Origin of the sequence: Streptomyces sp. NPDC046859 (genome assembly GCF_040645135.1) — a bacterium.
Lineage (GTDB): Bacteria > Actinomycetota > Actinomycetes > Streptomycetales > Streptomycetaceae > Streptomyces.
The window spans coordinates 1-90,876 of the sequence record NZ_JBEYXR010000027.1 but is presented as its reverse complement, the minus strand read 5'-3'; the positions used below and the strand labels follow the sequence as shown (position 1 = coordinate 90,876).

General features: G+C 72.6%; 69 protein-coding genes, 1 rRNA gene, 1 other RNA gene and 1 pseudogene. 35 read left to right on the top strand and 37 right to left on the bottom strand.

The window, feature by feature from the left end; translation table 11 throughout:
• Positions 1-89 (top strand): 5S ribosomal RNA (rrf, locus tag ABZ899_RS30190); the annotation flags it as partial.
• Between the two features lie 108 nt (positions 90-197).
• Here the strand turns inward: rrf and ABZ899_RS30185 are convergent.
• From ABZ899_RS30185 to ABZ899_RS30165, 5 genes are read right to left on the bottom strand one after another with little or no spacing between them, the layout of a single operon-like run.
• Positions 198-1,508, bottom strand: a complete 1,311-nt coding sequence (locus ABZ899_RS30185) for a DUF58 domain-containing protein (protein ID WP_361352073.1) — start codon at positions 1,506-1,508, stop codon at positions 198-200.
• Positions 1,508-2,497 (bottom strand): MoxR family ATPase, encoded by a 990-nt coding sequence (locus tag ABZ899_RS30180; RefSeq protein WP_361352070.1) that lies wholly within the window; start codon positions 2,495-2,497, stop codon positions 1,508-1,510. The genes ABZ899_RS30185 and ABZ899_RS30180 overlap by 1 nt, the downstream gene beginning before the upstream one ends.
• On the bottom strand, positions 2,497-3,696 hold the full coding sequence (locus tag ABZ899_RS30175) for a DUF4350 domain-containing protein (protein ID WP_361352067.1): 1,200 nt from the start codon (positions 3,694-3,696) through the stop codon (positions 2,497-2,499). The genes ABZ899_RS30180 and ABZ899_RS30175 overlap by 1 nt, the downstream gene beginning before the upstream one ends.
• Positions 3,693-4,469 (bottom strand): DUF4129 domain-containing protein, encoded by a 777-nt coding sequence (locus tag ABZ899_RS30170; protein ID WP_361352064.1) that lies wholly within the window; start codon positions 4,467-4,469, stop codon positions 3,693-3,695. Before ABZ899_RS30170 ends, ABZ899_RS30175 begins: the two co-directional genes overlap by 4 nt.
• A 4-nt stretch (positions 4,470-4,473) precedes the next feature.
• Positions 4,474-5,808 carry a glycerophosphoryl diester phosphodiesterase membrane domain-containing protein gene (locus ABZ899_RS30165; protein WP_361352061.1) on the bottom strand — a complete coding sequence of 445 codons (1,335 nt, stop codon included), beginning with the start codon at positions 5,806-5,808 and terminating at the stop codon, positions 4,474-4,476.
• 140 nt (positions 5,809-5,948) lie between these two features.
• Here ABZ899_RS30165 and mtnA point away from each other — a divergent pair, with 140 nt between their 5' ends.
• From mtnA to ABZ899_RS30125, 8 genes and pseudogenes are all read left to right on the top strand, one after another.
• Entirely contained in the window at positions 5,949-7,100 is a 1,152-nt protein-coding gene (gene mtnA / locus ABZ899_RS30160; RefSeq protein ID WP_361352058.1) for an S-methyl-5-thioribose-1-phosphate isomerase, read from the top strand.
• A 267-nt stretch (positions 7,101-7,367) separates the two neighbouring features.
• The gene (locus ABZ899_RS30155; protein WP_361352055.1) at positions 7,368-8,279 is read left to right on the top strand and encodes a hypothetical protein; all 912 of its coding nucleotides are present in this window, start codon (positions 7,368-7,370) and stop codon (positions 8,277-8,279) included.
• Positions 8,280-8,456: 177 nt separating this feature from the next.
• Positions 8,457-9,146 carry a two-component system response regulator MtrA gene (gene mtrA, locus ABZ899_RS30150; RefSeq protein ID WP_361352053.1) on the top strand — a complete coding sequence of 230 codons (690 nt, stop codon included), beginning with the start codon at positions 8,457-8,459 and terminating at the stop codon, positions 9,144-9,146.
• A 1-nt stretch (position 9,147) separates the two neighbouring features.
• On the top strand, positions 9,148-11,226 hold the full coding sequence (gene mtrB, locus ABZ899_RS30145) for an MtrAB system histidine kinase MtrB (protein ID WP_361352050.1): 2,079 nt from the start codon (positions 9,148-9,150) through the stop codon (positions 11,224-11,226).
• Between the two features lie 88 nt (positions 11,227-11,314).
• A complete protein-coding gene (locus ABZ899_RS30140) occupies positions 11,315-13,054 on the top strand; it encodes an LpqB family beta-propeller domain-containing protein (RefSeq protein ID WP_361352081.1) in 1,740 nt (579 codons plus the stop codon).
• Positions 13,055-13,356: 302 nt separating this feature from the next.
• Positions 13,357-14,342 (top strand): annotated as a pseudogene (locus ABZ899_RS30135) (ComF family protein).
• Positions 14,343-14,601: 259 nt separating this feature from the next.
• On the top strand, positions 14,602-15,351 hold the full coding sequence (raiA, locus tag ABZ899_RS30130; RefSeq protein ID WP_361352047.1) for a ribosome-associated translation inhibitor RaiA: 750 nt from the start codon (positions 14,602-14,604) through the stop codon (positions 15,349-15,351).
• Positions 15,352-15,550: 199 nt separating this feature from the next.
• On the top strand, positions 15,551-16,297 hold the full coding sequence (locus tag ABZ899_RS30125; protein WP_361352044.1) for a response regulator transcription factor: 747 nt from the start codon (positions 15,551-15,553) through the stop codon (positions 16,295-16,297).
• Between the two features lie 25 nt (positions 16,298-16,322).
• On the opposite strand, the gene ABZ899_RS30120 is transcribed toward ABZ899_RS30125, so the two are convergent.
• Together ABZ899_RS30120 and ABZ899_RS30115 are read right to left on the bottom strand one after the other, a co-directional pair.
• A complete protein-coding gene (locus ABZ899_RS30120) occupies positions 16,323-17,495 on the bottom strand; it encodes a crosslink repair DNA glycosylase YcaQ family protein (RefSeq protein WP_361352041.1) in 1,173 nt (390 codons plus the stop codon).
• Between the two features lie 75 nt (positions 17,496-17,570).
• Positions 17,571-18,152 (bottom strand): GNAT family N-acetyltransferase, encoded by a 582-nt coding sequence (locus tag ABZ899_RS30115; protein WP_361352038.1) that lies wholly within the window; start codon positions 18,150-18,152, stop codon positions 17,571-17,573.
• Between the two features lie 294 nt (positions 18,153-18,446).
• On the opposite strand from ABZ899_RS30115, the gene secA reads away from it, so the two are divergent.
• The gene (gene secA, locus ABZ899_RS30110) at positions 18,447-21,296 is read left to right on the top strand and encodes a preprotein translocase subunit SecA (protein WP_361352035.1); all 2,850 of its coding nucleotides are present in this window, start codon (positions 18,447-18,449) and stop codon (positions 21,294-21,296) included.
• Between the two features lie 629 nt (positions 21,297-21,925).
• On the opposite strand, the gene ABZ899_RS30105 is transcribed toward secA, so the two are convergent.
• Entirely contained in the window at positions 21,926-22,531 is a 606-nt protein-coding gene (locus ABZ899_RS30105) for an Rv3235 family protein (RefSeq protein ID WP_361352032.1), read from the bottom strand.
• Between the two features lie 341 nt (positions 22,532-22,872).
• Here ABZ899_RS30105 and ABZ899_RS30100 point away from each other — a divergent pair, with 341 nt between their 5' ends.
• Positions 22,873-23,385: a hypothetical protein gene (locus tag ABZ899_RS30100; RefSeq protein ID WP_361352029.1), complete on the top strand. Its 513-nt coding sequence runs from the start codon at positions 22,873-22,875 to the stop codon at positions 23,383-23,385.
• 85 nt (positions 23,386-23,470) lie between these two features.
• Positions 23,471-24,136: an HAD family hydrolase gene (locus tag ABZ899_RS30095; RefSeq protein ID WP_361352026.1), complete on the top strand. Its 666-nt coding sequence runs from the start codon at positions 23,471-23,473 to the stop codon at positions 24,134-24,136.
• Positions 24,137-24,178: 42 nt separating this feature from the next.
• Here ABZ899_RS30095 and ABZ899_RS30090 read toward each other — a convergent pair whose 3' ends face one another.
• Positions 24,179-24,745, bottom strand: coding sequence for a DJ-1/PfpI family protein (locus ABZ899_RS30090; RefSeq protein ID WP_361352023.1), 567 nt, complete (start codon positions 24,743-24,745; stop codon positions 24,179-24,181).
• Between the two features lie 675 nt (positions 24,746-25,420).
• Between ABZ899_RS30090 and ABZ899_RS30085 the strand changes: the two genes are divergently transcribed.
• Together ABZ899_RS30085 and ABZ899_RS30080 are read left to right on the top strand one after the other, a co-directional pair.
• Complete coding sequence (locus tag ABZ899_RS30085) at positions 25,421-30,355, top strand: NAD-glutamate dehydrogenase (protein ID WP_361352020.1); 4,935 nt, start codon at positions 25,421-25,423, stop codon at positions 30,353-30,355.
• A gap of 101 nt (positions 30,356-30,456) precedes the next feature.
• Positions 30,457-31,941 (top strand): hypothetical protein, encoded by a 1,485-nt coding sequence (locus ABZ899_RS30080; protein ID WP_361352017.1) that lies wholly within the window; start codon positions 30,457-30,459, stop codon positions 31,939-31,941.
• A 5-nt stretch (positions 31,942-31,946) separates the two neighbouring features.
• Here ABZ899_RS30080 and ABZ899_RS30075 read toward each other — a convergent pair whose 3' ends face one another.
• From ABZ899_RS30075 to ABZ899_RS30060, 4 genes are all read right to left on the bottom strand, one after another.
• On the bottom strand, positions 31,947-33,608 hold the full coding sequence (locus ABZ899_RS30075; RefSeq protein WP_361352014.1) for a glycosyltransferase family 2 protein: 1,662 nt from the start codon (positions 33,606-33,608) through the stop codon (positions 31,947-31,949).
• Positions 33,605-35,827 (bottom strand): CDP-glycerol glycerophosphotransferase family protein, encoded by a 2,223-nt coding sequence (locus ABZ899_RS30070; RefSeq protein WP_361352011.1) that lies wholly within the window; start codon positions 35,825-35,827, stop codon positions 33,605-33,607. Before ABZ899_RS30070 ends, ABZ899_RS30075 begins: the two co-directional genes overlap by 4 nt.
• A 93-nt stretch (positions 35,828-35,920) precedes the next feature.
• Entirely contained in the window at positions 35,921-36,754 is an 834-nt protein-coding gene (locus ABZ899_RS30065) for an ABC transporter ATP-binding protein (RefSeq protein WP_361352008.1), read from the bottom strand.
• The gene (locus tag ABZ899_RS30060; protein WP_361352005.1) at positions 36,747-37,667 is read right to left on the bottom strand and encodes an ABC transporter permease; all 921 of its coding nucleotides are present in this window, start codon (positions 37,665-37,667) and stop codon (positions 36,747-36,749) included. Before ABZ899_RS30060 ends, ABZ899_RS30065 begins: the two co-directional genes overlap by 8 nt.
• 250 nt (positions 37,668-37,917) lie before the next feature.
• Here ABZ899_RS30060 and ABZ899_RS30055 point away from each other — a divergent pair, with 250 nt between their 5' ends.
• Positions 37,918-38,541 carry a TetR/AcrR family transcriptional regulator gene (locus ABZ899_RS30055; RefSeq protein WP_361352002.1) on the top strand — a complete coding sequence of 208 codons (624 nt, stop codon included), beginning with the start codon at positions 37,918-37,920 and terminating at the stop codon, positions 38,539-38,541.
• Positions 38,542-38,560: 19 nt separating this feature from the next.
• On the opposite strand, the gene galE is transcribed toward ABZ899_RS30055, so the two are convergent.
• The 3 genes from galE to ABZ899_RS30040 form a co-directional block, all read right to left on the bottom strand.
• Positions 38,561-39,544, bottom strand: a complete 984-nt coding sequence (gene galE / locus ABZ899_RS30050; RefSeq protein ID WP_361351999.1) for a UDP-glucose 4-epimerase GalE — start codon at positions 39,542-39,544, stop codon at positions 38,561-38,563.
• Between the two features lie 53 nt (positions 39,545-39,597).
• Complete coding sequence (locus tag ABZ899_RS30045) at positions 39,598-41,211, bottom strand: glycosyltransferase family 2 protein (protein ID WP_361351996.1); 1,614 nt, start codon at positions 41,209-41,211, stop codon at positions 39,598-39,600.
• 233 nt (positions 41,212-41,444) lie between these two features.
• The gene (locus ABZ899_RS30040; protein WP_361351993.1) at positions 41,445-41,912 is read right to left on the bottom strand and encodes a MarR family transcriptional regulator; all 468 of its coding nucleotides are present in this window, start codon (positions 41,910-41,912) and stop codon (positions 41,445-41,447) included.
• Positions 41,913-42,069: 157 nt separating this feature from the next.
• Between ABZ899_RS30040 and ABZ899_RS30035 the strand changes: the two genes are divergently transcribed.
• On the top strand, positions 42,070-42,483 hold the full coding sequence (locus ABZ899_RS30035; protein ID WP_361351990.1) for an organic hydroperoxide resistance protein: 414 nt from the start codon (positions 42,070-42,072) through the stop codon (positions 42,481-42,483).
• Positions 42,484-42,493: 10 nt separating this feature from the next.
• Here ABZ899_RS30035 and ABZ899_RS30030 read toward each other — a convergent pair whose 3' ends face one another.
• The 8 genes from ABZ899_RS30030 to ABZ899_RS29995 all read right to left on the bottom strand — a co-directional run bounded on the left by ABZ899_RS30030 (position 42,494) and on the right by ABZ899_RS29995 (position 58,296).
• Positions 42,494-44,092 carry a hypothetical protein gene (locus ABZ899_RS30030; RefSeq protein WP_361351987.1) on the bottom strand — a complete coding sequence of 533 codons (1,599 nt, stop codon included), beginning with the start codon at positions 44,090-44,092 and terminating at the stop codon, positions 42,494-42,496.
• A 78-nt stretch (positions 44,093-44,170) separates the two neighbouring features.
• Positions 44,171-46,405 (bottom strand): bifunctional glycosyltransferase family 2 protein/CDP-glycerol:glycerophosphate glycerophosphotransferase, encoded by a 2,235-nt coding sequence (locus ABZ899_RS30025; protein WP_361351984.1) that lies wholly within the window; start codon positions 46,403-46,405, stop codon positions 44,171-44,173.
• 1 nt (position 46,406) lies between these two features.
• Positions 46,407-48,614 carry a CDP-glycerol glycerophosphotransferase family protein gene (locus ABZ899_RS30020; protein WP_361351981.1) on the bottom strand — a complete coding sequence of 736 codons (2,208 nt, stop codon included), beginning with the start codon at positions 48,612-48,614 and terminating at the stop codon, positions 46,407-46,409.
• A 170-nt stretch (positions 48,615-48,784) separates the two neighbouring features.
• Complete coding sequence (locus ABZ899_RS30015) at positions 48,785-51,031, bottom strand: bifunctional glycosyltransferase family 2 protein/CDP-glycerol:glycerophosphate glycerophosphotransferase (protein ID WP_361351978.1); 2,247 nt, start codon at positions 51,029-51,031, stop codon at positions 48,785-48,787.
• A 168-nt stretch (positions 51,032-51,199) separates the two neighbouring features.
• Positions 51,200-52,114 carry a carbohydrate ABC transporter permease gene (locus tag ABZ899_RS30010; RefSeq protein ID WP_361351975.1) on the bottom strand — a complete coding sequence of 305 codons (915 nt, stop codon included), beginning with the start codon at positions 52,112-52,114 and terminating at the stop codon, positions 51,200-51,202.
• Entirely contained in the window at positions 52,111-53,457 is a 1,347-nt protein-coding gene (locus ABZ899_RS30005) for a sugar ABC transporter permease (protein ID WP_361351972.1), read from the bottom strand. The genes ABZ899_RS30010 and ABZ899_RS30005 overlap by 4 nt, the downstream gene beginning before the upstream one ends.
• Positions 53,458-53,461: 4 nt before the next feature.
• On the bottom strand, positions 53,462-54,838 hold the full coding sequence (locus ABZ899_RS30000; protein WP_361351969.1) for an ABC transporter substrate-binding protein: 1,377 nt from the start codon (positions 54,836-54,838) through the stop codon (positions 53,462-53,464).
• A gap of 149 nt (positions 54,839-54,987) precedes the next feature.
• A complete protein-coding gene (locus ABZ899_RS29995; protein WP_361352079.1) occupies positions 54,988-58,296 on the bottom strand; it encodes an FHA domain-containing protein in 3,309 nt (1,102 codons plus the stop codon).
• A gap of 358 nt (positions 58,297-58,654) precedes the next feature.
• Between ABZ899_RS29995 and ABZ899_RS29990 the strand changes: the two genes are divergently transcribed.
• The 4 genes from ABZ899_RS29990 to ABZ899_RS29975 all read left to right on the top strand — a co-directional run bounded on the left by ABZ899_RS29990 (position 58,655) and on the right by ABZ899_RS29975 (position 63,850).
• Positions 58,655-60,292: a protein kinase gene (locus ABZ899_RS29990; RefSeq protein WP_361351966.1), complete on the top strand. Its 1,638-nt coding sequence runs from the start codon at positions 58,655-58,657 to the stop codon at positions 60,290-60,292.
• A gap of 236 nt (positions 60,293-60,528) precedes the next feature.
• Complete coding sequence (locus ABZ899_RS29985) at positions 60,529-61,770, top strand: serine/threonine-protein kinase (RefSeq protein ID WP_361351963.1); 1,242 nt, start codon at positions 60,529-60,531, stop codon at positions 61,768-61,770.
• 79 nt (positions 61,771-61,849) lie between these two features.
• Positions 61,850-62,956: a peptide chain release factor 2 gene (gene prfB / locus ABZ899_RS29980; protein WP_361351960.1), complete on the top strand. Its 1,107-nt coding sequence runs from the start codon at positions 61,850-61,852 to the stop codon at positions 62,954-62,956.
• Between the two features lie 303 nt (positions 62,957-63,259).
• The gene (locus tag ABZ899_RS29975; RefSeq protein WP_361351957.1) at positions 63,260-63,850 is read left to right on the top strand and encodes a hypothetical protein; all 591 of its coding nucleotides are present in this window, start codon (positions 63,260-63,262) and stop codon (positions 63,848-63,850) included.
• A 109-nt stretch (positions 63,851-63,959) separates the two neighbouring features.
• On the opposite strand, the gene ABZ899_RS29970 is transcribed toward ABZ899_RS29975, so the two are convergent.
• A complete protein-coding gene (locus tag ABZ899_RS29970) occupies positions 63,960-64,151 on the bottom strand; it encodes a hypothetical protein (RefSeq protein WP_361351954.1) in 192 nt (63 codons plus the stop codon).
• 238 nt (positions 64,152-64,389) lie between these two features.
• On the opposite strand from ABZ899_RS29970, the gene ftsE reads away from it, so the two are divergent.
• From ftsE to dacB, 7 genes are all read left to right on the top strand, one after another.
• Positions 64,390-65,079 carry a cell division ATP-binding protein FtsE gene (gene ftsE, locus ABZ899_RS29965; protein ID WP_361351951.1) on the top strand — a complete coding sequence of 230 codons (690 nt, stop codon included), beginning with the start codon at positions 64,390-64,392 and terminating at the stop codon, positions 65,077-65,079.
• Between the two features lie 37 nt (positions 65,080-65,116).
• The gene (gene ftsX / locus ABZ899_RS29960) at positions 65,117-66,034 is read left to right on the top strand and encodes a permease-like cell division protein FtsX (RefSeq protein WP_361351948.1); all 918 of its coding nucleotides are present in this window, start codon (positions 65,117-65,119) and stop codon (positions 66,032-66,034) included.
• A gap of 68 nt (positions 66,035-66,102) precedes the next feature.
• Entirely contained in the window at positions 66,103-67,269 is a 1,167-nt protein-coding gene (locus ABZ899_RS29955; RefSeq protein ID WP_361351945.1) for a S41 family peptidase, read from the top strand.
• Between the two features lie 59 nt (positions 67,270-67,328).
• Positions 67,329-67,871, top strand: a complete 543-nt coding sequence (gene smpB, locus ABZ899_RS29950; protein WP_361352076.1) for an SsrA-binding protein SmpB — start codon at positions 67,329-67,331, stop codon at positions 67,869-67,871.
• 89 nt (positions 67,872-67,960) lie between these two features.
• Positions 67,961-68,329: a transfer-messenger RNA gene (gene ssrA, locus ABZ899_RS29945) on the top strand.
• A 188-nt stretch (positions 68,330-68,517) separates the two neighbouring features.
• Complete coding sequence (locus ABZ899_RS29940; protein ID WP_361351942.1) at positions 68,518-69,501, top strand: PHB depolymerase family esterase; 984 nt, start codon at positions 68,518-68,520, stop codon at positions 69,499-69,501.
• A gap of 49 nt (positions 69,502-69,550) precedes the next feature.
• Positions 69,551-71,143 (top strand): D-alanyl-D-alanine carboxypeptidase/D-alanyl-D-alanine-endopeptidase, encoded by a 1,593-nt coding sequence (gene dacB / locus ABZ899_RS29935; RefSeq protein ID WP_361351939.1) that lies wholly within the window; start codon positions 69,551-69,553, stop codon positions 71,141-71,143.
• A gap of 144 nt (positions 71,144-71,287) precedes the next feature.
• Here the strand turns inward: dacB and ABZ899_RS29930 are convergent, their stop codons facing one another.
• Together ABZ899_RS29930 and ABZ899_RS29925 are read right to left on the bottom strand one after the other, a co-directional pair.
• Complete coding sequence (locus ABZ899_RS29930) at positions 71,288-72,133, bottom strand: NAD(P)H-binding protein (protein WP_361351936.1); 846 nt, start codon at positions 72,131-72,133, stop codon at positions 71,288-71,290.
• 102 nt (positions 72,134-72,235) lie between these two features.
• Complete coding sequence (locus ABZ899_RS29925; protein WP_361351933.1) at positions 72,236-73,201, bottom strand: WYL domain-containing protein; 966 nt, start codon at positions 73,199-73,201, stop codon at positions 72,236-72,238.
• Positions 73,202-73,265: 64 nt separating this feature from the next.
• On the opposite strand from ABZ899_RS29925, the gene ABZ899_RS29920 reads away from it, so the two are divergent.
• Positions 73,266-73,868, top strand: a complete 603-nt coding sequence (locus ABZ899_RS29920; protein ID WP_361351930.1) for a TIGR03086 family metal-binding protein — start codon at positions 73,266-73,268, stop codon at positions 73,866-73,868.
• Positions 73,869-73,927: 59 nt separating this feature from the next.
• Here the strand turns inward: ABZ899_RS29920 and ABZ899_RS29915 are convergent, their stop codons facing one another.
• From ABZ899_RS29915 to ABZ899_RS29895, 5 genes are all read right to left on the bottom strand, one after another.
• The gene (locus tag ABZ899_RS29915; RefSeq protein WP_361351927.1) at positions 73,928-75,445 is read right to left on the bottom strand and encodes an FAD-binding protein; all 1,518 of its coding nucleotides are present in this window, start codon (positions 75,443-75,445) and stop codon (positions 73,928-73,930) included.
• A gap of 111 nt (positions 75,446-75,556) precedes the next feature.
• The gene (locus ABZ899_RS29910) at positions 75,557-77,284 is read right to left on the bottom strand and encodes a tryptophan 7-halogenase (protein WP_361351924.1); all 1,728 of its coding nucleotides are present in this window, start codon (positions 77,282-77,284) and stop codon (positions 75,557-75,559) included.
• 29 nt (positions 77,285-77,313) lie between these two features.
• The gene (locus ABZ899_RS29905; RefSeq protein WP_361351921.1) at positions 77,314-78,786 is read right to left on the bottom strand and encodes an FAD-dependent monooxygenase; all 1,473 of its coding nucleotides are present in this window, start codon (positions 78,784-78,786) and stop codon (positions 77,314-77,316) included.
• Positions 78,787-78,965: 179 nt separating this feature from the next.
• Positions 78,966-79,361, bottom strand: a complete 396-nt coding sequence (locus tag ABZ899_RS29900) for a PPOX class F420-dependent oxidoreductase (protein WP_361351918.1) — start codon at positions 79,359-79,361, stop codon at positions 78,966-78,968.
• Positions 79,362-79,375: 14 nt separating this feature from the next.
• Positions 79,376-80,863: an MFS transporter gene (locus ABZ899_RS29895; protein ID WP_361351915.1), complete on the bottom strand. Its 1,488-nt coding sequence runs from the start codon at positions 80,861-80,863 to the stop codon at positions 79,376-79,378.
• A 164-nt stretch (positions 80,864-81,027) separates the two neighbouring features.
• Between ABZ899_RS29895 and ABZ899_RS29890 the strand changes: the two genes are divergently transcribed.
• Positions 81,028-81,447 (top strand): helix-turn-helix domain-containing protein, encoded by a 420-nt coding sequence (locus ABZ899_RS29890; RefSeq protein ID WP_361351912.1) that lies wholly within the window; start codon positions 81,028-81,030, stop codon positions 81,445-81,447.
• A gap of 4 nt (positions 81,448-81,451) precedes the next feature.
• Here the strand turns inward: ABZ899_RS29890 and ABZ899_RS29885 are convergent, their stop codons facing one another.
• The 3 genes from ABZ899_RS29885 to ABZ899_RS29875 are packed head-to-tail and all read right to left on the bottom strand — an operon-like array spanning position 81,452 to position 83,758.
• Entirely contained in the window at positions 81,452-81,994 is a 543-nt protein-coding gene (locus ABZ899_RS29885; RefSeq protein ID WP_361351909.1) for a flavin reductase family protein, read from the bottom strand.
• A gap of 13 nt (positions 81,995-82,007) precedes the next feature.
• Positions 82,008-83,318: a cation:proton antiporter gene (locus tag ABZ899_RS29880; RefSeq protein WP_361351906.1), complete on the bottom strand. Its 1,311-nt coding sequence runs from the start codon at positions 83,316-83,318 to the stop codon at positions 82,008-82,010.
• The gene (locus ABZ899_RS29875) at positions 83,315-83,758 is read right to left on the bottom strand and encodes a nuclear transport factor 2 family protein (RefSeq protein WP_361351904.1); all 444 of its coding nucleotides are present in this window, start codon (positions 83,756-83,758) and stop codon (positions 83,315-83,317) included. Before ABZ899_RS29875 ends, ABZ899_RS29880 begins: the two co-directional genes overlap by 4 nt.
• 228 nt (positions 83,759-83,986) lie before the next feature.
• Between ABZ899_RS29875 and ABZ899_RS29870 the strand changes: the two genes are divergently transcribed.
• Entirely contained in the window at positions 83,987-84,679 is a 693-nt protein-coding gene (locus tag ABZ899_RS29870) for an antibiotic biosynthesis monooxygenase family protein (RefSeq protein ID WP_361351901.1), read from the top strand.
• Between the two features lie 65 nt (positions 84,680-84,744).
• Positions 84,745-85,479, top strand: a complete 735-nt coding sequence (locus ABZ899_RS29865; protein WP_361351899.1) for a response regulator transcription factor — start codon at positions 84,745-84,747, stop codon at positions 85,477-85,479.
• A 44-nt stretch (positions 85,480-85,523) separates the two neighbouring features.
• Here ABZ899_RS29865 and ABZ899_RS29860 read toward each other — a convergent pair whose 3' ends face one another.
• Entirely contained in the window at positions 85,524-86,219 is a 696-nt protein-coding gene (locus ABZ899_RS29860; protein ID WP_361351896.1) for a ScbR family autoregulator-binding transcription factor, read from the bottom strand.
• 119 nt (positions 86,220-86,338) lie between these two features.
• On the opposite strand from ABZ899_RS29860, the gene ABZ899_RS29855 reads away from it, so the two are divergent.
• Positions 86,339-87,430: a ScbA/BarX family gamma-butyrolactone biosynthesis protein gene (locus ABZ899_RS29855; protein ID WP_361351893.1), complete on the top strand. Its 1,092-nt coding sequence runs from the start codon at positions 86,339-86,341 to the stop codon at positions 87,428-87,430.
• Entirely contained in the window at positions 87,427-88,452 is a 1,026-nt protein-coding gene (locus ABZ899_RS29850; protein WP_361351890.1) for an NAD-dependent epimerase/dehydratase family protein, read from the top strand. Before ABZ899_RS29855 ends, ABZ899_RS29850 begins: the two co-directional genes overlap by 4 nt.
• Here ABZ899_RS29850 and ABZ899_RS29845 read toward each other — a convergent pair.
• Positions 88,389-89,099: a ScbR family autoregulator-binding transcription factor gene (locus ABZ899_RS29845; RefSeq protein ID WP_361351887.1), complete on the bottom strand. Its 711-nt coding sequence runs from the start codon at positions 89,097-89,099 to the stop codon at positions 88,389-88,391. The genes ABZ899_RS29850 and ABZ899_RS29845 overlap by 64 nt on opposite strands.
• 587 nt (positions 89,100-89,686) lie before the next feature.
• Here ABZ899_RS29845 and ABZ899_RS29840 point away from each other — a divergent pair.
• Positions 89,687-90,403, top strand: coding sequence for a response regulator transcription factor (locus ABZ899_RS29840; protein ID WP_361351884.1), 717 nt, complete (start codon positions 89,687-89,689; stop codon positions 90,401-90,403).
• 257 nt (positions 90,404-90,660) lie between these two features.
• A partial coding sequence (locus tag ABZ899_RS29835; RefSeq protein ID WP_361351881.1) for a biotin carboxylase N-terminal domain-containing protein occupies positions 90,661-90,876 on the top strand: 216 nt, incomplete at its 3' end.

The window sequence follows — 90,876 nt, the reverse complement described above, 5'->3', positions numbered from 1 at the left end:
CCGGTTACATTCCGAACCCGGAAGCTAAGCCTTACAGCGCCGATGGTACTGCAGGGGGGACCCTGTGGGAGAGTAGGACGCCGCCGAACGATTTTGGGAAAGGGCTCACACCTTATGGTGTGGGCCCTTTCTGCATTTCCGGCTCCGTGTGGGTCAGGCCCTTTTCTGGTGACAGAATGGGCCCCTTCTTTTTTCGGCTACAGGCGGCCGGCTGTCTTGAGGGCCAAGTAGGCGTCGGCCAGCGCCGGGGCCAGGTCGTCCGGTGCCGCGTCCACGACGGTCACGCCGTGGCGGCGCAGTTGTTCCGCCGTACGGTGGCGTTCGGTCTGGGCCTGGGCCGCCGACGCGGCCTCGTAGACGGCGTCCGTGCGGCCGCGGGCTTTCGCCATGCCCGCGATGTGCGGGTCCGCCACGGAGGCGAGAAGGACCGTGTGGCGCCGTGTCAGTTGAGGAAGGACCGGGAGCAGGCCCTCCTCGATGGGGGCCGCGTCGAGTGCCGTGAGCAGGACGATCAGGGAGTGGCGGGGAGCCGTACGCAGGGCTGTGGACGTGAGTCCGCGAGCGTCGGTCTCGAGCAGTTCGGGTTCCATCGCGGCCATCGCGTCGACCAGGGAGGGGAGGACGTCTCGGGCCGTGCGGCCCTGCACGAGGGCGCGGACCCGGCGGTCGTAGGCGAGGAGGTCGACGCGGTCCCCGGCCCGGGAGGCCAGGGCGGCCAGTAGGAGGGCGGCGTCCATGGAGGCGTCGAGCCGTGGGGCGTCACCGACGCGGCCCGCCGACGTACGGCCGGTGTCCAGGACGAGAAGGATGTGGCGGTCGCGCTCGGGGCGCCAGGTGCGTACCGCTACCGCGGAGTGCCGGGCGGTGGCCCGCCAGTCGATGGAGCGGGTGTCGTCGCCGGGGACGTACTCGCGCAGGCTGTCGAACTCGGTGCCCTCGCCGCGGGTGATCAGGCTGGTGCGGCCGTCGAGTTCGCGGAGGCGGGCCAGCTTGGAGGGCAGGTGCTTGCGGCTCGTGAAGGGCGGCAGCACCCGGACGGTCCAGGGGACCTTGTGGGTGCCCTGGCGGGCGAACAGGCCCAGGGGGCCGTAGGAGCGGATCGTGACGCGGTCGGCCTGGCGGTCGCCTCGGCGGGTGGGGCGGAGGCGGGTGGTCAGGCGCCGGCGTTCCCCCGCCGGGATCTTCACCTGGTGGCGGGAGGACGTGACCTCGGTGCCGGGCTGCCAGCTGCTCGGTGGCCAGGCGTCGCGGAGGTGGGCGCGCAGCGGGCGGTTCGACGGGTTGGTGACCGTCAGGGTGACGTCGGCCGTGTCGCCCAGGCGTACGGAGGTGTCGCCCGAGCGGGTCAGGCGCAGGCGCCGTACGGGGGCCGCGAGGGCGAAGTCGCAGGCGCAGGCGGCTGCCAGGGGCGCGTTGACGGCGAGGATGCCCGTCCAGCTTGGATCCCAGATGCCGACAGGGAGGGAGCCTAGGGCCGCGAGGAGTGCGGCGCGTCCGGTGAAGGCCATCAGCGCGGGACGGGGACGTGGGCGAGGATCGCGTTGATGACGGAGTCGGCGGTCACGCCCTCCATCTCGGCCTCGGGGCGGAGCTGGACGCGGTGACGCAGGGTCGGCAGGGCCAGGGCCTTGACGTCGTCGGGGATGACGTAGTCGCGGCCGGTGAGCCAGGCCCACGCGCGGGCGGTCGCGAGGAGGGCGGTGGCGCCGCGCGGGGAGACGCCGAGGGCCAGGGAGGGCGATTCGCGGGTGGCGCGGCAGATGTCGACGACGTAGGCCGTGATCTCGGGGGAGATGGCGGTCTTGGCGACGGCCGCGCGGGCGGCTTCGAGGTCGGCGGGGCCCGCTACGGGGCGTACGCCGGCCGCGTGCAGGTCGCGCGGGTCGAAGCCCTCGGCGTGGCGGGTGAGGACGTCGATCTCTTCCTGGCGGGACGGCAGCGGGATCGTCAGCTTGAGGAGGAAACGGTCGAGCTGGGCTTCGGGGAGGGGATAGGTGCCCTCGTACTCGACGGGGTTCTGCGTCGCGGCGACGAGGAACGGCTCCGGGAGGGGGCGGGGGGTGCCGTCGACGGTCACCTGCCGCTCCTCCATGGCCTCCAGGAGGGAGGACTGGGTCTTGGGCGGGGTGCGGTTGATCTCGTCGGCGAGCAGGAGGTTGGTGAAGACCGGGCCGGGCTGGAAGGAGAACTCGGCGGTGCGGGTGTCGTAGACGAGGGAGCCCGTGACGTCGCTCGGCATGAGGTCCGGGGTGAACTGCACCCGCTTGGTGTCGAGTTCGAGGGCGGACGCGAGGGTGCGGACGAGCAGGGTCTTGGCGACCCCGGGGACGCCTTCGAGGAGGACGTGTCCGCGGCACAGGAGGGCGACCACGAGGCCGGTCACGGCGGGGTCCTGGCCGACCACGGCTTTGGCGATCTCGGCGCGCAGGGCCTCCAGGGAGGCTCGGGCGGCGCCCTGGTCCCCGGTCTTCCCGGCGTTGTCAGTGGTCGGGTCCATCATGGACGGCGTACCTCTCTTTCGAGGGCGTCGAGTTGATCGGCGAGGGAGACGAGTGCCGCGTCGTCGCCGGGCGGCGGGCCGAAGAGGAGAGCGTGCAGGGGCTGTCCGTCCCCGCCGTGGTGGTGGGCGGAGAGCGCGGGGAGCAGTGCCTCGGGCGCGTGCGCCTGGGTGAGGGGGACACCTACGAGGGGGGCGAGGCGGATGCGTGTGGTGGAGCGAAGAGCGGTGGCCGCGCGGTCGCGGGCGTTCGCCTTCCGGTAGAGGCGGGCCCGGCCTTCGACGGTCTCGGAGGCGCGGATCGCCACGGGGAGTTTCTCGGGGACCAGAGGGCCGAGCCGGCGTGCCCGCCACAGGGCGGCCACGGCCGCGGCGATGAAGAGCTGCAGTGTGCCCCAGAGCCAGCCCGAGGGGAGCAGGTCGAAGAAGCTGCGCCGGTCGTCCGTGCCGGCGGCCGAGGCGTCGGAGAGCGTGGGGAGGTACCAGACCAGATGGGGGCGGGAGCCGAGGAGTTGCAGGGCGAGCGAGGCGTTGCCCTGCTCGTCGAGGCGGTCGTTGAGGAGGATGTCGGGTGCGCCGATGACGACGGTGTCACCGGTGCCGTCGCTCTCCGGGATGCGCAGAAGGGTGGCGAGGCGGTTGCTGGGGTAGCACTCGTCGGCGGCGAGGTGGGTGGTGGTGTAGCGGATGCCGCCGAGCTCGGCGGTGCCGGCCCGGCGTGCGGCGGGCAGGGCGCAGTCGGGGGAGAGCGCCGAGTCGAGGCTGTTCGCCGGGTCCGCGGTGACGCCGGGGGCGAGCCGTTCGACCGACGGGCTGCCGGGCGCGACGAGGATCGTGCGGCCTCCGGCGCCGGCGGTCGCCGTGCGCAGTGCCCTCTGCTGCCGGTGGGTGAGCAGGTCGGGGGCGGCGACGAGGAGGGTGGTGTCGGTGTCGGCGGCGGCGCGGGCCGCGTCCAGGGTGGTGACGACGGTCGTGTCCACCCCGCGGGCGGCGAGGAGTTCGGCCACGGCTCTGCTGCCCTGGCGGTCGGCGGAGCGGGGGTCGAGGGTGCCGTGCCGGGCGTCGGAGCGGATCGTGGCGATCGCGACGGCCGCCGCCAGGAGGAGGACGACGGCGAGGGCGATGCCCCGCGTGCGGGTCCACACATGGCGGGCGGTGGGCGAGGCCGAGGTGGACGGGTGCGTGGCCTCGGTCGTCATCCGGCGGCTCCCTGGCGGTCCTGGGGGGCCGTGCCGGGGGCCTGGGCGGCGAGTTGCGGCTTGGTGGTCTCCAGGTCGCGGTCGAGGGCCGCGAGGTTCTCGTACGTCTGCCGGTTCGCGGCCCGTCCGCCGTATGTGACGTCGTCGAAGGCGCGGGCGGCGGCCCGCAACCGGTCGGTGTGGGCGGGCAGGGAGCGGCCGGCGTCGGCGGCGGCCTCGTCCGCGGTGCGGCCGGGGCGGACGTCGAGGAGCGCGCGTTCCTCCAAGGCGCGGACGATGGCGCGCATGCGTTCCTGGACGGCTCGGTTCCAGTGGCCCTGGGCGGCGTGGGCCTCGGCGGCGGAGCGGTGGTCGGCGGCGCTGCGGGGGCGGTCGTCGAACAGGGCGGCGGACGAGATCGGTTCGCGGCGCGGGGTGCCCAGGCGCCACCACAGGAGGCCGACTACGGCGAGGACGACGAGGATGACGACGACCAGGCCGAGTGGGCCGCCGGGGGTCACGGCCGAGGCGCTGTCGAACAGGTCCTCGACCCAGGCCCAGAAGGCGTCCAGCGCGCGCTGGAACCAGCTGGGGTCGTCCTCGTGGTACATGCTCTTGGACAGCTCGCGCCGGGCCGCCTCCCGCGCGGGGTCGCGCGGCGTCGTCAGCGGCGGCGTGTCGTCCGAGGCCGCCGCCGACGCGCGTACGGCGGCGTCACCGGCGCGCAGGAAGGCGCGTGCGGCCGCTCCTGGCAGCCCCGGTACCGCTGTGAGAACTCCCCCCGACGGACTCACCGATTCAGCTCCCCGGAGTGCCGGTGCCGGGGGCCTGGACGCCGGCCGCGCGGGCCAGTTCGAGGTCGAGTGCCTCGCGGCGGATGCGCTGGTCGATGTAGAGCAGCACGGTCACACCGGCCGTGATGGGCAGGGTGATCATGGAGCCGATCACCGAGCCCACACCGCTGACGATGAGGAAGGTCCAGCTGAAGTCGGTGGTCCCGTCGAGAATACTGGCGGCGCCCTCACCGCTGACCGCGCCGGCCAGGAACGTGAACGGGATGACGACGATCGCCGCGACGACGTTCGCGATGATCATGGCGAGAAGCTGGATGCCGAACACCCGCCACCAGGAGCCCTTGACCAGCTTCGCGGAGCGGCTCAGCGCCTTCCTGATGCCCTGCTTCTCCAGCATCAGCGCGGGGGAGGCGAGGGAGAACCGGAACCACAGCCACAGCGCGACGACGGACGCGCCGATCGCGCCCAGGGCGCCCAGGGCGATCCCCGCTTCACCGGAGCCCGAGGCGGCCAGGACGATGCCTGGGACGGCGCCCGCGAGGGCCACGCCCACGGTCATGAGGAGCAGCACGAACAGCAGGCCGAAGAGGCGCGGCACCTGCGGACGGGCGTCGCGCCACGCCTCGCCGGTGCTGACCGGCTTGCCGAGCACGGCGCGGCTGGTGACGGTCGTCAGCAGGGCGGTGGCGATCACGGTGCCGATCGCCGAGATCAAGAGGATCACGCTGGAGTTGAGCAGGGAGTCGCCCATGGCGCGGGTGAGCTCGTCGAGGGTGGCGCTCGGGTCGTTGAGGGCGTCGGTGCTGACGCGGTCGTCCAGGAGGAAGCGCTGGACGAGGATGACGAGGATCTCCGTCACGACGGCGACGGTGAGGGAGATGCCGAGGACCGTGCGCCAGTGGGTGCGCATGGTGGAGACGGCGCCATCGAGGATCTCCCCGACGCCCAGGGGGCGCAGGGGGATCACGCCGGGCTTGGCGGCCGGCGGAGGTCCGCCCCAGCCACCGCCCCAGCCGCCGTATCCGCCGGGAGGTCCGTAGCCCTGGGGGGCGCCTCCCCAGCCGCCGGGCGCGCCGGGGCCGGCCGGGGGCCTGGTGCCCCAGCCCGGGCCGGGCGGCGGGGGCGGCGCCTGGCCGGGGGCCTGGGTGCCCGTGGGGGCGGACCACTGGCCCGCCGGCGGCTGCTCCTTGGACCACTTCGGACCGGGGGCCTGCTCGTCCGCCGGTGGCTGCTGCGCGGTGTCGGCGCTGTCCGCGGGCTCGGCAGGACCGGACGCACTGGGCTCCTGCCCGTCGGACGGGGCGGATCCGGGCGAAGCCCAGCCCGGAGTGTCTTTCATCGTCGCTCCTTCACGGTGCGCGTCCGCGGTCGCGGCGGCAGTTCGGCGCCCATCGTGCCATGGGGGCATCGGGGAGGTACCCGCCGAGGTATGGCCTGCTTCCCTTCAATTGTCTGCCAAATGCGGGGCAGACTGACGGCATGGCTGATCAGTACGCGCATCGCGGCGAGGACGACAGGCCGACCGAGATACCGGCGATCCGGTGGGACGAGCCACCGGAGGGGCCGGTTCTGGTCCTGCTGGACCAGACGAAACTGCCCGCGGAGGAGGTCGAGCTGGTGTGCACGGACGCCTCCGTGCTGGTGGAGGCGATCCGGTCGCTGGCCGTGCGCGGGGCGCCGCTGCTCGGGATCGCCGGGGCGTACGGGGTCGCGCTCGCCGCCGCGCGCGGGTTCGACGTGGACGCCGCGGCCGACGAGCTGGCGGCTGTCCGTCCGACCGCGGTGAACCTCGCGCTCGGGGTGCGCAGGGCGCAGGACGCCTACCGTGCCGAGCTCGCCGCGAGCGGGGACACCGGGCGGGCGGCGTCGGCGGCGCTCGCGGCGGCGCGTGCGCTGCACGCGGAGGACGCCGAGGCGAGCGGCAGGATGGCGGAGCGGGGACTGGCCCTGCTGGACGAGCTGCTGCCCGCCGGCGGGCACCGCATCCTCACGCACTGCAACACCGGGGCGCTGGTGTCGGGTGGTGAGGGCACCGCGTTCGCGGTGGCGCTCGCGGCACACCGGGCGGGGCGGTTGAGGCGGCTGTGGGTGGACGAGACGCGGCCCCTGCTGCAGGGGGCGCGGCTGACGGCGTACGAGGCGGCGCGCACCGGCATGGCGTACACGCTGCTCGCGGACGACGCGGCGGGTTCGCTGTTCGCGGCCGGTGAGGTGGACGCGGTGCTGATCGGGGCGGACCGGATCGCGGCCGACGGTTCGGTGGCTAACAAGGTCGGTAGCTATCCGCTCGCGGTGCTGGCGCGCTACCACCATGTGCCGTTCATCGTGGTGGCGCCGCTGACGACGGTTGATCCGGCGACGCCGGACGGGGCGTCCATCGAGGTGGAGCAGCGTCCTGGCTTCGAGGTGACGGAGTTCGCCGTGCCACAGGCGCCCGGCGTGGGCGGTGGTCCGGGCAGTGGGATCCCGGTGGCGCCACTGGGGACACAGGCGTACAACCCGGCGTTCGACGTGACACCGCCCGAGCTGATCACGGCGATCGTGACGGAGGAGGGCACCGCGTCCCCTGTGACGGCCGAGGCGCTGGCCGAGCTGTGCGCGAGGGCGGGGTCGACAACGCGAACGACATGATCCGGTCATGACGGCAGGGTGGTTGGAGGGGGTCAAACCCCCTCCAACGGAAACGGCTCTCGCTCCTGGGGCCATGGACCGCCGGCCATGGGCGCCGCGCCTTCTGTCGGGCCGGTGCCCGAACCCTCCAGGGCACTGATGCCCAGGCAAAGGAGGGGCCGGATCCTTCAGCATGCGCTGCGCCATGCTCCCGGCGCATGCTGGATGAGCGGCGACGGACCTGGCTGAGGGCAAGGGTTCCGCGACACCGCCTGGGTGGAGCCGCGCATGAAGGTTCTGGTCACCTGGGGTGCCGCCGTGCCGGCGGACCTCGCGCCCGAGTATCCCCCCGAAGTCCGGGCTCGCCTCGAGCGTGACCACGAGGAGCGCGCGATGCCGGATCAGTTGAACATCGCACTTTCAGGACAGGCGCCCACAGCGCTTGCCGAGGACGTCTCTCTCGCGACTCCGCTGACGGCACCCCGCATCGCCGGTCGCGACGCCGCTTCGGCAGCTCTCCGTACGTACCAGCAGGCGCTCGGCGCGCCTGAAGCAACAGTCCGGCTCAAGGGGGACGAGCTGGAGGGGGTCGTGTACAGCGCGAGCCCCGGTGGACGAGAGACCGAGATCGTCGCGCTCGCCCGGCGCGACCCGGCGGGCCTGATCGCCACCGTCGACGTCTACGGTCGGCCGTGGCCATTCATGGCCGCTCTGCGTGACGTGATCGCGAAGACGAACCCCGCGCTGGCGGACCCGAGCCTCGGATCCGGACCGTACACCCCGGAGGGGCCGACACCGGTCTGGGTCGACCACCCGGCCGTCCCGCCGCTGGCGCAGGACGTCACCCTGTACTCCCCGATCCTGCGCGAAGAGCCGACGGGGAAGGCTGTCGTCGGGCCCGTCCTCGAAGCGGCGGCGCAAAGCTTCAGCGACCTCAAGGTACGTGCCGTCCTCGACATCGAGGGCCGGTCGGGATTCGCGGTGGTGATCGACGAGTACGTGGACGGCGGTCACGTTCAGCAACTGGTCGAAGCCTTCACGCTCAACGATGCGGGCGAGGTCGGGGGGATCCGCATCTTCACCCGCCCATGGCTCGTGACCGCCCACTTCCGGAACAGCATGCACGCCCTGCTGAAAGACACTCTCGGCCCCGAATTCTGGGAGGGGCCCGAGTCGGAAGATCCTTTCCCGGCACCCTGACATGAGGGCCGGCCCCCGCCGGTGACACCTGTGAGTGCTCTCTCGACCACCTGAGCTGACATCCCCGGGTGACGTCGACAGCGGCGGACGAGGGCAGACAGTGACGGTGCAGTACGACTAAGGTCACTGGCCGGTGACCTACCTCACCTGAGTCTTCGCCACCGTTATGAGAATGGGATGATGTCGTTTATGAAGGGACGAGTCCTTGTCGTCGACGACGACACCGCACTGGCCGAGATGCTCGGCATTGTGCTGCGTGGTGAAGGTTTTGAGCCGTCTTTCGTAGCCGACGGCGACAAGGCGCTGGCCGCATTTCGCGAGACCAAGCCCGATCTGGTGCTGCTCGATCTGATGCTGCCCGGCCGGGACGGCATCGAGGTGTGCCGCCTGATCCGTGCGGAGTCCGGCGTGCCGATCGTCATGCTGACGGCGAAGAGCGACACGGTCGACGTCGTCGTCGGCCTGGAGTCCGGCGCCGACGACTACATCGTGAAGCCGTTCAAGCCGAAGGAGCTCGTGGCCCGCATCCGGGCGCGGCTGCGGAGGTCGGAGGAGCCGGCACCGGAGCAGCTCTCCATCGGTGACCTGGTCATCGACGTGGCGGGGCACTCCGTGAAGCGGGAGGGGCAGTCCATCGCGCTGACGCCTCTGGAGTTCGACCTGCTGGTCGCGCTGGCCCGCAAGCCGTGGCAGGTGTTCACGCGCGAGGTGCTCCTCGAGCAGGTCTGGGGCTACCGGCACGCGGCCGACACCCGGCTCGTCAACGTCCACGTCCAGCGACTGCGTTCCAAGGTCGAGAAGGACCCCGAGCGCCCTGAGATCGTCGTGACCGTCCGCGGTGTCGGATACAAGGCAGGGCCGAGCTGACATGTCCCAGGACAGTGCCGCTACGGCCCCCGGTCCGACCGGGACCCGTCGGGAGCGGCCTGTCGGCCGGAACACGGCGGGTTCCCGCTGGGGGCGGTTTCTGGAAGGCGGGCTGCTGCAAGGAGGGGTTCAGGGCAGCCCGGTCCTCCGTCTGCTTCTGCGCTGGGTGCGCCGGCCGTTGCTGCCGGTCATGCGGCTGTGGCGGCGCAACATCCAGCTCAGGGTCGTCGTCTCGACCCTGGTGATGTCGCTGGGCGTCGTCCTGCTGCTGGGCTTCGTCGTCATCGGGCAGGTCCGCAACGGCCTGCTCGACGCGAAGGTGAAGGCGTCGCAGAGCCAGGCGACCGGCGGGTTCGCGGCGGCCAAGCAGCGGGCGGACGAGTCCGCGGCGGGTTCCGCCGACGACGGGGCCGCGGCGGACGAGCGGTCCCGGCAGAACGTCATCCAGTGGATGAGCGACACCGTCTCGTCGCTGTCCAGCGGCGGGCAGGGCGCCTTCGAGGTCGTGACGCTTCCCGCCTCCGCGGGCAGTGAGACCGGGGGGCGCGGCCGGCGTGCCTCCGGCGGGGTCGACCCGACCGCGAGCGTGCCCGAGGCGCTGCGGGAGCGGATCGACGGCGCCACCGGCGTCTTCCAGAGCTACACCCGGATCGTCTACCAGCCGAGCGCCCACAAGGAGTCCCAGCCGGGCCTGGTGATCGGCAAGCAGGTCAGCGACCCCAACGGGGACCTGTACCAGCTCTACTACCTCTTCCCGCTCACGCAGGAGGAGAAGTCGCTCAGCCTGGTCAAGGGGACGCTGGCGACCGCCGGACTCTTCGTCGTCGTCCTCCTCGGCGCCATCGCCTGGCTCGTGGTGCGCCAGGTCGTCACCCCCGTACGCATGGCGGCGGGGATCGCCGAGCGGCTGTCGGCCGGGCGGCTCCAGGAACGGATGAAGGTCACCGGCGAGGACGACATCGCCCGCCTGGGTGAGGCCTTCAACAAGATGGCGCAGAACCTCCAGATGAAGATCCAGCAGCTGGAGGACCTGTCGCGGATGCAGCGGCGGTTCGTCTCCGACGTGTCGCACGAGCTGCGCACGCCGCTGACGACCGTCCGGATGGCCGCCGACGTCATCCACGAGGCGCGTGAGGACTTCGATCCGGTCACCGCGCGGTCGGCGGAGCTGCTGGCGGACCAGCTGGACCGGTTCGAGTCGCTGCTCGCCGACCTGCTGGAGATCAGCCGCTTCGACGCCGGTGCCGCCGCGCTGGAGGCCGAGCCGATCGACCTGCGGGAGGTCGTGCGGCGCGTCGTCAGCGGCGCGGAGCCGCTCGCCGAGCGCAAGGGCACCCTGATACGGGTGGTCGGTGACCAGCAGCCCGTCGTCGCCGAGGCGGACGCCCGCCGGGTGGAGCGCGTGCTGCGCAACCTGGTGGTCAACGCCGTCGAGCACGGCGAGGGCCAGGACGTCGTGGTCAAGCTGGCGGCGGCCGGCGGAGCGGTCGCGGTCGCGGTGCGCGACTACGGCGTCGGACTCAAGCCCGGCGAGGCGACCCGCGTGTTCAGCCGTTTCTGGCGGGCCGACCCGGCCCGTGCGCGGACCACGGGCGGTACCGGTCTGGGCCTGTCCATCGCGCTGGAGGACGCGCGGCTGCACGGCGGCTGGCTCCAGGCGTGGGGGGAGCCGGGCGGCGGTTCGCAGTTCCGGCTGACACTGCCGCGCACGGCCGACGAGCCGCTGCGGGGCTCACCGATACCCCTGGAGCCGAAGGACTCGCGGCGCAACCGCGGTCTGGACGACGCCGGTCTGCCCTCCGGGGGCAAGTCCGCGACGGTACCGGCCCAGACCCAGGGCGAGCAGGGACCGCTGCGGCCGGTGCGCGACCCGATCGCGCCGCGGCAGAGCGCGGCCCCCAAGGCCGACCCGACGGCCCTGCCCGGCAGCGGGGCCCGGGTGGTGCCCCGGCCCATGTCGGGCACACGGCGGCTGGAGAACACCATCGGTGAGCAGCCCGGTGAGAAGGACGTGCCGGGCGAGGCGGCCGGGAAGGCCGCGGAGTCGGACAAGCAGGGGGAGACATCTCGTGGGCGCTGACCGCAAGCAGGCTGCCCGGCGGCAGGGACCGGGGCGCGCGGCGGCCTTCGCGGCCTGCGGCGCCGTCCTGCTGGCCGGATGCGCCTCGATGCCCGACAGCGGTGATCTGCGCGGGGTGGAGTCCACGCCGCGGCAGGACGCGCAGGTGCGGGTGTTCGCCGTGCCGCCGCACGAGGACGCGTCGTACTCCGAGATCGTCACAGGCTTCCTGGAGGCGCTGACCAGCGACGACCCGGACTACGAGATAGCCCGCAAGTACCTCACCCCGCAGGCGTCGGCCAAGTGGCACCCGCTGCGGTCCACGACCGTGCTCGCCGACGGCCCCGGCGCCCAGCCCGACCGGGTGAGCCGCGAGGAGAGGGACAGCCTGTCGTACACGCTGACCGGCACCCGCGTCGCCACGGTGGACGCGGAGCAGTCGTACGCGCCCGCCGACGGCGACTACCGCGAGACCATGCACCTCACCCGGGACAAGAGGACCCGTCAGTGGCGCATCGACGTGCCGCCGAGCGGGGTCGTCATGGGCCGGTCGGACTTCCAGCGCAACTACCTGTCGGTCGACCGCTACTACTTCGCCACGGGCGCCGGCGCCGGGACGTCCCCGCACACGGCGGCCGTCGCCGACCCCGTCTACGTGCGCCGGAACGTCGACCCGGTGACCGAGGCGGTGCGCTCCCTGCTCCGGGGGCCCACGCGCTGGCTCGACCCGGTGGTCCGGTCGAGCTTCCCGACCGGGACGGCGCTGCAGGACGCCTCGGAGTCGCTGACGCCGGACGACCAGAACAAACTGACGGTGCCGCTGAACGGCAGGGCGGCGCGGGCCGGCGTCGACAAGTGCCAGGAGATGGCCGCCCAGCTGCTGTTCACCCTCCAGAACCTCACGCCCACGATGGACGAGGTCGAACTGCGCGCGGGTGGCCGGCAGCTGTGCCACCTCGCCGCGGGGGACGCCGAGGAGATCGCCGTGCGGGGTTCGGTGAAGCGCGCCGACTATCTGTACTTCCTCAATGACAAGCACCGGCTGGTACGGCTGGCGGCGGCGACCGACGACACCGAGCCCATCCCGGTGCCGGGCGCCCTCGGGGAGGACGTCGAGCTGGGCTCGGCGGCCGTCTCGCGCGACGAGGACATGGCCGCCGGGGTCGGACTCGACGGCAGGAACCTGTACGTCGGGGCCCTGGTGTCGGACGGCCCGCTCGGGGAGCCCGAGCTGACCAGCGCGGGTCCGTCCGCCGGGAAGCGGCTGTCGGCGCCCAGCTGGGACGCGCAGGGCGACCTGTGGGTGGCCGACCGCGACCCCCGCGAACCGCGCCTTCTCCTGCTGAAGAAGGGCGTGGACGACCCGGTCGAGGTGAGGACCCCGCCGGGCCTGGAGGGCCGTGTCGAGTCGGTACGTGTGGCCGCCGACGGTGTACGCGTCGCCCTCATCGTGAAGACGGGCGGGAAGTCCTCCCTGCTCGTCGGGCGGATCGAGCGCGGCGAGGACGGCGGGGGCGGCGACGGCTCCGGTGTGTCGGTGCACGAACTGCGCTCCGCGACGCCCGAGCTGGAGGAGGTCACGGCCATGTCGTGGGCCGGGGACAGCCGGCTCGTCGTGGTCGGCCGCGAGAAGGACGGCGTGCAGACGATGCGGTACGTGCAGGTGGACGGCTCCACCCCGGAAGGGCCCTCTCCCGCGGCCCTCAGCGGCGTCAAGGAGATCACCGCGTCCGAGGACGCGCGGCTGCCGCTGGTCGGGTACTCGGAGGACGGAATCGTACGGCTGCCGTCCGGGGCGCAGTGGCAGAAGATCGTCACGGACGGGACGGCGCCGGTCTATCCGGGCTGAGCCGGGCGCGGCCGTTCGGTTTTCGGGCGGGGGCCGAAGCGTCGGGCCGGCCCCGGGTTTTGTGTTCGGGTCGGCGGCTTTCGCCCGGACGGATTGCGCACGGCCGCGTCCGGTTTTCGCGGGTGGGCCCCGGTTGTTTCCTCCGGCGCGCTCCGGGCCGTTGTTTTTCGGATTCGGTGTGGGGGTGAACGAAATTCAGCCCCGGTGGACGGGAAACCGGTTCCGGAAGTAGCCGTCGCTTTTCCACAGGCGGTTATCCACAGGGGTGGCGGGTCCGTGCCTCCGTCGGCACAGTGGAGGCCATGCGGGGGTGGTGGCGGGACCTCACCGATCTGGTGCTGCCGGCCGAGTGCGGGGGCTGTGGGAAGCCTCGTACGGTGCTCTGCCCGGAGTGCCGTGCCGTCCTGACCGGGACCGTACCGAGCCGGGTGCGACCGGTGCCGGAGCCGCGCGGGCTGCCCGTGGTGCACGCGGCGGCCCGGTACACGGACGAGGTGCGGGCCGTGCTGCTGGCCCACAAGGAACGCGGCGCGCTGGCCCTGGCGGCACCGCTCGGAGCGGCGCTGGCGCGGGCCGTGCGGGCGGGGCTTCGCGAGAGCCATGACGCCGACGCCCCCGGGGCGTCCGTCTCCGCCGGTGGGGACGACTCCGTGCTGCTCGTGCCCGTCCCGTCCGCGCGGGCGGCGGTGCGGGCCCGTGGACACGATCCCGCCCGGCGGATCGCGCTCGCCGCGGCGGGTGCGCTGCGGCGGACGGGGACGCCGGTGCGGGTGGCCGCCGTCCTGCGGCAGGCGCGCGGGGTCGCCGACCAGACGGGGCTCAGTTCCCGGCAGCGGCTGGTCAATCTCGCGGGTGCGCTCTCCGTCGTCCCCGGCGGCGGGCGGCTGCTCGCCGGGGCGGGACCGTGGTGCTCGTGGACGACCTGATGACGACAGGGGCGTCCCTGGCGGAGGCGGCGCGTGCCCTCCGGGAGGCGGTGGTGGCCGGGCCGGCCGGCGGCGACCTGGACATCCGCGCGGTCGGCGGCCGCTCCGGCCGAACGGAGGAGGGCTCGCGCGCGTATGGAGGAGGGAACGAGAGGGACGGGGAGTGTGGTGACGCGTCGACGGCTGTGTATCACGCGGGAAGTCGGGAAGGCAGAGGGGAAGAGGGTGCTGGATCGACGGAGGGTGCGGTGCGGCGAACACGTGTCATGCCGGGAATCGACGGCCGCGGACGGGCCGGTTCTGCGATCCGCGCGGCCGTGGTCGCCGCCGCCCCTGATTCCTTCGAAATAAATCGGAACTGACGGGGAAGTTGCATCGTTGCAGGTGACGAGAGGATCAATTCACCTGAACGGAGGTACACGGTAGTAGAGGGTGACGACATCCCTCCGGGCGAGATATGTTCGGTTGTGAGGGAAAGGCCCAGGCCATCCCCGCTGTAGCCGAATGCCGTGCTGTGGGTTTTCGAACCATCACCCTCGGCCATGGGGTGGAGATCTTGCCCATGGGGGAGGAGGAGGTGGAAGTCGCCGAGTCCGAGGTTCCGGGGCCTACCGGAGCCTGGTGCAAAAGGGAGATGCTCCGCCGTCGGAGCGGAGCGATCCGGGAACGGAGTTCTGCGTGGACATCGTCGTCAAGGGCCGCAAGACCGAGGTGCCCGAGCGGTTCCGCAAGCACGTGGCCGACAAGCTGAAGCTGGAGAAGATCCAGAGGCTCGATGCCAAGGTGATCAGCCTCGACGTCGAGGTGTCCAAGGAGCCCAACCCGCGACAGGCCGACCGCTGCGACCGGGTGGAGATCACCCTGCGTTCCCGCGGTCCGGTGATCCGGGCGGAGGCAGCGGCCAGCGACCCGTACGCGGCGCTCGACCTCGCGGCGGAGAAGCTGGACGCCCGGCTGCGCAAGCAGCACGACAAGCGGTTCTCACGCCGGGGCGCACGCCGGCTCACAGCGGCCGAGGTGCCCGACCACGTCCCCGGTGCCGCGACGCTGAACGGCAACGGGCAGACCTTCGAGACCGAAGAGCCGGACGCGATTCCCACCACGAAGATCGGCTCGCTGGAGGTGAAGGGCGAAGGCCCGCTCGTCGTGCGCGAGAAGACGCACGTAGCCTCCGCGATGACTCTCGACCAAGCCCTCTACGAGATGGAGCTGGTCGGGCATGACTTCTATCTCTTCGTCGACTCCGAGACGAAGGAACCGAGCGTCGTCTACCGACGCCACGCCTACGACTACGGCGTCATCCATCTGAGCACGGACCCGATGGTCACCGAGGTGCAAGCACCAGCGGCCGGTGGCACGCTGGGCGGCTGACCCACCCGGCCGACGGCTGAGCCGGTGCCCCTGGAGCGCGTGTGCGCCCCCAGGGGCACCGGTGTGCGACCACTTCGCGCCCCGCACGTCACCGCACTGTCGGCCAGGCATGGAATCATGACCGGACGGCCCAACCGATGGGCCACTGCCTTGGGTTGGCGATGGCATGCGACCAGCCACAGCCTCAGGGGGAGGAACCATGACGGACAGCTTCGGACCGCTGCGGGACGAGGATGCCGACGGTGATGTCGTCGGCATGGGCCCGGACACGGGCTCTCCGCGCAAGGAGCCGATCAGAGTCCTCGTCGTGGACGACCACGCCCTGTTCCGCCGTGGACTGGAGATCGTGCTCGCCGCCGAGGAGGACATCCAGGTGGTGGGGGAGGCGGGTGACGGCGCCGAGGCCGTCGACAAGGCCGCCGACCTGCTGCCCGACATCGTGCTGATGGACGTTCGCATGCCCCGGCGGGGCGGCATCGAGGCCTGCACCTCCATCAAGGAGGTGGCCCCCAGCGCGAAGATCATCATGCTCACGATCAGCGACGAGGAGGCCGACCTCTACGACGCCATCAAGGCGGGTGCGACCGGCTACCTCCTCAAGGAGATCTCCACGGACGAGGTCGCCACCGCCATTCGCGCGGTGGCCGACGGGCAGTCCCAGATCAGCCCGTCCATGGCGTCGAAGCTGCTCACCGAGTTCAAGTCGATGATCCAGCGGACGGACGAGCGCCGGCTCGTGCCCGCGCCGCGACTGACCGACCGGGAGCTGGAGGTCCTCAAGCTCGTCGCCACCGGGATGAACAACCGGGACATCGCCAAGGAGTTGTTCATCTCGGAGAACACCGTGAAGAACCACGTGCGCAACATCCTGGAGAAGCTGCAGCTGCACTCCCGGATGGAGGCCGTGGTGTACGCGATGCGCGAGAAGATCCTCGAGATCCGCTGACCCGGGCGGGCGGGGCCCTCCCGGGTCACGCCATCAGGCGTGCGAGCTCCCGGCCGAGCGGTTCGCGCAGCTCCGGGATGTCGACCCGCTCCACCCGCGCGTCCGTGCAGTCGACCCAGCTCGCCGCCTCGGCCAGCGCCTGCGCCACCGCCGGTACCGCCTTCGGGCCGGCCAGCGAGACCTGCTTCGCCACCAGGGTGCGGCCCTCCCGGGCCGGATCGACCCGGCCGACCAGACGGCCGCCGGCCAGGACCGGCATGGCGAAGTACCCGTGGACGCGCTTCTGCCGGGGGACGTACGCCTCCAGGCGGTGGGTGAAGCCGAAGATCCGCTCGGTGCGCGCACGCTCCCAGATCAGCGAGTCGAACGGCGACAGCAGCGTCGTACGGTGGCGGCCGCGCGGCGGAGTGCCGAGAGCCGCCGGATCGGCCCAGGCCGGCTTGGCCCAGCCCTGCACCGTGACCGGCACCAGCCCCGAGTCGGCGATCACGGCGTCGACCTGCTCGCCCTTGAGACGGTGGTAGTCGGCGATGTCCGCGCGCGTGCCCACTCCGAGCGCCTGACCGGCCAGACCGACGAGGCGGCGCAGGCACTCGGTGTCGTCCAGGTCGTCGTGCAGCAGGGACGCGGGGATGGCGCGCTCGGCGAGGTCGTACAGGCGCTTCCAGCCGCGGCGCTCGACGCACACCACCTCGCCGTACATCAGGGCGCGCTCGACGGCGACCTTCGCACCCGACCAGTCCCACCACTCGCTGGTGCGCTTGGCGCCGCCCAGCTCGGTCGCGGTCAGCGGGCCCTCCGCGCGCAGCTGCTTGATCACCTGGTCGTAGGCGCCCTCGGGGAGCTCGTGGTTCCAGTGCGGGCGGGCGCGGTAGGCGCGGCGGCGGAAGGCGAAGTGCGGCCACTCCTCCACGGGCAGGATGCACGCGGCGTGTGACCAGTATTCAAAGGCGTGGGTGTCGGTCCAGTAGGCCGCCTCGACCGCCTTGCGGCCGACCGCGCCCAGGCGGGCGTACGGGACGATCTCGTGACTGCGGGCCAGCACGGAGATGGTGTCGAGCTGGACCGCGCCGAGGTGCCGCAGGACGCCGCGGACGCCGCCCCGGCGGTCGGGCGCGCCGAGGAACCCCTGCGCGCGCAGGACGATGCGACGGGCCTCGTCGGCCGAGAGGTGGAGGGTGGGGCGCGGGGTCGTCATGGTGCGCACCTTAGGCCGTGGCACTGACACTCGGACGTGAGCTGGGACTTCGTCCATGACCGGCCCGGCGGGGGGCTACGACGGCGGCCGCCGCGCGGGCAGATAGGGGGCCGTGGACGGCAGGCCCAGGTCGGACGGGAGCAGGGAGCCCACCCAGCAGTCGCGGCGCACGCCCTGGTGGATCAGGGCCGAGCGCAGGGTGCCCTCGACGGTGAAACCGGCGCGCTCGGCCACCGCGCGCGAGGGCCCGTTGCCCGCCTCGGCGCGCCACTCGACGCGGTCCACGAGCAGGTCGGAGAAGGCCCAGCGGGACACGGCGAGCACGGCCTCGGTGACATAGCCGTGGCCGCGGTGCTCCTTGGTGCCCCAGTAGCCGATCTCGGCTGAACTCATGGACCGCATCGTGAGGCCGATCATGCCCACCAGGTCCCCCTCGCGGGGGAGGAACAGCCCCCAGGTGAACATCGAGCCGTTCCGCCAGCCGTCCGGGACCAGCTCGTGCGTGAAGCTGTGGGCGTGCTCGCGCAGATAAGGGGAGGGGATGGTGGTCCAGCGCTGGATGTCGGGGTCCTGGGCGGCCTCGTACACGGCATCGGTGTCGCCCGGGCCGACGGTGCGCATCAGGAGGCGGCCGGTGGTGAGCGTGACGGGTTCCATCGGGCGATTCTCCTCAAAGGGCCCCGCGACGCGCCATCCGATACGCGGCGCACGAGCGGGACACGGCCGCGGGGAGTGAGCGCGCGACCGCGTTCGGCACAATTCGCCGGCGAACGCGGCACCATCCGCCACCCCCGGCCGTTGTCCCTTTGACGGAGATTTGAAGCAGCGGAGGCCCGGCGCCACCGGCAGGCTCCCGGCGCGGCGGGGTCCTCGCATACGATGGCCGTTGCTCAGTCAAGTCAGAAGGAAAACCGACCGTCCCAGGCCCGACCGGCAAGGAGACCAACCCCCGTGTCCGTCCTCTCGAAGATCATGCGTGCAGGCGAAGGCAAGATCCTGCGCAAGCTGCACCGCATCGCGGACCAGGTCAACTCCATCGAAGAGGACTTCGTCGACCTCTCCGACGCCGAGCTGCGGGCCCTCACCGATGAGTACAAGCAGCGCTACGCCGACGGCGAGACCCTGGACGACCTGCTGCCCGAGGCCTTCGCCACCGTGCGCGAGGCGGCCAAGCGCGTCCTGGGCCAGCGTCACTACGACGTGCAGATGATGGGTGGCGCGGCGCTCCACCTCGGCTATGTGGCCGAGATGAAGACCGGTGAGGGCAAGACGCTCGTCGGCACGCTCCCCGCGTACCTGAACGCGCTGTCCGGCAAGGGCGTCCACCTCATCACGGTCAACGACTACCTGGCCGAGCGCGACTCCGAGATGATGGGCCGCGTCCACAAGTTCCTGGGCCTGAGCGTCGGCTGCATCCTCGCCAACATGACGCCGGCCCAGCGCCGCGAGCAGTACGCCTGCGACATCACGTACGGCACGAACAACGAGTTCGGCTTCGACTACCTCCGCGACAACATGGCGTGGTCGAAGGACGAGCTGGTGCAGCGCGGCCACAACTTCGCCATCGTGGACGAGGTCGACTCCATCCTCATCGACGAGGCCCGTACGCCGCTGATCATCTCCGGCCCGGCCGACCAGGCCACCAAGTGGTACGGCGACTTCGCCAAGCTGGTCACGCGCCTCAAGCGCGGCGAGGCCGGCCAGCCGCTCAAGGGCATCGAGGAGACCGGCGACTACGACGTCGACGAGAAGAAGCGCACCGTCGCCATCCACGAGTCCGGCGTCGCCAAGGTCGAGGACTGGCTGGGCATCGACAACCTCTACGAGTCCGTGAACACCCCTCTGGTGGGCTACCTGAACAACGCCATCAAGGCGAAGGAGCTCTTCAAGAAGGACAAGGACTACGTCATCATCGACGACGAGGTCATGATCGTCGACGAGCACACCGGACGTATCCTCGCCGGCCGCCGCTACAACGAGGGCATGCACCAGGCCATCGAGGCCAAGGAGGGCGTGCCGATCAAGGACGAGAACCAGACGCTCGCCACGATCACCCTCCAGAACTTCTTCCGCCTCTACAAGCGGCACGACCACAGCGGCAAGGAGATGCCGGGCCTGTCCGGCATGACCGGTACGGCGATGACCGAGGCCGCCGAGTTCCACCAGATCTACAAGCTCGGTGTGGTGCCCATCCCGACCAACCGGCCGATGGTCCGCAAGGACCAGTCCGACCTGATCTACCGCACCGAGATCGCGAAGTTCGAGGCGGTCGTCGACGACATCGTCGAGAAGCACGAGAAGGGTCAGCCGATCCTCGTCGGCACGACGTCGGTCGAGAAGTCCGAGTACCTGTCCCAGCAGCTCAGCAAGCGCGGTGTGCAGCACGAGGTGCTCAACGCCAAGCAGCACGACCGTGAGGCGATCATCGTCGCCCAGGCCGGGCGTAAGGGCGCGGTCACGGTGGCCACCAACATGGCCGGCCGCGGTACCGACATCAAGCTCGGCGGCAACCCCGAGGACCTCGCCGAGGCCGAGCTGCGCCAGCAGGGCCTCGACCCCGAGGAGCACATCGAGGAGTGGGCCCACTACCTGCCGGCCGCCCTGGAGCGGGCCGCGCAGGCGGTGAAGGCCGAGAAGGAAGAGGTCGAGAAGCTCGGCGGTCTGTACGTCCTCGGCACCGAGCGGCACGAGTCGCGCCGGATCGACAACCAGCTGCGTGGTCGTTCCGGCCGTCAGGGCGACCCGGGCGAGTCCCGCTTCTACCTCTCCCTCGGTGACGACCTCATGCGCCTGTTCAAGGCCCAGATGGTCGAGCGCGTGATGTCCATGGCGAACGTCCCGGACGACGTGCCGATCGAGAACAAGATGGTCACGCGCGCGATCGCCTCCGCGCAGTCGCAGGTCGAGACGCAGAACTTCGAAACCCGTAAGAACGTCCTGAAGTACGACGAGGTCCTCAACCGGCAGCGCGAGGTCATCTACGGCGAGCGCCGCCGCGTCCTGGAGGGCGAGGACCTGCACGAGCAGGTGCAGCACTTCATGGACGACACGATCGACGCCTACGTCGCCGCGGAGACCGCCGAGGGCTTCGCCGAGGAGTGGGACCTGGACCGGCTGTGGGGCGCCTTCAAGCAGCTCTACCCGGTGAAGGTCACCGTCGAGGAACTGGAGGAGGCGGCCGGCGACCGCGCCGGACTCACCGCGGACTTCATCGCCGAGTCCATCAAGGACGACATCCGCGAGCAGTATGCGGCCCGTGAGGCGCAGCTCGGCTCCGAGATCATGCGGGAGCTGGAGCGCCGGGTCGTGCTGTCGGTCCTGGACCGCAAGTGGCGCGAGCACCTCTACGAGATGGACTACCTCCAGGAGGGCATCGGCCTGCGCGCGATGGCGCAGAAGGACCCGCTGGTCGAGTACCAGCGCGAGGGCTTCGACATGTTCACCGCCATGATGGAGGGCATCAAGGAGGAGTCCGTCGGCTACCTGTTCAACCTGGAGGTCCAGGTCGAGCAGCAGGTCGAGGAGGTCCCGGTCGAGGACACCAAGCCGGTGGCCGACCTGGAGAAGCAGGACGCGGTGCCCGCGCAGGCGGGTGCGCGCCCCGAGATCCGCGCCAAGGGCCTGGAGGCGCCGCGCCGCCCGGACCGGCTGCACTACACCGCGCCCAAGGTGGACGGCGAGGGCGACATCGTCGAGGGCGACTTCGACAACGGCGACGAGCCGGTGCGGTCCGAGGCCGACGGCCTGACGCGCGCGGAGCGCCGCAAGCAGGCGCGCGGCGGACGCCGCCGCAAGAAGTAGCCGGGACGCGCGCGAGCGCGTCGACGGCCACAGGCCGCAAGGGCCGGGCCTCCTTCGGGGGCCCGGCCCTTCGCCGTGGGTGGCCGGGGTGGCCGAGGCGGCCCCGACGGTGGGCTACGGGGCGCCGGTGTGATGCCGGGCGCCGCTCAACGGGCTCGCGGCGCCCGGCCGCCCAGGCAGCCCCTGCCGGTCGCACAGGTGCACGTCGGCCGTCCGGATCCACGACTGTGCAGCGCCGGCACAGGTCGCCGGCCGCTCCGACCCGGAACGTCTGGCTGCGCTGCCGCCGCGCCGGGCCGGGGCCCCGGACGGGCCCGCTGCCGCCGCGCCCCTGCCGTTCAGTCGTCTTCCGTGCGAGGCCCGGGCGGGCGACCCAGTTCCACCGCTGTGCAGCGCCGGTGCAGTGGCCGCCTCGCTTCGGTCGGAACGTCACGGGGCCGAGGCTGGGGCCCCGGACGGGCCCGCTGCCGCCGTGCCCCTGCCGTTCAGTCGTCCTCCGTGCGAGGTCCGCGTGGGCCGTCCGGATCCACGGCCACGCAGCGCCGGCGCAGGTCGCCGGCCGCTGCGGCTGGAACGTCACGGGGCCGGGGCCGGGGCCCTGGACAGGCACGCGACCCCGCCCCTACCGTTCAGTCGTCCTCCGTGCGAGGTCCGCGTGGGCCGCCCAGTTCCACCGCTGTGCAGCGCCAGCGCAGGTCGCCACCCTGTTCCAGGCGGAACGCCATGGCGCGCAGCTGGTCTCCGGCGCCGATGCGGGCGAAGACCTCGACGGCGCCCAGGCGGGGCTCGAACCAGCCGATGTCCCGGACGACCGGACGGGTGCCCCGGGTGCGCAGCGGGCCGCGCTCGGCCAGCCGGGCGAGGTCGTCGTAGGCGCGGCCCGCGGTGTGGCGGAGCATCGAGTGGACGGGACGCTGGCCGCTCAGGACGAGGAGCAGCCGGTCGGCGAAGACGTCGGTGGGCCGGGGGCGGGGGAGCGGTCCGGATACCGGAGGAGTGGCTGTCCCCCTGCTCGGGGCGGCGGCGGAGGGGGCCGGGCGGCCGTCCGCGGGCCGGGTGCGGGACCGGGGCGGCGTGCTGCCGGGGGAGCCCGGAGGCCGGGCGCCGGGGGACGTCGTACGGGAGGAGCCGCCGCTCGGTGTGCGGGGCGGGGAGCCGGCGGGCCGGCGTGTGTCACGGCGGGCCGGAGGGCGGCCGGCAGGGCGGTGCTGGGCCCTGGTCATGACCTTGTTCATGGAGTCCCCGATCGGCGGGCCCGGCTCATACCGGGCGGTAACTTCGCGTTCGCTGATCTTGTACGGGGTCGCCCGGGGCGGCGGCAAGGAAGAGGGAGCCCGGGTCGGAGCGGGCGGAAGGTTCACCTATCAGGGTGACGGGCGGGCGCTCGGGCCCGTGCCGGCGGGGCGGCACCGGGTGAGTCGCCGGACACGGGTGGACGCGGGCGGAAGAGGTGACGGGGACTCGAAAGGGGACACCCCCACGTATCCTGAAGGCCGCCTCGGACGGCATGGAAGCGGCCCGTCCGGGGTCCTGCGGAGCCTCACGTGTACGAGCGAGTACGAGAAAGCGGTCAGTCATGCGCGTCTACGTCCCCCTGACCCTCCCCGGTCTCGCCGAGGCGTACAAGACGGGCGACCTGGGGGCCGAGCTCGTCGCGTACGCGGTCACCCCGGCGTTGCGCGAGTGGTATCTCTCCGACGACATCGAGGAGCTGGAGTACGCCGCGCTGAACCGGGCCGCCATGGCCTCGCTGCGGCTGCTCGCGGCGGACCCCGGCGCGCGGCGCCGCCGGGTCGTGGTCGCCGTCGACGTGCCCGACAAGGCGGCCGTCGCCGACCCGGACCGGGGGCTGGACCCGTCGGCGCTGGGCGAGGTGCGGGTCTCCGGGAGCGTACGGCTGGCCAAGGCCGCCGCGGTGCACGTGGACGCCGACGACGCCGAGGCGGACGTGGCGGCGGCCGCGGGGGCGCTGGAGGCGGCGGACGGCGGGGACGACGACGCCCAGTTCGTCGTGGACGGCGCGGAAGACCACGAACTGCTCTGGTACGCCACGCAGGAGATCCCGAACCTGGTGGACCTGCCGGACTGAACCGGTCGCGCGGGTCCTCTCGGGGTGCCGGCCGGACGACCTGGCCCTGTCTTGATTGTCGGTGCGGCCGGGTACGGTTTTCGACATGGGGAAGCAGTCAGGGGCGCACATCGTCTGGGACTGGAACGGGACGCTGTTCCATGACAACGACGCGATCATCCGGGCCACTAACGCGGCCTTCGGGGAGCTGGGGCTCGCCCCCATCACGATCGAGCAGTACCGGGCGCTGTACTGCGTACCGGTGCCGAAGTTCTACGAGCGGCTGCTCGGACGGCTGCCGACGGACGCCGAGTGGGAGGTCATGGACGTGACCTTCCACCGCCACTACGCCGAGCACCGGGTTGCGTGCGGCCTCACCGAGGGCGTGGTGGAGCTGCTGTCGGGCTGGCGGTCGGCGGGGCGCAGCCAGTCGATCCTCAGCATGTACGTGCACGACGAGCTGGTGCCGCTGGTGCGGCGATTCGGCATCGAGGGGCACTTCCTGCGCGTCGACGGCCGGGTCGGGCCGTCCGGGGGGAGCAAGGCCGACCACATGGCGCGGCACATCGAGGCGCTGGCGGGCGTGGACCCGACGCGCACGGTGGTGATCGGGGACGCCGCCGACGACGCGGTGGCCGCGCTGCACGTGGGGGCGCGGGCCGTGCTCTACACCGGCGGCTCGCACAGCCGGGCGAGCCTGGAGACGGTGGGCGTGCCGGTCGTGGACACGCTCGCGGAAGCCGTCGTGGAGGCGGAGCGGCTGGCCGCCTGAGGCGGGCCCGGTGCCGGCCCCGCCCCGGATCGGTGGCCGGCCTCAGCTCACCGGCGCCTTCGCCCGCAGCACCGTCAGGAACTCGCGCATCCACGCGGAGTGGTCCGGCCAGGCGCGGGACGAGACCAGCGTGCCGTCGACGACCGCCTCGGTGTCCTGGAAGGTGGCGCCCGCGGCCTGCATGTCCAGCTCCAGGGCCGGATAGGCCGTCACACGGCGACCGCGCAGGGTGTCGACCGCGGCGGTGATCAGGGGGCCGTGGCAGATCTGCGCGACCGGCTTGTCGGAGTCGAAGAACGACTTGAGGATCTTGCGCAGCTCCGGATCGTTGCGCAGGTACTCGGGGGCCCTGCCGCCCGGGATCACGACGGCCGCGTACGCGCCGGGGTCGACCTCGGAGAAGGCGAGGTCGGCCGGCCAGGTGTAGCCGGGCTTCTCGGTGTACGTGTCGAAGCCGGGTTCGAAGTCGTGCACGACGAACTGCAGCTTCTTGCGGGTGGGCGCCGCGATGTGGACCTCGTAGCCCTCCTCGCGCAGGCGCTGGTAGGGGTAGAGGACCTCCAGCGACTCCGCGGCGTCGCCGGTGACGATGAGGATCTTCGCAGTCATGGCGGGTGGGCTCCTCTCCTTGCCCGGCCGGCGGCTCCGTCGGCCGGCCTGGGGGCAACGTGCCGCCGCGCGCGAAACGTGGCAAGACCCTGCGGCGGGGAGACGACCGCTGTTTTCGGACGCACGGCTCCTCCGGACGGCCGGTTGCCGGGTGCCGTCCCTGCGGCTGCGGTGCCGCCGCGCCTGCTCACCAGGCTGCCCCCGGGGGCCCCGCCCCGCCAGTTACGCCTCGCCCGCCCCGATCGCCCCTGTGCAGAACGTCAAAGTTGGCCCCCCGGTTTTGTACACATACGGCTCATGACGGGCCCCCCGTGCGGAGCGATAGCCTGGGTGGCGTGATCAGCGCGATAGCTCGCGGGGGCGACGATGCCCCTGCCCCGCGCCCGGCGACCGCGGAGGACATCCGTGACCGGGCGCCGCTCGCTGGTCTTCGCGGGCGGGAGGGGGGCGTACGGGCCCCCGGGACGCGATCGGTCTCCCGGGCCCGGGTGCCGCAGAGAGCGGCGTCACACCCCTTGGGCAGCTCAAGAATGGCTCATATACCCCCGCTCATCTCACCTCTCGGCATAGCGTCGAAGCAGACCGGACACCCCGCGTCGCGGCGTTACACCGGAGGGGAAGAAACCGTACTTCCTTCAACGTCACGCAACGGCGCGCGACAGGAGCCAGAGGACAATGCAGACCAAGCTGGACGAAGCCAAGGCCGAGCTGCTCGAACGGGCCGCCCGGGTTGCTGAGAACAGCCCGGTCGGGGGGCACCTACCGACCGGGACCAAGAGCGAGGGCGGTTCCGGCACCCTGGACCACGACACGGTGCTCTCGTTCCTCCAGCGCTACTACCTGCACACCGCCCCGGAGGACCTGACCGACCGCGACCCGGTCGACGTCTTCGGAGCCGCCTTCTCGCACTACCGGCTGGCCGAGAACCGCCCGCAGGGCACGGCCAACGTCCGGGTCCACACGCCGACGGTCGAGGAGAACGGCTGGACCTGCAGCCACTCGGTCGTCGAGGTGGTCACCGACGACATGCCGTTCCTGGTGGACTCCGTCACCAACGAGCTGACCCGGCAGGGGCGGGGGATCCATGTGGTCATCCACCCCCAGGTCGTCGTCCGCCGCGACCTGACCGGCAAGCTCATCGAGGTGCTGCCCGCGGCGCCGGCCGGGGACCTCCCGCACGACACGCACATCGAGTCCTGGATCCACGTCGAGATCGACCGCGAGACCGACCGCGGGGACCTCAAGCAGATCACCGCCGACCTGATGCGCGTCCTGTCCGACGTCCGCGAGGCCGTCGAGGACTGGAGCAAGATGCGGGACGCGGCCCTGCGCATGGCCGACGAACTGCCCGGTGAGCCCCACTCCGACCTGCGCGAGCAGGAGTTCGAGGAGGCCCGCGAGCTGCTGCGCTGGCTGGCCGACGACCACTTCACCTTCCTCGGCTACCGCGAGTACGAGCTGCGCGAGGACGACTCGCTGGCCGCCGTGCCGGGCACCGGCCTGGGCATACTGCGCTCGGACCCGCACCACTCCGAGAGCGACGCCCACCCCGTCAGCCCGTCCTTCGAGCGGCTGCCCGCCGACGCCCGCGCCAAGGCCCGCGAGCACAAGCTGCTCATCCTCACCAAGGCCAACAGCCGGGCCACCGTGCACCGGCCGTCGTACCTCGACTACGTCGGCGTGAAGAAGTTCGACGAGAACGGCGAGGTCGTCGGCGAGCGCCGCTTCCTGGGCCTGTTCTCCTCGGCCGCCTACACCGAGTCCGTGCGCCGCGTCCCCGTGATCCGCCGCAAGGTCGACGAGGTGCTCAGCGGCGCCGGCTTCTCCCCGCACAGCCATGACGGGCGCGACCTGCTCCAGATCCTGGAGACCTACCCGCGCGACGAGCTGTTCCAGACCCCCGTCGACGAGCTGCGGTCCATCGCCACCTCGGTCCTCTACCTCCAGGAGCGCCGCCGGCTGCGGCTGTACCTGCGCCAGGACGAGTACGGCCGCTACTACTCGGCCCTCGTCTACCTCCCCCGCGACCGCTACACCACCGGCGTGCGCCTGCGGATCATCGACATCCTGAAGGAGGAGCTCGGCGGCACCAGCGTCGACTTCACCGCCTGGAACACCGAGTCGATCCTCTCCCGGCTGCACTTCGTGGTCCGCGTCCCGCAGGGCACCGAGCTGCCGCAGCTGTCCGACGCCGACAAGGAGCGCATCGAGGCCCGCCTGGTGGACGCCGCGCGGTCCTGGGCCGACGGCTTCGCCGACGCGCTCAACGCCGAACTCGGCGAGGAGCACGCCGCCGAGCTGTCGCGCCGCTACGGCAACGCCTTCCCCGAGGGCTACAAGGCCGACCACGGGCCGCGCTCCGCGGTCTCCGACCTCGTCCACATCGAACAGCTCACCGAGGAGAAGGACTTCTCGCTCAGCCTGTACGAGCCGGTCGGCGCCGCCCCCGAGGAGCGCCGCTTCAAGATCTACCGCAAGGGCGCGGCCGTCTCGCTGTCGGCCGTCCTGCCGGTGCTCAGCCGGCTCGGCGTCGAGGTCGTCGACGAGCGGCCCTACGAGCTGCGCTGCTCCGACCGCAGCGTCGCCTGGATCTACGACTTCGGCCTGCGCATGCCGAGCCAGGCCGCCGCCACCGACTACGTGGGCGACGACGCGCGCGAGCGGTTCTCCGAGGCGTTCGCGGCCACCTGGACCGGCAAGGCCGAGAACGACGGCTTCAACGCCCTCGTGCTGAGCGCCGGGCTGACCTGGCGGCAGGCGATGGTGCTGCGGGCGTACGCCAAGTACCTGCGGCAGGCCGGGTCGACCTTCTCGCAGGACTACATGGAGGACACCCTCCGCCACAACGTCCACACCACCCGGCTCCTCGTCTCCCTGTTCGAGGCGCGGCTGTCGCCGGACCGCCAGCGCGCGGGCCTGGAGATCGTGGACGCGCTGCTCGAGGAGCTCGACGCGGCCCTGGACCAGGTGGCGAGCCTGGACGAGGACCGGATCCTGCGGTCCTTCCTCACCGTCATCAAGGCGACGCTGCGCACCAACTTCTTCCAGGAGGCGGCCGACGGAGGGCCCCACGACTACGTCTCCATGAAGTTCGACCCGCAGGCCATCCCGGACCTCCCGGCGCCGCGCCCGGCGTACGAGATCTGGGTGTACTCGCCGCGCGTCGAGGGCGTGCACCTGCGCTTCGGCAAGGTCGCGCGCGGCGGTCTGCGCTGGTCCGACCGCCGTGAGGACTTCCGCACGGAGATCCTCGGCCTGGTCAAGGCGCAGATGGTGAAGAACACCGTGATCGTGCCGGTCGGCGCCAAGGGCGGCTTCGTCGCCAAACAGCTGCCCGACCCGGCCGTGGACCGGGACGCCTGGATGGCGGAGGGCATCGCCAGCTACCGGACGTTCATCTCGGCGCTACTCGACATCACCGACAACATGGTGGCGGGCGAGGTCGTGCCCCCGGCCGACGTCGTCCGGCACGACGGGGACGACACCTACCTCGTCGTCGCCGCCGACAAGGGCACCGCGAAGTTCTCCGACATCGCCAACGAGGTCGCCGAGTCCTACAACTTCTGGCTCGGGGACGCCTTCGCCTCCGGCGGCTCGGCCGGCTACGACCACAAGGGCATGGGCATCACCGCCCGCGGCGCCTGGGAGTCGGTCAAGCGGCACTTCCGCGAGCTCGGCGTCGACACGCAGAGCGAGGACTTCACGGTCGTCGGCATCGGCGACATGTCCGGTGACGTGTTCGGCAACGGCATGCTGCTCAGCGAGCACATCCGGCTGGTCGCCGCCTTCGACCACCGGCACATCTTCATCGACCCGAACCCGGACGCGGCGACCTCCTACGCCGAGCGCCGGCGCCTGTTCGAGCTGCCGCGCTCCAGCTGGGAGGACTACGACACCTCGCTGCTGTCGGCCGGTGGCGGCGTCTTCCCGCGCAGCGCCAAGGCCATCAGCGTCAACGCGCACATCCGTGAGGCCCTGGGCATCGAGGGCAAGGTCTCCAAGATGACCCCGGCCGAGCTGATGAAGGCCATCCTGCAGGCCCCGGTGGACCTGCTGTGGAACGGCGGCATCGGCACGTACGTCAAGGCCAGCACCGAGTCGAACGCCGACGTCGGCGACAAGGCCAACGACGCCATCCGCGTCGACGGCGCCGACCTGCGCGTCAAGGTCGTCGGCGAGGGCGGCAACCTGGGCCTGACCCAGCTCGGCCGGATCGAGTTCGCCCGCCAGGGCGGCCGGATCAACACCGACGCCATCGACAACAGCGCGGGTGTGGACACCTCCGACCACGAGGTGAACATCAAGATCCTGCTGAACGGCCTGGTCGCGGACGGCGACATGACGGTCAAGCAGCGCAACAAGCTGCTCGCCGAGATGACCGACGAGGTCGGCCACCTGGTCCTGCGCAACAACTACGCGCAGAACACGGCGATCGCCAACGCCCTCGCCCAGTCCAGCGCCATGCTCCACGCCCAGCAGCGCTTCATGAAGCACCTGGTCAGGGAGGGGCACCTGGACCGTGCGCTGGAGTTCCTGCCCACGGACCGGCAGATCCGCGAGCGCCTGAACTCCGACCACGGCCTGACCGGCCCGGAGACGGCCGTGCTGATGGCGTACACGAAGATCACGGTCGCCGACGAGCTGCTGCACACCTCGCTGCCGGACGACCCGTACCTGAGCACGCTGCTGCACGCCTACTTCCCGACGGCGCTGCGCGAGCGGTTCCCCGAGCACCTCGTCAGCCACCCGCTGCGGCGTGAGATCACCACGACCGTGCTGGTCAACGACACGGTCAACACGGGCGGTACGACGTATCTGCACCGGCTGCGCGAGGAGACCGGGGCCTCGCTGGAGGAGATCGTCCGGGCGCAGACCGTGGCCCGCGCGATCTTCCGCTCGGCGGAGGTGTGGGACGCGGTCGAGGCGCTCGACAACAAGGTCGAGGCCGCCGTCCAGACCCGTATCCGGCTGCACTCGCGGCGCCTGGTCGAGCGCGGCACGCGCTGGCTGCTGAACAACCGGCCGCAGCCGCTCGCGCTCGCCGACACCATCGACTTCTTCGCCGACCGGGTGGAGCAGGTGTGGTCGCAGCTGCCGAAGCTGCTGCGCGGCGCGGACCTGGACTGGTACCAGCAGATCCACGACGAGCTGACCGACGCCGGGGTGCCCGTCGAGGTGGCCCAGCGGGTCGCCGGGTTCTCCTCGGCGTTCCCGACGCTCGACATCGTCTCGGTGGCCGACCGCATGGGCAAGGACCCGATGGACGTCGCCGAGGTCTACTACGACCTCGGGGACCGGTTGCACATCAGCCAGCTCATGGACCGGATCATCGAACTGCCGCGGTCCGACCGCTGGCAGTCCATGGCCCGCGCCTCCATCCGCGAGGACCTGTACGCCGCCCACGCGGCACTCACCTCGGACGTCCTGGCGGTCGGCGACGGCGCCGCGACGCCCGAGCAGCGCTTCGAGGCGTGGGAGCGCAAGAACGCCGCGATCCTGAGCCGGGCGCGCACCACGCTGGAGGAGATCCGCAGCTCGGACGCGTTCGACCTGGCCAACCTCTCGGTGGCGATGCGCACCATGCGCACGCTGCTGCGGTCGCACACCTGAGCCGCCCGGCCGCCTGAGGCGGACGCGCGGCGGAGCGCCCCGGACCCACCCGGTCCGGGGCGCTCCCGCGTAACGGACAGAACGGGAATTACAGTGCCGGTGTGAGCACGATCCGGGCCACTCCGCCGAAGACGGCGGTCGTCGCGGGGGCCGCCGGCGCGCTGGTCCTCGTCCTGCTGCTCCTGGTGATCGTCCGGCTGCCGTGGGCCGGGGACCTCGGCATACACGCGGCGACCGTCGAACGGCTGCGGCACAGCCTGGCCGACCCCGGCAATCCCCTGGTCGACGCGGACACGCCCAGCCCCTACTACTCGCCGTGGATGCTGGTCCTCGGCTGCGTGGCGCGGGCGACCGGGCTGTCGGTCTTCGTGGTGCTGCGGCTCGGCGCCCTGGCGGGACTGGCGTTGCTGGTCACCGGCGTTCGGCGGTACGTGCGGACGCTGAGCGCCGACCGGGCGGCCCCCGCGCTCGCCCTGCTGTGCCTGGTGTTCCTGTGGGGGACGACCCTGTTCGCGTGGAGCGGTTTCCTGGGGCTGAACTCGCTGGCGCTGACGGTGTCGTACCCGAGTCTGTTCGCGCTCGGGGCGGCCTTCCACCTGTGGGCGTGGCTGGCACGGGCGGTACGGACGGAGGCCGGCTGGGGGGTGTGGCTCGGGCTCGGCCTGCTGTGGGCGGTGATCCTGCTCTGCCACCAGTTCTCCGGGGTCGTCGCCTCGCTCGGCGCGCTGGCCACGGTGGTCGCCGGGCGGCCGGGACGCGTGGTGGGGACACGGCTCGCGGGCGCCCTCGCCGTCGGCGCCGCGGTCCTGTGGGCGTGGCCGTACTACGACTTCTTCGCGCTGTTCGGGGCGGGGGCCGACCTGGAGTCGGTGCACCGGGGCCTGTACCGGGACCTGCCCGGGCGGTACTGGCTGGTGCTGCTCGGCGTGGCGGCGCTCGTGCCGAGATGGCGGCGGGACCGGCTCGATCCGCTGGTGCTGTTCCTCGGGCTGGGCGTGCTGGTCGTCGCGGCCGGCTGGCTGAGCGGGCACTACTCGTGGGGGCGGGCGCTGCCCGCCGTGCTGATCCCGGCACAGCTCGCCGCCGCGCTCGCGGTGGCCGGCGCACGGCCCGGCCGGTGGCGCACGGCCTGGGCGGCGGCACTATCGGCGGCGCTGCTGGCCGGGGCGTGGACGCAGATCGGCACCGTGGGCTACGTCGTGCCGCGCACCGCCCTGCCGCAGGCGGTCGCCGAGAAGTACCGGGAGCCGTGGACGGGGTACCACTGGCTGACCCCGTGGGTCCGGTACGGGGACGTCGTCATGGCCCGCACCCTGCCCGCGCGGCAGATCCCGGCGTACGGCCCGTACACCGTGGCGCCCGGCTACCCCGACTTCTTCCTGCCGGACGAGGACCGGCGGGCGGCGGCCGTGCGGACGTACTTCGCGCCGGGCACCCCACGGGAGGTGCGGCGCGCGATCGTGCGCGCGTACGGGGTGCGCTGGGTGGTGGACCGGGGGACCCCCGCGGTCGAGGGGCTGCGCAGGGTGGCCCGGGGCCCGGACGGGCAGGTGCTGTACGAGGTGCTGACACCCCCGGCAGGCTGAGCGCCCTACCGCAGCACGGTCCGCACCAGCCGGGCCGCCCTGCGCACCCTCGGCCGGTCGAGGCGCCGTACCAGCGGGCGCACCAGCCGGGCCGTCACGCCGACCGGCTGCCAGCGGATCTGCAGTCGCCCCGGGCCGCGGTTCTCCGGTTCGATCGTCACCCGGTGCGGGGCCGTGCCGGAGTGGTGGTCGATGCGCGTGGTGAGGACGGGGAAGGACAGGGGAGCCAGCAGGACGGCGGTGTGGGCGAGGCCCTGGTGCTCGACGCGGAGCAGGGGATGGCGGACGCCCGCGAAGCCGTGGTGGGGGACCGGCGCCGACGCCAGGTCCATGTGGACCCGGCCCTCGAAGACGCCGGGGCGCACCGGGGTGAGCCGGAAGGGCACCTTCAGGCGGCGCCGGCCCGGCGCGACGACGAGGCTCGCCCGTACCGGGCCCACGGGCAGGCGCAGCCCCGGGTCGTAGGTGCGCACGGCGAGGTCGACCGAGGCGCCGGGCCCCCGGGTGAGCTCGGTGATCTCGTGCCGGAACAGGGCGCTGCGGAAAGGGCGTGTGTCCAGCTCCAGGTCGGTGACGTCCAGCTCCCGGCGGGCCCTCCCGTCCGTGGGGACGGTGTCCCCCCAGTAGACGCGCCCGTCGGCGTCCGGAGTGACCTTCCGCGGGGCCACCCCGTGGCCGAGGCCGCGCGCGGCCAGCCGGGCCTCGGGCAGGCGGCGCTCGCGGACCAGCTGGAGCACCACGCGCTCCGGCCGGGGCAGCCGGGCGTAGGCCGCCGGGGAGAGGGTGTCGAGGTAGGGGGTCATGAGGTCGGCGAACGAGGCCAGCCAGCGGTCGTCGCGGTAGGGCAGGTCGCCCGCGTACATCCGGAAGTCGTGCTTGAGGAACTTGTAGTCCTTGTCCTCGCGCAGGCCGGCGTGCCCGCTGTCGGTGAGGAAGCCGTCGATGAGCCGCTGGACGGCGACCCGGTCGCGGACGTTCTCGAGCCGGTCGCGCTGGTTGGAGATGGAGGCGGTGTCCGCGGCCGCGAAGGGCGCGATGTGCCAGCGGTACACCGGCTCCGGGATGATCGTGAACTCCTTGGCGAGGCAGTACGCCTGCGTGGTGAACAGCTGGTCCTCGTAGTGGATGCCCTCGGGGAACCGCAGGTCGTGCCGGTCCAGGAAGGCCCGCGCGTACATCTTGCTCGTCGACAGGTGCTCGAAGAGCAGCCGGGGTTCGGACTCGATCCCGAGGACCGTGCGCCGCTCGGCGACCAGGTGCGGCATCCACCGCGTCCGGCGGCCGCCGTCCTCGCGGACCCGGACGACCGCGCCCATGGCGAAGTCGATCTCCCGTTCCCGGTGGGCCGCGAGCAGCAGCCCGACCGCGTCCTCGGTCAGTTCGTCGTCGCTGTCGAGGAACATCACGTACGGGGCCGTCGCGACGTCCAGGGCGCGGTTGCGCGGGGCACTGCACCCGCCGCTGTTCTCGGGCAGCCGCAGATGCCGGACCCGGGGGTCCCGGGCCGCGAACTCCCGGGCGACGAACGGCGTCCCGTCGGTCGAGTGGTCGTCGCTGATGATGATCTCGATGTCGCCGTGGGTCTGCCGGAGCACCGACTCCACGGCCCGGGGGAGACGGTCGGCGTCGTTGTAGACGATGATCGTCACCGTGACGTCCGGAGTCATACGGCCTCCCGGGGGCTCGGCGCGGGCGTGCGGTCCTCCAGCGGGACCACCGGCGGCAGGGCGTCCTCGCTCTCGCCGAGGAAGACCCGGCGCACGACCCGTTCGGCGGCGTGCCCGTCGTCGTACTCGCAGAAGCGGCGGCGGAACGCGGCCCGTGCCTTCGCGGCGCCCTCGTCCTGCCAGGCCCCGGTGGTGAGGATCTCGGTCAGCTCCCCCTGGGTGCGGGCCACCTGGCCCGGCGGCTCGGCCATCAGGTCGAAGTAGACCCCGCGGGTGGAGCGGTAGGTCTCCCAGTCGTCGGCGTACACGACGATCGGGCGGTCCAGGTTGGCGTAGTCGAACATGATCGACGAGTAGTCCGTGACCAGGGCGTCCGAGGCCAGCGCCAGGTCCTCGACCGGGTCGTAGGAGGAGACGTCGATGATCCGCCCGGTGCGGCGCAGGGCGGTCAGCGGGGAGGGCGTGCCGTCGTAGAAGTAGTGGCCGCGCACCAGCAGGACCGTGTCCTCGCCCAGCCGGTCGGCGAGGGTGGCGAGGTCGAGGCGGGGGGTCCAGCCGGCCTCGTAGTCGCGGTGGGTGGGGGCGTAGAGGATCGCGCGGCGCTCCGGGGCGATGCCCAGGCGGGCGCGGATCGCCCGGATGTCGGCCGCGGTGGCGCGGTAGTAGACGTCGTTGCGCGGATAGCCGTGGTCGAGCGAGACGAAACGGGACGGGTACGCGCGCTCCCACATCCGGGTGGAGTGGCTGTTCGCGGAGACACTGAAGTCCCACTTGTCGATCCGCGACAGCAGGGCCGGGAAGTCCAGCCCCTTGGCGGCGGCCGGGAAGTCCATCTGGTCCACGCCCATGCGCTTGAGCGGGGTGCCGTGGTGGGTCTGGAGGTGGACGGCGTCCGGGCGCTTCACGACGGAGTTCGGGAAGTTGACGTTGTTGACCAGGTACTTCGCCGTCGCGAGCACCTCTCGGTAGCGGGCGGTGCCCGGGAGCACATGGGCGGTGTGCGGGGGCAGGAGCGCCGCGTTCTCCGGGGTGACCACCCACACGGGCTGGATCTGCGGGGCGAGTTCGGTCAGCTTGGCCGCGATCGCCGCCGGGTTGCAGGCCACGCCCCGGTACCAGTACGCGGCGAACACGGCGAGTCCCGGGTCGACGGGCCGGGACAGGGACGCCCGGTACTGCCGGTCGCCGAGCGCGTCCGCGATCCGGCGCCGGGTGGTCCGTACGGCCGCGCGTGTGGTGCGGCGGGCCCGGTTGGCGGCCTGGAACGCCCGGTACCTGCTGTACGCGTTCTCCTCCAGCAGGGCGCGGCGCATGCCCTCGGGCCCGGAGGGGCGGCGGTATTCGGGCGGCCGGTACCGCACGGCCGCGTCGGCGGCCCGGCGGAAGAACTCCCGGGCCACGGCGTCGGGCAGGGCGGTGCGGGCGAAGGTGCGCAGACAGGTGCGGACCATGACGTCGTACAGCACGGCGTACGGCACCTGGGCGGCCGCTCCGGGCCGGGCGTCGGCACGCTCGCGCGCGAGGTCCAGGAGTGCCGTGTACCTCTCGACGAGGGCGTAGTGGTCCTCGGGGGCGACCGGGGGCAGGCTCTCGGGGCGCAGTTCGTGGTGGAGGTACGCCACCTGGTCGCAGGCGGCGACCTGGCCGGCGAGCAGCAGGGCGGCGTACGCGGCGGACGCCTCGTCGCCGGCGGTGAGCCGCTCCTCGTGCGCCCGCCAGAAGGAGGCGCGCAGCGCCCGGTTGCCCAGCAGCGGGGTGACGCGCAGCGCGCTGCGGGCGATGTCGTCCAGGAGGCGGGGGGCCCGGCCCGCGCGGGCGAGCAGGCGGCCGTCGGGGGAGGGCAGACCGGTGGTCTCCCAGGTGGAGCGGACGTGGTCGAGGAGGAGGACGTCCACCTCGTCCGGGAGCTCCGCGACGCGTTCGGCGACCAGGCGCGGACCGCCCGCGGGCAGACCGTCCGCGGAGTGCGCGAAGTGCAGCCAGCGGCCCGAGGCGCGGGCCGCCCCCGCCGCGCGGGCCGCCGCGTCGCCGGTCCCCTCCGGAAGGGGCAGCACCAGCAGGTCCGGGGTGTGGCGCCGGGCCGTCTCCTGGGCCCAGGCGCCGACCGCGGCGACGACCACCTCGACGTCGCCGTGGGGGTGGCCGGCGAGGGAGTCCAGGAGCCCGGTCAGCCGGTCCTGCGTGTTCGGCCCGTGGACGACGACGCTGAGCTCGGGCATCGCATGGACTCCTTCACCGTCGTCATCGCCGTGGGGCACCCTGCTCGGCCATAGTGGCACTTATAGGACGAAAGGGTGAGCCCGGATTGCGCCTCACGAGGGAACGGGAGCCGCCGTCCGGGGCTTCGGCTTCGGCTTGGCCGCCTTGTCGCCGGTGAACGCCTCGTACTCCCTCAGCACCTCGTCGGTCGGCCCGTCCATGCGCAGCTCTCCCCGCTCCAGCCAGAGCACGCGCTCGCAGGTGTCGCGGATCGACTTGTTGTTGTGGCTGACGAGGAACACCGTGCCGGCGCGCTTGCGCAGCTCGCGGATGCGGGCCTCGGAGCGCTTCTGGAAGGAGCGGTCGCCGGTGGCCAGCGCTTCGTCGATCAGGAGTACGTCGTGGTCCTTGGCGGCGGCGATGGAGAACCGCAGCCGGGCCGCCATGCCCGAGGAGTACGTGCGCATGGGAAGGGTGATGAAGTCGCCCTTGTCGTTGATGCCGGAGAAGTCGACGATCTCCTGGTAGCGCTCCTTGACCTGCTCGCGGGACATGCCCATCGCGAGCCCGCCCAGATGGACGTTGCGCTCCCCGGTCAGGTCGTTCATCAGGGCGGCGTTCACGCCGAGGAGGGAGGGCTGGCCGTCGGTGAAGATCCGGCCGTTCTCCACGGGCAGCAGACCGGCGACCGCCTTGAGCAGGGTCGACTTGCCCGAGCCGTTGGTGCCGATGAGGCCGATGGCCTCGCCCCGGTACGCGACGAAGGACACGTTCCGCACGGCGTGCACCGTGCGCACGCCGGCCGCCTTCTCGGCCCGGCCGCGGCGCAGGATGCGGTTGAGCGCGGCGGTGGCCGAACCCCGGCCCGCGCCCGTGCCGTTGACGCGGTAGACGATGTCGACGCCGTCGGCGACGACGGTGGGGACCCTCTCGCTGTGCTCAGCCACGGCCGTACGTCTCCTCAGCCTTCCAGAAGTAGATGAAACCGCCGACGCCGGCGAGCAGGGCCCAGCCGGCCGCGAGCGCCCAGACGTGCGGCGGGAGCTGGCTCGCCCGGAAGCTGTCGATCAGGGCGAAGCGCATCAGGTCGATGTAGACGGCGGCCGGGTTGGCCTGCAGGACCGCGGTCACCCAGGAGGGCGCGTCCGTGTGCTTGGTCATGATGTGGCTGATGCTGAACATCACGCCGGACGCGTACATCCACGTCCGCAGCAGGAACGGCATCAGCTGGGCGATGTCCGGCGTCCTGGCGCCCATCCGGGCCACGACCAGGGAGACGCCCGCGTTGAAGGTGAACTGCAGCACCAGCGCCGGGAGCGCCAGCAGCCAGGAGGCGGCGACCGGGACGCCGAAGCACAGCAGGATCACGACCAGCGCCGCCATGGAGAACAGCAACTGCTGGAGCTGCTGGAGGCAGAAGGAGATCGGCAGCGCCGCCCGGGGGAAGTGCAGGGCGCGCACCAGCCCCAGGTTCCCGGAGATCGCGCGGGTGCCCGCCATGATCGAGCTCTGTGTGAACGTCCAGACGAACACGCCGGTGACCAGGAACGGGACGAAGTCCGGCACGCCCCGGCTGGTGCCCATCAGCTTGCCGAAGATGAGGTAGTACACCGCCGCGTTGAGCAGCGGCGTCAGCACCTGCCAGACCTGGCCGAGCTTCGCCTGGCTGTACTGGGCGGTGAGCTTGGCGGTGGAGAACGCCGTGATGAAGTGCCGCCGCGCCCACAGTTGGCGGACGTACTGCGGCAGCGTGGGGCGGGCGCCGCTGACCGACAGCCCGTGCCGGGCTGCCAGGGCCGCGAGGTCGGTCCCGGGCGGCGCCTCGGCCGTCCGGGGCGGTGTGTGCAGGGCTTGAGTCACATCCGCTGCTTTCACTGGGAGAGGGGGCGGGAGGGGACGCGGGGGGCGAGAGCCGGTGCGGCTTTCTCACCGTTCTCGTCGTCTTCTCTTACGTCGGGACGGGACCGTTTCGTCGCAACGCGAGGGTAGGACGCTTCGGCGTCGGAACGCAACCGTTTCGTCGTGACGGGAGGATGGACGGCGGGCGAACGGGCGGTGGCCGCGTGCGTGGGGACGGTGCCGTATCGTCGTGACGCTCTATGCTGTCCGCATGACCGACGCCGATCAGTCCTCGACGCCGCCGCGCCGCCGGGCCCCCGCCGGAGCGGCCGTGCTCCGGGAGGACGTGACCGAGGCGATCCGGGCGGCCGTCTTCGAGGAACTGGCGGCCGTCGGCTACGCGCGGATGTCGATCGAGGGCATCGCTCGCCGCGCGGGCGTCGGCAAGACGGCCGTGTACCGGCGCTGGCGTTCCAAGCTGCACCTGGTGCTCGACGTGGTCTCCGCGGTCGCGGTGCTGGGCCTGCCCGTCCCGGACACCGGGACCCTGGAGGGTGATCTGCGGCTGCTCTACGAGGTGACCGCGCGGGCGCTGCGGCATCCCCTGGCCTCGCAGATCCTCCCCGATCTGCAGGCCGAGGCCGCCCGCAGTCCGGAGATCGCCGAGGCCGTGCAGAAGGCGCTGCGCGACGGCCAGGCGAGCGTCGCCAGCACCATCGTGCGGGCCGCCGAGCAGCGCGGGGAGGTCCGGGCCGGCCTCGACGAGGAGCTGGCCCTCGACCTGATCTCCGGCCCGCTGTACTGGCGCTCGGTCGTCATCCGCAGCCCGAGGCTGCCCAAGGGCCACCTAGACGCCCTGTCCCGCGCCACCTCGGCGGCCCTCAAGGCCCTCTGACCGCGCCCGGCGGCCGCACTCAGTCCCGGGCGGCCCCGGGGTGGCTGCGCACCCAGCCGTCCCAGGCCGACGTGATCATGTCGCGGACGTCGTACTTCGCCTTCCAGCCCAGCTCGGTCGCGATGCGGTCCGCGGACGCGACCACGCGCGCCGGGTCGCCGGGGCGGCGCGGGGTGACCGTCGGCGGGCGGTCGTAGCCGGTGACGGCGTTGATCAGGTCGATCATCTCGCGCACCGACACGCCCTCGCCCCGGCCGATGTTGAGGGTGAGGGAGTGGCCCGGCGAGGACTGCAGGGCGCGGGCCGCGGCCACATGGGCCTCGGCGAGGTCGACCACATGGATGTAGTCGCGCACGCAGGTGCCGTCCGGGGTCGGGTAGTCGTCGCCGAAGATGCGCGGGGCCGCGCCCTGCGTCAGCTTCTCGAAGACCATCGGGACGACGTTGAGGACACCGGTGTCGGCGAGTTCCGGGGCGGCGGCGCCCGCCACGTTGAAGTAGCGCAGCGACGCCGTGGACAGGCCCGTCGCCCGGCCCGTCGCCCGGACCAGCCATTCGCCCGCCAGCTTGGTCTCGCCGTACGGCGAGATCGGCGCGCACGGCGTCTCCTCGGTCACCAGGTCGACGTCCGGTGTGCCGTAGACGGCCGCCGAGGAGGAGAGGACGAAGGAGCGCACGTGGGACGTGGCCGTGACCGCCTCCAGCAGGACGCGCAGACCCTCGACGTTCTCCCGGTAGTAGAGCAGCGGCCGGTCGACGGACTCGCCGACCTGCTTCTTCGCCGCCAGGTGGACCACGCCGGTGATCCGGTGGGCGGCGAGGGCGCGGGCGACCCGGTCGCGGTCCAGGGTGGAGCCGACGACCAGCGGGACGCCGTCGGGCACCCGGTCGGCGATGCCCGTGGACAGGTCGTCGTACACCACGGCACGCTCGCCCGCCTGGGTCATCGCCCGTACCACGTGTGCTCCGATGTAACCGGCGCCGCCGGTGATCAGCCAGGTCATGTGCGGCCGTCCCCTCATCAATGGCCAGTGCTCGTGCATGGTCGGTGTCGCTGTCAGTGAAGCAGGCGGCGGAGTCTGCCGCGTACGACGGACAGGACTCCCCGCACTCCCGGGGCGACGCGTACGGCGAGCGCCCCGGAGTGGGTGGCGTACGGCTGGACGAGGACCACGGTGTGCCCGGCGCCCAGGACCGCGCGGCGGCGCAGCGCGCCGGTGCCCGCGACGGCGTGCGCGGTGACCTCGCGGTCGGCGCCCTCCCGGAAGCGGACGCGCAGCCGCAGGTCCCAGGTGCCGGCGCCGAACGCGGCCCAGCGCACCGGGCTCTCGGCCCGCCAGGTCTCGCCGTCCGGCTCCGGCAGCCGCACGGGCGCGGGCGGCCCCGCCGTGCGCCCCGTCTCCCGGCAGCGCCACTCCACCTCCAGCGCCTCGGGCCGGGCGCGTGCCACCCGCCCGTACATCTCGTGCAGGCGCAGCCGCAGGACGGCGGTGCGCGCGCCGGGGCGCAGTTCCGCGTCCACGGCGAGCGGGAGGACCTCGACGGGCCGCGTCAGCAGTTGTTCCAGGGTGACCTGGGGGAGCCCGGCCGACCAGACCGGGGTGCCGTCGGCGGCCCGGGCGTACGGCGGCACCAGGCGGGCGGGGCGGGAGGCGAGGTCGCGCAGCCGGGGCAGGTCGAGAGGCTCGGGTGAGGCCAGGACGATCCGCCCGATCAGGCGGCCCGGCGCGCTCGGGTTGTGCGCCCAGTCCGAGGCGTCGTACTCGGCGAGGTACGCACGGGTGTGCGTCCACCACGCGCGCTGGTAGGACGCGTCGCGCAGTCCCAGCTCGCGGGCGTACATCCGCAGCTCGTGGTCGAGGAACTTGGCGCGCGCGGCCCGGGCCAGCTCCTTCTGCCCGGAGCCCAGCAGGATCTCGTGGGCGAGCCGGCTCGCCTCCGTGCGGGCCCGCCAGTTGGCGACGTCCGCGCGGTCCAGGGAGATCGACAGACGGCCCGCCGCGCGGCGCACGTGCCAGACGTAGACCCGGTCGGGGACGAGGGCGACGCGCGGGCGGGCGGCGAGGACGCGCGCGGTGAAGACGAAGTCCTCGTAGGGGAAGCGGCCCTCGGGGAAGCGGATGCCGTGCGCGCGCAGGAAGTCGGTGCGGTAGAGCTTGTTCACGCAGAGGGTGTCGTGGACCAGGCGCGGGCGCTGCGCGGGGCGTTCGAACACGGCGTGCGCGGCGTACAGGGACGGCTCCCAGGGCACCTCGCGCCCCTCGGGCAGCTCCCGCCGTACGCACAGGCCGCCCGCGACCTGTGCGCCGGCGCCGTCCGCCGCCGTGAGCAGGGCGCGGGCGGCGCCCGGAGGCAGGACGTCGTCGCTGTCCAGGAACATGACGTACGGCGCGGTCACCCGGTCCAGGCCGGTGTTGCGCGGGCTGCCGCAGCCGCCGCTGTTGACCAGCCGCCGCACGACCCGTACGCGCGGCTCGCCGGCGGCGAGGGCGGTCAGCCGGGCCGCGCTGTCGTCGGTGGAGCAGTCGTCGACGGCGATCACCTCCCGCACGACGGGGCCCTGGGCCAGCGCCGAGCGGACGGCGGTCGTCACATGGGCGGCGTCGTCGTAGCCGATGACGACCACGGCGACCTGCCGGTCGGGCGCGGTGGGCGGGGGCGGTGGGTGCATGGGGCCACGGTCCGGGTCGTAGGGATGGTGCGGCAGATCCCGTGGGGCGGGAGGCACGGCCCGTGGCGGAAGACGATGACGACCGCGGGCCGGTTCAGTGCTCGTCACCGCGGATCGTAGGACGGACAAAAGGAGCCGATGCGGAGATACGCCGCAGTCGCTTCTTGAACGTCAGCTAATAGTACGAATGGTGGTCCCTGAGTGGCCCGAAGGCGGCCAGGGTGCTGAAATCCCTAACCTCGCGCCGCGTCCAGCGCCGCCGCGTCCAGCGCGGAGGTGAGCTGGTCGAGCCGCTCGCGCAGCTCGCGGATCTCCTCCACCTCGAACCCGGTGGCCGCGGCGATCCGGCGCGGCACCTGGAGCGCCCGCTCGCGCAGGGCCTCGCCCTCCTCCGTCAGCCGCACCTCCACCGAGCGCTCGTCGCGGGCGCTGCGCTCCCGGTGCACCAGGCCGGCCGCCTCCAGCCGCTTGAGCAGCGGCGACAGGGTGCCGGAGTCCAGGCGCAGCTGCTCGCCGAGCCGCTTCACGGGCAGTTCGCCCTGCTCCCACAGCACCAGCATCACCAGGTACTGCGGGTAGGTGAGGCCCAGATCCTTCAGGATCACGCGGTAGACGCCGCCGAAGGCGCGCGAGGCCGCGTTCAGGGAGAAGCAGATCTGCTGGTCGAGGCGGAGCCAGTCGGCCGTGGGCGTGGTCGTCATGCCTCCAGGGTATCTCCCCTGTGCGCCATTCAGTTGCACGCAATTGAATGGCGTGCTCTACTTGCGGTCATGCGGCGGCCCCGGGACGGAACGGGGCGGACCGCTCAGTCACGGACGCCCCGGCCTCCGTCACGACCCACGAGAAGGATGGTTCTCCATGGACGCGCTCTACACCGCAGTCGCCACCGCCACCCACGGCCGTGACGGTCGCACCGTCTCCAACGACGGCCGCATCGACCTCAAGCTGGCCCCGCCGGCGGAGCTGGGCGGCAACGGTCAGGGCACCAACCCGGAGCAGCTGTTCGCCGCCGGGTACGCCGCCTGCTTCGGCAGCGCGCTCGGCCTCGTCGGCCGCCAGGCCAAGATCGACGTCTCCGAGGCCGCCGTCACCGCCGAGGTCGGCATCGGCAAGCAGGGCGAGGGCTTCGCCCTCAAGGTCACCCTGCGCATCGAGCTGCCCGACACCCTCGACGAGCCGACCGGCCGCAAGCTGGTCGAGCAGGCCCACCAGGTCTGCCCCTACTCCAACGCCACCCGCGGCAACATCCCCGTCGAGCTCGTCATCGAGTAACCCCGGCCCGTCAGCCGATCCGCGCCAGTACCTCCCCCGTCTCCCGGCTCCACGCCACGACGACCGCCTCCTCCGGCACCTCCTTCCAGCGCGTCAGCAGCAGCCAGCGCGCGTGGTACCGGCGGGCGACGGCCGTACGCGTGGCGCGGGTCGAGTCGGGGGAGAGGTACGCGCGGACGTCGGCGAGCCGGCGCTCCCGCTCCCGCTCGTCCAGTGCCGGGTCCGGCCACACCGGCGCGGCGAGGTTCACCCCGTAGCCGGGCAGGGAGCGCGGGGCGTAGTGCCCGTCGGAGACGACCACCTCGCCCTTCGCCACATGCCGCGCCACCCACGCGTACGACGGCCAGCGCGACGGCTGCTCCAGCCCCAGCGGACCCAGGGCGCGCGGCAGCACCGCCCCGCCCTGCACGGTGAGGAACCCGGCGCAGGCACCGGCCGCGGCGGCCAGGCCCAGCGCCCGGCGCGCCGCGCCCCACGGCCGGGGCGCCGCCAGCTCCACCGCCAGCGCGAACTGGAGCGGCACCAGGGTGAGCCCGAGGATCCTGCCGTAGGTGTAGCGGCCGCTGACCCAGCCGTACGCCACCAGCAGGCAGTCGAGGGCGAACAGCAGCACCAGCGGATCCCGCCAGGACGCGCGGCGCCCGCGCAGCCACAGCGCGGGCAGGCCCAGCAGCGCCAGCCAGAACTGCCCGCCCAGGTGCTCGTACAGCTGCCGGTGCATCGCGTCCACGCTGCCGTCCCCGGCCAGCGCGAACACGTCGTAGTACGGCCAGGACGCGGCGACGGCCGCCGCCACGGCCGCCGTCAGCCCCCAGCGCAGCGCCGCGGCCGCGTGCCACGGACCCTGCCGGCCGGCGACGAACGCCACCGCCCCCAGGGCCGCGGCCACCGCCGTGATCGGATGGACCAGCACGATCAGCCCGTAGAGCACACCGAGCCCGGCGTACCCGGCCCAGCCCGGCAGGCCGCTCGGCCCGACGTACCGGACCGCCCGCCCGCCGCGGGCGCGCGCCCCGGTCAGCGCCCAGGCCCAGAAGGTGAGCCCGATGGCGAACGCCGAGGGATACCCGAGGTTCCCCGTCATCGACATCAGGTTCAGATAGCCGCTCCACCAGGCCCGTTCCGTGCCCCACAGCAGCGTCATCGCGCCCAGCGCCAGCACCGGCGCCCACGGCCGCGGGGTCAGCACGCGCGTCAGCCGCCCGATTCCGGTCAGCAGGACCAGCAGGTTCAGCACCCCGGCCAGCCGCACCACCTCCCAGCCGCCCAGCCCGGTGAGCAGCGCGAACACGGCCTCGGCGACCGCGTACGGCGAGTAGTAGGGGCTCCCCGCGCCCGGCAGGTCCGCCATCGGATGGCGCGGGTGGAACAGGTCCGCCCGCAGCCGCTCCACGACCGCCGCGTGCTGCCCCGCGTCACAGCACAGCGGCACCGCCCAGTACGCCAGCAGCATCACCAGGCAGAACACGAACCCGACGGCCTGGTACGGGGTCGGACGCGGGCCGCGACCGCCGCGCAGCGCGCTCGCGCCGCGCACGGCCCGCCGTACGAGGGTCCCGGCGGGGGCACCCGCGGCCCGGGTCGAGGAGGGTGTGGGGGTGGCAGGCATCTGCCGAGTGTCCCCGCCCGGGTCAATGGCTCTGACGCTCATCACCTCTTCGGGTGAGTCCCGTGCTGCGGATGCCGGTCAGCGCGCGTCAAGGAGCGACCGCGGGCCCGCCGGACCCGGCACCCGGCCCGTCCCCGCCCGTCCCGGCATCGGCTCGCCCAGCATCAGCGTCCGCACGACCCGCTCGGCGGCCAGCCCGTCGTCGAACTCGCAGAACCGCTCCCGGAACCGACGCCGGGACCGCGCCGACTCCCCGTCCCGCCACGCCCCGGACGCGAACACCTCCGCCAACTCCCCGTACGAACGCGTCACATGCCCCGGCGCCTCGGCCGTGAGGTCGACATAGGCGCCCCGGCTCGCCGTGAACGCCCCCCAGTCGTCCGCGTGGACCACGAGGGGCCGGTCCAGCAGGGCGTAGTCGAACATCAGGGACGAGTAGTCGGTGACCAGGACGTCCGCCGCGAGCAGCACGTCCTCGGCCCGCGGCACGTCCGTCGCGTCGACCAGCACGCCTCGGCGGTGCAGATCCGCCAGCCCCAGCCCTCGCGCGACGCCCTGCGCGAGCGACGGGTGCAGCCGCACCACCAGCGTGCGATCGGCACCGAGGTCGCGGGCGAACCGCGCCAGGTCGATCCGGTCGACGTGCCCGCCCTTGCGGTAGTCACGCCGGGTCGGCGCGTACAGCACCACGGTGTTCCCGGCCGGCACCCCGAGCCGCTCCCGGGCCGCCGCGACCGCTTCCGGACCCGCGGTGACCAGCACGTCGTTGCGCGGGCTGCCCGTCCTGACCGAGGTGAAGTGACACGGGTAGGCCCGCTCCCACACCAGCTCCGCGTGCCGGCTCGCCACCAGGCTGTAGTCCCAGCGGTCCGCCCGCCGCAGCATCTTCGGCACGTCGAACCCGTGCCGGGCGCCCGGCTTGGTCAGCAGGTCGGCCCCCATGTACTTCAGCGGGGTGCCCCGGTGGGTCTGGATGTGCACGCTGCCCGGCCGCTTGGCCAGCGTGCCCGGCCAGTTGACGTTGTTCACCCAGTACGTCGCCCGCGCCATGACCTCGTGGAAGCGCCGCGAACCGGGCGTCACGAAGTCCGTGCCGTCCGGCAGCTCCGCCACCGCGTCCTCCCGGACCACCCACACGCCCCGCAGGTGCGGGGCGATCTCCCGCGCCTTGGCGTGGATCGCCGCCGGATCCCCCAGCACGCCCCGGTGCGAGAACGCCGAGTAGACGGCGAGATCCGGATCCAGCGGACGCCGGGAACAGGCCGCGTACCAGGCGCGGTGCGCCCGCCCCGACACCGCCCGCGTCACCTTGCGGCCACCGCCCCCGGCCACCCGCCGCAGCTCGCGCAGTCCGCGGACCGCCGCGTACGAGGCGTAGGGCGCCGCCGCCAGCAGCCGCATCTCCGTGCCGCGCCGGCCCTCCGGCGGGACGAAGCCCTCGGGGAGGTGCCGGGCGTGGAAGGCGCGGATCTCGCGGTGGAAGTCCGGCCGGTCCGCGGGCCGCACCCGGTCCTCGCGGGCCAGCACGAACAGCATGTGGTCCAGCGCGCGCTCGAACAGCAGGGGCCGCGCCCACGCCAGGTCCGGTCGCTCCTCCAGGAAGGCGAACAGGCCGTCGTACTGGGGGAAGATGTCGAAGTGCCGCCGCCCCGGCGTCCTGGTGATCGCGCCCTGCCGGCGCTGCCGGTACTCGACGCCGATCCGCTCCAGGCACACGATCCGGTCGGCCAGCACCATCGAGCGGTAGGTGACCGGCGCGTCCTCGTACAGGCCCGGCGCGTACCGCAGCCCGTGCTCCAGGAAGAAGTCCCGGCGGTACGCCTTGTTCCAGGCGACCAGGAACAGTCGCAGGTACTGGGGGCTCTCCCGGACACGGACGACGTCCGTCCCGGCCGCCGCCAGCAGGTCGGCGGCCTCGCTGCGGCCCCCGCGGCCCCACCAGTGGGTGCGCACATGGTCGAAGACCAGGACGTCGGGCTCGTCGGCCGCCGTCAGCCGGGCGTCGACCGCCTCCAGCAGACCCGGCGTGTAGCGGTCGTCGCTGTCCAGGAACAGCACGTAGTCGCCGCTCGCCTCCGCCAGACCCGCGTTGCGGGCCCGGCCCAGGCCCACGTTCTCCGGAAGGTGCAGCACCCGTACGCGGGCGTCGCGCTCGGCGTAGCCGTCCAGGATGGCGGGGCAGCCGTCGGGGGAGCGGTCGTCGACCGCGATCACCTCCAGATCGCTGTACGACTGCCCGAGCACCGAGTCCAGGCACTCCCGCAGGAAGCCCTGCACCTTGAAGACGGGCACGATGACGCTGAAGCGGGGCACGTCAGCTCCTGGCGAGGGTCGTCGCGGCGGGGGAGGGGGCGGGGACGCGCTCGGCGAGCGGGACCACCGGGGGCAGCGCCTCGGGCGGCTCGCCCAGCAGCACCCGGCGCACCACGCGCTCGGCGGCGCGCCCGTCGTCGAACTGGCAGAAGCGCTCCCGGAACGCGGCCCGCAGCGCCCGGGCCTCCTCGTCCGCGTACGAGCCGTCCCGCAGCAGCGCCGCCAGCTCGCCCGGGGTGCGCGCCACCCGGCCCGGCGGCGCCTGCATCAGGTCGAAGTAGACGCCCCGCACCTCCCGGTAGACGTCCCAGTCGTCGGCGTACACGACGATCGGCCGGTCCAGGTTGGCGTAGTCGAACATGATGGACGAGTAGTCGGTGATCAGCGCGTCCGCGGCCAGGCACACCTCCTCCGAGGACAGGTGCCCGGTGACGTCGATGATCCGGCCGGAGCCCCGCTGGTCGCCCCGGTCGTAGAAGTAGTGGGCGCGCAGCAGCACGACGTACTCGTCGCCGATCTCCTCGCACAGCGCCCCGAGGTCCAGGCCCGGCTCGAAGCCGGAGGCGTGGTCGCGGTGCGTCGGCGCGTACAGCAGGGCCTTCCTGCCCTCGGGGACGCCGAGCTCGCGCCGGACGCGGGCGACGTCCTCGGCGGTCGCCGTGTAGTAGACGTCGTTGCGCGGATAGCCGTACTCCAGCGTCTCGTGGACGGCGGGGTAGGCGCTCTCCCACATCTCCGTGGAGTGCCGGTTGGAGGTCAGGTTGTAGTCCCAGCGGTCCACGCGGGCCAGCAGCCGGGCGAAGCTTCCGGTCGCGGCGGCCACCACCGGGTACGTCGCCTGGTCGGCGCCCATCCTCTTCAGCGGCGTGCCGTGCTGGGTGGACAGGTGCACGCTCCCCGGGCGCTTGACGACGGCGTCCGCGAAGTTGGCGTTGTTCACCAGGTACGCGGCGCGGGCCAGCACGTCCCAGTACGTGCGGCTGCCGATCACCGCGTACTCCACGCCCTCGGGCATCGTGGCCGCCTGCTCCGCCTCCACCAGGAACACCGAGCGGAGGTGCGGGGCCAGTTCGCGGGCCTTGGCGTGGATCGCGGCCGGGTTGCAGAGGTAGCCGCGGCCCCAGTACGCGCAGTACACCGCGAGGTCGCGGTCCAGGGGGCGGCGGAGCTGGAGCCGGTAGCGCAGCCGGGTGCGCGGCCCGTGCGGGCGCGGCACCCGCGCGAGGACCCCGCTCACCGCCCGGTTGGCCGCGCGCAGCGCCCGGAACGCGGCGTACGCGCCGCCCGCCAGCAGGCGGTGCTGCACCCCCGGACTGCCGCCCGGGGCCCGGAACCCGGCCGGGCGGTGCCGCCGGTACAGCACACCGGCCCGGCGGAAGAACGCGCGCCGCCCGTGCGGCAGCCGTCGCGGATGGGCGGCCGTCTTCAGCACGGCCGCGAACAACTCCATGAACAGCGGCCCGTGGCGGCGCGCCGAAAGCCCCTGTTCGGCGGCCCGGGTCAGCACCAGTTCCACCTGGTCCAGCAGCTCGGCGTGGTGCGCGCCCGGCCGGTTCAGCCGGCTGCCCTGCCGCCGCAGCCGGTGCCGTACGACGACCCGGCGCAGCACCGCCATCCGCTCGGCGGCCAGGGCGGCCAGTCCGCCGAAGCCGACGTCGGTGAAGTGGCCGCCGGGGAAGGTGATTCCATGCCCGGCGAGGAAGGCCCGCCGGTAGGCCGCGCTCCAGGCGGGCAGCCCCACCCCGGTCAGCCACGGGACCCGCTCGGGCGGGAACACCCCGTCGGGCGCGCGGGCCAGCAGCCGCGCGGCCGGTTCTGCCGGCTCGCCCGTCCACCAGGGGACCCGCTCGTGCCCGTAGTACACGATGTCCGGGGCGCCGGTCGCGGGCAGCCGCCCGGCCAGGGCCGCCAGCGCGCCCGGCGCCAGCTCGTCGTCGCCGTCCAGGAACAGCACCCAGTCACCGGTGGCGGAGCGCAGCCCCGTGTTGCGTGCCCCGGCCGTCCCCTCGGACGGCGGCGCGTGCACCGGCACCACCCGGCGGTCCCGCCCGGCGTACCGGGAGACGACGTCCGCCGCCGGGCAGTCGGGGCCGTCGCAGACCGGGATCAGCTCGACGTCGCCGAAGGACTGGGTGAGGACCGAGTCCAGCGCCCGGGACAACCGGCCCGCGACACCATGGGACGGAACGATGACGCTGAAGCGGGGCATACTGCTCTTTCTGTCGAGGTGCGGGGGCGGCCGTGCCGACGACGGTTCGGACCGGGTCAGCGGGCCCGGCACCGGCCGGGCCGCCCGGCGGGGCGCCGGGTCTGCGGACGGCTCGGCGTGGGCCGTGACGGACTGGAGGGCATGCGGACTCCTCTCGGGGACAACGCCGTTCAGTGGGTCTCGGTGACGGTCCGGGGCGAAGCCGGCTGCGGCACCGCCCCCAGCGGGGCCCGCGGACGCGACGCGGCCGGGGGCGGCACCGGCCGCCGGGCGGGCGGCACCACCGGAGGGCTGCCGGGCTCGCCGAGCACCACGTGCCGGACGACCCGCTCGGCGGCCCGGCCGTCGTCGTGCGGGCAGAAGCGCCGGCGGAACGCGGTCCGCAGCTCCGCCGAACGCGACCCGCGCCAGTGACCGGACGTGAAGATGTCGATCAGCTCGTCCTCGCCGCGCGCCACCGCGCCCGGCGGACAGGCCCGCAGATCGACGTAGGTGCCCCGGACCGCCTCGTGGGTCTCCCAGTCGTCGGTGAGGAGCACGACCGGCCGGTCCAGGCAGACGTAGTCGACCATGATCGACGAGTAGTCCGTGACCAGCGCGTCCGAGGCGAGGCACAGCTCCTCGACGCCCGGGTGGCCGGTCACGTCGAGGACCCGGTCCGAGGGGGCGGCGAGCGGGCCGTCGTGGCCGTGCGGGGCGCGGGCCAGGACGATGTGGCGCGGCCCCAGCCGGCGCACCACGCGGTGCAGGTCGACCGGGGTGCGGCGGTAGGCGCGGGAGGTCGGGGCGTAGAGGATCACGACCGCGTCCTCCGGCACGCCGAGCTTCCGGCGGACCCGGCTCATGTCCGCCGGGGTGGCCCGCAGGAACACGTCCGCGCGCGGGTTGCCGTACTCCAGGACGGTGTACGCGCCGGGGAAGGCGCGCTCCCAGGTCAGGGTCGCGTGCCGGCTGGGGGAGACGAGGTAGTCCCACCGGTCGACGTCCTCCAGCAGCCCGCCGGGGTCCGGGTCGGCGCCGGGGCACCCGCGCAGGTCGAGGCCCGTGCGCTTGAGCGGGGTGCCGCGCCGGGTCTGCACCAGCACCTGGCCGGGCCGCTTGACCAGCCGGCGGTCGAAGGCCGCGTTGTGCACCAGGTACCGGGAGCGGGCCAGCGCCGTCCAGTAGGCGGCGGTGTCCGGACGCAGCGGGCGCACACCGGACGGCAGGGCGCCCCGCACATCCGCACCGCCGGTGACCCAGGCGGTGCGGATGTGCGGGGCGTGGGCGCGGAACGCCCGCTCCAGGGCGCCGGGGTGGCAGCCGTGGCAGGGTACGCCGTGCGCGGCGAACACGGCACGGTCCGCGCGCACCGGCAGACAGCGCTGCACGCGGTAGTGCAGGCGCAGGGCGCCCGCCCGCAGGGCCCTGCGCAGCCGGACGGCCGTCCGCGCGGCACGGCGGAGCAGGGCCGCCGTGCACCGCAGCACGTGGTACGTGCGGTGCAGCCCCATCCGGACCAGGGCGTGGTGCAGCCGCACCAGCGGCGGCAACGGGCCGGCGGGGCAGTGGTAACGCCGGTAGTACGTACGGGCCTTGCGCAGGAACTCGGCGCGGTTGCGGCGCGGCAGGCGGTCCCGGCGGGCGAACACCACGACCAGGTGGTCCACCATCCGCCGGAACAGCAGCGGCCGCCAGCGGGCGAGCTCGGGGCGCTGGTCGACGTACGCGAAGACCCGGTCGTACTGCTCGAAGACGTCGAAGTGCCGGCGGCTGACCGTGCCGAGGATGCCGCCGCGGCGCCGCTGCCGGTAGTGCACGCACACCCGGTCCAGGGTCGCGATCGACCCGGCCGACATCAGCACCGGGTACGTCCAGGGCGTGTCCTCGTAGTAGCCGGTGGGGAAGGCCAGCTCCTCGGCCTCGACGAACTCCCGGCGGTACGCCTTGTTCCAGGCGACCATCAGCAGCCGCAGCAGGCCGGGCCGGTCCGTCAGCCGGAAGGGCGCCGGGCCCTCCTCGGCGAGCTGGGCCGCGGCCTGGTTGCGCACCGTCTCGCCGGTCCAGAAGGTGCGCGCGTAGTCGTAGACCAGGACGTCGGGCTCGCCCGTCTCCTTCAGCCGGCCGGCGATGGCCTGCAGGGCGTCCGGGGTGAGGGTGTCGTCGCTGTCGAGGAAGACCAGGTAGTCGCCGGTGGCCTCGGCCATGCCGGCGTTGCGCGCGGGGCCCAGACCGCGGTTGCGCGGCAGGTGCACGGCGCGCACCCGCGGATCGCGGGCCGCGAACTCGTCGATGATCGCGCCGCACGCGTCCGGCGAGCAGTCGTCCACCGCGATCAGTTCGAGGTCCGGGTACGACTGGGTGAGCACCGATTCCAGGCACTCGTGCAGATACGCCTGCACCTTGTACGCGGGGACGATGACACTGAACCTGGGCAAGGCACATCCACTCGGTCGGCCGGGGACGACGGGCGCTGTCGCCGTGCCGGGAACGGCCGATGGAGTGAGTTGGTTACGCGATCCGAGGCATCCGAGGGACCGGTCGGGTGAACGGCGAGGGGCGGGCCGGTACCGGCCCGCCCCCGTCGAAACGCGGTGCGTCAGCGTCTACTTGACCGCGCCGGCCATCACACCGGACACGAACTGCCGCTGGAAGGCGAAGAACACGACCAGCGGGATCACCATCGAGATGAACGCGCCGGGCGCCAGGACGTCGACGTTGCTGCCGAACTGCCGTACCTGCGTCTGCAGCGCGACCGTGATCGGCTGGCTGTCGGCGTCCGTGAAGATCAGCGCCACCAGCATGTCGTTCCACACCCACAGGAACTGGAAGATGCCGAGCGCGGCGACGGCCGGACCGCCGAGCGGCATCACGACCCGGAAGAACAGGCGCAGTTCACCCGCGCCGTCCAGCCGCGCCGCCTCCAGCAGCTCCCGGGGGATCTCGGCGAAGAAGTTCCGCAGCAGGAACACCGCGAACGGCAGTCCGAACCCGACGTGGAAGAGGACCACCCCGATCAGGGAGCCGAAGATGCCGATATTGCCGAAGAGTTCGGCGATCGGAATGAGGGCCACCTGCACCGGCACGACCAGCAGCCCGACCACGCCCAGGAACCACCAGTCGCGGCCCGGGAACTCCATCCACGCGAACGCGTAGCCCGCGAGCGCGCCGATGATCACCACGAGGAGCGTCGCCGGGACCGTGATCAGCACGGTGTTCAGGAGCGAGTCCGTGATGTCGCCGTTGCCGAGGAGCTTGTCGTAGCTGTCGAAGGTGAGCTGGGACGGTTTGCTGAAGACCTCCCACCAGCCGCTCGCGGACATCTCCTCGGGCGGCCGCAGCGACGACAGCAGCAGCCCGATCGTCGGGACCAGCCAGAACAGGCCCACGACGATCAGGAACACCCGCACCAGTCCGCCGCTGACGAAGGAGACGAGCCGGGCACCGAGGGTGCGTTCGCCCTCGACGACGGCGAGCGGCTCCTGCGCCGCCCCGGTCAGCCTGCCGGCGTCCGCACTCATCGCCGCACCTCCCGCCTGAGCCGACGGACGTTGAACCACATCACCGGGATCACCAGCAGCAGCAGGAACACCGAGATGGCGCTCGCGACACCGGGCTGGTCCTCGGAGAAGCCCTTGCGGTACAGCTCAAGCGCGAGGACGTTCGCGTCGTCCTGCGAGGAGCCCGGGGCGATGATGAAGACCAGGTCGAACACCTTCAGCACGTTGATCATCAGGGTGACGGTGACGACCGCGAGGACGGGCGCGAGCAGCGGCACCGTGATCCGGCGGAACACCTGCCACTCGTTGGCGCCGTCCACGCGGGCCGCCTCCAGCAGATCGCGGGGGATGCCCGCGAGCCCCGCCGCGATCAGCACCATCGCGAAACCGGCCCACATCCAGATGTACGACCCGATGATGGCCGGGGTCACCAGGGACGGGCCGAGCCAGTCCACGCCGTTGTACGGCTCCTTGAAGTTGTCGGCCGGGAGTCGGAGCCGGGCCCCGTCCGCCGCGGCCGGCAGGGTGAACGTGCCGTCGTCGGCGGCCGTCGTGGAGGCCACGACCGCGCCGTCCTTGACCGCCTCGATCTTCATCCCGGCGTAGCCGAGTTCGGCCGGGTCGATGCCGCCGAGGGTGCCGACGCCCTTGCCGCGTGTGAAGTCCTGCCAGGTGGTGCCGGTGACCTTGCCCGGCTCCGCCTTCGCCCGGCCGGCCTTCGCGGCGCTGTCCGGCATCTTGTCGGGGGCCACGCCGACGAGGGGCAGGGAGACCGGGGTGCCGGCGCTGACGGGGTCCTCGGTGAGGAAACCGCCGCCCGGCGCCGCCTGCAGGGGCGACTCCCGGCCCGGGTGGGCCTTGGGGAACGCCGACGACTGCGCGAACGTGTCGTGGACGCCCACCCACACCGCGTTGGCGACGCCCTTGTCCGGGTCCTGGTCGTACACCAGCCGGAAGATGATGCCCGCCGCCAGCATGGAGATCGCCATCGGCATGAAGACGACCAGCTTGAACGCCGTGCCCCAGCTGACCCGTTCGGTGAGCACCGCGAAGACCAGGCCGAGCGCGGTCGCGACGGTCGGGGCGAACACCACCCAGAGGACGTTGTTCTTCAGGGCGGTGCGGATGCCGTCGTCCGTGAACAGGGCCTGGTAGTTGTCGAACCCGGCGAAGCCGTCGCCGGACTGGTCGTAGAAGCTGCGGATCACCGAGTACCCGATCGGGTACACCACGAGCGCGCCGAGCAGCACCAGGGCGGGCAGCAGGAACAGCAGCGCCACGGTTCTGCGGGTGCCGGTCACGCTCTTGCGCGACTCGGGAGCGGCAGGGGCCGAAGGGGCCCCCGCCGCCCGTACCGACGCCATCGCGTCAGTTTCCGTAGGCCGCGGCCGCGTCGGCCTCCAGCTTCCGCTGGGTGCCCGCGACGTCCGACGGGTTCTTCAGGAAGTCCTGCAGCGCCTTCCACTCGCCCTTGCCGGGCGTGCCGCCGAACGCCTGCGGCGCCTGGTCGGACATGTCGAAGCGGAAGTCGTCACCGGCGTCGATGAGCGCCTTCGCCATCGTGCGCTGCACCTCGTTCGGGTACGCCGCGTTGTCCACGCTCTTGTTCGGCGACAGATAGCCGCCGAGCCTCGCCTGGATCGTCGCCGCGTCCGGGGAGGCGAGGAAGGTGGCCAGCGCCTGCGCCGCCTTCGAGTCCTCCAGGATGACGGCCGCGTCGCCGCCGGAGACGACCGGCGCGGTGTCACCGACCGTCGGGAACGGGAAGACCTTGGCGTCGGTGCCGACGTCCGCCTTCGCCTGCGTGATGTTGACCTGCGCGAAGTCGCCCTCGTAGACCATGGCGGCCTTCGGCTGGTCGCCGCCGGTGAACGTCTGGGTGACCGAGGTCGGGAAGTCCGTCTGGAGCGCGCCCTCGGCGCCGCCCGCCACGTAGTCCTTCTTGCCCCACACCTGGGCGAGCGCGGTCAGCGCGTCCTTCACGGACGGGTCCGTCCACTTGATCTCGTGCTTCGCCAGCCGGTCGTACTTCTCGGGACCGGCCTGGGAGAGGTAGACGTTCTCGAACCAGTCCGTGAGCGTCCAGCCGTCGGCGCCGCCGACGGAGAACGGGGTGACACCCGAGTCGTACACCGTCTGAGCGGTCGTCAGGAGCTCGTCCCAGGTCTTGGGTTCGGCGGCGCCCGCGTTCTCGAACGTCTTCGCGTTGTACCAGACCAGGGACTTGTTGGCGGCCTTGTAGTAGACGCCGTACTGCTTCCCGCCGACCTTGCCGATGTCCTGCCAGCCCTGGGAGTAGTTCTCCTGGAGTTCCTTGAGCGCCTCGGCGCCGAGCGGCTTGGCCCACTTCTTGTCCACGGCCTGCTTGATGGCGCCGGGCTGGGGCAGCATGGCGATGTCCGGCGGCCGGCCGCCCGCGACCTTGGAGCCGAGGAAGTTGATGATGGGGTCCTGGGCGGGGACGAACGTGACCGTCGCGCCGGTGCGCTTCTCGAACTCCGCGAGGACCTTCTTGAAGTTGGCCTGCTCGGCACCCGTCCAGACGGCCGCGACCTCAAGGGTCTCGCCGTCGAGCTTGGGCAGGGTGACGGTGGAGGCGGAATCCTTGCCGCCGTCCTGTTCCTTGCCGTTGTCCTTGTCGTCGCCGCCGCAGGCGGTGAGGGAGAGGGCGAGGGCGCCGGCGAAGACGGCCGCCGCGGCCCTGGCGGCCCTGCGTGTCCGGTTCTTGCTGCTCGTGCTGTGCATCACTGCCCCGTTCTTCGTGCCTCGTCGAACGTTCGAGCGCTGTCCCGTGGGTCTGGTCTACGCCCTGCCCTGGGGGTCGGCAAGAGCGCGTCCTCTGTCAACCCGGGGATCGTGACCGCCTCGTGACCAGGCACCCGGCGACGGGCCGTCTACAGCAGGGAAGGCACCTCGGCGGCCGAGACCTCGCGGGCCGCCCGCTCCAAGGCGCTGGCCAGCAGGGCCAGATCGGTGGGGCCGTTGCCGAGCTCGCGGACGGGGCGCCTGGCCGGGGGGTCACCCATGCGGTGCCACTCCAGCGGGACGACCGTGGGCCGCAGCGTCGCCGTGCGCGGGATACGGCCGGTGACCCGGCCGGCCTGGAACGGCATGGCCCGCCCGTCCGCCCGGACGAGCCGGCCCCGCCCGGGCGCCGGGGCGTCCGGGCCGGTCGTCACGGCGTCCAGCGTCACCCTCAGGGTGGCCCGCCGGGCGAGCTCCGACTCCGCCGCCCGGCCCCCGAGTCCGGTCGCGGCCACCAGGTGCACGCCGAGCCGCTCGCCGTCCCGGGCCACCGCCTCCAGCGCGCGTATCACCGACCCGGCGGCCGGCCGGCCCGGCGACCCCAGGGAGGGGTGGACCAGGGCGTCCAGGTCGTCCACGACCACCACGAGCCGGGGCAGCGGCGGCACGGCGTCCGCCTGACGGCGGGCCGCGCCCGGCCGCAGCCGGATCGTCGCGCTGGGCGGCGACTCCAGATCGCCGTCACCGGCACCCGCCCCGGCCGTCCGCTGTGCGATCATCCGGCCGGTCAGCGCCCGGCCGGTGTGCCACTCGGTGAAGTCGGACCGCCCGAGCAGCTCGGCACGCCGCTTCAGCTCGGCGCTCAGCGACTGCGCGAACTCCCGCATCCGGACCGGGTCGTTGGCGCTGAGGTGCGTGGTGACATGCGGGACGTCCGTGCACACGCCCAGGCCCTCGCCGTGACCGCCGCCCGCGCAGACGGTGTCACGGCCGTCGATCAGCACGACGCCCAGCCGGTCCGGCCGCTCCGCCGCCGCGAGCGACGCGACGACGGCCCGCAGCAGCTCGGTGCGCCCGGCGGCGGGCGGCCCCTCCACCAGCAGATGCGGCCCCTCGGCGCCGAGGTCCACGCCGACCGGCCCGTGCGGTCCCGCGCCGAGCACGGCGTTCACCCGGCCGCCCAGCGCCTCGGTGTCGTCGGCCGCGTCGGCCCAACGCGCCATCAGGGACGCCGGGGTGGCCCGCGCCAGCCCCAACTCGTCCAGCAGCCGCGCCGACTGGGGCAGCGGCACGGACACCCGCACCCGGCCCTTCCCGGCCGCCCGCTCCGTGCGCAGCGGCGCCAGCGCCCGCGCGAAACGCTCCGCCCAGGCGAGGGACACGGCGTCCACGGTGGCCACCGTGCCGTGGCCGACCGGGCCGCGCGCCGCGCCGTCACGGCCTGTCTCGGCCGCGCCGGGCGCACCCCCGTCGGGCGCCACCCGCATCAGCCGCAGGGCCGTCGCCACGTCACCGCTGAGCAGCGCGACCGCGCCGCAGGCGCGGAACGCCGGGGCCACCGCGCAGGCCGCCTCGTAGGTGTCCGTGACCGGGGAGGCGGGGGACGCCGCCGCCGTCTCGGCGAGGCACACCACGTGGATGCCCGCCCGCGGGCCCTCCAGGGCCAGCCGGGCCACCGCCTCGCGCAGGTCCGCGCCGCCGGGATCGCCGTCCACGACGAGCACGGAGTACGGGCCGGTGAACTCCGGTGCCCCGGCGGCCGGTTCGCCGGCCCGCGCCCAGGAGGGGCGGTGCCCGGCGGCGCGCGGTGCGGGTACCCGGCCCTCCGGCGCCCGGGCGTCGTCGTCACGGCCCGTCAGATCCTCCAGGCGCCGCAGCAGCTCCTCCACGCGCGCGGTGGCCTGTTCGCGGTCGTAGGCCAGCAGCAGCCGGCAGTCCTGGCCGTGGCCCGGGCGGACGTGCGGGAGCCAGCCCAGCCACGCCCACTCGGCGGTGCGCTCGGGCACCGGGCGGGCCCGGTCCGCGCTGACCAGCACGATCTCCAGGGTGTCCGGCGACTGCAGCGCGGCGAGCTGGGCGAGCACGGCGCGGGTCAACCCGGCGAGGCGCTCGCGCGGCCCGGCCAGCCCCAGCGCCCCGGCCTCACGCAGATCGGCGGTCACCGGCACGGCCGGCAGCAGGCCCGAGCCGTCGGGCGCCGCGCGGTCGGCGGTGCCGAGCCGCACCGTGAGGGCCTCGGGGTGGCCGTGGGCCCGCTCCCAGAGGCGCGGGCCCGGGCCGAGGGCGGTCAGCAGCAGCGACGCCGGGTCCGGCCAGGTCTCGGGCAGCATCGCGCCGCGCCCCGCCGCGGTGGGGCCGGACGGCTCGGCCGGATCGGCCGGTTCGTCCTCGTACGTCTCGTCCGCGGCGGGCTCCGGCTCGCCGCGTCCGCCGGCCAGCCGCCGCGCCCAGGCCGACAGGCCACCGCGCCTGCGCGCGCCCGCCGCCACGTCGGTGCCGCGCGGCTCGGTGTCCCGGCGGCCGGCGTCCGGCACCGGGCGGGGCCCGTCGAGCGGGCCCACCTCGAAGCCGGTGGCGTGGGTGTCACCGGCGCGCGGGCGCGGGACGGAGCCGTGCGGGCCGGGCCGCCCGGCTCGCGGCGCCCCGCCCTGCGCGGGGACGACGGGCGCTTCGCCCGGGGTGTGCTCCCGGGCGGCCGGGCCGTCGGCGGGGGCCGGGGTGCCGTCCGTCACGCGCGCGTGCACCGCCGGGCCGGTGCCTTCGCCGCCCCGCGGGCCCACGCGCACGTGTCCCTCGCCGTCCGGCTCCGTGGGCACCCGCGCGCCCGGGCCGCCGGCCGGCGCGAGCCGCAGCGTGGACTCGCCGACGCGCAGCAGCGCGCCGGGGACGAACCGCACCGGGCGGGTGGTCAGCCGGGTGCCGTCGAGCGTCGTGCCGTTCGTCGAGCCGAGGTCGGCGACCGCGACGCGGCCGTCCGCGCCGACCGTGACCGCGCAGTGCAGCCGGGAGACGTCCGGGTCGTCCAGCGGGACGTCGGCGTCGGCGGAGCGGCCGACGCGGATCTCCCCGCCGTGCAGAAGGTGGACGCCGCCCGCGTCCGGGCCGGCCACGACATGCAGCTGGGTCGGGGCCTCGTCCAGCTCGGGGTGGGGCTCGGGCGCCGCCGGGGCGCCCAGGGACAGCACCGCGCCGTCGGTCAGCGGGGGCTCGCCGAGGGTGCTGCGCCGGTCGTCGAGCCGCTCGGCGCCCGCGTAGAGCACGACCGGGCCGCCGCCGCGCTCGCCCTCGCCGGTGCGGGAGGAGCCGCTCTCGCCGGACACCGCGGAGGCCAGGGCCGAGGCCACCGCCGACAGGGCCGTGCCCGCGGGCGCCGTGACCAGCACGTCGCAGCTCGCGGCGGCGCCGCGAGCCGTGGAGGGCGGGGCCAGCGGGTCTACGACGGTCAGCCGGATCTGCATCGGCGTCAGCGGTCCCTTCTGCGCGCGGGCGCGGGCACGGAACCACCCCACCCCACACGAGCACATCGGCCAGTACTCCCCGCATCCTCGCACCTGCCACCGACAACCCGCCCCCCACCCGAAGACAAGTGATCTTGATTGGTCGGCTCTGCCCGCAAAAGTGCCGGACAACGGCCCTGCCGGTGATCACTTGAGATCGCTCACGTCCGTTCGCGGCAACCACCGGACTGAGCCGAGCGTCTTTCCTTCGAACATGTACGGGAGGCCGTACGTAAGACGCACAGAATGACGACCGCCGGCGCCCGGGGGCACGGCACTACAGTGGGTCGGAACGTAGGCAAGCAGCAGGGAGCGCGACGTGCGGCCGGTAGGCAGCAAGTACATCCTCGAGGAGCCGCTGGGTCGCGGCGCCACGGGGACCGTCTGGCGAGCCCGCCAGCGGGAGACCGCGGGCGCCGAGGCGGCCGTGCCGGGTCAGCCCGGCGAGACGGTCGCGATCAAGGTCCTCAAGGAGGAGCTCGCCGGCGACGCGGACATCGTCATGCGCTTCCTGCGCGAGCGGTCCGTGCTGCTGCGCCTGACCCACCCCAACATCGTCCGGGTCCGCGACCTGGTCGTCGAGGGCGAGCTGCTGGCCCTGGTCATGGACCTCGTCGAGGGCCCCGACCTGCACCGCTACCTGCGGGAGAACGGCCCCTTCACCCCGGTCGCGGCCTCCCTGCTCACCGCCCAGATCGCCGACGCGCTCGCCGCCAGCCACGCCGACGGCGTCGTCCACCGCGACCTGAAGCCCGCCAACGTCCTGCTGCGCCAGCGGGGCGGCGAGATGCACCCGCTGCTCACCGACTTCGGCATCGCCCGCCTCGCCGACTCCCCGGGGCTGACCCGCACCCACGAGTTCGTCGGGACGCCCGCCTACGTCGCGCCCGAGTCCGCCGAGGGCCGCCCGCAGACCTCCGCCGTCGACATCTACGGCGCCGGCATCCTGCTGTACGAGCTGGTCACCGGACGTCCGCCGTTCGGCGGCGGCTCCGCCCTCGAAGTGCTGCACCAGCACCTGAGCGCCGAACCGCGCCGCCCCTCCACGGTCCCCGACCCGCTGTGGACCGTCATAGAGCGCTGCCTGCGCAAGAACCCCGACGACCGGCCCAGCGCCGGGAACCTCGCCCGCGCCCTGCGCGTGGTCGCCGACGGCATCGGCGTGCACGCGAACTCCGCGCAGATCGCCGCCGCCGAGGGCGTCGGCGCCCTCCTCGCCCCGGACCCGTCCCCGGCCCCCGTGCCGGGCTCGGCCGACCCGACCCAGGTGCTGCCGCACGGCGCGGGCTCCTTCGACCCGAACGGCGCGACCAGCGTCCTGCCGCACACCGGCGCCGCCGATCCGACGGCGGTGATGCCGCCGGTGCCGCACGGGCCGCCCGGCGGGCCCGGCCCCGAGGACCCGCACCCCTGGCAGAACCAGCTGCGGGCCGCCCGGGACCGCAACGAACAGACCCAGGTCCAGTACCTCGACCCGAGCCAGGACCCGCTGCGCCGCCGCCCCCAGCGGCAGGTGGCCCGTCCCCAGCCGCAGCCCCAGCAGCCCCCCCAGCCCCAGCAGCGTCCGCCGCAGCGCGGCCGGCAGGGCGGCTACGCGCAGCCGCAGCAGCACCAGCCGCAGCCCTACGCCCCGCCGCGCCGGCCGCAGCAGGCTCCGCAGCGCTACGCGCCCGAGCCGCAGCGCCCGCAGCGCGAGCCGCGTGAGCCGCGCCGCCGCGGCGGCAACCCGATGCGCATCCCCGGTCTGGGCTGCCTGAAGGGCTGCCTGTTCACGATCGTCATCCTCTTCGTCGCCGGCTGGCTGGTGTGGGAACTGAGCCCGCTGCAGGAGTGGATCGGCACCGGCAAGGGCTACTGGGAGCAGCTCAGCAGCTGGGTCGGCACGGTGACCGACTGGATCGGCGACCTCGGCGGGGGTTCGGGCGGCGGTTCGGGCGGTGGCTCGGGCACCGGCTGACCCACCCGCGCGACGACGACCGCTGACGGCCGTACGGACCCCACCGGGGACCGTACGGCCTTTGCGTGTCTGGGGATTTGTCGACATCCGGCGGTGATTTCCGCCTCCGCGGTGAAGGCCGGCCACCCGACCGCGTAGTTTTGTCGACCGGGGGTTCCCAGGGTCTGCCGTCTGGGGGTCCGGGGGTCGGCCCCCGGCAGGACGCAGCGGCGGCACAACGGTCGGTAGGAGCAGTCTTGGCACGGAAGATCGGCAGCCGGTACACCGCCAACCAGATCCTGGGGCGGGGCAGCGCCGGCACGGTGTGGCTGGGCGAGGGACCGGAGGGCCCCGTCGCCGTCAAGCTGCTGCGCGAGGACCTCGCCTCCGACCAGGAGCTCGTGGGGCGGTTCGTGCAGGAGCGCACGGCCCTGCTCGGCCTCGAGCATCCGAACGTCGTCTCCGTCCGCGACCTGGTGGTCGACGGCAACGACCTCGCGCTCGTCATGGACCTGGTCCGCGGCACCGACCTGCGCACCCGGCTCGACCGGGACCGCAGGCTCGCGCCCGAGGCGGCGGTGGCGATCGTCGCCGACGTCGCCGACGGCCTGGCCGCGGCCCACGCGGCCGGTGTCGTGCACCGGGACGTGAAGCCGGAGAACATCCTGCTGGACATGCAGGGCCCCCTCGGCCCCGGCGGCGCCCACCCGGCCCTGCTGACCGACTTCGGTGTGGCGAAGCTCATCGACTCCCCGCGCCGCACCCGCGCCACGAAGATCATCGGCACCCCCGACTACCTGGCACCGGAGATCGTCGAGGGCCTGCCGCCCCGCGCGGCGGTGGACATCTACGCCCTCGCCACCGTCCTCTACGAGCTGCTGGCCGGCTTCACCCCGTTCGGCGGGGGCCACCCCGGCGCGGTGCTGCGCCGCCACGTCACGGAGACGGTGGCGCCGTTGCCCGGCATCCCCGACGAGCTGTGGCAGCTGATCGTCCAGTGCCTGGCCAAGGCCCCCGCCTCCCGGCTGCGCGCCTCCGAGCTCGGGGCGCGGCTGCGCGAGCTGCTGCCGCTGGTCGCCGGGATGCCGCCGCTCGACGTGGACGAGCCCGACGGGGAGCCGGAGCAGGAGGAGGTCCCGGCCGCGGGCCCGGCCGACCCGGCGGGGGAGCGGGTGCGGCGCCGGGGCGCGGTGCCGCTGGTGCCGGGCGCCCGGCCGGCCGGCTCCAACCGGGACACGCACACCTCGATGCGGGTCCCGGCCCCGGACGAGCTGGCCGGCGGCGCCCGCGGCACGGCACGGGTGCCGCGCGCGGCGGGCGCCCCGCGGCCGGGCTCGGCCCGTCACCGCGCGGCGACCAGGCGGCGCCGGCTGGCGCTGGGCGGGGCCGCGGTGGTGCTGGTGGCCGCGGCGGGCGTGGGGACCTGGCTGGCGGTCTCGGACGACGACGCCGGGGCGAGCCCGCAGGACACCCGGACCACGGCTCCCGCGGCCCCCTGACGCGCTCCCCGCGGGGCGGGGCGCCCGGCGGGGGCGGCACCCGGAGCTCGCCGCCCGGCGGAGCCGTTACGCTGGAGGCGTGGCAGTCGTCGATGTATCCGAAGAGCTCAAGTCCCTCTCCTCGACCATGGAGTCGATCGAGGCCGTTCTGGACCTCGACAAGCTGAGGGCAGACATCGCCGTGCTCGAGGAGCAGGCGGCCGCGCCGTCCCTGTGGGACAACCCGGACGAAGCGCAGAAGATCACCAGCAAGCTCTCCCACCTCCAGGCGGAGGTGAGGAAGGCCGAGGCCCTGCGCGGGCGGATCGACGATCTCGCCGTGCTGTTCGAGATGGCCGAGGAGGAGAACGACCCGGACACCCGTGCCGAGGCCGAGTCCGAGCTCGCCGCCGTCCGCAAGGCGCTGGACGAGATGGAGGTCCGCACGCTCCTGAGCGGTGAGTACGACTCCCGTGAGGCGCTGGTCAACATCCGCGCGGAGGCCGGGGGCGTCGACGCCGCCGACTTCGCGGAGCGGCTCCAGCGGATGTACCTGCGCTGGGCCGAGCAGCGCGGCTACAAGACCGAGATCTACGAGACGTCGTACGCGGAGGAGGCCGGCATCAAGTCGACCACCTTCGCCGTGCAGGTGCCGTACGCCTACGGCACCCTCTCGGTCGAGCAGGGCACGCACCGGCTGGTGCGCATCTCGCCGTTCGACAACCAGGGCCGTCGCCAGACCTCGTTCGCCGGTGTCGAGGTGCTGCCCGTGGTCGAGCAGACCGACCACATCGAGATCGACGAAACCGAGCTGCGCGTGGACGTGTACCGGTCCTCGGGCCCCGGCGGACAGGGCGTCAACACCACCGACTCCGCCGTGCGGCTGACGCACATCCCGACCGGCATCGTCGTCTCCTGCCAGAACGAGCGGTCGCAGATCCAGAACAAGGCCACCGCGATGAACGTCCTCCAGGCCAAGCTGCTGGAGCGGCGCCGCCAGGAGGAGCAGGCCAAGATGGACGCCCTCAAGGGCGACGGCGGCAACTCCTGGGGCAACCAGATGCGGTCGTACGTGCTGCACCCGTACCAGATGGTCAAGGACCTGCGGACCGACTACGAGGTCGGCAACCCCGAGGCCGTCTTCAACGGCGAGATCGACGGCTTCCTGGAGGCCGGGATTCGCTGGCGCAAGCAGCAGGAGAAGTAAGAGAAAGTCATATGTCGACAAGGCAACTGCCGCCGAACCGGCGGCAGTTGCCTTTTGTGTACCCGCATGTCTGGGTTTTACATCACACTCACAGCTTCCAACCCCAGCCAAAGAACCCGTAGTTGGACATCGCGCCCGCAACGGCCTTGACGTGCTCTTGAAAAATGGGAATGGTGAAGCGTGGCATGCGTATTTCTGGGGCGCATGTGAACCGGGGGGCTCGAGTTGCGTTACCTCCGTCGATCACGGCCGGCCCCTGAACGCCGCCTCTCTGACGATTCAGCTACTGGGGGTAGCAACCAGATGACCAAGAAGACGCGGATCCGTATCGCGCGCCTCGCCGCCGGTGCCGTGATCGCGGCCGGCGCCTCGCTGACCGCCGCGGGCGCCGCCTCCGCCGCGGAGACCGAGGACTGCATCCTCGGCATCCTGTGCGGTGACGAGGACCCGACCACTCCGCCCACCGAGGAGCCGACGGACCCGCCGACCGAGGTTCCGACGGACCCGCCGACCGAAGAGCCGACGATCCCGACGGAGCCCACCGAGGAGCCGACGGAGCCGCAGGAGCCGACCGAGCCCACCGACGAGCCGTCCAACCCGGGCAACGGGAACGGCAACGGCGGCGGCAACGGCAACGGCAATGGCGGCGGCAACAACGCCGACCCCGACGGTGGCACGTCCACCCAGGAGGAGGGCTCCTCCTCCCTGACCGACACCGGTTCGGCCGCCACCGGCACCAGCACCACCGCTCAGGGCGGCGGCGCCGAGCTGGCCGAGACGGGTGCCGCGCAGACCACGTTCCTGCTGGTCGGCGCCGCCACCATGATCGCCGGCGGTGTCGGCTTCCGCTTCCTGCCGCGCCTCGTGGGCGGCCGTGGCGGTGCCGCTGCCTGACGGTAGCCGTCACGCGCACACCGCGTGAGCGACGCCTTACGGCCGAGGGGCCCGGAGCGATCTTCGCTCCGGGCCCCTCGTCATGTCCGCTCGTGGGGGAGGTGGTGCCTCACACCGTCTGGTGCGCCAGCAGGGCCACCGCCGCGATCAGCACCGCGAGCAGGGCGACCAGCGCCATCGGGTTCAGATTCGCGAACGGGTTCTCCTGCTGGAGCCGCTGGCGGTTCGCCCGGCAGACGGGGCAGCGGCCCTCGCTCACGGGTGCGGCGCAGTTCGCGCACACCAACCGGTCGTACGTCATGCGCCGCCCTCCTCGCGCTGTCCCTCCGAGGGGTTCAACGGGTCCGGTCCCGGATACGTTCCCCTCTCTCCCTACTGTGCCAGGTTCCCCCGCAAAGGGCGCGGGCGCTCTCTCAGGGCGTAGTCGGCACCGGTACAAATGCGCACAACTCTTTACACAACCCCTACGGTGCCTGCGCTCCCCCGCCCGGTTCGCGTATGGTCACGCACACCTACCCCCGGCGACCCGTGGTGCATCCGTGATCCGATTCGACAACGTCTCCAAGGTCTACCCCAAGCAGACCCGCCCCGCACTCAGGGATGTGTCCCTGGAAGTGGAGAAGGGCGAGTTCGTCTTCCTCGTGGGGTCCTCCGGCTCCGGAAAGTCCACCTTCCTGCGGCTCGTCCTCCGCGAGGAGCGGTGCAGCCACGGACAGGTGCACGTCCTGGGCAAGGACCTCGCCCGCATCTCCAACTGGAAGGTGCCGCAGATCCGCCGCCAGCTCGGGACGGTGTTCCAGGACTTCCGCCTCCTGCCCAACAAGACCGTCGGCGAGAACGTCGCCTTCGCGCAGGAGGTCATCGGCAAGTCGCGCGGCGAGATCCGCAAGTCCGTGCCGCAGGTGCTCGACCTCGTCGGGCTCGGCGGCAAGGAGGACCGGATGCCGGGCGAGCTGTCCGGCGGTGAGCAGCAGCGGGTGGCGATCGCCCGTGCCTTCGTGAACCGGCCCAAGCTGCTCATCTGCGACGAGCCCACCGGCAACCTCGACCCGCAGACCTCCGTCGGCATCATGAAGCTGCTGGACCGGATCAACCGGACCGGCACGACCGTCGTGATGGCCACGCACGATCAGAACATCGTGGACCAGATGCGCAAGCGCGTCATCGAGCTGGAGAAGGGCCGCCTCGTCCGCGACCAGGCACGCGGCGTCTACGGCTACCAGCACTGACCCGTACCAGTCCACGGAAAGGCCTGAAAGAGACGCCATGCGCGCCCAGTTCGTACTCTCCGAGATCGGTGTCGGTCTCCGCCGCAACCTGACGATGACGTTCGCCGTCATCGTCTCCGTCGCCCTGTCGCTCGCCCTGTTCGGCGGGTCGCTCCTGATGAGCGACCAGGTCAACACCATGAAGGGCTACTGGTACGACAAGGTCAACGTCTCCGTCTTCCTCTGCAACAAGAGCGACGCGGAGTCCGACCCCAACTGCGCCAAGGGCGCGGTCACCGAGGACCAGAAGAAGGAGATCCGCACCGACCTCGACAAGATGACGGTCGTCGACGAGGTGACGTACGAGTCCCAGGACCAGGCGTACAAGCACTACAAGGAGCAGTTCGGCGACTCCCCGCTGGCCGCTTCGCTGACGCCGGACCAGATGCAGGAGTCGTACCGGATCAAGCTGAAGGACCCCGAGAAGTACGAGGTCGTCGCCACCGCCTTCGACGGGCGGGACGGCGTGCAGTCCGTGCAGGACCAGAAGGGCATCCTGGACAACCTCTTCGGGCTGCTCAACGGCATGAACTGGGCCGCGCGGGCGGTGATGGCGCTGATGCTCGTCGTCGCGCTCATGCTCATCGTCAACACCGTGCGGGTCTCCGCGTTCAGCCGGCGCCGCGAGACCGGGATCATGCGCCTGGTCGGCGCCTCCGGCTTCTACATCCAGGCGCCGTTCATCATGGAGGCCGCCGTCGCCGGGCTCATCGGCGGCACGGTCGCCTGCGGCTTCCTGGTGATCGCGCGGTACTTCATCATCGACCACGGCCTCGCCCTGTCGGAGAAGCTCAATCTGATCAACTTCATCGGCTGGGACGCGGTGTTGACCAAGCTGCCGCTCATCCTCGCCACGAGCCTTCTGATGCCGGCGCTGGCGGCGTTCTTCGCGTTGCGCAAGTACCTCAAGGTGTGACCAACGCCAAGGGGGCCGTACGGGGATCGGACCGTGCGGCCCCTTCGCGTTGTCCTAGACTCACCGGCATGTCAGGCCGTGACCCGTTCTGTCAGCCCCGCCGCTTCGGCCGCGGGGCCGCCCTGACATTGGTGTTCGCGAGCGTGCTCGTCGCCGGTGCGGCGACCGGCTCCCTGCCCGGACCCGAGCGGAAGTCCCCGTCCGGCACCGCCCGTTCGGCAAGCCCGGGGCCCCGGCACGAGGACGTCGCCGCGGCCGCCGCCGACGCCATGGCGGCCGGCAAGTCCCCCGTGGAGGCCGCCGAACGGGCGGTCAGCCGCAGCGGGGACCGCTGGGGGGCCATCTACTCCCGCGGCGAGTACGAGGAGTTCCAGGAGGCCCTCGACGGCCGGTACACCGGGGTCGGGCTGTGGGCCCGGCGCCAGCGCGACGACGCCGTCGAGGTGACGAAGGTGCGCGCCGGCTCGCCCGCGGCCGAGGCCGGCATCAAGGTGGGGGACCGGCTGCGCAGCGTCGACGGCGCGAAGGTCGACGGCCGCCCCGTCAGCGAGGTCGTCGCCCTGCTGAGGGGCGACGCCCAGGACGCGGCCGCCGGCACGTCCGTCGTGGTGGGCCTGGAGCGCGGCGGCCGCGCCTGGGAGCTCACCCTGCGCCGGGCCAGGCTCTCCACCGACCCGGTCACCGTGCGGAAGGGCGCCGGCGGTGTCACCGTCATCCGGATCGCCTCCTTCACCAAGGGCAGCGGGGACGCCGTGCGCGCCGCCCTGCGCCGGACGCCCTCCGCCGCCGGGGTCGTCCTCGACCTGCGCGGCAACTCCGGCGGCCTGGTCACCGAGGCCGTCACGGCCGCCTCCGCCTTCCTCGACGGCGGGCTCGTCGCCACCTACGACGTCGACGGCGACCAGCGCGCCCTGCACGCCGATCCGGGCGGTGACACCGGCCGGCCCCTCGTCGCGCTGGTCGACGGCGGCACGATGAGCGCCGCGGAACTGCTCACCGGCGCCCTCCAGGACCGCGGACGCGCCGTCGTCGTGGGCAGCCGCACCTTCGGCAAGGGCTCCGTGCAGATGCCGAGCCGGCTGCCCGACGGGTCCGTGGCCGAGCTGACCGTCGGCCACTACCGCACTCCGTCCGGGCGGACCGTGGACGGGCGGGGCATCGCACCCGACCTGGAGGCGGACCAGCAGGTCCTGCAGCGGGCCGAGACGGTCCTCAGCGGCCTCGGCGACTCGTAAAACGGCTTCCCGCCGACCCCGTCCGTAGTGCGAAAATGGACGGCACTATGAGCAAGGGAATGTACGTACCGAAGGAGTCCCAGCCCAAGCAGGGCGGGTCCGCAGCGAAGGCCAGGGACGGCGAGAAGGGCGGCAGCAAGAAGATCGTCGCCCAGAACAAGAAGGCCCGGCACGACTACGCGATCATCGACACCTACGAGGCCGGTCTGGTGCTCATGGGCACCGAGGTCAAGTCGCTGCGCGAGGGCCGCACGTCGCTGACCGACGGCTTCGTCCAGATCGACGGGGGCGAGGCGTGGCTGCACAACGCCCACATCCCGGAGTACCACCAGGGCAGCTGGACCAACCACTCCGCGCGCCGCAAGCGCAAGCTGCTCCTGCACCGGGAGGAGATCGACAAGCTGGAGGCGAAGTCCCAGGAGACCGGGCACACCATCGTGCCCCTCGCCCTGTACTTCAGGGACGGGCGCGCCAAGGCCGAGATCGCGCTCGCGCGCGGCAAGAAGGAGTACGACAAGCGGCAGACCCTGCGGGAGAAGCAGGACCGGCGGGAGTCGGACCGCGCGATCGCGGCGGCCCGGCGCCGGCAGCGGGGCCAGTGACGGGCGGGAATGCACTGGCATCGTCCGGCGTTGGTCACGTACGATGGCATCGCACCTCACAGAGGGTGCGGCTTTTGAAAACACCACATGGGGATGATCGGTTTCGACAGCGGATGTCGAAGCAGGGGAAGCGTGTCGAGGAAGCGGCAATGATCTCGTAAACCATATGTCGCAAAAAATAATCGCCAACACCAAGCGCGATTCCTTCGCCCTCGCTGCCTAAGTAGCGACTTGCGAAGTGTCAGCCCGGGGCTGTTCCCGACCCGGATCCTGGCATCAGCTAGGGAACTAAACCTTGATCCCGGTCACGGGGTGAAGAGGGAAACCAAACAGTGACTGGGCCCGTCGGCGACTTGTTCGCGTGATCGCCGGGGCCGAGAAAATCACAGCGAACTGCACACGGAGAAGCCCTGCTTTTGCACCGTTGGACGCGGGTTCGATTCCCGCCATCTCCACGATCGAGAAGGCTCCGGCCCTCTCACCCATGTCGGCACAGGCCCCGTCGCTTCCGAGCGGCGGGGCCTGCGTCGTTCATGACACCGCCGCGCCGGGTGTGGGGTGCGTCACAGGCCACCATGCGGCAGACGCCCGTTGTGGTGTCCGGCCCCATATCGGCGTCCGGCAGGCGCTTCTACGGTCCTTCCGCATGACACCGACCAGAGCCGCACGACCTCGACTCGCCGTCCTGGTGACCCTGCTGGTCGCCCTGACCGCCGCGTTCCTCACCCCCGGCCGGGCCGCCGCCGCCTCGCTCCAGGAGGTGACCGGCTTCGGGTCCAACCCCGGCGCCCTGCGCATGTTCCGGTACGTCCCCGACGGACTGCCCGCCGGCCGGCCGGTGGTCGTCGCGCTGCACGGGTGCACCCAGGACGCCGCCGGGTACGGCACCGGCAGCGGATGGATCCAGCTCGCCGACCGCTGGAAGTTCTCCGTCGTGCTGCCGCAGCAGCAGACCGCCAACAACCTCTCCTCCTGCTTCAACTGGTTCCAGACCGGGGACATCGCGCGCGGCCAGGGCGAGGCCGCGTCGATCGCGCAGATGGTGGACCGCCAGCTCGCCGACACCTCCGGTGACGCCTCCCGGGTCCAGGTGACCGGGCTGTCCGCCGGGGGCGGCATGACCGCCGTGATGATGTCGGCCTACCCGGAGAAGTTCGCGGCCGGGGGGATCGTGGCCGGGCTGCCGTACGGGTGCGCGCAGGCCGCCGGGTCGCCGTACGTCTGCATGTACGTCGGCGCCACCCAGACCGCCCGGCAGTGGGGCGACCGGGTGCGGGCCGCGCGGCCCGGGTACACCGGGCCCTGGCCCACGCTCGTCGCCTTCCAGGGCACGGCCGACTACACCGTGAAGCCGGTCAATATGACCGACCTGGCCCGGCAGTGGACCGACGTGCACGGCACCGACCAGACCGCCGACGTCGGCGACACGGTCGCCGGGTTCCCGCACCAGGTGTTCCGGGACGCCTCCGGGCGCGCGGTCGTGGAGACGTACAGCCTCACCGGGATGGGCCACGGGCAGCCCGTCGATCCCGGCAGCGGCGCCGAGCAGTGCGGGACCGCCGGGGCGTATCTGCTCGACGTGAACCTGTGCGCCGCCTACCGGATGGGCCGGGCCTGGGGGCTGGGCTGAGGCGAGGCGGTCTGTCGCCGCGGTCCGTCGTCCGGGATGCTGCTGAGGCATGAGCAGACCCGTGAACGATCGTGGGACAGGACCCGCCTCCCGGGCCCGCAGGTGGGGATGGCCGGTGGCGCTGGCACTGGTCGCCGCCGTCCTCGGGCCCGGGGCGCAGGCCGGCGCGGACTCCGACCGCTCCGGCCTGCCGGAGGCCGTCGACGCCGTCCTCGGGGACCCGCGGATGGAGGGCGGGACGGCGAGCGTCGTCGTCGCGGACGCGGCCACCGGGGAGGTGCTGTACCAGCACCTGCCCTCGACCCGGCTGATGCCCGCCTCCAACACCAAACTGGCCACGTCGGCCGCCGCGATGGACGTCCTCGGCCCCGGACACCGGTTCGGCACCGATGTGCTGACGACCGGGCGGCGTCACGGCCGCGTGCTCGACGGGGACCTGTATCTGCGGGGCACGGGGGACCCGGCCCTGCTCGCCGAGGACCTCGACGGGCTCGCCGCCCGGCTGGCCGCGTCCGGCGTCCGCCGCGTCGAGGGGCGGCTCGTCGCCGACGACACCCGCTTCGACGACCGGCGCCTCGGGCGCTCCTGGGCCGCCGACGACGAGTCCGCCTACTACTCGGCGCAGATCAGCGCTCTGAGTCTGGCACCGGACACCGACTACGACACCGGCACGGTGATCGTCACCGTGCGGCCGGGGGCGTCGGCGGGCGACGCGCCCGTCGTCACCGTCACGCCCGACACCGGGTACGTCGACGTCGAGGTGGACGCCAGGACCGTGGCCGCCGGCGGGGAGGACACGCTCACCGTCGAGCGGGAGCACGGCACGAACACCGTGGTGGTCTCCGGGGCCACTCCGGCCGGGGGCTCCGGGGCCAAGGAGTGGATCAGCGTCTGGGAGCCCACCGGCTACGCCGCCGCCGTCTTCCGGGAGGCGCTCGCGGACCACGGCATCGCGGTCACCGGGCCCACCCGGCTCGGCCGGCCGACCCCCGCGGGCGCACGGCGGCTGGCCTCGCACACCTCCATGCCGCTGAAGGACCTGCTCGTGCCGTTCATGAAGCTGTCCAACAACATGCACGCCGAGATCCTCACCAAGGCCATGGGGTACGCGGCCGCCCGGGAGGGCACCTGGGAGGCCGGGCTCGCGGCGGTCGGCGGCTATCTGGAGCGGGCCGGCGTCGGCAGGGACCGGATCCGGCAGGTCGACGGCTCGGGGCTGTCGCGGATGGACGCCTTCCCGGCGGACCAGCTCGTCCGGCTGCTGCGGGCCGTGCGCGCCGAGCCCTGGTACGCCGACTGGTACCGCGCGCTGCCCGTCGCCTGCCATCCCGACCGGTTCACCGGCGGCACGCTGCGCTCGCGGATGTGCGGGACGCCGGCCGCGCTCAACGCCCGCGCGAAGACCGGGTCGTTGACCGGCGCGTCGGCCCTGTCGGGCTATGTCACCGACGCGGACGGACGCGAACTCGTCTTCGCCGTCGTCCTCAACAACTACCTCGCCTCGTCGGTGAAGGCGCTGGAGGACGCGATCGTGGTGACCCTGGCCGGGTCGCGGGAGGAGGCCGCGGTGCCGGCTCCCGCGCTCAGGAGCGGGGGGCGCGGCGACCTCGAGTGCGCGTGGCGCAAGCCCGCCCTGTGCTGAACGGAGGATGGCCCGCCCCGGACCCGTACGGGGGATTTCCGGATCCGGGGCGGTGCCGGTGCCACGGCCGTGTGGGAGAGGCCGCGGCTGTTCGGGGCGCCGGCGACGGGGGAGGACGCCGGCGCGGCCCTCAGGGGACAGGGGTCACGCGAAGGCGGGCGCGTTGCGCTTGGCCCAGCCCGCGAAGGAGCCCGCGGGACGGCCGAGGAGTCGCTCGACGTCGGGGCTGACGCGCTGCTCGGCGGGCAGCGGCTCACCGAGGATGTCGAGCGTGCCGTCGATGACCGGCTCCGGCATGAACCGCGCCATGTGCTCGCGCGCCTGCTCGCGGGTCAGCTCGACGAAGCCGACCTCCTCGCCGATGGCCTCGGCGAGCGCGGCGGCCTGCTCGCGCGGGGTGACGGCGGCCGGACCGGTCAGCTCGTACGTCCTGCCGGAGTGGCCCTCCTCGCGCAGCACCACGGCCGCCACGGCGGAGATGTCCGCCGGGTCGACGACGGGCAGGGCCACGTCGGCGAACGGGGCGATCACCGCGCGCTGGGTGCGGACCGTCTCGATCCAGGCGTAGGCGTTGGAGGCGAACCCGCCCGGGCGCAGGATCGTCCAGTCCAGGCCGGAGCCGCGCACGGCCTCCTCGAACTCCCGCAGCCGGCCGTGCGAGAGGGCGTCCGGGCGGGTGGCGTTGATCTGCGAGGACAGCAGCACCACGCGCCGCACCCCGGCCTCCCGGGCCGCGGCCAGCACCTCGGTCGCGGGTGCGCCGCCGCCCAGCAGATCACCGGCGAGCAGCAGGAACAGGGCCTCGGCGCCCTCCAGGGCGGGGCCGAGGGTCGAAGGATCGGCGAGGTCGGCGCGGACATGCCGCGCTCCCTCCGGCAGGTCGTGGGAGAGGGGATTGCGGGAGACGGCCGTGACCTTCTCGCCCGCGGCGGCGAGCGCCTCGACGAGCGGACGGCCGACATTCCCGGAGGCTCCGGTGACAACGATCATGAGAACTCCCAAAAGCGTGTGAACAAGGGTGAGTTGGTGCCAAGCGGTGCGATGTCTTCGACAGTAGCATCCTCGGTATAGTAGGTACCTAGAGGAAAGTGACTAGGGAGTCGCCGCGTCCTCCAGTTCCTCGTAGCGGACCAGCAGAGCGCGGCCCAGCCGGGCCAGTCGGGCGCGGGCCGCGGGCGGCCCCACCACCTCCACCCGGTCGGCCAGACCCGCCAGTTGCGCCGCCAGCACCTCCAGGGACGGCCCGGCGGCCTCGATCTCCCGGCGGCCGTCGCGGAGCAGCCGCCCGATCCGCAGCCGCCCGCCGAACAGCCGCTGCAGCACGGGCAGGGCGTCCTGGTCGGCGCGGGCCGTCACGGTCGCCGCGAGCAGCCGGTCCTCCAGCCGGCCGGCCAGCGACCGCCAGGCCGCCGCCAGATCGAAACCGGCGGGCCGCCGCACCGGCTCACCGGTGGGCTCCGCCGAGGAGACCCGGCCCAGCCGGAAGGACCGCAGGCCGTGCGCGGTGCCGGCCACCAGGTACCAGTGGCCCGCCTTGTGGACGAGACCGAGCGGGTCCACGGTCCGCTCGTCCGGCTCCTCGCCGGGGCGGGCGTACCCCAGCCGGACCCGCACCCCGTCGAGGACCGCGTGCTCCAGCGCCGCCAGATGCGGATCGGCCGCCGTCACGGCGGTGCCCGACCAGTCCAGCTCGTCGACGATCCGCGCCCGGGACGCCGCCTCCGCGTGCGGCCGCAGCGGCTCCGGCACCGCGCGCAGCAGCTTGCGCAGCGCCGAGCGCAGTTCGGGGGAGGCGCCCGACGAGCCGGCCGCCAGGAACAGGGCCCGTACCTCCGGCGAGGTCAGCCCGGTCAGATCCGTGCGCGCCCCGCCGACCAGTTGCCAGCCGCCGCCCCGGCCGCGCTGCGCGTAGACGGGGACGCCGGACGCGGTCAGGGCCTCCAGGTCGCGCCGCGCGGTCCGCTCGGACACCTCCAGCTCGGCGGCGAGCTCCGCCGCGGTGACCCGGCCGCGCGCCTGGAGGAACAGCAGGGCCGCCACCAGCCGGTCAGCGCGCATCACTGATCACCCCTTCGGGAAAATAGGCCGGAGGGTGGCCCATTTCGCCGGAAGACTCGACGGCATGACCGATCCCGTGAACACTTCCGCCACCCCGCTCGCCGACCCCCGCGACGGCCTGTTCAAGGCCGTCGACCTCGCCGGTGACGTGCTCGCCGCCGTACGGCCCGAGGACCACGACCGCACCACGCCCTGTCCTGACTACTCGGTGCGCCAACTGTCCCTCCACCTCGTCTCCGTGCTCCGCCGGGTCGCCGTGATCGGCGCGGGCGGGCAGTTCTTCTCCGTCCCGCACTTCGCCGAGGACGTCGCCGACGGCGCCTGGACCGAGGCCTGGGCCGCCGGGACGAAGGAACTGCGCTCCGTCTGGTCGGATCCGGCGGTCCTCGGCCGGGAGATCGGGCTGCCCTGGGGTCCCGTCCCCGGCGCCGCCGCCGCGGTCATCTACACCAATGAGTTCGTGCTGCACACCTGGGACCTGGCCAAGGCGACCGGCCAGAAGCCCGCGTGGGACGACGCCGTACTGGCCGCTCCGCTGGCCGCGATGCACCGGGCCGTGCCCCGCGAACCGCGCGGCGGGCAGGTGCCGTTCGGTCCCGTCGTCGACGTCCCGGACGACGCCCCCGCCATCGACCGCCTGGTCGGCTGGTACGGCCGCAGGCCCTGACCCCGTCGCCGCCCGCGGGTGCCCGGAGGGGAGGGCACCCGCCGGCGGCCGGCCGGCGCTCAGGCGCCTATGGACTGCGGGAAACGGAAGAACCGGTGCGGGTCGTACGTGTTCTTGACCCGGGCCAGCCGCGGGTAGTTCTCCGCGTAGTACGACTGCTTCCAGTCCGTCAGCGAGGGGTCCATCCAGTTCTGGTAGCTCTCGCCGTTGGACAGCGGGTCGATCGTGGCGAAGCCCCGGTCGACCCAGGCGTTCGCGACCGCCTTGGCCTCGTCGGTCACCTGGGCCGGATCGTTGATCAGGACCCGGTAGTTGACCGAGAAGAGTGTGTCGCGGTGCACGTACGCGGTCGCCGTGCGGGACAGCTCGTTGGCGGCGCCGCCGAAGAAGTGGAAGTCCAGGTAGCGCGCCTGGCCCGCCCTGCGGTCCGCGTCGAACGCCGTCATGACGTCCGCCCAGCCGCTCGCCGCGTACGGCGCGCTGCCCAGACGGGTGCGCTCCAGGCCGTAGGCGGGGCGGGACAGGGTGCCGGCGGGCGTCTTCTCGGAGCGCTGGCAGTGGTCCTCGGTGAGGGTGGCGCAGCCGAAGATCATCATCATGAGCTGCTGGTACGTCATCACGCCGTCCTGGCGCTGGACCGGCGCACCGGTCAGGGCGAGCAACCGGGCGCTCTCGGCGCTCAGTTCGGCCGGGGTGCCGCGGGAGGCGAGGAAGACGTTGGCCTGCGGCACCGAGCCCGGCGCCGCGTCGGGCTGCACCACGTAGGCGCCGCCACCGATCGTGTGCGGGGCGTCCACCAGCCAGCGGGCCACGCCGTCGAGGACGTCGGCCATCCGGTCGTAGGGGAAGATCAGGTTGCTGATCGCCATCTGGTCCCCGGTGTGCGGGGTCACCGTGAACCGGGTCACGACGCCGAAGTTGCCGCCGCCGCCCCCGCGGATCGCCCAGAACAGGTCCGGGTTCTGCTTCGCCGAGGCGGTCACCACGCGCCCGTCGGCCAGCACCACCTGCGCGGCGGTCACCGCGTCGCAGGCCATGCCGGTCGGCCGGGTCAGGAAGCCGAAGCCGCCGCCCTGCAGGAAGCCGCCCGCGCACACCGTCGGGCAGCCGCCCTCGCTGACCACCAGGTGGTGCGGGGCCAGCGCGTTGAGGATGGTGACGTTCTTCGCGCCGGGGCCGATCTCCACCGACGAGGCGCTCTTCACCGTCACGGCGCCGAGCTGGGACACGTCGATGATCAGGCCCGGCGTCGTGGACCAGCCGCCGTAGTTGTGGCCGCCGCTGCGGACCGCGGTGCGCACGCCGTGGTCCTGGGCGAAGCGCACACACAGCGAGACGTCCTCGGCGCTGCGGCAGTAGGCGACGGCCTGCGGGTTCACCGCGTCGAACTGCCCGAGCTCCAGCTGCCGGGCGACGGTGTAGTAGGGGTCGGACGGCAGCACGAGCCGGCCCGAGAGGCGGGCCGCGAGCCGGCCGTAGGGCACGCCCGAGCCTTCGGCGGCCACCGGAACGGAGGGTACGAGAGCGAGACCGGCGGCTGCGGAGCCGGCGCCGAGCAGGGTTCTACGACTGATCACACGGTGTCCCAGAGTCGATACGGGTGACGGACGGTCGGGGGAGCGGCCCGCACAGGGTGTGGCGCTTGGGGGTGACACCACGCCCTGTGCGGGCCGGATCGGGGGCGGCGGTCAGGAGACCTTCTTGCCGCGCATGGCGGACTTGGCGACGCCCTTGAGCATCGCGCGGCCCAGGTCGCGCATCTCCTTGGGGCCGTTGGTGCTGGCCCACCACATGAACTTGATCATCGTGGGGGTGGTGGCCCGGTAGAAGCGGTGGTCCTCGCCGTCCTTCCAGCCGAACGGCGTGTTGACCGACTCGCAGTCGTTGATGGCCTGGAAGACGATGTCGGCCGCCTTGTCGCCGTCGATCTCGCCGGCCTCGTACTTCAGGCAGGTCTCGTGGGTGACGTCGAGCAGATGCTTGAAGGCGTGGCTGTCCGGCCACCACAGGCCCGGGTAGGGCGCCTTCTCCATCTCGCGGAAGTGGCGGTCGTCGCCGTCCAGGACGAACTCCTGGCGGGCCTGGATCTGGCGCATGGTGGCGGGCGTGGTGAAGCAGGCCCACACCCGGAACACCGCGTTCCAGAGCCGGAAGTGGGAGAACGCGATGTACGAGCTGTTCACGATCATGTCGTTGTACGTGAGCAGGCCCTGCTCCAGGCGCTCCACGTACTCGAAGCGCTCGGCGGAGAAGTCGTCGTCGCGCAGCGCCTCCAGGACGCGGTAGCACAGGGCGTCCACCACCTCGAAGGTGTTGGACAGGCCGCGCGAGTACAGCGGGTCCACGAACCCGGCCGCGTGCGACATCAGGCACCAGCGGTCGCCCACGGTCTGCTTCGAGGAGTACTGGATGCGGTCCGGCGTGGAGATCCACTCACGCACCCGGCGCGCGCCCTCGAACTGGCGCTTCACGGCCGGGTACATGTCGAGGTAGTGCTGGAACTCCTCGTCCGGCGTCTTGTCCTTTGGCTGCGGGTACAGCCGCTCGTCGAAGGTCAGCCCGACGCTGCACATCGGGTTGCGGGAGTCCTTGTAGTTGTCGAACGGGATGATCCAGAACCAGCCGCGCTCGATCAGATGGTGCAGGGTGCCGCCGTGGAAGGGGGACTCGGCGGGCGGACGCAGCGCGTCGGGGTAGTTGCACACGTCGTCGTAGGGCTTGATGCCGACGTAGTGCGTGAACATGGAGCGGGCGTGGTGCCGGATCCGCGACGGCTTCTCGCGCAGGTCGAACTTCTGGGCGAGCGGGGAGCGGAAACCGCTGGCGTCGATGAGGTACTTCGCGCGGAAGACCTCGCCGTTCTGGCCGGTGACCGTGACGCCCTCGTCGTCGAAGTCCAGGTCGGTGGCCCGCCAGTTCTGGCGCAGCGTGCAGCCGTACTTCGCGGCCACGTTGAAGTAGTAGGTGTCGGTGTCCTGGCGGAACATGTGCGACGCCTCGGTGAGCATCTTCGGGATGACGAACATCGTCGCCTCGCGCGGGTCCGGCTCCCGGTCCGGGACGTGCCGCACGAAACCGAAGCTCTGCTTCCTGCCGTGGTGGGCGCCGATGTACTTGGTGACGGCCTTGATGTCGAGCAGGTGCTTGAGCTCGGGCACGTCGTAGCGCACGGCGAGGATGTGCAGCCACTCCACGAGCTGCGGGTTCTGCGACTCGCCGACCGCGAACCGCGGGTGCTGGCCGGCGTCGACGAGCACCACCTTCGCGCCCTGCCGGGCCAGGATCGCGCCGGTGATCGAACCGCCGATCCCGGCGCCCAGGATGATGACGTCGCACTCGGTCCCCTCGCCGGGCCTCGGCGCCGTCTTCTGCGTCTCGGCCTTGCTGGGCATCTCTGTCTCGGCCTTGCCGGTCAACTCGGGACTCCTCTTCTGGCGGTGGGGGCTCAGCCGGCGGCGGGGGCGCCGAACCAGCGCTGCAGGGCGGTGGCCAGACCGTCGGCGGTGCCGTCCGTCCCGACCCAGGCGATGTAGCCGTCGGGGCGCACCAGCAGGTCGGCGGCGGGGGCCTCCGGGTCGGGCCGGGAGGCGGCGACGACGTCCACGCGGTCGGCCCAGCCGGCGGCGGCCTTCGTCAGGGCCTCGCCGCCGCGCAGGTTCAGCAGCAGCGGGCGGCCGCGCGTGAGCAGCTCGTACGTGCTGGTCTTCTCGTCGCCGGCCAGCAGGTCCTGGTCGGGCAGCCGGCGGCCGAGCAGCGGGTGCCCGCCCTCGCCCATGTCGTAGGTGATGTCGAGGCCGGTGACCAGGCCGACCAGGTGCTTGCGGACCGCCTCGATGCCGACGAGTTCGCCGAACAGCTCGCGCAGCGGCTGCATCTCGGGCCCGCCGAGGTAGAGGGAGCGCTGCACCAGGGTGTTGGCGACGATCCGGCCGCCGACCGGGTGGCGCTCGGTGTGGTACGTGTCCAGCAGCCCCTCGGGCGCGTGGCCCTTGAGCGCGGCGGCGAGTTTCCAGCCCAGGTTCACCACGTCGCCGACGCCGGCGCTGATGCCCTGCGCGCCGATCGGGAGGTGGATGTGGGCGGCGTCGCCGGCCAGGAAGACCCGGCCCGCGCGGTACTCGGCGGCCTGCCGGCTGGCGTCGGTGAAGTAGCTGGTCCACAGCGGCCGGTGGCCGGTGATGTCCTCACCGGTGACGCGCTGGAAGGCGGCGGCCACCTCGGGGAAGGTGGGCGCCTCCGTCGTCGGGCGGACCCCGGCGCCGCGCTCGAAGACGACCACACGGGTGGCCTGCGGGCCCAGCGGCAGCACCACGACCATGCCGGACTCGCCGACCTCGCCCGTCGGGCGGATGCGCAGCTCGTTGGTGGCGACGTCGGCCATCAGCATCTCGATGGTGGCGCTCGTGCCGGGGAAGTCGATGCCGGCCAGGCGCCGCACGGTGGAGCGGGCGCCGTCACAGCCGACGAGGTAGGCGGCGCGCAGCGTCTGGACGCCGTCGGGTCCGGCGACCTCCACGGTGACGCCGTCGTCGTCCTGCGTCATGCCGACGACCTCGTGCCCGCGGCGGACCTCGGCGCCGAGGCCGGTGGCCCACGTGTGCAGGATCGCCTCGGTCCGCGACTGCGGAACGCCCCGGACGCCGAAATTGCCGCCCTCGATGATCTGGTAGTCGATGGGCAGTCCGCCGAAATGGCCGAAGGGTATCGTCTCGAGTTCACCGAATTCATCGAGAAGTCCGCGCTGCCCGAACTCCTCGATGGTGCGTGCGGAAAATCCGAGGGCGCGGGACTGCTGCATCGGTGCGGTCAGCCGGTCGAGCACCAGCACCTCGTGCCCCGCCAGGCGGAGTTCACCGGCGAGCATGAGTCCGGACGGGCCGGCCCCGGCGACAATCACGTCGGCATGAAAACGGTTCATGTTTCCTCTCCCAGTGGATTTTTCACCAGTATTCCGGGGGAGTCGGGGAAGCTGAACTGCCCCAAGTACAGGTCTCTGACAAGTTTCGTCAGAGGTTCTTCAGCAGGGTCAGGGGGTGGAAATACGCCGAGGACGCCGGCGGTTTCGCGTCCGGCGCCCTCGGCGGGTGTGCGGCCCGCTCACAGCAGGCCCAGGACCCGGTCCACGTCGATCTCGATGACGACCAGGCCCGGTGGCTCCGGCGGCGGCGACCAGTACCGCTTGGCGTACCGCCGGGCGCCCTCCTGGACCCGGAACGGGTCGTCGTGCACGGTGGCGGTGCCCTCCAGGGTGATCCAGCGGGGCCCGGCGGTCTGGCACAGGGAGACCCGGCTGCCGGGCGCGGCCAGTACGTTGCGGGCCTTGCGCCGGGTCACCGCGGTCATCACCCGGGCCAGTCCCGCCTCACCGTCCCAGGTGAAGCGCACGGGCGTCACATGGGGCGAGCCGTCGGGGCGGAGGGTGGTGAAGGTGCACAACTGGTTCTCGGCGAGGAAGTCCTCGGCCGCGGAGGACAGACGCGGTGACGTCGGCATACCGGGGTCCGATCTCAGGCGTGGGGGGCGGTGGCCGGCTGGTCCGCGGCCTTGGTGAGGGGCAGCAGGATCAGCGTGAGGACCAGGCCGGCCGCGGCGAAGCAGCCACCGGCGAGGAACGCGTCGTGGAAGACCTCGGTACGCGCCTCGGTCACCCGCGCGGGCACCCCGTCCGCCCACTTGGTCAGCTCCTCGACCTGGCGGAAGGCGTAGGTCGCGGCCACGGCGAGGCCCAGGGCACCGCCGACCTCCTGCGCGGTGTTGATGAGACCGGCGGACAGACCGGACTCGTCCTCCTCGGTGCCGGTGAACGCGGCCACCTGCACCGGCACGAACGACAGGCCGAGACCGAGGCCGGAGATCAGGAAGGCGGGCAGCAGGTCCACCGCGTAGGAGGCGTCGGACGGGGCCCGCCACAGCAGGAACATGCCCACGCTGGTCAGGGTGAGCCCGACCATCAGCACCGGCTTGGCGGCGACCTTCGTCACCAGCTGGGAGGCGACCCCCGCGCCGACCGCCACGATCACGGCGAGCGGGACGTACGCCAGACCGGTGCGCAGCGCCGACCAGTTCAGGACCTGCTGCATGAACAGGCTGGCGAAGAAGAACAGGGTGACGCAGGTGCCCAGCAGCAGGATCGCGACGACGTTGGAGGCCCGCAGCGACTTGCGCTTGAAGACGCCGAGCGGGATCAGCGGCGCCTGGGCGCGGCGCTCGATCAGCAGGAACGTGATGAGCAGGACCGCGGAGAGGGCGAAGCCGCCGTAGACGCGGGCCATCGGGACGTCGGAGTCGTCGACGGTCTGGCCCAGGCTGAAGATGAGCAGCACCAGACCGGCGGTCAGGGTGACGGCGCCGGCGACGTCGAAGGACCTGCTGCGCTCGGCGGCCCGGCTCTCCGCGACGACCCTGGGGGCGAGCACGGCCAGGACGAGGCCGATCGGCACGTTGATGAAGAAGATCCAGCGCCAGCCCGGGCCGTCGGTCAGCAGACCGCCGAGGGTGACACCGGCGACGGCGGCGATCCCGCTCAGCGCGCCCCACGCGCCCAGCGCCTTGTTGCGCTCGGCGCCCTCCTCGAAGTTGTTGGCGAGCAGGGACAGCGCTGCGGTCGCGATGAACGCGGCGCCGAGGCCCTGGGCGCCGCGCGCCACGATCAGCATGGCCGCGCTCTGCCCGAACCCGGCGAGCAGCGAGGACAGGGCGAACAGGATCAGGCCGGTCTGGAGCATCCGGCGGCGGCCGAAGGCGTCGGCGAGCCGTCCGGTCAGCAGCAGGAAGCCGCCGAGCAGCATGCCGTAGGTGGTGACGATGTACTGCAACGACGTCTGGGAGATGTCCAGTTCGTCCTCGATCGTCGGCAGGGCCACGTTGACGATCGACACGTCCAGGAAGGTCATGAACCCGGCCAGGCAGAGGAACGCCAGGATGAGTCCCGGGCGCCTCGGCGGGGCCGACGCATCGGTGGAGTGGGGAAGGCGCAGCGACTCTTGGGTCGACATGTCGCTCCTAGTGGGAGGTGAACGGAAGGGTTCCGTAGGGACGGGACAAGGAGGGAAAGGACATGGCGCGGGGCCGGGAGCGGGGAAGCTCACCGCCTTCCGGGAAGCTAGCATCCTGGGTAAAGTAGGTACCTAGAGGAAAGTGGCTTCCTAGGAGGATCCGCATGGACAGCACGGGCACCATGGGCGGCGCCGTGAAGCACGGCGCCGGGGTCGACTCGGAGCTGGCGTGCCCGGTCTCCCCGGTGGTCGACATCGTCTTCAGCCGCTGGACGACACCGATCCTGTGGACGCTGAACGAGTTCGGCCGGCAGCGCTTCGTCGAGCTCCAGCGCAACATCCGCACCATCACGCCGAAGGTGCTCACCCAGCGGCTGCGCCAGATGGAGCGCGACGGCCTGGTGGTGCGCACGTACCACCCGGAGGTGCCGCCCCGGGTCGAGTACGAGATCAGCGAGCTCGGCCGCAGCCTGGCGCCGATCTTCGCCCACCTCGCCGACTGGTCCGCGGAGAACCTGCACAAGGTCGAGCGGGCCCGGCGGGAGTTCGACGACGCCGACCTGCCGGCCGCGGCGTCGCGCTGACGGCTCAGCCCCGCGCCGGCGCCGGGGCGTCCAGGGCGCGCATCGCGCCCTTGTAGAACACCAGCGGATCGGCCTCCTCCTCGGAGGTGCCGAGGGCGGTGACCTCGCCGACCACGATGGCGTGGTCGCCGCCGTCGTACTCCTCGGCGAGGCGGCACTCCAGGAACGCGAGCGCCTCGGTGAGGACGGGCAGTCCGCCGCCCGAGCGGTGGTGCGGGACCTCGGCCAGCCGCGCGGACTCACGGCCCGCGAACTTCCAGGCGAGTCCCTCCTGGCGGTGCGTCAGGAAGTTCACCACGAAGCCGCGGGAGCGCTGGAGCACCGGCCGCAGCCGGGACTGCCGGTGCAGGCAGAACAGCACCAGCGGCGGCTCCAGCGAGACGGACGTGAAGGAGTTCACCGTGGTCGCGGCGCCGTCCTCCGGGCCGCCGGTGGTGATCACGGTGACGCCGGTGGCGAAACTGCCGCACACCGTGCGCAGCGCGCGGCCGTCGACCGGTGGTCGCGGCTGCCGCTCGTGCTGGGACAACGGCTGGACGGGTATCACTGGATCCCCCTCGTCAGGTGCGCGGCGCGGTCGCGTCCGCGACGGGTGTGGGTGCCTTGGGGTGGTCGCCGGCCGTGAGGTGCTCGCGCCGGGACAGCAGCGGGGCCGCCATCGCCGTCGTCACGAGGGCCATGATCACCAGCATGGTGAACATCCGCCCGTCGAGCACGCCGAGGCTCACCGCGGCGTTGAGGATGATGAGTTCGGTCAGGCCCCGGGTGTTCATCAGCACGCCCAGGTCCTTCGCCTCGCGCCAGGACAGCCCGGACAGCCGGGCCGGGGCGATCGCGCCGAGCAGCTTGCCCGCGCAGGCCACGGCGATGACCAGGGCCAGCGACAGGCAGTCGGCCGCCGTCAGCGAGCCGAGGTCGACACCGAGGCCGGTGACGATGAAGAAGACCGGCAGCAGGACCACGCTGACGTCGTCCAGCGGCCGGCGCAGATGCGCCGCGAGCACCCGCCGGGGTTCGCGCGGCATCACGAAGCCGAACAGGAACGCGCCGAAGATCTGGTGGATGCCGATCCACGACGTCAGCCACGACGAGGCGAACACGCCCGCGCACAGCACCGCGAGCAGCGCCGCCCAGCGCTCCGTGGCCGCCCACCGCCAGACCAGCCGCGAGATCAGCGGCCGCACGACGACGAGCATCACGGCCACGTACACGACGCTCAGCGCGCCGATCCGCGCCAGGTCCGCGTAGTCGCCGTCCGAGCTGACCAGCGCCGAGACGTACGCCAGCAGACACCAGGCGAGGACGTCGTCGATCGCGGCGCTCGCCAGCGACAGGGCGCCCACCCGGGTGTCCATCAGCTTGTTCTCGGTCAGGATCCGGGCCAGCACGGGGAACGCGGTGACGGACATCGCGGTGCCCATGAAGGTGGCGAACGCCAGGAACGAGATGTGCTTCCCGGCCACCGTGTCGTGGTGCGGGTACAGCACGGCGGCGGCGGCCACCCCGAGGCCGAAGGCCAGCACGATCGACGACAGCGAGACCCCGGCCGCCAGGCGGGCGTGCGGCCGGATCAGCCGCCGTTCGAACTCCCAGCCCACCACGAACATGAAGAGCACCAGGCCGACCTGCGATACCGCCGACAGCAACGGGCGCACGTCCGCGGGGAACAGACGGTTCGTCAGATCGCCGGGCAACAGGCCCAGCAGGCTCGGACCGAGCACGATGCCGGCCGTGATCTCCCCGATCACCTTCGGCTGGCCGACCTTGCGGGCGAGCGCCCCCAGACCGGCGCCGACCAGCAGGATCACCCCGATGCCCAGCAGCATCGCGGCGATCTGGTCCTCCTGGACGCCGGCCGCCAGGGCCCTCATCGGGCGTCCGCCGGGCGCGGGGGACTGCCCGTCGACCACACCAGCTGGAACGACAGCTCCGTCAGCCGCCAGCCGTGACCGGTGCGCCGGGCCGCCCCCCGCACGAGCGTGCCGGAGACGAACAGCGGATCGCCGGGGGTGTCCGGGTGGTGCACATGCGTGGAGACCAGGTTGGCCCGCAGCACCGCCCGCTCGTCACCGGTGAGGTCCACGACCGCCGGCGAGTTGAGATGCTGGGTGCGGGCGAAGGCGTCCAGCGCCCGCCGGTGCCAGTCGGCCAGACCCCCGACGCCCTCGTGCCGGGCCATCGGGAACTCCACGCGGGCGTCGTCGGTGAACAGCCCGCGCGCCCAGTCGTCGTCGAGCTTTTCGTCGTCGAGACCTAGGAGATATCGGTCGAGCAGCCCGCCGATTTCGGCTTTCGCAGTGAGGGAATTCATTACCCGAGCATCGCGTGCGGGCCAATCGGCACCCAAGAGCACTTGTCGAAGACCTGACGTTGCCGCAGAAGATCTGACGCTGCTGGGAAAGACCTGACAATCCGCGCGGAGTCCTGAACACAACGCCCTTCACCAGCGGTTGCGGCCTTGTCATGCTGGTTCGGAAGCACCGATCACCATTCGAGTTCTGCTTCTTTCATCAACCGATCGACCGGAAGAGAAGAGAGAATGCCGAAGATCGCCGCCGATGGTAAGAACCTGACCGTCCTCAACCTGTTCTCCACCGACTCCGCGGAGAAGCAGGACAGCCTGCTCGCCGCGATGCGGGAAATCGTCGACTCCGCGGCCTACGAAGGCTGGCGGTCCAGCACCGTGCACAGCGGGCAGACCAAGTTCGGCACCGCCAACTTCATCCAGTGGCGCTCCACCGAGGACCTGGAGGCCCGGTACGCCGGCGAGGAGTTCAAGCACCGCACGCTCCCCCTGTTCGGTGAGATCACCACCGCCATCCGGCTGCTGCAGAACGAGGTGGTCTTCACCCAGCAGAAGCCCGGCGCCGACGAGACCGAGATCTCCCCGGAGCGCGACGACTACACCGTCATCGACCTGTACGGCGTCACCGAGAAGCACCAGGACGACCTGGTCGAGGCGCTCGGCGCGTCCCAGGACTGGCTCCAGAAGGTCCCCGGGTACCGCAGCCACACGGTGCTGCGCGGACTGCGCGGACGCAACGTCGAGGGCAAGTGGGTCGTCGTCTACTCGCAGTGGGACAGCAAGGAGGCCTACGACGCCTTCCTCGCGCAGCCGGCCGCCGAGCGCTCGGCGGAGCGGCAGAAGGTCGACGCCGCCGTGGACGCGCTGGCCACCTGGCGGGACTCCAACACCTACCGCGTGGTGCACACCCGGTCGGCGGGCGAGTGAGGGCAGGGGGTGCCGGCCGGGCGGGACCACCCGCCCGGGCATGACGGGCCCCCGGTGGAGTCCAGATGCGCGTACTTGTGATCGACCCGGATGACGGGTCCGCCGAACCCCTGGTCTGCCGCCTGGTGCGCAACGGGCACCAGGTCCGGCGGGCCCGCACCGGCCGGGCGGGCCTGCAGGCGTGGGAGCAGGCCGAGGTCGTCCTGCTCGACCTGGACCTGCCGGACCTCGACGGTCTGCAGGTGTGCGCCGAGATCAGGGCGCGCGGCAGCACACCGCTGATCACCTTCACCGGCCGGGACTCCGAGCTGGACCGGGTGCTCAGCCTGCGCTCCGGCGCGGACGACTGCCTGGTCAAGCCGTACGGCTTCCGGGAGCTCGCCGCGCGGATGGAGGCCGTGACCCGCCGCGTCGCGACCGGCGGCGGCCCGGCCGGGGTGTCCTGCGGGATCCTGCGGCTGGACCCCGGCACCCGCGAGGCGTGGCTGGGGGAGCGGCCGCTGGAGCTGACCCGCAAGGAGTTCGACATCCTGCTGCTGCTCGCCTCGGCGCCGGAGACCGTGATCTCCCGCCGGAACCTGATCGCGGGCGTCTGGTCGGACGAGTGGGCCATCTCGACCCGCACCGTGGACACCCACGTCAGCGCGTTGCGCGCCAAGCTGGGCGAAGGCTGGATCACCACGGTCCGCGGTGTGGGCTACCGGCTGGAGGACACCGCCCGCACCGCCCAGGACCGCGGCCGTGCGGGGCCCGGCACCGGGGCGGGCCCGGCGGGACACCTCGACGGGATGGCCGGCTGAGCACCGGTGGACACCCCGGGTGCGGGGGCCGCGCGGGCCGCCCGTCAGGCCGCGCTGTCCCCGTCGGCCTCGGCCTCCTCCGCCTCCAGCGCGGCGTCGCGCGAGGCGAGGAGGGCGACGGCCCGCTCCTCGGTGAGTTCCAGCGTCGGCAGGATCTGCGGTATCGCCACGCTGGGCAGCAGATGCCGGAACATCGCGATGACCCGGCGGGTGAGATCACGCCGCTGGCACAGCACCTGCGACGTCCACTGGATGCCGGTGAACGCCCCGGACAGCAGCTCCGCCGTCTCCGCCGGATCGACGTGCGGCAGCAACTCGCCGCGCTCCCGCGCCGCCACGAGCAGCTCGGTCAGCCGGTCCGCCCACTCCTGGAACGGCCTGCCGTGGAACGGGTTGCCGGCCTCCCCGTTCTCGCTCCACTGGTCCATGGCGAGCCCGACACTGGCCCGGGTGAGCGGGTCGTGCCGCAACTGGTGGGCGAACAGCAGCCCCTGGTCGGCGAGTTCCTGCAGCTTCGTGCGCTGCGCGGGCAGCGGTCCCAGCTCCAGCTGCGCCGCTATCACCCCGAGGGCCAGGTCCTCCTTGGACGAGAAGTGGAAGTACAGCGCCCCCTTCGTCACGCCGGCCCGCGCGATGATCTCCGTGATGGTGGCCGTGCTGTAGCCACGCTCGTCGAACACCTCCGCCGCCGCCAGCAGGATCGACGTGCGGGTCTGGATCGCTCGTGCTTGACGTGCCATGCCCCCGTGCCTGTTTCTATGTCAGAGCTTGGTCAGGTTCCCCCGCAAAGAGAACCGGACTGCCAGTCTTTTGTCGAGAGGGGAACTATTTCCGCATGCATCGACTCAGGGGGCACTCCATGGCTGATCCCGCTATATCCGTAGTCGACAGATTCGTCGGGCCCCGTCCGCATCTGACCCGGGCGCAGGAACGATCCGACACCGCCTCGGTGGCCTCACCGGCCCGTCCGGTCCGCCCGCGCCGCGAGAACGCCACGGCCAACCGCTCCGAACAGACCCTCGTACGCCTCGCGTACCAGACCGACTCCCCGGTTCTGATCGCCGACGGCCGGGCCACCGGAGAGCTCTGCCACCGCCCCGACGCCGCCGACCGCTTCCCGGTCGACTGGCTGCGCCTGTCCGAGCACCGCTTCCTCGTCACCGTCGACTGGCCCGCCGACCACCGCTTCTTCACCCCGCGGCCCGGCGGACGGCAGGACCCGATGCTGGTCGCCGAGACCACCCGGCAGGCCACGATGATGCTGGCGCACGCCGAGTACGGCGTCCCGGTCGGCGACCAGTTCCTGATGCGGGAACTCGGCTACCGGCTGCTGACCGACGACTTCACCGTGCTCGCCGCCTCGGGACCGATCGACGTCGTCGTCGAGTGCTCGGACGTGCAGCTGCGCGCCGGACGCCTCGTCGGGATGCGGGTCGACCTGCGCTTCCAGCGGCTCGGCCGGGCCCTCGCCACCAGCATGGGTGTCCTGCACTGCACCTCCGCCCGCGTCTACCGCAGACTGCGCGGCGCGAGCATGGGCGCGGCAGGCGGGGCGGTGCCGCTGCTGCCCGCCGTCCCCGCCCACGAGACCGGCCGCACCGACCCGGCCGACGTCGTCCTCGCCCGGTCCAAGCACCGCCCCGGCTGGCGGCTGCGCCTGAACACCGCGCACCCGACGCTCTTCGCCCGCCCGAACGACCACGTCCCCGGCATGGTCCTCCTCGAAGCCGCCCGCCAGGCCGCCACCGCGCTGACCCCCGGGCACGACTTCCACCCGGCCTCGATGCGGGTCGCCTTCCACAAGTACTGCGAACTGACCGAGCCCTGCTGGCTCCTGGCCGGCCACGAGACGCACCCCGAACAGGGGCCGGTGGTACGGGTGCGGGGCGTCCAGGGGGAGGAGCCCGTCTTCACCGCGACCCTGGGGACCGCCGTACGGGGCGACGGGTGAGCCCGCACGTCCTGGTGACGGGGTCCGGTGGGTTCGTCGGCGGCCACGTGGTCGCCGCGGCCGGCGCCGCGGGGGGCGTACGGCTGCGGCTGCTGGTCCGCACCGGCCCGTCCGGCCCCGGCCCGGCGGCCGGCATCCCGGTCACCCGGGTACGCGGCGACCTCACCGAGCCCGCCTCGCTCGCCGGCGTCTGCGACGGCGTCGACGCGGTCGTGCACTGCGCGTCCCGCGTCGGCGGCGACCCCGAGGAGCTGCGGCGCACCAACGACCTGGGCACCCGCGCCCTGGTCGAGGAGGCACGGCGGGCCGGCGTCCGGCGGTTCGTGTACCTGAGCACCGCGGCGGTGCACGGCAGGGGCCCGTTCCGCGCGGTCCGGCCGGGCGGGGTCCCCCTCGCGCCGGTGTCCGGCACCAGCAGGACGCGGGCGGCGGCCGAGGGCCACGTGCTCGCGGCGGGCGGCACGGTCCTGCGGCCCCACCTCGTGTACGGGGCGGGAGACCGCTGGGTGGTGCCCGGGGTGCTGACCCTGCTGCGCACGCTCGGCGCCCGGCCCGAGGGGCGGCTCGGCCGGCAGTCGATGGTCGACGCCGCCGCCCTGGGAAAGGCACTGCTTTCGGCCGCGCTCGCGCCGCCGGACCGCGTGGGCGGTGTCCGGTTCGTCAACCATCCCCGGCCGGTGGCGGGTGAGGATCTGTTGACCGCGGTCGCCGAAACGTACGGTCTCCTTCCGGGGGCCGTGCCCGGCCTGCCCCTGGAGGAGGCGCGCGCCCGGCTGCGCGGTCATCCGGTCGCCCTGCACCACCTCGAACTGCTCGCGCTGGACCACTGGTTCGACGACCCGCCGGTCTGGGACGCGCTCGGCTGCTCCCCCGGCCCGGCGTTCGCCGAGGGCTTCCCCCGGTACGCCGCCCGGTACCGGAACGCGGAGCCGGCCCCGCCGCCGGAGCCCGGCCGGGCTCAGGACACGCCCGACGCCGCCCTCTCCGTGCCCAGCGCCTCTTCCGGGGAGCAGGGCAGATAACGGGAGGTGGCCAACGCGTACTCCACCAGCTCGGTGGTCCCGCCGGGGTTCAGCCGGCCGAGCAGATCGGGTACGGCGAGCCCCGGCAGGAAGCCCTGCCAGAAGCCGGTGAAGGCGAGCTGTGTCCGCTCCGCCTCACCCCCCTTGATCAGCACCCCTATACCGGTCGTGGCGGCGACGATGGCGCAGGTCACGGCCTGGAGGTGGACCTGCTGCGCCAGGCTGCCCTCCTGCCGCGCCCGGTCGAGCAGACGCTGCACGGCGGCGTGCCAGGCGTGCAGGAACTGCTCCCGCCCGCGCCGGGACCGGTCGTTGTCCAGCCGCAGTCCCGCCCGCGCGACGACGTCCCAGGAGAGCAGCTGGCTCAGGGTGTGGGAGACGTCGGTGAGCGCCTGGAGCGGCTCAGAGTTGCGCTCGTAGGCGGTGCGGGCGGCGTGCCACAGGGTGCCGCGCGCCTCGCTCACGACGGCCTGGGCCAGCTCCTCCTTGTTCGCGAAGTGGAAGTGCAGCGCGCCGGTGCTCATATTGGCCCGCGCGCTGATGTCGGAGAGTCTGGCCGAGGCGTAGTCCTCGCGGTCGAAGACCTCGGCCGCCGACTTGAGCATCAGCCGCCGGGTGCGGATCGCCCTCTCCTGTTGTAGTCCCACCTGCGTGCATCCTCTCATCCCGCCCGTCCCGAAACGGACTTGAAGGTCTGTTTGGCGGGCGCGAGTGCCCACCCCGGGGGTGCGTCGGTGTGGTCGGCGGCCCTCAACGTTATCGACACTCCGTCAGTACTGCCCAGAAGATCACACTTTCCCACCTCGGGACCAGGCTGAGGGCGAAGTGGAAGCGGGGAATCAGACGGCCGAGAACGTTCTGGACGGTATACCACCGCGTCCGGAGGAGCGGAACACGTGCGGCACGACCGTTTTCAGCTCTCTACCTGCGCACCTCTGGATGCGCAGGAGGAGGTCAAGAACATACCGCGTCCGCCGTCAGTGACTCTTCGCTCTGGGTTCACGGTCGAAAATTACTCGCGAGGCGAAGCGAGGATCTTGAAAGGGGTAACGCTCTGCAGCGGAATTGATCCTTCAGTTCGTATCAACTCTGACGAACTTCGCATCGATTGTGACGGATGGTGAGTTTACCTAGTCTTTTTTTGACAAACCGAGAGGTAGGTTTTTAGGCTCGATCAGCGAAGTGCTCGAGCGGGAACTACGTGTTCAGGGGGAGAGCAGTGAGTCAACGCGTCATGAGCAGCACTCTGGAGATCCGTCAGTCCGTCCCGTCCCACATCCGCAAGCCGGCCACCAACTGGCGGGTCCTGGTCGTCGAGAACAACACCGGCGACCGGGATGCGCTCGCCGCCGGACTCCGGCGGCACGGTCACCATGTCGAAGGGGTCGCCACGGGGAACGCGGCCCTCCAGTCCTACCAACTCTCGGACATCGTCCTGCTCGACCTCGAACTGCCGGACGTGGACGGCCTGGAGGTGTGCCGTTCCATCCGCGCGCTCAGCGACGTGCCGCTCATCGCCGTGACCGGGTGGGGGACGGAACTGGACCGCGTCCTCGGCTTGCAGGCCGGCGCCGACGACTACCTCGTCAAGCCGTACGGGTTCCGCGAGCTGATGGCCCGCATGGACGCGGTGATGCGCCGCTCGCGTCCGCAGATCCAGGCCGAACAGGTGGTCCTGCGCGGTCCGTTACGCATCGACGCGGCCTCCCGCGAGGTCAGTCTGCACGGCCACGTCGTGGAACTCACCCGCAAGGAGTTCGATCTCCTGCACCTGCTGGCCTCCCACCCGGAGACCGTGATCTCGCGCAAGCGCATCATGCAGCAGGTCTGGGGCGGCTCCTGGTCCCGGCGCACCGTGGACACCCATGTCAGCAGTCTGCGCGGCAAACTCGGCGGCAGCGACTGGATCGTCACCGTGCGCGGGGTGGGCTTCCGCTTCGGCAGCGGCTGACGGCACGAACCGGCGGGACGCGACGCGCGTCACCGCCGGCCGAGGTGAAGGGCGGGCTCCGCATGACGGAGCCCGCCCTTTCGTCTGCCCGGCACCCTTTTCGAGCCCCGGAATCCATCCATTCCGTACGGCCCCGAATCCCCGTACCGCCAGGGGTTCGACGGGCCGTCTGACGCTTTTCTGACACTTGCCTGGCCCTGCGCCAACAAAGCGGTAGCGGTCCTGTCGATCTGGTCCGAAGGCTTAATGGGCGGCTGTTGAAGACCACCCTCTCCCGAGCCGACGATGGACAGGTATTCGGGCGCCGGCCCAGGAAGTCGAAATACCCCCGGGCGCGCTCGATCATCCCTGAATTCCAGCCGAGCGAGGAGAGGGCCGTCGTGCGCAAGGTGCTCATCGCCAACCGTGGCGAAATCGCTGTCCGCGTGGCCCGGGCCTGCCGGGACGCCGGGATCGCGAGCGTGGCCGTCTAC

Bases quoted from the DNA above. Each gene is read 5' to 3' on its own strand.
- ftsX (WP_361351948.1), top strand. From the start codon at position 65,117: ATGCGCGCCCAGTTCGTACTCTCCGAGATCGGTGTCGGTCTCCGCCGC.
- ABZ899_RS29970 (WP_361351954.1), bottom strand. From the start codon at position 64,151: ATGACGTACGACCGGTTGGTGTGCGCGAACTGCGCCGCACCCGTGAGC.
- ABZ899_RS30180 (WP_361352070.1), bottom strand. From the start codon at position 2,497: ATGGACCCGACCACTGACAACGCCGGGAAGACCGGGGACCAGGGCGCC.
- ABZ899_RS29870 (WP_361351901.1), top strand. From the start codon at position 83,987: ATGCCGAAGATCGCCGCCGATGGTAAGAACCTGACCGTCCTCAACCTG.
- ABZ899_RS30085 (WP_361352020.1), top strand. From the start codon at position 25,421: ATGCAGACCAAGCTGGACGAAGCCAAGGCCGAGCTGCTCGAACGGGCC.
- ABZ899_RS30105 (WP_361352032.1), bottom strand. From the start codon at position 22,531: ATGAACAAGGTCATGACCAGGGCCCAGCACCGCCCTGCCGGCCGCCCT.
- ABZ899_RS30185 (WP_361352073.1), bottom strand. From the start codon at position 1,508: ATGGCCTTCACCGGACGCGCCGCACTCCTCGCGGCCCTAGGCTCCCTC.
- ABZ899_RS29940 (WP_361351942.1), top strand. From the start codon at position 68,518: ATGACACCGACCAGAGCCGCACGACCTCGACTCGCCGTCCTGGTGACC.
- ABZ899_RS30010 (WP_361351975.1), bottom strand. From the start codon at position 52,114: ATGAGTGCGGACGCCGGCAGGCTGACCGGGGCGGCGCAGGAGCCGCTC.
- ABZ899_RS30140 (WP_361352081.1), top strand. From the start codon at position 11,315: ATGCCCGACAGCGGTGATCTGCGCGGGGTGGAGTCCACGCCGCGGCAG.
- ABZ899_RS30125 (WP_361352044.1), top strand. From the start codon at position 15,551: ATGACGGACAGCTTCGGACCGCTGCGGGACGAGGATGCCGACGGTGAT.
- dacB (WP_361351939.1), top strand. From the start codon at position 69,551: ATGAGCAGACCCGTGAACGATCGTGGGACAGGACCCGCCTCCCGGGCC.
- ABZ899_RS30175 (WP_361352067.1), bottom strand. From the start codon at position 3,696: ATGACGACCGAGGCCACGCACCCGTCCACCTCGGCCTCGCCCACCGCC.
- ABZ899_RS30030 (WP_361351987.1), bottom strand. From the start codon at position 44,092: ATGCCTGCCACCCCCACACCCTCCTCGACCCGGGCCGCGGGTGCCCCC.
- ABZ899_RS29890 (WP_361351912.1), top strand. From the start codon at position 81,028: ATGGACAGCACGGGCACCATGGGCGGCGCCGTGAAGCACGGCGCCGGG.
- ABZ899_RS30090 (WP_361352023.1), bottom strand. From the start codon at position 24,745: ATGACTGCGAAGATCCTCATCGTCACCGGCGACGCCGCGGAGTCGCTG.
- mtnA (WP_361352058.1), top strand. From the start codon at position 5,949: ATGGCTGATCAGTACGCGCATCGCGGCGAGGACGACAGGCCGACCGAG.
- galE (WP_361351999.1), bottom strand. From the start codon at position 39,544: ATGACCTGGCTGATCACCGGCGGCGCCGGTTACATCGGAGCACACGTG.
- ABZ899_RS29895 (WP_361351915.1), bottom strand. From the start codon at position 80,863: ATGTCGACCCAAGAGTCGCTGCGCCTTCCCCACTCCACCGATGCGTCG.
- ABZ899_RS30045 (WP_361351996.1), bottom strand. From the start codon at position 41,211: ATGCACCCACCGCCCCCGCCCACCGCGCCCGACCGGCAGGTCGCCGTG.
- ABZ899_RS30155 (WP_361352055.1), top strand. From the start codon at position 7,368: ATGAAGGTTCTGGTCACCTGGGGTGCCGCCGTGCCGGCGGACCTCGCG.
- ABZ899_RS30000 (WP_361351969.1), bottom strand. From the start codon at position 54,838: ATGCACAGCACGAGCAGCAAGAACCGGACACGCAGGGCCGCCAGGGCC.
- ABZ899_RS29840 (WP_361351884.1), top strand. From the start codon at position 89,687: ATGAGCAGCACTCTGGAGATCCGTCAGTCCGTCCCGTCCCACATCCGC.
- ABZ899_RS30100 (WP_361352029.1), top strand. From the start codon at position 22,873: ATGCGCGTCTACGTCCCCCTGACCCTCCCCGGTCTCGCCGAGGCGTAC.
- mtrA (WP_361352053.1), top strand. From the start codon at position 8,457: ATGATGTCGTTTATGAAGGGACGAGTCCTTGTCGTCGACGACGACACC.
- ABZ899_RS29995 (WP_361352079.1), bottom strand. From the start codon at position 58,296: ATGCAGATCCGGCTGACCGTCGTAGACCCGCTGGCCCCGCCCTCCACG.
- ABZ899_RS30075 (WP_361352014.1), bottom strand. From the start codon at position 33,608: ATGACTCCGGACGTCACGGTGACGATCATCGTCTACAACGACGCCGAC.
- ABZ899_RS30005 (WP_361351972.1), bottom strand. From the start codon at position 53,457: ATGGCGTCGGTACGGGCGGCGGGGGCCCCTTCGGCCCCTGCCGCTCCC.
- ABZ899_RS30115 (WP_361352038.1), bottom strand. From the start codon at position 18,152: ATGGAACCCGTCACGCTCACCACCGGCCGCCTCCTGATGCGCACCGTC.
- ABZ899_RS30095 (WP_361352026.1), top strand. From the start codon at position 23,471: ATGGGGAAGCAGTCAGGGGCGCACATCGTCTGGGACTGGAACGGGACG.
- ABZ899_RS29925 (WP_361351933.1), bottom strand. From the start codon at position 73,201: ATGCGCGCTGACCGGCTGGTGGCGGCCCTGCTGTTCCTCCAGGCGCGC.
- ABZ899_RS30040 (WP_361351993.1), bottom strand. From the start codon at position 41,912: ATGACGACCACGCCCACGGCCGACTGGCTCCGCCTCGACCAGCAGATC.
- ABZ899_RS29905 (WP_361351921.1), bottom strand. From the start codon at position 78,786: ATGAACCGTTTTCATGCCGACGTGATTGTCGCCGGGGCCGGCCCGTCC.
- ABZ899_RS29955 (WP_361351945.1), top strand. From the start codon at position 66,103: ATGTCAGGCCGTGACCCGTTCTGTCAGCCCCGCCGCTTCGGCCGCGGG.
- ABZ899_RS29930 (WP_361351936.1), bottom strand. From the start codon at position 72,133: ATGATCGTTGTCACCGGAGCCTCCGGGAATGTCGGCCGTCCGCTCGTC.
- ABZ899_RS29860 (WP_361351896.1), bottom strand. From the start codon at position 86,219: ATGGCACGTCAAGCACGAGCGATCCAGACCCGCACGTCGATCCTGCTG.
- smpB (WP_361352076.1), top strand. From the start codon at position 67,329: ATGTACGTACCGAAGGAGTCCCAGCCCAAGCAGGGCGGGTCCGCAGCG.
- ABZ899_RS30165 (WP_361352061.1), bottom strand. From the start codon at position 5,808: ATGAAAGACACTCCGGGCTGGGCTTCGCCCGGATCCGCCCCGTCCGAC.
- ABZ899_RS30020 (WP_361351981.1), bottom strand. From the start codon at position 48,614: ATGCCCCGCTTCAGCGTCATCGTTCCGTCCCATGGTGTCGCGGGCCGG.
- ABZ899_RS29900 (WP_361351918.1), bottom strand. From the start codon at position 79,361: ATGCCGACGTCACCGCGTCTGTCCTCCGCGGCCGAGGACTTCCTCGCC.
- ABZ899_RS29855 (WP_361351893.1), top strand. From the start codon at position 86,339: ATGGCTGATCCCGCTATATCCGTAGTCGACAGATTCGTCGGGCCCCGT.
- ABZ899_RS29865 (WP_361351899.1), top strand. From the start codon at position 84,745: ATGCGCGTACTTGTGATCGACCCGGATGACGGGTCCGCCGAACCCCTG.
- ABZ899_RS30035 (WP_361351990.1), top strand. From the start codon at position 42,070: ATGGACGCGCTCTACACCGCAGTCGCCACCGCCACCCACGGCCGTGAC.
- ABZ899_RS30070 (WP_361352011.1), bottom strand. From the start codon at position 35,827: ATGCCCGAGCTCAGCGTCGTCGTCCACGGGCCGAACACGCAGGACCGG.
- ABZ899_RS29920 (WP_361351930.1), top strand. From the start codon at position 73,266: ATGACCGATCCCGTGAACACTTCCGCCACCCCGCTCGCCGACCCCCGC.
- ABZ899_RS29880 (WP_361351906.1), bottom strand. From the start codon at position 83,318: ATGAGGGCCCTGGCGGCCGGCGTCCAGGAGGACCAGATCGCCGCGATG.
- ABZ899_RS30055 (WP_361352002.1), top strand. From the start codon at position 37,918: ATGACCGACGCCGATCAGTCCTCGACGCCGCCGCGCCGCCGGGCCCCC.
- mtrB (WP_361352050.1), top strand. From the start codon at position 9,148: ATGTCCCAGGACAGTGCCGCTACGGCCCCCGGTCCGACCGGGACCCGT.
- ABZ899_RS30120 (WP_361352041.1), bottom strand. From the start codon at position 17,495: ATGACGACCCCGCGCCCCACCCTCCACCTCTCGGCCGACGAGGCCCGT.
- ABZ899_RS29875 (WP_361351904.1), bottom strand. From the start codon at position 83,758: ATGAATTCCCTCACTGCGAAAGCCGAAATCGGCGGGCTGCTCGACCGA.
- ABZ899_RS29975 (WP_361351957.1), top strand. From the start codon at position 63,260: ATGACCAAGAAGACGCGGATCCGTATCGCGCGCCTCGCCGCCGGTGCC.